The 115,343-nt window shown below is 51.4% G+C and carries 89 protein-coding genes, 2 tRNA genes, 4 rRNA genes and 1 pseudogene (2 of these 96 only partly in view); 42 read left to right on the top strand and 54 right to left on the bottom strand.

Going from position 1 to position 115,343, the window contains the following annotated elements:
• Positions 1 to 834, bottom strand: the 5' portion of a protein-coding gene (locus tag A8F97_RS01230) for an alpha/beta fold hydrolase (protein ID WP_033071901.1). The gene continues 57 nt to the left of window position 1, outside the view; only the first 834 of its 891 coding nucleotides appear in the window; the start codon lies at positions 832 to 834; the stop codon falls past the left edge of the window.
• Positions 835 to 925: 91 nt separating this feature from the next.
• Here A8F97_RS01230 and A8F97_RS01225 point away from each other — a divergent pair, with 91 nt between their 5' ends.
• A complete protein-coding gene (locus A8F97_RS01225) occupies positions 926 to 1,507 on the top strand; it encodes a CGNR zinc finger domain-containing protein (protein WP_015731079.1) in 582 nt (193 codons plus the stop codon).
• A gap of 137 nt (positions 1,508 to 1,644) precedes the next feature.
• On the opposite strand, the gene A8F97_RS01220 is transcribed toward A8F97_RS01225, so the two are convergent.
• Positions 1,645 to 2,805 (bottom strand): lactonase family protein, encoded by a 1,161-nt coding sequence (locus A8F97_RS01220; protein ID WP_033071902.1) that lies wholly within the window; start codon positions 2,803 to 2,805, stop codon positions 1,645 to 1,647.
• A gap of 160 nt (positions 2,806 to 2,965) precedes the next feature.
• On the opposite strand from A8F97_RS01220, the gene A8F97_RS01215 reads away from it, so the two are divergent.
• The 7 genes and pseudogenes from A8F97_RS01215 to A8F97_RS22860 form a co-directional block, all read left to right on the top strand.
• Complete coding sequence (locus A8F97_RS01215) at positions 2,966 to 4,186, top strand: MFS transporter (protein ID WP_014701151.1); 1,221 nt, start codon at positions 2,966 to 2,968, stop codon at positions 4,184 to 4,186.
• A gap of 184 nt (positions 4,187 to 4,370) precedes the next feature.
• Entirely contained in the window at positions 4,371 to 5,102 is a 732-nt protein-coding gene (locus A8F97_RS01210; RefSeq protein WP_014701152.1) for an AzlC family ABC transporter permease, read from the top strand.
• Positions 5,099 to 5,428, top strand: a complete 330-nt coding sequence (gene ygaH / locus A8F97_RS01205; protein WP_014701153.1) for an L-valine transporter subunit YgaH — start codon at positions 5,099 to 5,101, stop codon at positions 5,426 to 5,428. Before A8F97_RS01210 ends, ygaH begins: the two co-directional genes overlap by 4 nt.
• Positions 5,429 to 5,617: 189 nt before the next feature.
• Positions 5,618 to 6,133 (top strand): transcriptional repressor MprA, encoded by a 516-nt coding sequence (gene mprA, locus A8F97_RS01200; protein ID WP_014701154.1) that lies wholly within the window; start codon positions 5,618 to 5,620, stop codon positions 6,131 to 6,133.
• Between the two features lie 265 nt (positions 6,134 to 6,398).
• Positions 6,399 to 7,574: a multidrug efflux MFS transporter periplasmic adaptor subunit EmrA gene (gene emrA / locus A8F97_RS01195; protein WP_014701155.1), complete on the top strand. Its 1,176-nt coding sequence runs from the start codon at positions 6,399 to 6,401 to the stop codon at positions 7,572 to 7,574.
• Positions 7,575 to 7,591: 17 nt separating this feature from the next.
• The gene (gene emrB, locus A8F97_RS01190) at positions 7,592 to 9,127 is read left to right on the top strand and encodes a multidrug efflux MFS transporter permease subunit EmrB (RefSeq protein ID WP_014701156.1); all 1,536 of its coding nucleotides are present in this window, start codon (positions 7,592 to 7,594) and stop codon (positions 9,125 to 9,127) included.
• A gap of 99 nt (positions 9,128 to 9,226) precedes the next feature.
• Positions 9,227 to 9,501, top strand: a pseudogene (locus A8F97_RS22860) (nucleoside transporter C-terminal domain-containing protein); the annotation flags it as partial.
• 183 nt (positions 9,502 to 9,684) lie between these two features.
• Here A8F97_RS22860 and A8F97_RS01180 read toward each other — a convergent pair.
• Both A8F97_RS01180 and A8F97_RS01175 read right to left on the bottom strand, forming a co-directional pair.
• Complete coding sequence (locus A8F97_RS01180) at positions 9,685 to 10,134, bottom strand: DUF3574 domain-containing protein (protein WP_014701157.1); 450 nt, start codon at positions 10,132 to 10,134, stop codon at positions 9,685 to 9,687.
• 68 nt (positions 10,135 to 10,202) lie between these two features.
• The gene (locus A8F97_RS01175; protein WP_015731082.1) at positions 10,203 to 11,354 is read right to left on the bottom strand and encodes a tRNA/rRNA methyltransferase; all 1,152 of its coding nucleotides are present in this window, start codon (positions 11,352 to 11,354) and stop codon (positions 10,203 to 10,205) included.
• Between the two features lie 249 nt (positions 11,355 to 11,603).
• On the opposite strand from A8F97_RS01175, the gene trxC reads away from it, so the two are divergent.
• The 5 genes from trxC (at position 11,604) to A8F97_RS01150 (ending at position 17,504) form a co-directional block, all read left to right on the top strand.
• Positions 11,604 to 12,023 carry a thioredoxin TrxC gene (trxC, locus tag A8F97_RS01170; protein WP_014701159.1) on the top strand — a complete coding sequence of 140 codons (420 nt, stop codon included), beginning with the start codon at positions 11,604 to 11,606 and terminating at the stop codon, positions 12,021 to 12,023.
• 135 nt (positions 12,024 to 12,158) lie between these two features.
• Positions 12,159 to 12,893 carry a tRNA-uridine aminocarboxypropyltransferase gene (locus tag A8F97_RS01165; RefSeq protein ID WP_014701160.1) on the top strand — a complete coding sequence of 245 codons (735 nt, stop codon included), beginning with the start codon at positions 12,159 to 12,161 and terminating at the stop codon, positions 12,891 to 12,893.
• Positions 12,894 to 12,925: 32 nt separating this feature from the next.
• Positions 12,926 to 15,574, top strand: a complete 2,649-nt coding sequence (locus A8F97_RS01160) for a bifunctional acetate--CoA ligase family protein/GNAT family N-acetyltransferase (RefSeq protein WP_015731083.1) — start codon at positions 12,926 to 12,928, stop codon at positions 15,572 to 15,574.
• Between the two features lie 188 nt (positions 15,575 to 15,762).
• Positions 15,763 to 17,118: a CDP-diacylglycerol--serine O-phosphatidyltransferase gene (gene pssA, locus A8F97_RS01155; protein ID WP_033071904.1), complete on the top strand. Its 1,356-nt coding sequence runs from the start codon at positions 15,763 to 15,765 to the stop codon at positions 17,116 to 17,118.
• Positions 17,119 to 17,180: 62 nt separating this feature from the next.
• The gene (locus A8F97_RS01150; protein ID WP_015731084.1) at positions 17,181 to 17,504 is read left to right on the top strand and encodes a YfiM family lipoprotein; all 324 of its coding nucleotides are present in this window, start codon (positions 17,181 to 17,183) and stop codon (positions 17,502 to 17,504) included.
• On the opposite strand, the gene A8F97_RS01145 is transcribed toward A8F97_RS01150, so the two are convergent.
• The 8 genes from A8F97_RS01145 to gmhB all read right to left on the bottom strand — a co-directional run bounded on the left by A8F97_RS01145 (position 17,501) and on the right by gmhB (position 25,536).
• A complete protein-coding gene (locus A8F97_RS01145; RefSeq protein ID WP_014701164.1) occupies positions 17,501 to 18,781 on the bottom strand; it encodes an MFS transporter in 1,281 nt (426 codons plus the stop codon). The genes A8F97_RS01150 and A8F97_RS01145 overlap by 4 nt on opposite strands.
• A 406-nt stretch (positions 18,782 to 19,187) precedes the next feature.
• Positions 19,188 to 19,303: ribosomal RNA gene (gene rrf / locus A8F97_RS01140) — 5S ribosomal RNA — on the bottom strand.
• Positions 19,304 to 19,339: 36 nt separating this feature from the next.
• A tRNA-Thr gene (locus tag A8F97_RS01135) sits at positions 19,340 to 19,415 on the bottom strand.
• An 18-nt stretch (positions 19,416 to 19,433) separates the two neighbouring features.
• Positions 19,434 to 19,549: ribosomal RNA gene (gene rrf, locus A8F97_RS01130) — 5S ribosomal RNA — on the bottom strand.
• 140 nt (positions 19,550 to 19,689) lie between these two features.
• Positions 19,690 to 22,597: ribosomal RNA gene (locus A8F97_RS01125) — 23S ribosomal RNA — on the bottom strand.
• 234 nt (positions 22,598 to 22,831) lie between these two features.
• Positions 22,832 to 22,907: transfer RNA gene (locus tag A8F97_RS01120), tRNA-Glu, on the bottom strand.
• A gap of 141 nt (positions 22,908 to 23,048) precedes the next feature.
• Positions 23,049 to 24,591: ribosomal RNA gene (locus A8F97_RS01115) — 16S ribosomal RNA — on the bottom strand.
• The 16S, 23S and 5S rRNA genes sit together here with 2 tRNA genes alongside, the layout of an rRNA operon.
• 381 nt (positions 24,592 to 24,972) lie before the next feature.
• Positions 24,973 to 25,536: a D-glycero-beta-D-manno-heptose 1,7-bisphosphate 7-phosphatase gene (gmhB, locus tag A8F97_RS01110; protein WP_014701166.1), complete on the bottom strand. Its 564-nt coding sequence runs from the start codon at positions 25,534 to 25,536 to the stop codon at positions 24,973 to 24,975.
• A gap of 180 nt (positions 25,537 to 25,716) precedes the next feature.
• On the opposite strand from gmhB, the gene metN reads away from it, so the two are divergent.
• The 6 genes from metN (at position 25,717) to proS (ending at position 31,378) form a co-directional block, all read left to right on the top strand.
• Positions 25,717 to 26,748: a methionine ABC transporter ATP-binding protein MetN gene (metN, locus tag A8F97_RS01105; protein WP_014701167.1), complete on the top strand. Its 1,032-nt coding sequence runs from the start codon at positions 25,717 to 25,719 to the stop codon at positions 26,746 to 26,748.
• Entirely contained in the window at positions 26,741 to 27,394 is a 654-nt protein-coding gene (locus A8F97_RS01100; protein WP_014701168.1) for a methionine ABC transporter permease MetI, read from the top strand. Before metN ends, A8F97_RS01100 begins: the two co-directional genes overlap by 8 nt.
• Positions 27,395 to 27,457: 63 nt before the next feature.
• Positions 27,458 to 28,273, top strand: a complete 816-nt coding sequence (locus tag A8F97_RS01095) for a MetQ/NlpA family lipoprotein (RefSeq protein WP_033071905.1) — start codon at positions 27,458 to 27,460, stop codon at positions 28,271 to 28,273.
• A 118-nt stretch (positions 28,274 to 28,391) separates the two neighbouring features.
• The gene (rcsF, locus tag A8F97_RS01090; protein WP_033071906.1) at positions 28,392 to 28,802 is read left to right on the top strand and encodes an Rcs stress response system protein RcsF; all 411 of its coding nucleotides are present in this window, start codon (positions 28,392 to 28,394) and stop codon (positions 28,800 to 28,802) included.
• A complete protein-coding gene (gene tsaA, locus A8F97_RS01085) occupies positions 28,799 to 29,515 on the top strand; it encodes a tRNA (N6-threonylcarbamoyladenosine(37)-N6)-methyltransferase TrmO (protein ID WP_015731087.1) in 717 nt (238 codons plus the stop codon). Before rcsF ends, tsaA begins: the two co-directional genes overlap by 4 nt.
• Positions 29,516 to 29,659: 144 nt before the next feature.
• Positions 29,660 to 31,378 (top strand): proline--tRNA ligase, encoded by a 1,719-nt coding sequence (proS, locus tag A8F97_RS01080; RefSeq protein WP_033071907.1) that lies wholly within the window; start codon positions 29,660 to 29,662, stop codon positions 31,376 to 31,378.
• A gap of 106 nt (positions 31,379 to 31,484) precedes the next feature.
• Here proS and rpoS read toward each other — a convergent pair whose 3' ends face one another.
• From rpoS to ftsB, 7 genes are all read right to left on the bottom strand, one after another.
• Entirely contained in the window at positions 31,485 to 32,477 is a 993-nt protein-coding gene (gene rpoS, locus A8F97_RS01075) for an RNA polymerase sigma factor RpoS (RefSeq protein WP_005973483.1), read from the bottom strand.
• A 53-nt stretch (positions 32,478 to 32,530) separates the two neighbouring features.
• Positions 32,531 to 33,556 carry a murein hydrolase activator NlpD gene (nlpD, locus tag A8F97_RS01070; protein ID WP_025919289.1) on the bottom strand — a complete coding sequence of 342 codons (1,026 nt, stop codon included), beginning with the start codon at positions 33,554 to 33,556 and terminating at the stop codon, positions 32,531 to 32,533.
• A 470-nt stretch (positions 33,557 to 34,026) separates the two neighbouring features.
• Positions 34,027 to 34,653, bottom strand: a complete 627-nt coding sequence (locus A8F97_RS01065) for a protein-L-isoaspartate(D-aspartate) O-methyltransferase (protein WP_015731088.1) — start codon at positions 34,651 to 34,653, stop codon at positions 34,027 to 34,029.
• Positions 34,654 to 34,788: 135 nt separating this feature from the next.
• On the bottom strand, positions 34,789 to 35,835 hold the full coding sequence (gene truD / locus A8F97_RS01060) for a tRNA pseudouridine(13) synthase TruD (protein WP_033071908.1): 1,047 nt from the start codon (positions 35,833 to 35,835) through the stop codon (positions 34,789 to 34,791).
• 103 nt (positions 35,836 to 35,938) lie between these two features.
• Positions 35,939 to 36,436: a 2-C-methyl-D-erythritol 2,4-cyclodiphosphate synthase gene (ispF, locus tag A8F97_RS01055; RefSeq protein WP_005973491.1), complete on the bottom strand. Its 498-nt coding sequence runs from the start codon at positions 36,434 to 36,436 to the stop codon at positions 35,939 to 35,941.
• Positions 36,437 to 36,487: 51 nt separating this feature from the next.
• Positions 36,488 to 37,201, bottom strand: coding sequence for a 2-C-methyl-D-erythritol 4-phosphate cytidylyltransferase (gene ispD / locus A8F97_RS01050; protein ID WP_033071909.1), 714 nt, complete (start codon positions 37,199 to 37,201; stop codon positions 36,488 to 36,490).
• Between the two features lie 3 nt (positions 37,202 to 37,204).
• Complete coding sequence (ftsB, locus tag A8F97_RS01045) at positions 37,205 to 37,540, bottom strand: cell division protein FtsB (RefSeq protein ID WP_014701177.1); 336 nt, start codon at positions 37,538 to 37,540, stop codon at positions 37,205 to 37,207.
• A 354-nt stretch (positions 37,541 to 37,894) separates the two neighbouring features.
• Here ftsB and A8F97_RS01040 point away from each other — a divergent pair, with 354 nt between their 5' ends.
• The 3 genes from A8F97_RS01040 to A8F97_RS01030 all read left to right on the top strand — a co-directional run bounded on the left by A8F97_RS01040 (position 37,895) and on the right by A8F97_RS01030 (position 40,272).
• The gene (locus A8F97_RS01040) at positions 37,895 to 38,665 is read left to right on the top strand and encodes a basic amino acid ABC transporter substrate-binding protein (protein ID WP_015731091.1); all 771 of its coding nucleotides are present in this window, start codon (positions 37,895 to 37,897) and stop codon (positions 38,663 to 38,665) included.
• 133 nt (positions 38,666 to 38,798) lie between these two features.
• The gene (locus tag A8F97_RS01035; protein WP_005973498.1) at positions 38,799 to 39,563 is read left to right on the top strand and encodes an amino acid ABC transporter permease; all 765 of its coding nucleotides are present in this window, start codon (positions 38,799 to 38,801) and stop codon (positions 39,561 to 39,563) included.
• A complete protein-coding gene (locus A8F97_RS01030; RefSeq protein WP_005973500.1) occupies positions 39,550 to 40,272 on the top strand; it encodes an amino acid ABC transporter ATP-binding protein in 723 nt (240 codons plus the stop codon). Before A8F97_RS01035 ends, A8F97_RS01030 begins: the two co-directional genes overlap by 14 nt.
• A gap of 72 nt (positions 40,273 to 40,344) precedes the next feature.
• Here the strand turns inward: A8F97_RS01030 and A8F97_RS01025 are convergent, their stop codons facing one another.
• The 5 genes from A8F97_RS01025 to cysG all read right to left on the bottom strand — a co-directional run bounded on the left by A8F97_RS01025 (position 40,345) and on the right by cysG (position 45,217).
• The gene (locus tag A8F97_RS01025; protein WP_025919292.1) at positions 40,345 to 40,677 is read right to left on the bottom strand and encodes a DUF3561 family protein; all 333 of its coding nucleotides are present in this window, start codon (positions 40,675 to 40,677) and stop codon (positions 40,345 to 40,347) included.
• 58 nt (positions 40,678 to 40,735) lie between these two features.
• Positions 40,736 to 41,416, bottom strand: coding sequence for an adenylyl-sulfate kinase (gene cysC / locus A8F97_RS01020; protein WP_014701179.1), 681 nt, complete (start codon positions 41,414 to 41,416; stop codon positions 40,736 to 40,738).
• Positions 41,355 to 42,782 (bottom strand): sulfate adenylyltransferase subunit CysN, encoded by a 1,428-nt coding sequence (gene cysN / locus A8F97_RS01015; protein WP_033072084.1) that lies wholly within the window; start codon positions 42,780 to 42,782, stop codon positions 41,355 to 41,357. Before cysN ends, cysC begins: the two co-directional genes overlap by 62 nt.
• Positions 42,783 to 42,856: 74 nt before the next feature.
• A complete protein-coding gene (gene cysD / locus A8F97_RS01010) occupies positions 42,857 to 43,765 on the bottom strand; it encodes a sulfate adenylyltransferase subunit CysD (RefSeq protein ID WP_005973508.1) in 909 nt (302 codons plus the stop codon).
• A 9-nt stretch (positions 43,766 to 43,774) separates the two neighbouring features.
• Entirely contained in the window at positions 43,775 to 45,217 is a 1,443-nt protein-coding gene (gene cysG, locus A8F97_RS01005; protein WP_014701181.1) for a siroheme synthase CysG, read from the bottom strand.
• A gap of 414 nt (positions 45,218 to 45,631) precedes the next feature.
• Between cysG and A8F97_RS01000 the strand changes: the two genes are divergently transcribed.
• The 5 genes from A8F97_RS01000 (at position 45,632) to A8F97_RS00980 (ending at position 50,214) form a co-directional block, all read left to right on the top strand.
• Entirely contained in the window at positions 45,632 to 46,075 is a 444-nt protein-coding gene (locus A8F97_RS01000; RefSeq protein WP_025919295.1) for a PTS sugar transporter subunit IIA, read from the top strand.
• Positions 46,076 to 46,088: 13 nt separating this feature from the next.
• Positions 46,089 to 46,394, top strand: coding sequence for a PTS sugar transporter subunit IIB (locus A8F97_RS00995; protein WP_014701183.1), 306 nt, complete (start codon positions 46,089 to 46,091; stop codon positions 46,392 to 46,394).
• Between the two features lies 1 nt (position 46,395).
• The gene (locus A8F97_RS00990; protein ID WP_014701184.1) at positions 46,396 to 47,694 is read left to right on the top strand and encodes a PTS sugar transporter subunit IIC; all 1,299 of its coding nucleotides are present in this window, start codon (positions 46,396 to 46,398) and stop codon (positions 47,692 to 47,694) included.
• 18 nt (positions 47,695 to 47,712) lie between these two features.
• Positions 47,713 to 49,110 carry a glycoside hydrolase family 1 protein gene (locus A8F97_RS00985; RefSeq protein WP_014701185.1) on the top strand — a complete coding sequence of 466 codons (1,398 nt, stop codon included), beginning with the start codon at positions 47,713 to 47,715 and terminating at the stop codon, positions 49,108 to 49,110.
• Positions 49,111 to 49,203: 93 nt separating this feature from the next.
• Positions 49,204 to 50,214 carry a LacI family DNA-binding transcriptional regulator gene (locus A8F97_RS00980; protein ID WP_014701186.1) on the top strand — a complete coding sequence of 337 codons (1,011 nt, stop codon included), beginning with the start codon at positions 49,204 to 49,206 and terminating at the stop codon, positions 50,212 to 50,214.
• Positions 50,215 to 50,400: 186 nt separating this feature from the next.
• Here the strand turns inward: A8F97_RS00980 and A8F97_RS00975 are convergent, their stop codons facing one another.
• The 4 genes from A8F97_RS00975 to A8F97_RS00960 all read right to left on the bottom strand — a co-directional run bounded on the left by A8F97_RS00975 (position 50,401) and on the right by A8F97_RS00960 (position 56,713).
• Entirely contained in the window at positions 50,401 to 51,135 is a 735-nt protein-coding gene (locus tag A8F97_RS00975; protein WP_033071911.1) for a phosphoadenylyl-sulfate reductase, read from the bottom strand.
• Between the two features lie 12 nt (positions 51,136 to 51,147).
• The gene (gene cysI / locus A8F97_RS00970) at positions 51,148 to 52,881 is read right to left on the bottom strand and encodes an assimilatory sulfite reductase (NADPH) hemoprotein subunit (RefSeq protein ID WP_025919298.1); all 1,734 of its coding nucleotides are present in this window, start codon (positions 52,879 to 52,881) and stop codon (positions 51,148 to 51,150) included.
• Positions 52,881 to 54,710, bottom strand: coding sequence for an NADPH-dependent assimilatory sulfite reductase flavoprotein subunit (cysJ, locus tag A8F97_RS00965; protein WP_033071912.1), 1,830 nt, complete (start codon positions 54,708 to 54,710; stop codon positions 52,881 to 52,883). The genes cysI and cysJ overlap by 1 nt, the downstream gene beginning before the upstream one ends.
• A 278-nt stretch (positions 54,711 to 54,988) precedes the next feature.
• Positions 54,989 to 56,713 carry a PilZ domain-containing protein gene (locus A8F97_RS00960; protein WP_033071913.1) on the bottom strand — a complete coding sequence of 575 codons (1,725 nt, stop codon included), beginning with the start codon at positions 56,711 to 56,713 and terminating at the stop codon, positions 54,989 to 54,991.
• 526 nt (positions 56,714 to 57,239) lie between these two features.
• On the opposite strand from A8F97_RS00960, the gene A8F97_RS00955 reads away from it, so the two are divergent.
• Entirely contained in the window at positions 57,240 to 57,980 is a 741-nt protein-coding gene (locus tag A8F97_RS00955; RefSeq protein ID WP_033071914.1) for an EAL domain-containing protein, read from the top strand.
• 280 nt (positions 57,981 to 58,260) lie between these two features.
• Positions 58,261 to 58,623 carry a 6-carboxytetrahydropterin synthase QueD gene (gene queD / locus A8F97_RS00950; protein ID WP_014701192.1) on the top strand — a complete coding sequence of 121 codons (363 nt, stop codon included), beginning with the start codon at positions 58,261 to 58,263 and terminating at the stop codon, positions 58,621 to 58,623.
• 41 nt (positions 58,624 to 58,664) lie between these two features.
• On the opposite strand, the gene queE is transcribed toward queD, so the two are convergent.
• Positions 58,665 to 59,336 (bottom strand): 7-carboxy-7-deazaguanine synthase QueE, encoded by a 672-nt coding sequence (queE, locus tag A8F97_RS00945; RefSeq protein WP_015731099.1) that lies wholly within the window; start codon positions 59,334 to 59,336, stop codon positions 58,665 to 58,667.
• 373 nt (positions 59,337 to 59,709) lie between these two features.
• On the opposite strand from queE, the gene A8F97_RS00940 reads away from it, so the two are divergent.
• The 5 genes from A8F97_RS00940 (at position 59,710) to A8F97_RS22855 (ending at position 66,203) form a co-directional block, all read left to right on the top strand.
• Positions 59,710 to 60,693, top strand: coding sequence for an MBL fold metallo-hydrolase (locus tag A8F97_RS00940; protein WP_033071915.1), 984 nt, complete (start codon positions 59,710 to 59,712; stop codon positions 60,691 to 60,693).
• A gap of 548 nt (positions 60,694 to 61,241) precedes the next feature.
• Complete coding sequence (locus tag A8F97_RS00935; protein WP_033071916.1) at positions 61,242 to 63,419, top strand: type VI secretion system Vgr family protein; 2,178 nt, start codon at positions 61,242 to 61,244, stop codon at positions 63,417 to 63,419.
• Positions 63,412 to 64,761 carry a VRR-NUC domain-containing protein gene (locus tag A8F97_RS00930; protein WP_033071917.1) on the top strand — a complete coding sequence of 450 codons (1,350 nt, stop codon included), beginning with the start codon at positions 63,412 to 63,414 and terminating at the stop codon, positions 64,759 to 64,761. Before A8F97_RS00935 ends, A8F97_RS00930 begins: the two co-directional genes overlap by 8 nt.
• 18 nt (positions 64,762 to 64,779) lie before the next feature.
• Positions 64,780 to 65,937, top strand: a complete 1,158-nt coding sequence (locus A8F97_RS00925) for a type VI immunity family protein (protein ID WP_033071918.1) — start codon at positions 64,780 to 64,782, stop codon at positions 65,935 to 65,937.
• Entirely contained in the window at positions 65,934 to 66,203 is a 270-nt protein-coding gene (locus tag A8F97_RS22855; RefSeq protein ID WP_082218640.1) for a PAAR domain-containing protein, read from the top strand. The genes A8F97_RS00925 and A8F97_RS22855 overlap by 4 nt, the downstream gene beginning before the upstream one ends.
• 67 nt (positions 66,204 to 66,270) lie before the next feature.
• Here the strand turns inward: A8F97_RS22855 and bglB are convergent, their stop codons facing one another.
• The 9 genes from bglB to rlmD form a co-directional block, all read right to left on the bottom strand.
• A complete protein-coding gene (gene bglB, locus A8F97_RS00920; protein ID WP_014701199.1) occupies positions 66,271 to 67,410 on the bottom strand; it encodes a beta-galactosidase BglB in 1,140 nt (379 codons plus the stop codon).
• Positions 67,411 to 67,453: 43 nt separating this feature from the next.
• Positions 67,454 to 69,013, bottom strand: coding sequence for an MFS transporter (locus tag A8F97_RS00915; protein WP_014701200.1), 1,560 nt, complete (start codon positions 69,011 to 69,013; stop codon positions 67,454 to 67,456).
• Positions 69,014 to 69,329: 316 nt separating this feature from the next.
• Positions 69,330 to 70,406, bottom strand: coding sequence for an ABC transporter substrate-binding protein (locus tag A8F97_RS00910; RefSeq protein WP_082218641.1), 1,077 nt, complete (start codon positions 70,404 to 70,406; stop codon positions 69,330 to 69,332).
• Between the two features lie 5 nt (positions 70,407 to 70,411).
• Positions 70,412 to 72,604, bottom strand: coding sequence for a TonB-dependent receptor (locus A8F97_RS00905; protein ID WP_033071919.1), 2,193 nt, complete (start codon positions 72,602 to 72,604; stop codon positions 70,412 to 70,414).
• Positions 72,605 to 73,017: 413 nt separating this feature from the next.
• Positions 73,018 to 74,313 carry a phosphopyruvate hydratase gene (eno, locus tag A8F97_RS00900; protein ID WP_033071920.1) on the bottom strand — a complete coding sequence of 432 codons (1,296 nt, stop codon included), beginning with the start codon at positions 74,311 to 74,313 and terminating at the stop codon, positions 73,018 to 73,020.
• Between the two features lie 98 nt (positions 74,314 to 74,411).
• On the bottom strand, positions 74,412 to 76,049 hold the full coding sequence (gene pyrG / locus A8F97_RS00895) for a glutamine hydrolyzing CTP synthase (RefSeq protein ID WP_005974672.1): 1,638 nt from the start codon (positions 76,047 to 76,049) through the stop codon (positions 74,412 to 74,414).
• A 226-nt stretch (positions 76,050 to 76,275) separates the two neighbouring features.
• Positions 76,276 to 77,088 carry a nucleoside triphosphate pyrophosphohydrolase gene (mazG, locus tag A8F97_RS00890; protein WP_033071921.1) on the bottom strand — a complete coding sequence of 271 codons (813 nt, stop codon included), beginning with the start codon at positions 77,086 to 77,088 and terminating at the stop codon, positions 76,276 to 76,278.
• Between the two features lie 388 nt (positions 77,089 to 77,476).
• The gene (gene relA / locus A8F97_RS00885) at positions 77,477 to 79,714 is read right to left on the bottom strand and encodes a GTP diphosphokinase (protein ID WP_014701204.1); all 2,238 of its coding nucleotides are present in this window, start codon (positions 79,712 to 79,714) and stop codon (positions 77,477 to 77,479) included.
• Positions 79,715 to 79,766: 52 nt separating this feature from the next.
• On the bottom strand, positions 79,767 to 81,116 hold the full coding sequence (rlmD, locus tag A8F97_RS00880) for a 23S rRNA (uracil(1939)-C(5))-methyltransferase RlmD (protein WP_015731112.1): 1,350 nt from the start codon (positions 81,114 to 81,116) through the stop codon (positions 79,767 to 79,769).
• A 115-nt stretch (positions 81,117 to 81,231) separates the two neighbouring features.
• On the opposite strand from rlmD, the gene barA reads away from it, so the two are divergent.
• Positions 81,232 to 84,018 (top strand): two-component sensor histidine kinase BarA, encoded by a 2,787-nt coding sequence (gene barA / locus A8F97_RS00875; protein WP_025919310.1) that lies wholly within the window; start codon positions 81,232 to 81,234, stop codon positions 84,016 to 84,018.
• Between the two features lie 82 nt (positions 84,019 to 84,100).
• Here barA and A8F97_RS00870 read toward each other — a convergent pair whose 3' ends face one another.
• The 6 genes from A8F97_RS00870 to A8F97_RS00845 all read right to left on the bottom strand — a co-directional run bounded on the left by A8F97_RS00870 (position 84,101) and on the right by A8F97_RS00845 (position 91,942).
• Positions 84,101 to 85,264: a glycerate kinase gene (locus A8F97_RS00870; RefSeq protein ID WP_014701207.1), complete on the bottom strand. Its 1,164-nt coding sequence runs from the start codon at positions 85,262 to 85,264 to the stop codon at positions 84,101 to 84,103.
• 176 nt (positions 85,265 to 85,440) lie between these two features.
• Positions 85,441 to 86,325 carry a 2-hydroxy-3-oxopropionate reductase gene (garR, locus tag A8F97_RS00865; protein WP_025919312.1) on the bottom strand — a complete coding sequence of 295 codons (885 nt, stop codon included), beginning with the start codon at positions 86,323 to 86,325 and terminating at the stop codon, positions 85,441 to 85,443.
• Between the two features lie 90 nt (positions 86,326 to 86,415).
• Positions 86,416 to 87,186: a 2-dehydro-3-deoxyglucarate aldolase gene (garL, locus tag A8F97_RS00860; protein ID WP_014701210.1), complete on the bottom strand. Its 771-nt coding sequence runs from the start codon at positions 87,184 to 87,186 to the stop codon at positions 86,416 to 86,418.
• Positions 87,187 to 87,255: 69 nt separating this feature from the next.
• Positions 87,256 to 88,596 (bottom strand): glucarate dehydratase, encoded by a 1,341-nt coding sequence (gudD, locus tag A8F97_RS00855; RefSeq protein WP_014701211.1) that lies wholly within the window; start codon positions 88,594 to 88,596, stop codon positions 87,256 to 87,258.
• 36 nt (positions 88,597 to 88,632) lie between these two features.
• Complete coding sequence (locus A8F97_RS00850; RefSeq protein ID WP_014701212.1) at positions 88,633 to 89,985, bottom strand: enolase C-terminal domain-like protein; 1,353 nt, start codon at positions 89,983 to 89,985, stop codon at positions 88,633 to 88,635.
• Positions 89,986 to 90,589: 604 nt separating this feature from the next.
• A complete protein-coding gene (locus A8F97_RS00845; protein ID WP_014701213.1) occupies positions 90,590 to 91,942 on the bottom strand; it encodes an MFS transporter in 1,353 nt (450 codons plus the stop codon).
• A gap of 666 nt (positions 91,943 to 92,608) precedes the next feature.
• Between A8F97_RS00845 and garD the strand changes: the two genes are divergently transcribed.
• The 3 genes from garD to A8F97_RS00830 all read left to right on the top strand — a co-directional run bounded on the left by garD (position 92,609) and on the right by A8F97_RS00830 (position 97,173).
• Positions 92,609 to 94,183, top strand: coding sequence for a galactarate dehydratase (gene garD, locus A8F97_RS00840; RefSeq protein ID WP_014701214.1), 1,575 nt, complete (start codon positions 92,609 to 92,611; stop codon positions 94,181 to 94,183).
• Positions 94,184 to 95,048: 865 nt separating this feature from the next.
• Positions 95,049 to 96,584 (top strand): methyl-accepting chemotaxis protein, encoded by a 1,536-nt coding sequence (locus tag A8F97_RS00835; protein WP_033071922.1) that lies wholly within the window; start codon positions 95,049 to 95,051, stop codon positions 96,582 to 96,584.
• A gap of 232 nt (positions 96,585 to 96,816) precedes the next feature.
• Positions 96,817 to 97,173, top strand: coding sequence for a FlxA-like family protein (locus A8F97_RS00830; protein ID WP_014701216.1), 357 nt, complete (start codon positions 96,817 to 96,819; stop codon positions 97,171 to 97,173).
• Between the two features lie 203 nt (positions 97,174 to 97,376).
• On the opposite strand, the gene A8F97_RS00825 is transcribed toward A8F97_RS00830, so the two are convergent.
• The 5 genes from A8F97_RS00825 to A8F97_RS00805 all read right to left on the bottom strand — a co-directional run bounded on the left by A8F97_RS00825 (position 97,377) and on the right by A8F97_RS00805 (position 105,725).
• Positions 97,377 to 97,598, bottom strand: a complete 222-nt coding sequence (locus tag A8F97_RS00825; protein ID WP_033071923.1) for a DUF3820 family protein — start codon at positions 97,596 to 97,598, stop codon at positions 97,377 to 97,379.
• A 4-nt stretch (positions 97,599 to 97,602) separates the two neighbouring features.
• Positions 97,603 to 99,657 (bottom strand): NAD-dependent DNA ligase LigA, encoded by a 2,055-nt coding sequence (ligA, locus tag A8F97_RS00820; RefSeq protein WP_183042265.1) that lies wholly within the window; start codon positions 99,655 to 99,657, stop codon positions 97,603 to 97,605.
• Positions 99,658 to 99,793: 136 nt separating this feature from the next.
• Positions 99,794 to 101,230 (bottom strand): bifunctional D-glycero-beta-D-manno-heptose-7-phosphate kinase/D-glycero-beta-D-manno-heptose 1-phosphate adenylyltransferase HldE, encoded by a 1,437-nt coding sequence (hldE, locus tag A8F97_RS00815; RefSeq protein WP_033071924.1) that lies wholly within the window; start codon positions 101,228 to 101,230, stop codon positions 99,794 to 99,796.
• A gap of 255 nt (positions 101,231 to 101,485) precedes the next feature.
• Complete coding sequence (glnE, locus tag A8F97_RS00810) at positions 101,486 to 104,341, bottom strand: bifunctional [glutamate--ammonia ligase]-adenylyl-L-tyrosine phosphorylase/[glutamate--ammonia-ligase] adenylyltransferase (RefSeq protein ID WP_014701220.1); 2,856 nt, start codon at positions 104,339 to 104,341, stop codon at positions 101,486 to 101,488.
• 52 nt (positions 104,342 to 104,393) lie between these two features.
• Positions 104,394 to 105,725 carry a CYTH domain-containing protein gene (locus A8F97_RS00805; protein WP_033071925.1) on the bottom strand — a complete coding sequence of 444 codons (1,332 nt, stop codon included), beginning with the start codon at positions 105,723 to 105,725 and terminating at the stop codon, positions 104,394 to 104,396.
• 287 nt (positions 105,726 to 106,012) lie between these two features.
• Here A8F97_RS00805 and A8F97_RS00800 point away from each other — a divergent pair, with 287 nt between their 5' ends.
• Both A8F97_RS00800 and A8F97_RS00795 read left to right on the top strand, forming a co-directional pair.
• The gene (locus A8F97_RS00800) at positions 106,013 to 106,633 is read left to right on the top strand and encodes a TIGR04211 family SH3 domain-containing protein (protein ID WP_015731120.1); all 621 of its coding nucleotides are present in this window, start codon (positions 106,013 to 106,015) and stop codon (positions 106,631 to 106,633) included.
• Positions 106,634 to 106,741: 108 nt separating this feature from the next.
• Positions 106,742 to 107,986, top strand: coding sequence for a multifunctional CCA addition/repair protein (locus A8F97_RS00795; protein ID WP_033071926.1), 1,245 nt, complete (start codon positions 106,742 to 106,744; stop codon positions 107,984 to 107,986).
• Positions 107,987 to 108,039: 53 nt separating this feature from the next.
• Here A8F97_RS00795 and bacA read toward each other — a convergent pair whose 3' ends face one another.
• Positions 108,040 to 108,858, bottom strand: a complete 819-nt coding sequence (bacA, locus tag A8F97_RS00790) for an undecaprenyl-diphosphate phosphatase (protein ID WP_014701224.1) — start codon at positions 108,856 to 108,858, stop codon at positions 108,040 to 108,042.
• A 147-nt stretch (positions 108,859 to 109,005) separates the two neighbouring features.
• Positions 109,006 to 109,359, bottom strand: a complete 354-nt coding sequence (folB, locus tag A8F97_RS00785; RefSeq protein ID WP_015731122.1) for a bifunctional dihydroneopterin aldolase/7,8-dihydroneopterin epimerase — start codon at positions 109,357 to 109,359, stop codon at positions 109,006 to 109,008.
• A gap of 107 nt (positions 109,360 to 109,466) precedes the next feature.
• On the opposite strand from folB, the gene plsY reads away from it, so the two are divergent.
• The gene (plsY, locus tag A8F97_RS00780; protein ID WP_014701226.1) at positions 109,467 to 110,102 is read left to right on the top strand and encodes a glycerol-3-phosphate 1-O-acyltransferase PlsY; all 636 of its coding nucleotides are present in this window, start codon (positions 109,467 to 109,469) and stop codon (positions 110,100 to 110,102) included.
• Positions 110,103 to 110,258: 156 nt separating this feature from the next.
• On the opposite strand, the gene A8F97_RS00775 is transcribed toward plsY, so the two are convergent.
• Entirely contained in the window at positions 110,259 to 111,845 is a 1,587-nt protein-coding gene (locus tag A8F97_RS00775; protein WP_015731124.1) for a methyl-accepting chemotaxis protein, read from the bottom strand.
• Between the two features lie 248 nt (positions 111,846 to 112,093).
• On the opposite strand from A8F97_RS00775, the gene ppa reads away from it, so the two are divergent.
• Positions 112,094 to 112,624 carry an inorganic diphosphatase gene (ppa, locus tag A8F97_RS00770; protein ID WP_005974741.1) on the top strand — a complete coding sequence of 177 codons (531 nt, stop codon included), beginning with the start codon at positions 112,094 to 112,096 and terminating at the stop codon, positions 112,622 to 112,624.
• A gap of 115 nt (positions 112,625 to 112,739) precedes the next feature.
• On the opposite strand, the gene A8F97_RS00765 is transcribed toward ppa, so the two are convergent.
• Together A8F97_RS00765 and tamB are read right to left on the bottom strand one after the other, a co-directional pair.
• Positions 112,740 to 113,087 carry a gamma-glutamylcyclotransferase family protein gene (locus A8F97_RS00765; protein ID WP_005974743.1) on the bottom strand — a complete coding sequence of 116 codons (348 nt, stop codon included), beginning with the start codon at positions 113,085 to 113,087 and terminating at the stop codon, positions 112,740 to 112,742.
• Positions 113,088 to 113,089: 2 nt separating this feature from the next.
• On the bottom strand, positions 113,090 to 115,343 hold the 3' portion of the coding sequence (tamB, locus tag A8F97_RS00760; protein WP_033071927.1) for an autotransporter assembly complex protein TamB. 1,775 nt of this gene lie beyond the right edge of the window; the window shows 2,254 of its 4,029 coding nt (coding positions 1,776-4,029); its start codon lies off the right edge, out of view — the gene reads right to left on this strand; it ends in the stop codon at positions 113,090 to 113,092.

Raw genomic sequence — 115,343 nt, 5'->3', positions numbered from 1 at the left:
CGTTTCTAAAGCAAAATGCCCGGTATCGTAGAAACGGATATCCGCATGGGGAATATCTCGTTTCCACGCTTCCGCACCGGCAGGCAAAAAGTAAGGATCGTGGCGACCCCAGACAGCAAGCAGCGGTGGTTGTTGCTCACGGAAGTAAGTCTGGAATTCAGGATAGCGCTGAACATTGGAGGCGTAATCCAGTAGCAGATCCAGTTGAATATCAGCATTGCCTGAGCGAGACACATGCTGCCCTTCAAGGGTGTATCCATCAGGGGAGACAAGACTGGTATCACAGACGCCTTCTAAATATTGCCATTTCACGGAGGCGGCGGTCGGAAAATCATGAAGAGCAGCACGATTCTCTGCCGTCGGTGAGTGCCAATATCGTCTGATCGCATCCCATCCTTGCGCCAAACCTTCTTCATAAGCATTACCGTTCTGCGAAATAATTGCCGTAATACGATCGGGATGAGCCGTAGCGAGGCGCCATCCAACCGGTGCGCCATAGTCATGAACCATGATCGCATAGCGCTGGAGCTTCAACTGTTCAGTAAACCGATCTATCGTCTTTGCCAAATTATCAAACGTATAGTCATACTCATCGCTTCCCGGCGATTCCGTGAAACCGAAGGACGGCAGATCGGGAGCAATCACGTGATAATTATCAGCAAGTGCCGGAATCAGTTCTCTAAACATGTACGAAGATGCAGCGAATCCATGCAGTAGCAAAATGCTGGGTGATGAGGGCTTTCCTGCTTCACGATAGAAAATATTTACGTTACCCACCAGCTCATAGCGATAGTGGACTTGGCTCTCGGATGTCGTTGCTATATCAGTATTCACAGTTCCTTTCCTTTGTAACCTTTAAAGTTGTTATTTGAAGGTTACAGACATTTAATGTAACCTGTCAATATCATTTTAAGGGTTACCATCAATGCACACATCACCGATAACTCAGCCTCACTTTCTCGCGAATAATCTCGCGTTGGACCTCATTAACAGTGCATTTGGCACAGGAAGCGAATACCACGACTGTTTGACGGATGACGCAAGTGTCATCGCATGGCTTAAAGCAGCTAAACAACTACCTGAAAATTTTACAGACACGCCGACCGGCCTGATTAATGAAGCTCTGGCATTGCGTCAGGCAATGGTTCAGACAATAGATGCCGTCCGATCGGGTAAGGAATATGACCCTGAACGAATAAACCATATTCTTGATAGTGGACGGTCGGTAAGAATGCTGGAATGGAATAGTCAGCAAACCGGTTTTAGCGTTGTTGAACGCAGGAGGGATAATAGCTGCGCCAGCTTACTCGAACCGGTAGCAATGGCGTTCGCTGCTCTGATTTCCGGGTCTGAGGTAAAATATATTCGCCAGTGTGAGGCGCACGACTGTACCCTGTTCTTTCTGGATACCACCAAATCACATCGTCGGCGATGGTGCAGCATGGCGCTCTGTGGCAACAGGATGAAAGTCGCAGCCTTCCGCTCGCGTAAGCAGGAAGCAGACTGACAAGGGGAAAATGAACGTTCACGCTGACATGAGAAAACGTCAAAAGTACGCGTTATACATCCGGTAGAGCCATTTTTCCTTCTTTCTACTACGCCCCTTTCCAACGAAAGAGGCGTTTTTTTATTGATGGGAGACCATTACGGCAGTTTAACGATTTCGACCCAGTTCGCGCCTTTTCCGGTCGGATATTGCCCTACTCGCACTAAATCCCCGTTGTCCTGATTGATGCGGTACACAGATAGTGACGTCGATTTTTCACCGCTGGCGATCAGGAATTTCCCGCTTGGATCGATCTGAATACCGCGCGGCTGCGTTTCCGTTGGATAGCGCGTAATGTATTTCAACTGACCCGTTTTCGGCTCGACCCGCAGCAGCGTAATCGTGCTTTTGGTGCGTTCCGATACGTACAGGAATTTTCCATTTGGCGTCAGACGTAAATCGGCGCTCCAGATCTGCGGTCGGCTATCGGCGTTATTTTTATCAGGTGTGATCGTTCCCGCTCTCATCCCTGCCTCGGCCGGAACGGTGTCGGTGTAATCCAACAGCGTAAGCTGACCCGTCTTTTCATCCAGCGCCAGACGCGCAACTTTGCCAGACAATTCGTTACTCACGTAAAGCGTTTTATTATCTGGTGAGAACACCAGATGGCGCGGCCCGTTCCCTCCGGGTAGTTTAATTTCGGCTAGCTCATTCGGCGTCAGCGTGCCCGTTTTCGCATCAAACCGGAACTGTACAATTTGGTCGCTGCCGAGATTGCTGGCAAAGACGAACTTATTTTTGCGATCGGCAATGATGCTGTGCGCTTTCTCGCCTGTCGGCACCACCGTGACCGCACTCGCGTTCACCTTACCGTCTTTATCAATGCCATTAACCGCGATTTTATTGCCGCCATACGAGGCGCTGAACAGCCATTTTCCCGTGAGATCCGCCGAGATGTAAGCCATGCTGTCCGGTAATTCCGCTTTGCCTAACGGGCTCAGTACACCGCTCTTGGCGTCGATTTTATAGCTGACCGCCGAGTAGGGGATGCCGCGCGTGGCAGCATAGAGGAACGATTTATCTGGGCTAACGGCCAGCGGCATCACCTTCGCCCCAGCGGCCGCTTTCCCGATAGCGGTCAATTCGCCGCTTTGCGTATTGAGTGTGTAAACATCGATCGCGCCGTCAGTGGCAGCAGAGACGTAAACCGCCGTGACTGCCTGCGCCCCCATCGACCACAGTGCCGCTGCTGGCAGCAGTGCACATCCCATTAGCATTGCAATGCTGTTTTTCTTAAACACCTGATAATGCTTAAACATACTGTCCCCTGTCGATAGTGTTATGATGCTGGCAATAAGCTAAATCAATCTCATTAAAAACAAAACAAACTTAATCAGCACAAAGATATTCTGGCATCTCAGTAGGCTCTGCCGGATACTATCGCTTCTGCTTTTAACATCATATTAACGTTCAAACACTATGCCTCTTCAGCAACAATCTACATCCTCTACACAACAACCAGGGCTTAGCCTGTCTTTGACCCTAATTATGTCTATCGCGACCGGCCTTGCCGTCGCCAGTAATTACTATGCCCAGCCGCTGCTGGAGACAATTGCCAGAGTCTTTGCGCTTTCCGTTAACCAGGCGGGATTCATTGTCACCGCCGCACAGTTGGGTTATGCCGTTGGCCTGCTGTTTTTGGTGCCGCTGGGGGATATGTTTGAACGCCGGACGCTGATTGTCGGCATGACGCTACTCGCCGCAGGCGGGATGCTGATCACCGCTTCTGCACCCACGCTCTGGATAATGATTGCTGGCACAGCGTTGACCGGCTTGTTCTCCGTTGTCGCGCAGTTGCTGGTTCCTCTTGCCGCAACGCTGGCAACGCCAGAAACGCGCGGTAAAGTCGTCGGCACAATAATGAGCGGCCTGCTGCTGGGAATTTTGCTGGCACGCACCGTGGCGGGCGCGCTGGCTTCACTCGGTGACTGGCGCACCGTGTACTGGGTTGCCAGTACGCTGATGGTCATCATGGCGCTGATTTTGTGGCGGGCATTGCCGCGCATTCCTCAGCAAAACACGCTGAACTACCCGCAGTTACTGGTCTCCATATTCAGCCTGTTCTCTGCAAATCCGCTGCTGCGCACGCGCGCGATCCTTGGTTGCCTGTCCTTTGCCAACTTCAGCATCCTGTGGACGTCGATGGCATTCCTGCTGGCCTCGCCACCCTACAGCTATTCCGAAGGCGTTATCGGTCTGTTCGGGTTGGTTGGCGCAGCGGGCGCATTAGCGGCTTCACGCGCCGGGCGACTGGTCGATCAGGGCAAAGCCAAGCCGACCACCAGCGTTGGGATTATCCTGCTTTTGCTGTCGTGGGGCTTTATTGCGCTCGGTATTCATTCCGTGGCGGCGCTGCTCATGGGGATCATCGTACTGGATCTGGCGGTTCAGGGCGTACACGTCACCAACCAGAGCGTGATCTACCGGATGATGCCCGAAGCGCGTAATCGGCTAACGGCAGGCTATATGACCAGCTATTTCATCGGCGGCGCACTGGGCTCGCTGCTTTCCGCCTCGGCCTATCAGCAGTGGGGTTGGCTGGGCGTGTGTGCTGCTGGCGGCATTATCAGCCTGTTGAACCTGCTGGTGTGGTGGCGCAGCCATCATCACGAAACACAGGAAGCGATGGCGGCGCTATAAACCTTCATATTTGCAACACGTTCGCGTGAGACTGTCTTATTTGAGACAGTTTCTCGCGAGAAAATTACGCCCGATACCATTGCATCAAAAACCATCACGCCTGTTCCGCAATAACGTGAAATTCCGGTAACGCTTTGCTAGTGTTACCGGTTAATTTCCTTTCAGTACAAAAAACATTAGGCCAGTGAATACATTAACTACCGCTACACCCAAAAAACCGGCGTCTTTTAGTGAAGGCGTATTTGATAGTGTGCCAATTGTTATCGGCTATATGCCTGTAGCATTTGCGTTTGGCATGAATGCCGTCAAACTAGGCTTTACTCCGCTGGAAGGCATTTTTCTTTCATGCATCATTTACGCGGGTGCCAGCCAGTTCGTCATCACCGCGTTGCTCAGCGCAGGCATGTCCATCTGGGTAGCGGCGCTGACCGTCATGGCGATGGATGTCCGCCATGTGCTGTATGGACCTGCACTGCGGCATCGCATTACACAGCGACTGCCGACCCGGAAAACGGCACTGTGGGCTTTCGGCTTGACGGACGAAGTATTTGCGGCAGCAGCCACTCGATTGGCGAAAGATAACCGACGTTGGTCAGAAGAGTGGATGATGGGCGTATCGCTTTTAGCCTGGCTCTCATGGGTGCTCGGCACGGTGATTGGCGCCGTGTTCGGTAACGGCCCATTGGATGACTACCCTGCCGTCGAAGCCGCGTTGTCCTTCATGCTTCCCGCGCTTTTCCTGAGCTTTTTGCTCGCCTCTTTCAAGCGAAAACAGAGTCTGGTTGTAGCCTGCGCACTAGGCGGCGCGCTGCTTGGATTGCTACTCTCTTCCATCCCGGCCGCAATACTACTCGGTATTCTCAGCGGCTGTCTGGCATCGCTGGTTAACCCCGACACACCGCAGGTGAACACATGAGTACAGAAGTCATTCTTATCGGGCTGATTGTGGGGTTAGTGAACTATCTCTTTCGTTATTTACCTCTGAGACTCAGCACCTCACGCGCTTCCGGTTCGCTGCAACGCGGTAAAAAGGCCTTGTTGCTGGATAGCATCGGCATTGCTTCGATCTGTGCGCTGCTGATCGTTTCCAGCGTGCCGGATATTCTCGCACATCACGAAAAGCTACTGCCAACGCTGACGGGTTTTATTATGCTGACCGCCTGTTTTTATAAAACCCGTAGTATCGTTTTATCGACGCTACTAGGGGCGCTGTGCTACGGCATTGCGTTTAAACTGCTCTGAATACGCAGCGGAAATTATCAATTAAGATTTTGATTTAGATAAAGTAAGTGACGAATAACCCTTACCTCTGGCTATTATCCGCTTACTTTCTGTCACATAAATAAGCACAATTTCCCACCCGAATGCCGTTTACCCATTTAGTAACATTAGTTACTATGCATGCCGTGATTAATGAGGTTTATATAAAAAATGGACAGTTCATTCACTCCTATAGAACAAATGCTCGATCTGCGTGCTTCACGCAAACCCGGTTTCCCACGTCAGGAAGTCTTGCTACTGCGTCTATTCATGCATGTTCAAGGCAAAATACTGGAAAATAGAAACAGAATGCTGAAAGATCAGGGCATCAATGAAACCCTTTTCATGGCATTACTGACGCTGGAATCTCAAGAGTCTTACAGTATTCAGCCGTCCGAACTCAGTGCCGCACTGGGGTCGTCACGCACCAATGCAACACGCATCGCTGACGATCTGGAGAAAAGAGGCTGGATAGAACGGCGCGAAAGCAGCAGTGACAGGCGCTGCCTGCATCTGCATCTAACAGAAGAAGGCAAAGCCTTTCTTGGTCAATTGATTCCACCACAGCACAACAGTCTCCATGTTCTTTGTTCAGCACTTGAATCCGGCGAGAAAAAACAGCTTGAAACGCTGATGAGAAAGCTCTTGGTTCGGCTGGATGAAATGGACGATTTCGACAACGTATAGCAGAAAAACAACAACAAAAATCATAACCAGCGCCTTTTTCTTTCACCCGGAACGCCCCGATGCTGATGTATCGGGCAGGTGAGTTTTGCTGCGAAAAATACGCATGATCTTTCCGCAGCAGCGGCGTGCGACTTAGCGCAACGGCAATCTCACGCTCCGGTGAGTTCCCCCGAGCTACACAGCAATATGAATTCATTGCGACTATCGCCAGGCGGCTCTGTCTGGCGCACTGGCCGATACAAAGAAAATAAAAAGAGAGAATAGCATGAGTGAAAGTGTGGAAAATCAGGTGCCGCAGACGCCGCAAAGAAACAAGAAACAGCAGCGGAAACGCGTGTTATCGCTGCTGACATTTATTTTCGTCGTGCTGGGCTGTGCTTGGCTAGTTTACTGGTTCCTGGTTCTCAGACATCACCAAAGCACTGACGATGCCTACGTCGCAGGCAACCAGATTCAGATCATGGCACAGGTTACAGGCAGCGTCACCCATGTGAACGTCGACAATACTGACTTTGTTAAGCAGGGACAGGTGTTAGTGGAGTTGGATCCTACCGATGCCCAGCAGGCATTCGAGCGCGCGAAAACCGCATTGGCTAACAGCGTGCGCCAAACGCATCAGTTGATTATCAACAGCAAACAATATCAGGCCAACATCGAACTGCGTCAGACAGAACTGAACAAGGCGCAAAGCGACTTAAGCCGCCGTGAAGCACTGGGCAGCGCGAATGCTATCGGGCGTGAAGAAGTACAGCATGCTCGCGATGCCGTCGCGACCGCCAAAGCAGCGTTGGAAGTGGCCAGACAACAATATCAGGCGAATCAGGCGATGATTCTGGATACACCGCTTGAGAAACAACCCGCCATACAGCAAGCCTCTGTAGAAATGCGCGATGCCTGGTTAGCGCTACAGCGCACCAAAATTGTCAGCCCGATTGACGGCTACATCTCACGCCGCAGCGTGCAGATTGGCGCTCGCATCTCCTCAACCTCAGCGCTGATGGCTGTCGTTCCCGCCAATCACCTGTGGGTTGATGCTAACTTCAAAGAGACGCAGCTAGCCAATATGCGCATCGGCCAACCCGCCACCGTGATCGCGGATATCTACGGCGATGACGTCGTGTATCAGGGAAAAGTGGTCGGCCTCGATATGGGAACCGGTAGCGCGTTTTCTCTGCTGCCAGCCCAGAACGCGACCGGAAACTGGATTAAAGTGGTTCAGCGCCTGCCAGTGCGTATTGAGATCGATCCGAAGCAGGTTGCCGAACATCCGTTGCGCATCGGCCTGTCTGCATTGGTCAATGTCGATACCGCCAATACCGAAGGCAGCGCGTTAGCAGAAACATCGCGCACCACGCCAGCCTACCAAAGTGATGCGCTGACGTTGGATCTCACCCCCGTTAACCAAGACATTAGCACCATTATTCAAGCCAATGCCGGTTAATCGACCAGGAGAGAAACGTGCAGAGAAAACCGCTTAAAGGCGCGAGTCTGGCCTGGATGACCGTTGCGCTGTCGCTGGCAACGTTCATGCAGGTGCTGGACTCCACCATCGCCAACGTCGCTATTCCGACCATCGCCGGTAATCTGGGTGCGTCCAACTCACAGGGAACATGGGTCATTACCTCATTCGGGGTCGCTAATGCTATCTCTATTCCTATCACCGGCTGGCTAGCCAAACGGTTCGGTGAAGTCCGCCTTTTTCTATGGTCAACGGCACTCTTCGCCCTGACGTCCTGGCTATGTGGTATGTCCACCAGCCTGGAAATGCTGATTTTCGCCCGCGTCTTGCAGGGGATCGTCGCCGGGCCGCTAATCCCGCTGTCACAGAGCCTGTTGTTAAGCAATTATCCCCCCGCTAAACGCAGCATCGCTCTGGCGCTGTGGTCAATGACCGTGGTGGTCGCACCGATCTGTGGCCCGATTTTGGGCGGCTGGATTAGCGATAACTATCACTGGGGCTGGATATTCTTCATCAACGTTCCACTCGGTATCGCCGTGGTGTTTATTGCGTTGCAAACGCTGCGTGGGCGAGAAACCAAAACGGAAATCAAGCCCATCGATACTATCGGGCTGGCGTTGTTGGTCGTTGGCATCGGCAGCCTTCAGATGATGCTCGACCGGGGCAAAGAGCTGGACTGGTTTAACTCGACGGAAATCATCACCCTCGCAGTGGTGGCGGTAATTGCGATAACGTTCCTGATTGTCTGGGAACTGACGGACGACCATCCGGTGGTGGATTTATCCCTATTTAAGTCGAGAAACTTCACCATTGGCTGTCTGTGTATCAGCCTCGCCTATATGTTTTACTTCGGGGCAATTGTGCTCTTGCCGCAGCTATTGCAGGAGGTGTATGGCTATACCGCCACCTGGGCAGGGTTGGCATCCGCCCCCGTTGGGCTGATGCCGGTGGTGCTGTCACCAATCATCGGTCGATTCGCGCCGCGTCTGGATATGCGCAAGCTGGTAACGTTCAGCTTTATCATGTATGCGGTCTGCTTTTACTGGCGTGCGTACACCTTCGAGCCAGGCATGGATTTCGGCGCGTCGGCCTGGCCGCAATTCGTACAGGGATTTGCCGTCGCCTGCTTCTTCATGCCACTGACGACGATTACGCTGTCGGGTCTTCCGCCTGAACGTTTGGCGGCAGCATCAAGTCTGTCGAACTTTGCCCGAACGCTGGCGGGATCGATCGGGACATCACTAACCACCACGCTCTGGACGCAGCGAGAGTCGCTGCACCATGCACACCTGACGGAATCTATCACGCCATATAATCCGATAGCACAGGAAACGTACCAGCAGCTTCAGGCTATGGGGATGAGTCAAACACAGGCCTCGGCTTACATCGCAGAGCAGATTACGGCACAGGGGCTGATTATTTCCGCCAATGAAATCTTCTGGGCCGCCGCAGGTGTATTTCTGGTATTGCTGGTGCTGGTCTGGTTTGCTAAACCGCCCTTTACCACTGGCGGTGGAGGCGGTGGCGCGCACTAACTGCCGAAATTGTCCTCCCTTCGGCCAGCCCATTGGCTGAAGGGGATCCTCTCGCTACCTTCCCTGATTAATCGACTGTTTCCCCAATTTTTATAGTGCGGTAGCATTATGGCAACCAAGCTGGTGGCCAATGAATTCGTTGCCATGATCGAATTGAAGAAGATCGCGGCAGAAATGTCGCCACGCGGTTTGAGGGTTTTATCTGTCTTCCTGATTTCCTTTGCCAACTTTACGTCAATCGACATTATCGCAAGTGCAATCGAAGGCGGAATGAAGCACAGGGCAACGTGGTATCGCGCTTCGGTCTGAAGCTGGTTTACGGCTCTACGCTGGTGAGTTTGCTGTCTGCGGCAGTAGCGGGAGTGGTGCTGTAGTCTTTTATTATAAATACATAGGTTAAAAACCATAACACTAATGACAGAGCCGCATATTAGGGGAAACACGGGGATGAGGTTCCCGCAGGGATGCCTCACCTCATGGTAGCCCCGAGTATCTCGATCTCATCACGATGATTTTCGACACTATCATCGGCCCCTTTTCAGGGGCTGATGAAAAAATCAGAAAGCGACGCAGACGGGAGCATCAATCCGCATGACGGATTCCTGTGCGAAACGTGATTTGTAGACGGTACGCAGCGCTTCAATATCACGCTCTTTATCAGCGCCGTGAATCAACATCAGCGCTTTGCTGTTCTCGCGGGCAACCTGTCCATTGTTCCCCAGCCATTGTCCTTTGGCATCAAACACCGTCAGCCCTTCTTTAAAGCGTGGCGTCACCTCACCGTCCAAAAATGCTTTCCACTCAGCATCAGTGATCACCGGGCCAGCAGGACGATTCAAACCAAAATATAGCGTGGTCTGTACCTGCTTGTCGCCAATCTGGCACACATCAGCGCTTGATGCAGCAGCAACCGCTGCGGATGAGCGCGGCAGCGAACTACAACCGCTTGCCAGCAATGCGCTCAACAGTAGCGATACCGCGATAACGTTTTGCTTTTTCTGCTTCATCAATCGTTCTCCCATCCGTGGCGATGTCTTCTCAGAGGGAAAATCCCCCTGAGAATCGACACGTGATATCAGGCCTGATTCTGTCGCCACCATTCGGACAGCAAAATGCCCGTTGCGACTGAAATGTTCAGGCTTTCAACCTTACCCGTACCGCCGATAGAGACTTTCACGTCCCCTTGTTGCCAGGCGCTATCCGACAGGCCATCACCTTCCTGACCTAGCACAATCACGGTTTTCGCCGGAAGTGTCGCTTGCGACAATGCCGTACCTTTATGGCTGGAGGTGGTCACGATGGTGTAGCCTGCGTGACGGAACTCCGCCAGCACAGACAGGAAATCGTCAGCGTTAATCGCTTTAACGTGTTCCGCTCCGCCTTCTGCCGTGCGTACCGCCGCACCGGACTCCAGCAACGCTGCATCCTGAACCAGCACGCCTTTCACGCCGAAATGCGCACAGCTACGCATAATGCCGCCGAGGTTATGCGGGTTGCCCACATCTTCCAGCGCCAGTACACAGTCATTCTCACCAGCCGTTTTCAGGTACTCACGCACATCCATTCCCTGACGCTTTTTAATCAGGAAGCAGACGCCGCCGTGGTGTTCAGTACCGGAAGCCTTAATCAACTCTTCCTCTTCCACAACGTGGTAAGCCTTGCGGTTCGCCGCCATCCAGCGCAGTGCATCGCGGAAACGCGGCGTCACTTCTTGCAGGAACCAGGCACGAACAATCACCTCAGAACGGTTTTTAAACAACGCCTGACAGGCATTTTCACCATAGACACGTGTTTCTTCCTGACGCTGGCGACGCAGTTGTTCAGGATCGATCTGACTCTTGCCAGTAATACCGCCGTGATCCGGCGTGTCGCTCTCGCTTGGCGCACGAGACACGGTTTTCCACGGTGATTCATAACCACCAGTGTCTTCACCACGTGGGCGACGAGGCTTGTCGCTGCTGCGTTCGTTACGATCTTTATTGCCCCACGGCGTTTTCGCACTGCTATCGCCGTCACGGGACGGATTTTCCCGAGCATAACGCGGGTTAACATCACGCGGATGTTTCGGCTTTTCACGCTGATCGCGAGAGCCACCACCATCACGCCGATCGCCACGACGATCTTTGTCAGCAGGGCGCTTGTTTTTATTCTCTTTCTCGCCCTCATCATCACTGCGGACGTACATCACACGGACTTTGCCGCTTTTACTATTGAATGAATCGCTCATTGTTCTCTCCACCTACGCGCTGGGCGCGAAGATTACCTTATGTACACCCGCTTAGCCACACGCTTGTGGTAAAAGAGCGCTAACAGTCAGAAGCTATTGTAGCTATTGGGCAAACCACGTTGTTGCCATAATCTCTCCCCACCATAATTTATTCACTCTTAAGCAACATGCCGTTGACGTTCCAATGCCGTATTGCGTGCATTTTATCAGCGACATCTTTATTTTAGTCCTTTTATCTGAGGCCCTGTTATGAATACGGTATGTGGATCTTGCCAAACAACCAATCGCCTGCCTGAAGCGCGTATTGATGACCATGCAAAATGTGGTCGTTGCGGAGAAGCCTTATTCAGCGGTGACATCATCAATGCCACAGAAACAACGCTCGACAAGCTGTTACAGGACGATCTTCCCATCGTGGTCGATTTCTGGGCCCCCTGGTGCGGCCCCTGCGTCAACTTTGCCCCGGTGTTTGAAAACGTCGCACAGGAGCGGAGCGGGAAAATCCGCTTTATTAAGGTCAATACCGAAGCCGAACCGGCACTCAGCGCCCGTTTTCGCATCCGCAGTATTCCAACCCTCATGATCTTTAAACAGGGCCAGATGGTCGACATCCTCAACGGCGCACTGCCAAAAGCCCAGTTTGAGGAATGGTTGGATGAATCACTGTAGAAAACTCTGGGGCATTATTGCCCCACCTCTTTTGGTCAACCCGTCTGTCGATTAGAATGTCGTCTTTCTGAACCGGCTTCCCAATAATTAAAATGAAGCAGGTTCGTTGCAGAATCTCATGGCGTCATCTATTTCATGCTCAACCGCCCTTTTGTGAACAACAATGCCGTACTCCGCCTGCGTCAGCAACGTCTTGAGCAGTCAACCAAACCATTTCGCGCCCGCGGCTGCCGCGTAGTACGCTGCCAGCAGTGTTTATTACCCGCGACCAACTGCCTGTGCCACACCATTCAGGCGCAGCAATCCCGCAGCCGCGTCTGCCTGGTGATGTTTGATACCGAACCGTTAAAACCAAGCAATACCGGACGTCTCATCGCCGATATTCTGCCCGATACACAGGCGTTTCGCTGGTCACGCACCGAGCCCGATCCCAAGTTGCTTGCCACTCTGCAAGACCCAGATATTCAGCCCTATCTTGTCTTCCTTGCCGATGCGGCAGAGGAAGGACGTCAGGTGTTTCAACAGCTTCCACCAACGGAAAAACCCGCCCTGTTTGTCTTACTCGACGGCACCTGGCCGGAAGCGCGTAAAATGTTCCGCAAAAGCCCCTATTTGGACAATCTGCCGATCCTGTCGCTGAATGTAGAGGCGCTGTCCCGCTACCAACTACGTGAAGCCAGCAGTGCAGGACAGCACTGCACCGCCGAGATTGCCATCGCCCTGCTGGCACAGGCAGGGGATGTCGTCGCGGCTGATGCGCTATCACAGCATTTTGATCGTTTCCGCCGACACTATCTGGCGGGGAAATCACACCACAGTTTGCGGGAAAGTTTACCCATCGTCACAGCACAATCGGCAGAAAGCGTTTAGTATCAAAGGGGATTGATGTGAAGGAGTGACGCATGAGCCAGCGCGGATTGGAAGCACTGTTACGCCCTAAGTCTATTGCCGTTCTCGGCGCATCAGAAAAACCGGGACGGGCCGGTTTTTTGATGATGAAAAACCTGCTGGACGGCCATTTCAGCGGCCCCGTGCTACCTGTTACGCCAAAATATCGTGCCGTTTGCGGCGTGCTGGCCTATCCCACTGTCGCCAGCCTGCCCACGACGCCCGACCTTGCCGTGATTTGTACCAACGCCAGCCGTAACCTAACGCTGTTAGAGGAACTGGGGCAGAAAGGCTGTAAAACCGTCATCATCCTCTCCGCACCGCCGACCCAGTTCAGCGAATTAAAGGCCTGTGCCGTGCGCTACCACATGCGTCTGCTTGGCCCCAACAGCCTCGGGCTACTCGCGCCTTGGCAAGGTCTGAATGCCAGTTTCTCTCCCGTTCCCATAATGAAAGGAAAGCTGGCATTTATTTCGCAGTCAGCCGCCGTTTCCAACACGATACTGGACTGGGCGCAGCAGCGCGGTATTGGCTTTTCCTATTTCATCGCTTTGGGCGACAGCCTGGATATTGATGTCGACGATCTGTTAGATTTTTTGGCTCGCGATGGCAAAACCAGCGCCATTTTGCTGCATCTGGAACATATCAGCGATGCGCGCCGCTTTCTTTCCGCTTCCCGCAGCGCCTCCCGAAATAAGCCGATACTGGTGATAAAAAGCGGTCGTAGCCAGCAGGCACAGCAGTTACTGAATGACCAGCGCCACGGATTGGATGCCGCCTATGACGCCGCCATTCAACGTGCTGGTTTACTGCGGGTACGGGATACCCATGAGCTTTTTTCCGCAGTGGAAACGTTAAGCCACCTGCGGCCGCTGCGCGGTGAACGCTTGATGTTAGTCAGCAACGGCGCATCCCCAGCCGCACAGGCGCTGGATCAGCTTCTCAGTCGGCAAGGCAAACTCGCACAGCTCAGTGATGTGACACGACAAGCGCTACAGGAAGCATTGCCGCACTCCATCACTATCGGCAATCCGCTCGATCTACGCGATGATGCGACAGCGGCTCGCTATCTGTCAGCAGTGTCGGTATTGCTGGACAGCAATGACGTCGATGCACTCTTAATTATTCATGCACCCAGCGCCGCCGCTCCCGGCACCGATAGCGCCGCACAGTTGATTACACTCTTCCAACAACATCCGCGTGGAAAAAGGATCACGCTGCTAACCAACTGGTGTGGTGAATTTTCTTCACAGGAAGCGCGACGCTTGTTTAATGACGCGGGTATTCCTACCTATCGCACACCAGAAGGCGCGGTAACGGCATTTATGCATATCGTCGAGTATCGGCGCAATCAGAAACAGCTAAAGGAAACACCAGCACTGCCGCTGAATTTGGGTATCAACGCCAGCCAGGCACACGCGCTGATTCAGCAGGCACTGTCAGATGGCGTCACTCAGTTGGATACGCATGAAGTTCAACCGATCCTGCAAGCCTATGGTTTGAATACGTTACCCACCTGGATTGCTGGGGACAGTGTAGAAGCCGTCCATATCGCCGAGCAAATTGGCTACCCGGTCGCGATTAAGCTGAGATCGCCAGATATTCCGCATAAATCGGAAGTACAGGGCGTCATGCTATATCTGCAAACCGCCAGAGAAGTCCAACAGGCAGCAGATGCAATTCTTGACCGGGTGAAACGCACCTATCCACAGGCGCGCATTTACGGCCTGTTGGTACAGAGCATGGCAAACCGAGCAGGCGCACAGGAACTCAGGATTGCCGTCGAACAGGATCCCGTTTTCGGCCCGTTGATTATGTTAGGAGAAGGCGGCGTTGAGTGGCGAGAAAAACAGGCCGCCGTCGCACTGCCCCCGCTGAATATGACGCTGGCCCGTTATTTGGTACTACAGGCAGTGAAAGGCGGCAAGATTCGGGAATACAGCGCGTTACGTCCGCTGGATATTCCCGCGCTCAGCCGCTTACTGGTTCAAGTTTCCAATTTGATTCTCGACTGCCCTGAAATTTCACGGCTAGATATTCATCCTCTGCTGGCATCCGGGGACACCTTTACGCTGCTGGATGTCACACTGCATCTGACGCCGTTCAGCGGCGATCCGCAGTCGAGGCTGGCGATCCGTCCCTATCCACACGAACTGGAAGAAACGGTCATCCTCAAAAACAGTGATATTTGCCTGTTCCGACCCATCTTGCCGGAAGACGAACCGCTGCTCAGCGCGTTCATTGCCAGAGTGACGAAGGAGGATCTGTATTACCGTTATTTCAGCGAAATTAATGAATTTACTCACGAAGACTTAGCCAATATGACGCAAATTGACTACGATCGTGAGATGGCATTCGTTGCTGTGCGCCAGATCGGAGAAGAGAATGAGATTATTGGTGTAACGCGCGCAATTTCCGATCCAGATAATACAGATGCAGAATTTGCCGTGCTGGTGCGATCCGATCTAAAAGGACTCGGCCTTGGCAGACGGCTGTTGGAAAAGCTGATTGATTACGCCCGAGCGCATGGTCTCTCCCGCTTGACCGGCATTACCATGCCGCATAACCAAGGTATGGTTCAGCTTTCCAAAAAGCTCGGTTTTCACATCAACGTACAATTAGAAGAGGGTATTGTGACACTGGAATTGCCGCTGAAAGACTGATCGCAAGAGGTAGTATGGCGAACGGTGATTCCGGCCAACGGCAAAACAGACTCACTACTGCCGGAAAGTAATGGTATTATCGCCCATTCGGCTACTCCTTAACTTTTGATAATGACCAGAAGGTCATATACCCTAATGCAGCTTGAAGTATGGTGGGTATAAACTGATGAGAGAAGAAACGCACTGTGATGCTGTCAAATTTTAAACGCAATAAATACCAACAGCACCTTGCACAACTGCCCAGAATTCCTCAGAACGCAGATGATGTTCAGACGTTGCATTCACCTGAACTTTTCCGCACAACACTGATTAACGCCATTTTGAGTGCGAAAAAGCGCGTCTATATCGTGGCATTATATCTTGAGCGTGATGATGGCGGTATCGGCGTTCTATCCGCAATTTATGAAGCCAAACGGCAGTGCCCCGAACTGGACGTCCGCGTTCTGGTAGACTGGCATCGTGCTCAGCGTGGCAGGATCGGCGCGGTGGCGGAAAATACCAATGCCGATTGGTATTGCGACATGGCGAAAAAACACCCAGATACGCATTTCCCTATCTACGGCATTCCTGTCAACACACGCGAAGCGTTAGGCGTGCTGCACCTGAAAGGGTTTATTGTCGATGACACCGTCATCTACAGCGGCGCTAGCCTGAATGATGTTTACCTGCATCAGCATCAAAAATACCGTTATGACCGCTATCAGTTAATTCATAACCCAGTATTGGCTGAGACGATGGTGCAATATATCCAGACAATGCTGTCGGCCCCGGCAGTGCAGCGGTTAGATCATACCGATCGCCCGAAGAGTCTGGAAATCAAAAATGATATCAAACAATTCCGTCAAGCATTACGTACCGCCAATTATCTGGCTCCGGAACATCGCGCAGATGCAAGCGAGTTAACCGTCACACCATTGGTCGGGCTAGGAAAGCAAAGTCCACTGAATAAGACCATACATCACCTGATGTACTGCACTGATGAAAATTTGGTCATCTGTACTCCGTATTTCAACCTGCCTGCGCTGCTGGTCAGAAATATCATCCGACTCTTGCGGGACGGCAAAAAAGTAGAAATTATTATCGGCGATAAAACCGCTAACGATTTCTATATTCCAGAAGACCAGCCTTTCAAAATCATCGGTGCATTACCGTATCTCTACGAGATTAACCTTCGCCGTTTCCTGAGTCGTCTGGAGCGCTACATTGAGAATCAGCAGCTTGTTGTGCGGCTATGGAAAGACGGAGATAACAGCTTCCACCTGAAAGGTATGTGGGTGGACGATAAGTGGCAGTTACTGACGGGGAACAACCTTAACCCCCGCGCATGGCGCTTGGATCTGGAAAATGCCATCTTGATTCACGATCCTCAGCAGGTTCTATTGCAGCAACGTCTGGATGAGCTGGACACGATAAGAACGCACACTCACGTTGTAAAAAGCTATCTGGAGCTGGAAAGCATCGCGCAATATCCAGTGAAAGTCCGCAAACTAATACGGCGTCTACGCCGTATTCGGATAGACCGGCTCATTAGTCGTATTCTCTAAAACCCGCGCTATACTTTGAAAAACCTCGGCTTCCGAGGTTTTTTATTATTATGGGGAAAGCCATGCGCCTACTGTGTATTGCCGCAATGATTTGCTGCTCTGGATGTAGCCATATCGCGCAAGATCGTTGGACCGGACAAGATAAAGCCCAACACTTTCTCGCGTCAGCCGCCATCAGCGCCGCCGGGTATGAATATGGTACTCATCAGCGCTGGAGTGCAAACCGTAGCGGAGGATTCGGTATTATGCTGGCAATCAGCGTGGGCATGGCAAAAGAGCTTTATGATAGTCGGGAAGGCGGGACAGGATGGAGCTGGCAAGATCTTGTTTGGGATATAGCCGGTGCAACCACCGGCTATGCACTATGGCAATTATCTGAACACTAAAGCTTCATTCCTTTGCCTTTACGATGCAGCGTTAATGACACAATAAACGCAACCGCCCCCATCACTGATACATACCAGAAAAACGTCGTTTCCATGCCAAAGGATTTCAGTGAAAGTGCAACATACTCCGCCGAACCACCAAACAATGCATTAGCCACAGCGTAAGACAAGCCAACGCCTAACGCCCGGACTTCGGGTGGGAACATTTCTGCTTTTAAAATGCCGCTGATCGACGTGTAGAAGCTGACAATAATCAGTGAAAGCATCACCAACGAGAAAGCAAGGATAGGACTCGTTACACTCTGTAGAACCGTTAGAATGGGAACCGTCAGCAGCGCCGCAAGCCCGCCGAAGCAAAGCATTGAACTACGACGGCCAATTTTATCCGACATTGCACCAAAGAAGGGTTGCAGCAGCATAAAGATAAATAATGCAAGGGTCATTAGCCCGCTCGCCGTTTTCGCATGCATCCCTGCCGTATTCACCAGATACTTTTGCATATAAGTGGTGAACGTATAAAAAGCTAAAGAACCACCGGCTGTAAACCCTAGAACAGTAATAAAAGCACGGCGATGTTTCCACAAACCTGCCAGCGAACCAGCATCTTTATGCGCGCGAGTCGTTTTATCTGATGTTTCATTCAGCGAACGGCGTAAATAAAGCGCCACGATCGCCAAAACAGCGCCGAGAGCAAAAGGAATACGCCATCCCCACGCACGCAAATCTTCATCGCTCAGAATCTGCTGCAATATTACAACCACTAACAGCGCCAACAATTGACCGCCAATCAGCGTGACATACTGGAAAGAAGCATAGAATCCTTTTCTTCCCTCAACAGCGACTTCACTCATATACGTTGCGCTGGTGCCATATTCCCCACCGACAGAAAGCCCCTGAAATAAACGGGCTAATAACAGTAAAAACGGAGCCCAGGTGCCAATACTTTCATACCCCGGTAGGCAGGCAATAACCAGAGATCCAAAGCACATCATGCAAACCGAAATTAGCATTGAATTTTTACGACCATGCTTGTCAGCAATATAACCGAAAAGCCAACCGCCTATCGGTCTCATTAAAAAGCCTGCTGCAAAAACCCCTGCGGTTTGTAGTAATTGAGTTGTGGTATTTCCCGAAGGGAAAAAGATATGGGCAAAATAGATTGAGCAAAAGGAATAAACATAAAAATCAAACCACTCAACTAAATTACCCGATGAAGCGCCAACGATAGCTCGGATGCGCTGGCGCGTATCTTTCGCATTTTCTGTTAGATCAGTCATCTTATTTTATTCTCCTATTTTTCCGGGCATAAAACGATGCCCGCTATAGTAAAGCAGTACTTAAACCCTGAGGCAAAAAGTTCCTGATTGTAATAATTTATTAATGTAGTGACGTAACTCAATAGCTTTATTGTATTTAGCTGGAATATAGATAAACGAATCGTTAATAAACAAGACGTTAATTATTAATTGAACAGCAAAGAAGATAAATAGATGTTTTATACTCTAAATAATTCTAGTTTCAGGCAGGCGGCAAGAGAAAGACAAATTCGTTGGGAGCAGGTTTGAACGCAGCCAACGCACATGCAACTTGAAGTATGGCGAGTATATTTAGGTAAAAAAAGATCTAATATGCTGAAATAGAAAAAAGGCCATCCTTAATAGGATGGCCTTTTTCTTAATTGAAACCTGGCAGTTCCCTACTCTCACATGGGGAAGCCCCACACTACCATCGGCGCTACGGCGTTTCACTTCTGAGTTCGGCATGGGGTCAGGTGGGACCACCGCGCTATCGCCGCCAGGTAAATTCTTTATAAGCCGAACATTAACCCAAAACACTGGTGCTGATACCCAGAGTCGAACTGGGGACCTCACCCTTACCAAGGGTGCGCTCTACCAACTGAGCCATATCAGCGCACCTGTATAATTTGATGCCTGGCAGTTCCCTACTCTCACATGGGGAAGCCCCACACTACCATCGGCGCTACGGCGTTTCACTTCTGAGTTCGGCATGGGGTCAGGTGGGACCACCGCGCTATCGCCGCCAGGCAAATTCTGTTTCATTCCAACCGTTACTTAACATGACTTTTTTCTTTGTCATCTCCGTAACCATCAGAACCAATCTCTGAACAAGCTGAACATCAAAATCTATGAGTCTTTCATCACCCACAAAACACCTTCGGTGTTGTAAGGTTAAGCCTCTCGGGTCATTAGTACTGGTTAGCTCAACGTATCGCTACGCTTACACACCCAGCCTATCTACGTCGTCGTCTTCAACGGCCCTTCAGGGGCATCTGGTGCCCAGGGAAGACTCATCTCGAGGCAAGTTTCCCGCTTAGATGCTTTCAGCGGTTATCTCTTCCGCACTTAGCTACCGGGCAATGCAATTGGCATCACAACCCGTACACCAGTGGTGCGTTCACTCCGGTCCTCTCGTACTAGGAGCAACCCCTCTCAATCTTCCAACGCCCACGGCAGATAGGGACCGAACTGTCTCACGACGTTCTAAACCCAGCTCGCGTACCACTTTAAATGGCGAACAGCCATACCCTTGGGACCTACTTCAGCCCCAGGATGTGATGAGCCGACATCGAGGTGCCAAACACCGCCGTCGATATGAACTCTTGGGCGGTATCAGCCTGTTATCCCCGGAGTACCTTTTATCCGTTGAGCGATGGCCCTTCCATTCAGAACCACCGGATCACTAAGACCTGCTTTCGCACCTGCTCGAGCTGTCACTCTCGCAGTCAAGCTAGCTTATGCCTTTGCACTAACCTCCTGATGTCCGACCAGGATTAGCTAACCTTCGTGCTCCTCCGTTACGCTTTGGGAGGAGACCGCCCCAGTCAAACTACCCACCAGACACTGTCCGCAACCCGGATTACGGGCCTACGTTAGAACATCAAACATTAAAGGGTGGTATTTCAAGGTTGGCTCCATGCAGACTGGCGTCCACACTTCAAAGCCTCCCACCTATCCTACACATCAAGGCTCAAGGTTCAGTGTCAAGCTATAGTAAAGGTTCACGGGGTCTTTCCGTCTTGCCGCGGGTACACTGCATCTTCACAGCGAGTTCAATTTCACTGAGTCTCGGGTGGAGACAGCCTGGCCATCATTACGCCATTCGTGCAGGTCGGAACTTACCCGACAAGGAATTTCGCTACCTTAGGACCGTTATAGTTACGGCCGCCGTTTACCGGGGCTTCGATCAAGAGCTTCGCCTTGCGGCTGACCCCATCAATTAACCTTCCGGCACCGGGCAGGCGTCACACCGTATACGTCCACTTTCGTGTTTGCACAGTGCTGTGTTTTTATTAAACAGTTGCAGCCAGCTGGTATCTGCGACTGGCTTCAGCTCCGTCCGCAAGGGACTTCACCTACGCGCCAGCGTGCCTTCTCCCGAAGTTACGGCACCATTTTGCCTAGTTCCTTCACCCGAGTTCTCTCAAGCGCCTGAGTATTCTCTACCTGACCACCTGTGTCGGTTTGGGGTACGATTTGATGTTACCTGGAGCTTAGAGGCTTTTCCTGGAAGCGTAGCATTGGTTACTTCATCACCGTAGTGACTCGTCATCACGCCTCAGTGTTAACGATGACCCGGATTTACCTAAGTCACCCACCTTCACGCTTAAACCGGGACAACCGTCGCCCGGATAACCTAGCTTTCTCCGTCCCCCCTTCGCAGTAACACCGAGTACAGGAATATTAACCTGTTTCCCATCGACTACGCTTTTCAGCCTCGCCTTAGGGGTCGACTCACCCTGCCCCGATTAACGTTGGACAGGAACCCTTGGTCTTCCGGCGTGCGGGTTTTTCACCCGCATTATCGTTACTTATGTCAGCATTCGCACTTCTGATACCTCCAGCAACCCTCACAGGCCACCTTCAACGGCTTACAGAACGCTCCCCTACCCAACAACGCCTAAGCGTCGCTGCCGCAGCTTCGGTGCATGGTTTAGCCCCGTTACATCTTCCGCGCAGGCCGACTCGACCAGTGAGCTATTACGCTTTCTTTAAATGATGGCTGCTTCTAAGCCAACATCCTGGCTGTCTGTGCCTTCCCACATCGTTTCCCACTTAACCATGACTTTGGGACCTTAGCTGGCGGTCTGGGTTGTTTCCCTCTTCACGACGAACGTTAGCACCCGCCGTGTGTCTCCCGTGATAACATTCTTCGGTATTCGTAGTTTGCATCGGGTTGGTAAGTCGGGATGACCCCCTAGCCGAAACAGTGCTCTACCCCCGAAGATGAATTCACGAGGCGCTACCTAAATAGCTTTCGGGGAGAACCAGCTATCTCCCGGTTTGATTGGCCTTTCACCCCCAGCCACAAGTCATCCGCTAATTTTTCAACATTAGTCGGTTCGGTCCTCCAGTTAGTGTTACCCAACCTTCAACCTGCCCATGGCTAGATCACCGGGTTTCGGGTCTATACCCTGCAACTTAACGCCCAGTTAAGACTCGGTTTCCCTGCGGCTCCCCTATTCGGTTAACCTTGCTACAGAATATAAGTCGCTGACCCATTATACAAAAGGTACGCAGTCACCTAACAAGTAGGCTCCCACTGCTTGTACGTACACGGTTTCAGGTTCTATTTCACTCCCCTCGCCGGGGTTCTTTTCGCCTTTCCCTCACGGTACTGGTTCACTATCGGTCAGTCAGGAGTATTTAGCCTTGGAGGATGGTCCCCCCATATTCAGACAGGATGTCACGTGTCCCGCCCTACTCATCGAACTCACAACTTGTGCATTTTTGTGTACGGGACTATCACCCTTTACTGTGCGACTTTCCAAACGCTTCCACTAACACACAAACTGATTCAGGTTCTGGGCTCCTCCCCGTTCGCTCGCCGCTACTAGGGGAATCTCGGTTGATTTCTTTTCCTCGGGGTACTGAGATGTTTCAGTTCCCCCGGTTCGCCTCATTACGCTATGTATTCACGTAATGATAGTGTGTCGAAACACACTGGGTTTCCCCATTCGGGTATCGTCGGGTATAACGCTTCATATCAGCTTACCGACGCTTATCGCAGATTAGCACGCCCTTCATCGCCTCTGACTGCCTAGGCATCCACCGTGTACGCTTAGTCGCTTAACCTCACAACCCGAAGGTGTCTTGAATAAATCAAGGTCACGTTCGCGCTGCGATTATTTGAGAGACTCATTGACAGACTGATGCATCACGATGCACTCGAAGGTCATCGTGTTTTGTCAGCCGTCATGTTTCAATTTTCAGCTTGTTCCAGATTGTTAAAGAGCAATATCGTAAACATGACTCCGAGGAATCATCTTTAAGATATTCGGTGATAATGTCTTTCACTCATTATCGGATTGGCGTCCCCAAGGGGATTCGAACCCCTGTTACAGCCGTGAAAGGGCAGTGTCCTAGGCCTCTAGACGATGGGGACACGAAAAATCCGTACCGAATCAGAAATTCGGCACTATCGCGTCAGCATGAGTCTACACTCATGACATCAACAGGTGCGCTTGCTCAGTATTTTCATCAGACAATCTGTGTGAGCACTTCACGTAACACACATCTTTTTTGGTAAGGAGGTGATCCAACCGCAGGTTCCCCTACGGTTACCTTGTTACGACTTCACCCCAGTCATGAATCACAAAGTGGTAAGCGCCCTCCCGAAGGTTAAGCTACCTACTTCTTTTGCAACCCACTCCCATGGTGTGACGGGCGGTGTGTACAAGGCCCGGGAACGTATTCACCGTAGCATTCTGATCTACGATTACTAGCGATTCCGACTTCATGGAGTCGAGTTGCAGACTCCAATCCGGACTACGACGTACTTTATGAGGTCCGCTTGCTCTCGCGAGTTCGCTTCTCTTTGTATACGCCATTGTAGCACGTGTGTAGCCCTACTCGTAAGGGCCATGATGACTTGACGTCATCCCCACCTTCCTCCGGTTTATCACCGGCAGTCTCCTTTGAGTTCCCGACATTACTCGCTGGCAACAAAGGATAAGGGTTGCGCTCGTTGCGGGACTTAACCCAACATTTCACAACACGAGCTGACGACAGCCATGCAGCACCTGTCTCACAGTTCCCGAAGGCACTAAGGTATCTCTACCGAATTCTGTGGATGTCAAGAGTAGGTAAGGTTCTTCGCGTTGCATCGAATTAAACCACATGCTCCACCGCTTGTGCGGGCCCCCGTCAATTCATTTGAGTTTTAACCTTGCGGCCGTACTCCCCAGGCGGTCGACTTAACGCGTTAGCTCCGGAAGCCACGCCTCAAGGGCACAACCTCCAAGTCGACATCGTTTACAGCGTGGACTACCAGGGTATCTAATCCTGTTTGCTCCCCACGCTTTCGCACCTGAGCGTCAGTCTTTGTCCAGGGGGCCGCCTTCGCCACCGGTATTCCTCCAGATCTCTACGCATTTCACCGCTACACCTGGAATTCTACCCCCCTCTACAAGACTCTAGCCTGTCAGTTTTGAATGCAGTTCCCAGGTTAAGCCCGGGGATTTCACATCCAACTTAACAGACCGCCTGCGTGCGCTTTACGCCCAGTCATTCCGATTAACGCTTGCACCCTCCGTATTACCGCGGCTGCTGGCACGGAGTTAGCCGGTGCTTCTTCTGCGGGTAACGTCAATCGACAAGGTTATTAACCTTATCGCCTTCCTCCCCGCTGAAAGTGCTTTACAACCCGAAGGCCTTCTTCACACACGCGGCATGGCTGCATCAGGCTTGCGCCCATTGTGCAATATTCCCCACTGCTGCCTCCCGTAGGAGTCTGGACCGTGTCTCAGTTCCAGTGTGGCTGGTCATCCTCTCAGACCAGCTAGGGATCGTCGCCTAGGTGAGCCATTACCTCACCTACTAGCTAATCCCATCTGGGCACATCCGATGGCAAGAGGCCCGAAGGTCCCCCTCTTTGGTCCGAAGACGTTATGCGGTATTAGCTACCGTTTCCAGTAGTTATCCCCCTCCATCAGGCAGTTTCCCAGACATTACTCACCCGTCCGCCGCTCGTCACCCGAAGAGCAAGCTCTTCTGTGCTACCGCTCGACTTGCATGTGTTAGGCCTGCCGCCAGCGTTCAATCTGAGCCATGATCAAACTCTTCAATTTAAGATTTGTTTGATTTGCTGAACTCGTCAGCGATGCTCAAAGAATTAGTAACTGTTTATTCGTAATGAATTTCACTGTTGTTCACTCTTCAAGACTTTTTATATCGTTAAGATACGGTCTTGTGAGTGCCCACACAGATTGTCTGATTATATTGTTAAAGAGCAGTGCGTTGCGGTCTTATCCGCTTCGCGAGGTGGCGTATGTTACGCTTATCACCTTTAGAGTCAACGTTTATTTTAAAGCGTTTTCTCTTTCTTTATCGACCCGGTTGTGAGTCACAGCGCCGTGTCGATGGAGGCGCATTATAGGGAGCCGATTCAGAAGCGCAAGCAAATCTAGTAAACTTTTTTCTGTTTGCGCATCTTTCATTCGTTCCGCCTGTTAACTGCGCGTTTTTATCCATTTCGGCAGATCTGCGAGGCTTTCCAGCACGCCATCAGCCAGTGATTCGCCTTGCTCGGTAACAGGTTTACCGGTGCGAACCAGCAATTTATTTCCCACACCTGCGCCAATTGCTGCCTGCATATCCTCTACCTTATCTCCCACCATATAAGATGCAGCCATATCAATGTGCAGCTCGCTCTGTGCGGAAAGCAGCATACCAGGCTCAGGCTTACGGCAATCACAGACCTGCCGATACTCATCTTCGCCAGCGTCAGGGTGATGCGGACAAAAGTAGATGCCATCCAGATCAACACCACGGTCTGCCAGCGACCAGTCCATCCATTCCGTCAGTTGCATAAACTGATCTTCTGTAAATTTACCGCGGGCGATACCGGACTGGTTCGTCACAACAACCAGCGCGAACCCCATGCTCTTCAACTCGCGCATGGCGTCGATAACACCATCTATAAATTGAAAATCGTCAATCTCATGGACATAACCGTGATCGACATTGATCGTACCGTCACGATCAAGAAAAATTGCTGGAACGCTTTGTGCCACTGACTTTGCTCCTGAATGGCGGAAATTACGCAGTAGTATCGCATGTTTTCTCCTATAGAGAGAGTATAGGGCCATGACAATCCCGATTGACTTAGACGTCTAGACGCCCTAACATCCGTTTCATATTCTGTTAATACAGAAACTAATTTATCCAGCCATAGGCACTTACGATAAAAATATATGATTGAACTTTCTAATATTACTAAGGTTTTCCAGCAGAATGGGCGGGCTATTACCGCACTTTCTGATGTCAGCCTCCACGTTCCCACCGGGCAAATCTATGGCGTTATCGGTGCATCGGGCGCAGGTAAAAGTACACTGATCCGCTGCGTCAATTTATTAGAACGCCCAACAGAAGGGAAAGTGCTGGTTGATGGGCAAGAACTGACCCAGCTATCAGATAGCCAGTTGACGCGTGCTCGCCGCCAGATCGGCATGATTTTTCAACATTTCAACCTGCTCGCCTCACGTACCGTTTTTGGCAACATTTCGCTACCGCTGGAACTGGATAACACACCAAAAGCGGATATTGCCAAGCGCGTTAATGAATTATTGGAGCTGGTTGGGTTAGCGGATAAACACGACGTGTACCCAGCCAACTTGTCCGGCGGACAAAAGCAGCGTGTCGCTATTGCCCGTGCACTGGCTAGCAACCCCAAGGTTCTGCTGTGTGACGAAGCAACCAGCGCATTAGATCCTGCAACGACGCGTTCGATTCTTGAATTACTGAAAGACATCAATCGCCGTCTTGGCCTAACCATTCTTCTTATTACACATGAAATGGATGTGGTGAAACGCATTTGCGATCAGGTTGCGGTTATCAGCGACGGACGACTCATCGAGCAGGACACCGTAAGCGAAGTCTTCTCACATCCGAAAACGCCGTTGGCGCAGAAATTCATTCAGTCAACGTTACATCTGGATATCCCGGACGATTACCTCGCTCGTCTGTCACCAGACTATCGCCCAGAGACTACGCCGTTATTACGGATGGAATTTACCGGCAAATCAGTGGACGCCCCACTTCTGTCCGAAGTTGCTCGGCGCTTTAACATTAATAACAACATTATCAGTGCTCAGATGGATTATGCCGGTGGCGTCAAGTTCGGCATCATGCTGACAGAAATGCACGGCAACGATGCAGATATCAAAGCCGCAATCCAATTCCTGCAGGAAAGTCACGTTACAGTTGAGGTTCTGGGTTATGTCTGAAGCAATGATGTGGTTAATGGCTAAGGGAGTATGGGAAACCGTCGCTATGACGTTCGTTTCTGGTTTCTTTGGCTTTGTACTTGGTTTACCCGTGGGCGTTTTATTGTATACCACGCGTCCGGGGCAAATCATCGCCAATCCAAAACTCTACCGGACCCTTTCTGCACTGGTAAACATTTTCCGCTCGATTCCGTTCATTATTTTGCTGGTCTGGATGATTCCTTTTACCCGCATCATTGTCGGAACCTCTATTGGTCTGCAAGCGGCGATCGTTCCTCTCACTGTAGGTGCAGCCCCGTTTATTGCCCGCATGGTGGAAAATGCGCTACTTGAAATTCCAACTGGCCTGATCGAAGCCGCCCGTGCAATGGGTGCGACACCGATGCAAATCATCAGAAAGATATTGCTGCCAGAAGCGTTACCAGGGCTAATTAATGCCGCAACCATCACGTTAATTACGCTCGTAGGCTATTCTGCTATGGGTGGTGCCGTCGGCGCAGGCGGCTTAGGTCAAATTGGTTATCAGTATGGTTATATTGGTTATAACGCGACGGTCATGAATACGGTATTAATATTACTGGTTGTTTTGGTTTACCTGATTCAATTCTGCGGCGACAGGGCAGTAAAAGCTGTCACACATAAGTAGTCATCACAATACGCATTTGCCTAAGGGTATCTGCCAAGAAAATAGTTAATTAGGGGTAAGGATATGGCGATTAAACTGAAATCTATTGCGACCATTGGCGCACTGATTGGTGCGCTGGCGCTAGCGGGATGTGGTCAGGAAGAGAAGGATCCTAATCATATTAAAGTCGGCGTTATTGTTGGAGCAGAACAACAGGTTGCGGAAATCGCGCAAAAAGTGGCGAAAGACAAATACGGCCTGGACGTTGAGTTAGTCACATTTAACGACTACGTGTTGCCAAATGAAGCTCTGAGCAAAGGTGACATCGATCTGAATGCCTTCCAGCATAAACCTTATCTGGATCAGCAGATAAAAGATCGTGGTTATAAACTGGTTTCTGTCGGCAACAGCTTTGTCTACCCAATTGCCGGTTACTCCAAAAAAATCAAATCGCTGAATGAGCTGCAAGATGGTGCGCAAATTGCGCTGCCAAATGACCCAACCAATCTGGGCCGCTCCCTGCTGCTGCTGCAAAAAGTTGGCTTGATTAAACTGAAAGACAACGTTGGCCTGCTGCCAACGGTATTGGATGTGACTGAAAACCCGAAAAACATCAAACTGGTTGAACTGGAAGCGCCACAGTTGCCACGTTCTTTAGATGATGCGCAAATTGCGCTGGCTGTCATCAACACTACTTACGCTAGCCAGATTAACCTGACACCAACTAAAGATGGCCTGTTTGTTGAAGAAAAAGACTCTCCGTATGTAAACCTGCTGGTTTCACGCGAAGACAACAAAGACGCTGAAAACGTGAAGAAATTCGTTCAGGCTTACCAGTCTGATGAAGTGAACGATGCAGCAAATAAAATCTTTAATGGCGGCGCAGTGAAAGGCTGGTAATCCTGCCCTAATGAGTTTAATTAAAAGATATCTGCAAGACGGGCTACGGCCCGTCTTGTTATTTGTGCAATTGCTTGCTTCAATACTCGCTCTTTGAGAAAAAGCAGAGGAATCCTTAATGCGTGCTGTTCCCTTTATATTGTTAGCTATGTCGCTGACAGGCTGTTCTTTATTTCAGAAGCCACAGGCACCCGTTCCTCAACCTGTTGTTGAAGCCAAAACCGTAGAACCGGCACCGAAACCGAAGCCTCCCGTTCGCCCTGCTCCAGCCGTGCTGTATAAAAGCGCCGAAGAATTAGTGGGTAAGCCTTTCCGTGATATGGGTGAAGTGTCTGGCTCGTCGTGTCAGGTCAGCGCTCAGGACGCTCCGCCCAACGCGGCAAATGCGCGTAAAAGAATGCAAAGCCGCGCAACCGCAATGAAGGCCAATGCGGTTTTACTACATGAATGCCAAACCGTCAGTGGCGTAGCCGGTTGCTATAGCCAAGTCGTTTGCCAAGGCACCGCGCTAAAAGTCTCTGCACAATGAGTCAATTTGTTTTCAATCAGATCGGGATTATCCGTTCACCGTATAAAGAAAAATTTGCCATTCCGCGGCAACCGGGTCTGATTGAAGATGGAGGCGGAGAACTTCAGCTATTACCGCCGTATAACCAAGCTGACTGTGTGCGGGGACTAGAAGACTTCAGCCACATTTGGCTACTGTTCATCTTTCATCAAACGATGGAAGGCGGCTGGCGTCCAACGGTTCGACCACCGCGTCTGGGGGGAAATGCTCGAACAGGCGTTTTCGCTACCCGTTCCACCTTTCGCCCCAACCCTGTCGGTATGTCGCTGGTTGAATTAAAAGGAATACGAGCCAAAGGCGATGCGATTACGCTCGAACTAGGCAGCCTTGATCTGGTCGATGGCACACCGGTCATCGATATCAAGCCTTACCTACCCTTTGCAGAAAGCCACCCTCAGGCGCGAGCGGGTTTTGCCCAAATGGCCCCCGAGGCCACGATGCCGGTATTTTTTTCGCCACTTGCGGAAAACCAAATCGCAGGGCACCAAAATAAATATCCCCAGTTGAAACGCTTTATCTCGCAGGTATTGGCACAAGATCCGCGCCCGGCCTACCGCAAAGGGGAAAGCACCACGCGGGAATACGCCGTTTTACTGTTGGAATTCAATGTGCGCTGGCGCGTCTGTGGAGAACAAACCGAAGTGTTAAGCCTCGACCCCGCGCACACGTGCTAATGCACAAGCCCAGCAATATATTCTAAAATTGTTCCTGCTCTCTTTTGACACGCCGCCCACGCTGGTAAACTAAACCACTTTTTATGTGCCTTCGGCTGCGCGGCAGCCCTATGCTATTTGTTGTTCTAACGGAACTAAAACCCCATGCGTACTAGCCAATACATGCTCTCCACTCTCAAGGAGACGCCAGCCGATGCGGAAGTCATCAGCCATCAGTTGATGCTCCGTGCAGGAATGATTCGTAAACTGGCCTCCGGCCTTTACACCTGGTTACCGACCGGTTTACGTGTTTTGAGAAAAGTTGAAAACATCGTGCGCGAAGAGATGAACAACGCGGGCGCTATTGAAGTGTCTATGCCGGTTGTTCAGCCTGCCGATTTATGGGTTGAAAGTGGACGTTGGGATCAGTATGGCCCAGAGTTGCTGCGCTTTGTCGATCGTGGTGAACGCCCATTTGTACTCGGCCCTACACACGAAGAAGTTATTACTGACCTGATTCGTAATGAAGTCAGCTCTTATAAGCAGCTACCACTGAATTTTTTCCAGATTCAAACCAAATTCCGCGATGAAGTTCGCCCACGTTTTGGCGTAATGCGCTCACGTGAGTTCCTGATGAAAGATGCCTACTCTTTCCACACCTCACAGGAATCGTTGCAGACCACCTACGACGCCATGTACGCCGCTTACAGCAAGATTTTCAACCGTATGGATCTGGATTTCAGAGCCGTCCAGGCAGATACCGGTTCTATCGGTGGTAATGCGTCCCATGAATTCCAGGTACTGGCAACCAGCGGTGAAGACGATATCGTTTTCTCAACGGAATCCGACTACGCGGCAAACATTGAACTGGCAGAAGCTGTCGCGCCGAAATTAGGCCGCGCAGAAGCGACGGAAGAACTGCGTGTGGTGGATACACCAAACGCCAAGACCATCGCTGAACTGGTTGAACAGTTTACGCTGCCAGTAGAGAAAACCGTGAAAACGCTGCTGGTGAAAGCAACGGAAGAAAGCGGCCATAAACTGATTGCACTGCTGGTTCGTGGCGATCACGAACTGAATGAAATCAAGGCTGAGAAAATTGCTCAGGTCGCGAGTCCGCTGACGTTTGCAACGGAAGATGAGATCCGCGCAATCATCGGAGCAGGTCCTGGCTCATTAGGCCCGGTCAAACTGTCGATTCCCGTCGTTGTTGACCGCACCGTTGCAGCCATGAGCGACTTCAGCGCTGGCGCTAACATTGATGGCAAACACTATTTTGGCATCAACTGGGAGCGTGATGTTGCACTGCCGCAGGTTGCAGATATCCGCAACGTGGTTGAAGGCGACATCAGTCCAGATGGTAAAGGCACACTGCAAATTAAACGCGGTATCGAAGTCGGCCATATCTTCCAACTGGGCAGCAAGTATTCTGAAGCGTTGAAAGCAACCGTTCAGGGCGAAGACGGACGTAACCAGACGCTGACGATGGGCTGTTACGGTATTGGTGTAACACGCGTTGTCGCAGCAGCGATTGAGCAAAACCATGACGAACGCGGTATTATCTGGCCAGACGCGATTGCGCCTTTCCACGTTGCCATTCTGCCAATGAACATGCACAAATCTTTCCGCGTAAAAGAAGTCGCTGAAGACATCTATCAGCAGTTGCGCGCTAAAGGTATTGAAGTTCTGCTCGACGATCGTAAAGAGCGTCCGGGTGTGATGTTCGCCGATATGGAGTTGATTGGTGTACCGCACACTATCGTGATTGGCGATCGCAATCTGGATAGCGAAGAGATTGAATATAAAAATCGCCGGATCGGTGAAAAGCAAATGATTAAAACCGGCGAAATCATCGATTTCCTGCTGGCGAACATCGTGCGCTAATCGCCATCGTGGCCCCGCCCTTTCACACGAAAGGGCGAACGACAGACATAAAAAATGGTGGGTTTCCCACCATTTTTACTTCAAGACATCAGTAACCCGTCACAAATTATTCACGAAACAGTTCTTCAATGCTCAACCCCTGAACCTGCAAAATTTCCCGCAGGCGGCGTAAGCCTTCAACCTGAATCTGACGAACACGTTCACGCGTTAAGCCGATTTCACGACCCACATCTTCCAACGTAGCCGCTTCATATCCTAGCAGACCGAAACGACGCGCCAACACCTCACGCTGTTTGGCATTAAGCTCAAACAACCATTTAACGATATTCTGCTTCATATCGTTATCCTGAGTGGTATCTTCAGGCCCGTTGTCTTTTTCGTCTGCCAGAATATCCAGCAGCGCTTTCTCCGAATCCCCACCCAACGGGGTGTCGACGGAAGTAATACGCTCATTCAAACGCAGCATGCGGTTGACGTCATCGACTGGCTTATCAAGCTGCTCGGCAATTTCTTCCGCACTCGGCTCGTGATCCAGTTTATGAGACAATTCGCGCGCGGTGCGCAGATAAACGTTGAGCTCTTTGACAATGTGAATAGGTAAACGGATGGTGCGGGTTTGATTCATGATCGCCCGCTCTATCGTCTGCCGAATCCACCACGTCGCGTAGGTTGAAAAACGGAATCCTCTTTCAGGATCGAATTTCTCCACCGCACGGATCAGGCCGAGATTCCCCTCTTCAATCAGGTCCAGCAGCGCCAGACCACGATTGTTGTAACGGCGGGCAATTTTCACTACCAGCCGCAGGTTACTCTCTATCATTCGGCGGCGTGATGGGATATCACCACGCAGCGCGCGTCGGGCAAAATAAACTTCTTCTTCTGCGGTTAAAAGCGGCGAATAGCCGATCTCTCCCAAATAGAGTTGTGTTGCGTCTAAAACACGCTGTGGGACCCCTTGCGATAACAGCTCGTCTTCCGCCGAGTCACTATCATTGGTATCTTCCTCTGCCAGCGCTTTATCGTCAAAAACGTCAAGTCCATTTTCGTCGAAATCGGTCTCTTCATGTAACTCGTTAACTTTCAGCGTACTTTGGCTCATAAGTGGCTCCTACCCGTGATCCCTTGGCAGAATACCGAAATAGTCTGCCCGATTTATCGCTGCGGCAGAAAACGCAGCGGGTTTACGGATTTCCCCTTGTAACGAATTTCAAAGTGCAAGCGAACTGAGCTGGTGCCTGTACTGCCCATCGTAGCGATTTTTTGTCCTGCCGTGACATCTTGTTGCTCACGGACGAGCATCGTATCGTTATGGGCATAGGCACTGAGGTAGTCATCATTATGCTTGATGATTATCAGATTTCCGTAACCACGTAGCGCATTGCCCGCATACACCACGCGCCCATTGGCGGTTGCGGTGATCGGTTGCCCACGTGAGCCGGCGATATCAATCCCTTTATTTCCCCCTTCAGAATCGGAGAAACTATCTATGACTTTCCCATCGGTAGGCCAACGCCAACTGCTTACAGCAGCCGTATTGCTGCTGGCAACAGCCGCTGGAGCGGAAACAGGAGCGGTTGTTGTTGCCCCTGCCGTAGGTAACATCTTACCTACATTCTGTTTACCCTGATTAGCAGAATACGCATTAGTTGACTGAGAATCAACCGATGTAGTTTGTATTTGAGCACTTGATGGCGGCGTTGGTACGCCACCTCGGGTGGCGTCGGTTGTTGCCAACATGCCGCCGCTGCTCGTCAGGCCACCACTGCCCGACGTATTATTGCCGGTTCCATTACCTAAACTCAGCGATTGCCCCACATTCAGGCTGTATGGCTCTGGAATATTATTGCGCTGTGCCAGATCCCGGTAGTCATTGCCGGTAATCCAGGCGATATAAAACAGGGTATCTCCCCGCTTAACGGTATAGGCATTGCCGCCGCTGTAGCTGCCTTTCGGGATATTACCGTAGCTACGGTTATAAACAATCCGGCCATCGGACGCTGTTGCCACATTTTCACCTGCCGTTGAAATGCGCGGTGGTGGCGAAGATAACATTCCCCCTCGGCTGCCCGTGTTTCCGTCAACGCTGCTAATCGGTGCGGATTTGGAATTATTGTTGGAGCATCCAGCTACCCCTAAGACAACCACCATACACGCAGCAATCTGACGAAAATTCATCATTCGGCTTCCCATGCGCCTAACTCCCCTATAACTATAGCGTTCAAAAAAGTAACTATATCCATCATACTTCAAGTTGCATGTACGTTGGCAATACCCGCCTCATCTCTGAGCTTCGCCTTGGCAGGCCAACGCTCTGCGTTGTTCAAAGCCCCATATGTTGTCCTGCAACTCGAATTACTTAGGGTATATAACGTTCACAAAAACAGTAATACTCGGAATTCAATTTGGACATGTCTGCTTCGCATCTGCTGTTGCTTCACTAACCGTAGCGTAAATGATTGTAGCGTAACCGATATTTTATTCATTAGTTGGAATGAGAAAGATCGCTAGTTCACCATCGCTGGCGCATAAGCAAAACAGGAGAGGCACCACGATGATTGGATGCTAACCATATCAACCAGTTCGCACCATAAAACCGTTGTATTGAAATGTTAAAGACTTAGCAACACATGCATACCACCGCCACGGTATCAGGCTAATTCGCCTTTGACTAGCGGAACAAACCTAACGGCTTCAACCGTTTGAATAATAAATTCGCCAGCATGGCGCTGAACAACTTGCAGTATTTGCGACTGTTCTCCGACAGGCAACACCATCACACCGCCTTCATCAAGTTGTTCCAACAGCGCCCGAGGAATTTCCGGCGGTGCCGCCGTAACGATAATCGCATCAAACGGCCCACGCGACGCCCATCCCTGCCACCCATCGCCATGACGGGTAGAAACATTGTGTAAATCAAGCTGCTTTAAACGACGTTTAGCCTGCCATTGCAGCCCTTTGATACGTTCAACCGAACAAACGTGCCGAACTAAATGCGCTAAAATCGCCGTTTGATAACCTGAACCGGTGCCAATCTCAAGCACGCGGGATACCGGCGTCAGGTTGAGCAGTTCCGTCATCTTCGCAACCATATAAGGTTGCGAGATCGTCTGGCCGGAGCCGATAGGTAGAGCGGTGTTCTCATACGCTTTATGTTCGAAAGCCTCGTCAACGAAGCGTTCTCTGGGTACGGCCTCTATTGCCGTCAGCAGACGCTCGTCCTGAATGCCTTGCTGACGCAATTGTGCCAGCAACGTTTCTATACGTTTGTTTACCATTCCCCGCCGACCTCAGCTCTGGTTAACCTCGTCACCAATACAGCAATTTTCCCGCACAGGGGTAAGCCAGCTATCACGCAGTGGCCAGCATTGATTCTTTTCAACTATTTTTTGCAAAAAAAGCGTCACTGCGCATCAGGCACCAATATCGGTATCCTGCTGTGAATGCAGTAATTCACGCACCACACTGGTCGCAAAGCTTCCCGCAGGTAGCCAGAATTTCACTTCTACGGTTGCGTCATCCTGCCATTCCCACTGCATTTGCTGCGGATATAGCAGCACAGCACGCCGGGCTGGTTCAACCCGCTCACGTTTGACCAAAGACCATAATGTTTCCTGTCCGGTCAAGGCCAGATCTTCAAATAGCCGCGCGTCATCCTGCGTGCCCAGTTCACCATCGCCGGGCAGCGGTGCAGTAATCTGGAGTTCGCCGGCGTCAAGACGCACCTGTAAGGCATCCAGTTCGTCAGGTTTGGCAACAAACCAACTGCCGCGCCCCGTTAGCTGCAATGCATCACCACACAAAACGGTTTTCGCTTGCTGCTGCGCCAGTCGCGTACTGGCAACCTGATTAAACATCGCACTGCGGCTGGCAGAAAGATAAAAGCTACGTTTACTGCGTTCTTTTACCCGAATTTCGTTATTGGCCCAAAGACGCGCCTGTTCAAGATTATTCCCGTTGCGCCCAAAACGCTGGCTACCGAAATAATTAGGGACACCGCTAGTCGCAATCAGCGCCAAACGCGCGTCCACCTCGTGTCGATCGCTCACCTGACGCAACACTAAGGTAAAATGGTTACCCCGTAGCGCACCGATGCGCAATTTGCGGCGGTGGCGGGTCACCTCAAGAACGTCACAGCCTTCCAACTCCAGCGGGGAGAAATCGGGCGTCTCCTTTCCCGGCATGTGCAGGCAAAACCACTGCTCGGTGACGGCATGGCGATCTTTCAGGCCAGCGTAGCTGACAGCACGCAGCGGCAGGCGAGTAAATTTTGCCAGCATCTCAGCCACAAATTGCGTATTGCAGCCGCGCTTGCGTACACGCACCAAGACCTGCTCACCATCACCATCGGGCAGAAACCCCAGATCTTCCACCACCAGAAAATCTTCCGCAGTGGATTTCAATGAGCCAGTAGCCTGTGGTTCACCGTGCAGCCAGACGAGTTGTTCGCTATTTTCCATCGTTATCCCACAAGGTACATAACCGGATAATGCACAGTCATGACATTGTTTCTTATACTGTTAATTTTCTATTATTGACAAGGCATTGTTGATGAAAAACGGCTTACCACGCGACAATTTCGCCCGTTTCTTTTTTCACCAATAAGGCAACGGCTTCGCAGGCAATGCCTTCGCCACGGCCGGTAAAACCCAACTGTTCTGTCGTGGTCGCTTTCACATTGACGTCATCCATATGACACTGTAAATCTTCCGCCAGATTCACGCGCATTTGCGGGATATGCGGAGCCATTTTCGGCGCTTGCGCAATAATTGTGACGTCCAGATTACCTAGCTGATAGCCCTTTTCATTGATACGACGCCAGGCTTCACGCAGCAGGCCACGGCTGTCTGCACCTTTAAAAGCCGGATCGGTATCAGGGAACAGTTTACCAATATCGCCCAGCGCGGCGGCCCCCAACAGAGCATCAGTCACCGCGTGCAACACCACATCCCCATCGGAATGTGCCAGCAGGCCTTGAGTATAAGGAATTCGCACGCCGCCGATCACCAGCGGACCTTCTCCACCGAACTTATGAACATCAAAACCGTGACCGATACGCATCGCGCGTTCTCCTTATGTATTTAGCAAATAAATTTAGCGAATAAAATGAGGTTACTGCAAACGGGTTAAATAGAATTCAGCTAATGCCAAATCCTCTGGACGCGTGACTTTGATATTATCCGAACGCCCGCTGATAATTTGCGGACGATAGCCACAATATTCCAGCGCAGAGGCTTCGTCCGTGACGGTAATGCCATCCTGAAGCGCGCGTTGCAAACACGGTTTCAGCAGCGCCACCGGAAAAAGTTGCGGCGTCAGCGCATGCCACAAATCGTTACGTTCTACCGTGCGGTCGATAAACCCATCCGTGCCGCGTTTCATGGTATCACGAACCGGTGCGGCCAAAATTCCGCCGACGTCACTCTGTCCGGCAATCGCCAATAAACGAGTAAGATCGTCCTGATGCAGGCACGGACGCGCAGCATCATGCACTAACGCCCACGCCGTATCAGCAACGACAGCCAGCCCAGCCAGTACGGAATCCGCACGCTGCTGCCCGCCCGTCACTGTACAAATACGAGGATCGTGGGCAATCGCCAGAGTATGAAAAAATGCGTCATCTGGACTGATAACGACAACGACACGCTGTACGCGTGGATGGCGTAAAAGCGCCTCGATGGTATGTTCAAGAATGGTTTTATGGCCGATCGCATCATTGCCAATCGTCAGGTACTGTTTAGGGCGATCGTTCTGCATCCGGCTGCCGTTACCCGCGGCGGGTAAAACAGCAACAATTTCAGGCGGGGAAAGGCGTGGTATTTGCATACGTCAACGTTGTGTATTATTGGATGAAGTCGTATTGGGTGACGTCGTATTCGCGCTACGATGCCCTGATTCCGGCACCAGACGATAAAAGCTTTCACCAGGCTTGATCATACCCAGTTCATTACGCGCACGCTCTTCTATCGCCTCTTGTCCGCCATTGAGGTCGTCAATTTCAGCAAACAGTTGTTCGTTGCGGTCTTTTAATTTGGCATTGTTCCCCAGTTGGACAACAACATCATCGTTCACCCGAACATAATCGTGAATGCCATTTTTACCCAGCCACAGTGAGTACTGAAGCCAGCCAAGCAATATCAATAATAACAGCGTAAGCTTTCCCATCCCGCCCCCTGAAAAACCGCCTAATCATCCCATAACTTTTGTTTCGACTCCACTGTGTCCAGCAGTAGAAGGCAAGATTCCCCTCCTTTGCGTACCCAAATAAGGATATTTCTGGCAAGCAGTAGGCTAAATCCTCTCTCGCAGGCTCCTCAAATAGCGCTGTTTTCATCTATTCACCAGCATCATTCTTTCTGCAACCTCCGCCATTTATCAGGAGGCGCAAAACGCAGGCATAGCATGGGCAAAACCGCTCATAGGAAAAACGTCAGTTGAACCATTAATGCTATCTGTGTATTTTTATGCATACAAAGTGCATAAAAAAAGAAAGTTTTACATTTAACCCAGGAGAAAACCATGTTCAAAAAATTGTTATTCGTTGGGGCGCTCTTCGCCACCGCACTATCCACTAGCGCCTTCGCCGCTGAACCCACTTATGTGGTCGGCTCTGGCGGAACCTACCGCCCCTTTGAGTTTGAAAATGCGCAGAAAGAGCTGGAAGGCTTTGATATTGATATTATTAAAGCGGTCGCCAAGGCAGAAAATTTTAATATCAAGCTGATCAATACGCCGTGGGAAGGCATCTTCGCAACCCTGAACTCCGGCGACCGCGACATTATCATCTCCGGCATCACGATTACTGACAAACGTAAGCAAATGGTCGATTTCTCCGCGCCTTATTTTCCTGCCGAGCAATCGATCGTCGTTCCTAAAGGCTCGACGATCGACTCAATCGCCGCGCTGAAAGCTCACAAAGTGGGCGTTGTGAACTCCAGTACCGCCGATATCGTGGTTTCCGACGTATTAGGCAAAAACAGTACATCGATTAAGCGCTTTGATAACACCCCGTTAATGTTACAAGAGCTGTACGAAGACGGTGTCGGTGCCGCGGTTGGCGATGTGGGCGTGGTGAAGTTTTACATTAAGACGCACCCGGAAAAACAGTTCAATCTGGTTTCCGATGCCAAATTCGAGCGCCAGTACTTTGGGATCGCCGTTGCAAAAGGCAACGATCAACTGCGTGAGAAGATTAACGCCGGACTGAAAAAAATTGTGGCTGACGGCACCTACGCCAAGATCTATCAAACCTGGTTTGATAACAACGTGCCAACCTTACCCGCAGAATAACGCCTGCAATACGCCGCGCACTTCTCCTGGTCTCCATCGCCTCGCATGAGACGTCGCATCAACCGGACAGCCAGCCTGTCCGGTTTATTTTAGAATAATCATTACGTTAGCCTATTGAAAAAAGGAAACGATCTTGACGGGATTTCGTTGGGAGATCATTCAGGAATATGCCCCTTTGTTTATGGAAGGCACCTGGATGACCATCAAATGCACCATTATTTGTGTCATTCTTGGCACCTGCTGGGGATTAACGCTCGGATTAGGCCGCTTAGCACAAGCGCCGCACGGGCCGTGGAAATATATCCTGCACTACGGCGTTCAATGGCCGGTACGAATCTACATCAGCGCCTTTCGGGGTACGCCGTTGTTTGTGCAAATCATGGTGGTGCACTTCGCACTGGTACCGCTGTTCATCAACCCGCGTGACGGGCTGCTGGTCACCAGCAATATTATGTCGGTCGATTTTGCCCGTACATTACGCTCGGATTACGGCGCGTTCCTCTCTTGCGTGGTAGCCATCACGCTGAACGCAGGTGCCTATGTCTCTGAGATATTCCGCGCCGGTATTCAGTCTATCGATCGCGGTCAAATGGAGGCGTCACGCTCTCTCGGCATGAGCTATGGCCGCACCATGCGGAAAGTGATCCTGCCACAGGCTTTCCGCCGCATGCTGCCACCGCTGGGTAATAACGCCATCGCTATAGTGAAAGATTCCTCACTGGCTTCGGCGATCGGGCTGGCGGATCTCGCCTATGCCGCTCGCACGGTGTCAGGGGCTTACGCCACGTACTGGGAACCCTATCTGGCGATCTCTATCGTCTATTGGGTTATTACTTTCCTGCTCTCGCTGCTGGTGCGGCACATGGAAATGAGGTTTGGCAAAAGTGATTCACGTTAATAACCTGCAAAAACAGTTTGGCGATACCCATGTCCTGCGTGGTATTTCCTGTGACATCGCGCCTCAGGAAGTGCTTTGCCTGATTGGCCCATCCGGTTCGGGAAAAAGTACTTTTCTGCGCTGTATCAACGCGCTGGAGACACTATCGGCGGGTGAGATTACGGTCAACGGTTTTGCCATTCACGATCAGAAAACCGATATCAACCGCATGCGTGAAAGCGTGGGGATGGTGTTTCAGCGCTTTAATTTGTTCCCCCACATGACGGTGTTGGAAAATGTGATTATGGCCCCGATGGGGGTAAAGAAATTACCCCGTGCCCAGGCCGTCGAACGCGCTAAAGCGTTGCTCAGTAAAGTTGGTTTGCTGGATAAAATCGATGCCTGGCCGAACAGCCTGTCCGGTGGCCAGCAACAGCGCGTCGCGATTGCCCGCGCGTTAGCGATGGAGCCGGCAATCATGCTGTTCGATGAGCCGACATCTGCGCTCGACCCTGAACTGGTTGGCGAAGTGCTGGCCGTCATGAAAACGCTGGCGAACGAAGGCATGACCATGGTCATCGTTACCCATGAAATGGCCTTTGCCAGAGAAGTCGCGGATAGAGTGATCTTTATCGATCAGGGAATTATTCAGGAACAGGGGACGCCAGAGGCGATCTTCACTCATCCGAGCAACCCACGCACGCAGGCTTTCTTGAGCAAGATCCTGTAAATACGTTGAACATTGTAAAATAACAGGCTGTCAGCGTCCACGCTGGCAGCCTTCTCCCTTACCACCTTTCTTTTACCACCCGGTCAGAAAAGAAAAGACCAGCCAGAACAGACAGACCACCGTCAGTCCCGTCGCAAAAAGCGTATAAAAAAGATAGCCTCTCAGCAGAAAGCTGAACCCGACACCAACCAGCACCGAAAACGGCATCAGCGCCAAAAAGAACGGCCACGTGTAGAGCATGAAGAAAAACGTGGTATTCGAGCCATATACCAGAAAGGGAATACTGAACGCCAGCCAATAAAAGGAGAACCCCGTCACCGCTCCCATAAACAGATAGGAAACGCTGTCATCCTCTTCTTGCGCTGGCCGAGTCTTACTAATCGTTAACTGCGTGGCATTTTGCATAATCTTTCCCATTCTTCCCCTGCATCACCCAACAACTCGGTGAAAAAAAGCGGGGACATCAGAGCTTGATAATAGCTCGCTTGCCGAGCAGATCTAACAATTGGCCGGTCAAAGTTGTTACGAATTGTTCACCATCCAGATGACTATCCGGCGTTTCCGGCGCTTCATACACCGAGTCGATCCCAGTGAAATTACGCAACTCCCCCGCGCGGGCTTTCTTGTACAACCCTTTAGGGTCGCGCGCTTCGCAGGTCGCTAAGGGCGTATCCACGAAAACTTCAATAAACTGTCCCTCACCGAGCAGATCCTGCACCATTTTACGCTCGGCGCGATGCGGTGAAATAAACGCAGTCAGAACGACCAGACCGGCATCGACCATCAGCTTGGCGACTTCACCCACGCGGCGGATATTCTCGCGCCGATCGTCGTCAGTAAAGCCGAGATCCCGGCATAGACCGTGCCGAACATTGTCGCCATCCAGCAGGTAGGTGCTAACGCCACGCTGGTGCAACGCCTGCTCCAGCGCCCCCGCCAGCGTGGATTTACCGGACCCAGACAGCCCGGTAAACCAGATAACGACCCCCTGATGACCATGTAGCCTCTCGCGTGACTCACGGGTGACATCGTGCGCATGCCAGACGACGTTATCGTCAGTCGGTTCATCGTGTGAAGACACGTTATTTGCCTCCCAACAAATCGCGCGCACCCCAATGCGGGAAGTGGCGACGTACCAGTGCATTCAGTTCCAGCTCAAACGCGCTATACGCGCCCGGCTCCTGATACACCTGTTCGATAGGTTCGCGTACCAGGCCTGCGCCTACCGTGACGTTGCTCAGACGATCGATAAAGATCATCCCGCCCGTCACTGCATTATGTTGGTAATTATCCAGCACCAGCGGCTCATCAAACACCAGCTCGACGGAACCGATACCGTTCAGCGGCAGGTTTTCGGCTACGCGCTGCGTCAGCGTATTGATCTCAACCTGATATTGAATATTCTCAACCCGAGCGCGCGTTTTCTTACCGCCAATCTTGATGTCGTAGCTTTGTCCCGGCACCAGCGGCTGTTCCGCCATCCAGACAACATCCACCAGCGCATGCTGCACGGCTTTCAGCGATTCGCCGCTGTCGACCAGCAGATCGCCACGGCTGATATCCACTTCATCCGCCAGTACCAGCGTAATCGCTTCACCGGCCTGTGCCTGCGGCAAATCACCGTCAAAGGTCACAATACGGCTGACGGTGGACTCTACGCCGGACGGCAATACTTTGACCCGCTGCCCGATACGGATAATGCCGGAGGCCAGCGTGCCTGCGTAGCCACGGAAATCCAGATTCGGGCGGTTGACGTATTGCACTGGGAAGCGCATTGGCTGTTCCAGCGTGCGCTGTGCCACATTGACCGTTTCCAGCACGTCCAGCAGCGTTGGCCCGGTATACCAGCCCATCGTCGTGCTTGGCGTCGCGACATTGTCGCCATCCAATGCGGAAATCGGCACAAAGGTAATATTCAGGTCGGCAGGCAGTTGCTGGGCAAAATCCAGATAATCCTGCTTAAACTGTTCAAATACCATCTGCTGATAATCCACTAAATCCATTTTGTTCACCGCCACCACCAGATCGCGAATTCCCAGCAGGGTCGCGATGAAGCTGTGACGGCGAGTTTGATCCAATACGCCTTTACGGGCGTCAATCAGCAGGATCGCCAGCTCGCAGGTTGATGCACCGGTTGCCATGTTACGGGTGTATTGCTCGTGTCCCGGCGTATCCGCGATGATAAATTTACGTTTTTCCGTCGAGAAATAGCGGTAGGCCACGTCAATCGTGATGCCCTGTTCGCGCTCGGCCTGAAGCCCATCGACCAACAACGCCAAATCCAATTTCTCGCCCTGCGTCCCGATACGCTTGCTGTCATTGTGCAGCGTGCTGAGCTGATCTTCATAAATCTGGCGCGTATCGTGCAGTAAACGGCCAATCAGCGTACTTTTTCCATCGTCAACGCTGCCACAAGTCAGAAAACGCAGTAGCGTTTTATCCTGCTGCGCGTGTAAATACGCTTCCACACCACCCTGCTCGGCGATCTGCCGTGCGATCGCGTCGTTGATCACGACGGCATCTTTCTCAGCCGCATTTTCTGCCGCTGCATCTTTTAAAGAAATTTGGCTCATTCGACGATTCCTCAGAAATACCCTTGACGCTTTTTCAGCTCCATTGAACCGGCCTGATCGCGGTCAATTACCCTTCCCTGACGCTCACTGGTGGTAGAAACCAGCATCTCTTCGATGATTTCCGGCAGCGTTTGCGCATCCGATGCCACCGCACCGGTCAGCGGCCAACAGCCCAGCGTGCGGAAGCGCACCATACGTTGCTCGATCACTTCACCCGGTTGCAGATCGATGCGATCGTCATCCACCATCAGCAACATGCCATCACGCTCGACTACCGGACGCGGGGCAGCCAGATACAGCGGAACAATATCGATATTTTCCAGATAGATATATTGCCAGATATCCAGCTCGGTCCAGTTGGATAGTGGGAAAACGCGGATGCTCTCGCCTTTGTTAATCTGACCGTTGTAGTTGTGCCACAGTTCCGGGCGCTGGTTCTTTGGATCCCAACGGTGGAAGCGGTCGCGGAAGGAATAAATACGCTCTTTGGCTCGCGATTTCTCCTCATCACGACGCGCCCCGCCAAATGCGGCATCAAAGCCGTATTTATCCAGCGCCTGCTTCAACCCTTCGGTTTTCATAATGTCGGTGTGCTTGGCGCTGCCGTGTACAAAAGGGTTAATCCCCAGCGCTTCACCCTGCGGGTTGCGGTGCACCAGCAGTTCACAGCCGTAGGCCTTTGCCGTGCGGTCACGGAATTCGTACATTTCACGAAATTTCCACCCGGTATCAACATGCAGCAGCGGGAAAGGCAGCGATCCTGGATAGAACGCCTTGCGCGCCAAATGCAGCATCACCGAAGAGTCTTTGCCGATGGAATACATCATCACCGGGTTACCGAACTCGGCCGCCACTTCGCGGATGATGTGAATGCTTTCGGCTTCAAGCTGCCGTAAATGCGTGAGTCGTTTCTCGTCCATACCCTTTCCTTAAGCCAAGTTTACTACCGCTGGGCGGCTGTCTTGCGGCACCGTCGGCGTTGTCTGACCAAACCAGGCAATCTGGTGATGCAAATCCACCACCTCGCCAATCACCAGCAGCGCCGGTGTCGGCGCTTGCCGTGCCAAATGTTCTAACTCTTGCAACGTACCAATTTGTACCTGCTGATCGTGTCGGGTGCCGCGGCCGATCACCGCGACAGGCGTCTGCGCTGAGCGTCCATGTGCGATAAGCTGCTGTGAAATCTCCGCAGCCTTCATCGTTCCCATATAAATCGCCAGCGTCTGACGCCCACGCGCCAGCGTTGACCAATCAAGCGCATCGCCGTCGGGGCGACAGTGTCCGGTAATAAAAATTACGCTCTGCGCATAGTCACGGTGCGTCAACGGAATCCCCGCATACGCAGTAACGCCTGCTGCGGCCGTCACACCAGGCACCACCTGAAAAGAGATACCCGCCTGTGCCACCGCCTGTAGTTCTTCGCCACCACGGCCAAAAATGAAGGGGTCGCCGCCTTTCAGACGCACCACCCGCTTGCCTTCCTGCGCCAGCTTCACCAGCAGTTGATTAATCCCATCCTGTGGCAAGGAATGCGCGCTGGCACGTTTTCCGACACAGATGCGTTCGGCATCGCGGCGCACCAAATCCAGCACATCGGCACTGACCAGATGGTCATACAGCACCACGTCCGCCTGCTGCATCACCTGCAATCCACGCAGCGTAAGCAATCCGGCATCGCCGGGGCCTGCGCCAACCAGTGCGACTTCACCGCGTGCCGACGCGGGCAGTTGCTGTTCATCTTGCTGGTTAACCAGTTGCTGTTGCAGCTCATCTTCGGCCTGCTCCAACTGTCCGGCAGACACCAGCGATGCAAAGCGTCCGACAAACAACCGTTCCCAAAAGCGACGGCGGTCCGACATCGAATGCAGTCGGGTTTTAATCCTGTTACGCCAGCCTCCGGCGATATCTGCCATCGTTCCCAAACTGGCAGGAAGTAATGATTCCAGTTTTTCACGCAGTAACCGCGCTAACACTGGCGCCTGTCCCCCTGAAGAAATCGCCACTACCAGCGGAGAGCGGTCGACAATCGAGGGGAAAATAAACGAGCACTTTGGCTGATCGTCCACCACGTTTACCAGCAAATGTCGCTGATTCGCCGCGTCAAATACGGCTGCATTTAGCTCAGCGTCATCCGTGGCGGCAATCACCAGAAACACGCCAGATAACAGTTCGGGCGTAAAAGCGTGCGCCAGCCATTCAACCTGTCCGGCCTGATGCTGTGCAGCCAACGGTTCCGCCAACGCCTGTGCGACAATTTTTACCTCCGCACCCGCGCGTTGCAGTAGATCGATTTTGCGCGTGGCAACCTCGCCGCCGCCAACAACCAATACCGGGCGCTGACGAAGATCGGCAAATATAGGGAGATAGTTCACAATCGCCTTAACTAAGCAAAAAAGTAGATAATGCGACTATACGGTGAGGAGAGATCACTTATGAAATGCCGAATTGGAATGACAAGTTCCGTAATGGAATAACACCACGTTTACAACTGAGATTGGGATGATAACGGCGGTAAAAATGACGGTGATAAAAAACCGAGCGATGCCTAATACTGATTAATTAATATTTATTTCATTGTTTTCAAAGAATATTACCTCCTAACTTATCCCCGATAATTTCGCTCCTGTCTCAACGGCAATATCAGAAAGCATAGATTTGGTATAAAGCCGAACAATGTTGACTGGATAAAATGTGATCATGCTCGCACTACGGCAAACCAATACTGTAAGCGCTTTCAGAAAGCGCTTACAGTATTGGTTATAAACAGTAAGTCATACGGGAACACTATGAACGAATTAAAAGAAAAATTAATAAAATACAATTGCATAAAAGTAATTGATTCAGTTGACGGCTGGGAGGAAGCCATAAAAATGGTGGCGACTCCTCTGCTTGAGAAAAAATTTATTGAGCCGCGTTATGTTGATGAAATAATCAGCGAAACAAAAAAAATTGGCGGTTATTACGTTTATGACGATGAGGCCATTGCCCTACCTCACGCCCGTCCCGAGTGCGGTGCCCTGAAAAATGGAGCTAGCCTTTTATTATTAAAAACACCGATTGCCATCAACGGCAGTACGCCAGTCAGCCTCATTCTGATGTTCTGTGCCATTGATGCCAGGGAACATATCGAGTCCGGCTTGAAAAATATTATGGAGATGCTGGAAAACGAAACAAAAATGGAAAGTATCCGTAATGCCCGTTCCGTTGAGGAACTGATCAACGTTCTCTAAGTGAGGAATCATTATGAAAATTGTACTTGCCTGTGCATTCGGGATGTCCACCAGTATCGTGGCTAAGAAAATCACCGCAGCCCTGTCATCGGCAGAAGCGGGCTGGGTTGTTCACGCAAAAAATATCGACAGTCTGGCGGACTATGTACGCGATTATGACGTTGTTCTGCTGGGACCTCAGGTCCGGATGCGGCTGAATGATGCCCGTGCGGTCTGTGAACCACTGAATATACCCGTTGATGTCATGAACGCCGTGGATTATGGCACTGGGAACGGGGAAAATATCATCAAAGCGATCCATAAAATGAAAGGCGCATGATATGTTATTCAATAATTTCAGCGCATTCCTTGAACGCTGGCTGATGCCTGTGGCAGAAGTAATCAGCCGGCAACCCCACCTGATGTCTGTAAGAAACGGGATGGTTTACTCCCTGCCGTTCACTATTGTGGGCAGTTTCTTCCTGGTGCTGGCTTCACCGCCAGTGGATCCAGACACCCTGAATCAGGGTGCCTTTTATGCGCCATTCCTGATGGCCTGGTATAACTTTTCACAAGATTACCACCAGTACCTGATTGTACCCTACACCATGACGATGAAGATTCTGTCAATTTTCGTTGTATTGGGTATCTCCTACAGCATGGCTGGCTATAAAAAGCTTCATCCGTTTACGTCGGCCATTAATGCGCTGGCAAGCTTCTTTATCGTGACCGCCGGCTTCAGTGATACAAATCTCAGTACCGAGTATTTCGGGGGACAGGGCCTTGTCACTGCCATCATGGTTGGCCTGATCAGTATCGAACTGACCGCATTTTTCATCAGAAGAAATATCACGCTGAAGCTGCCTAATGGCGTCCCAGAGGCTATTGCGGAATCTTTCAACGCCCTGATCCCGTTAACAGTCAATGTACTGCTGTGGTGGGGGCTCACCATCACTTCTGTGGTGGCATTCGACAAGAGCCTGCCAGCGCTGATTTTCTCCTTTGTCTCCCCCGCCCTGTCAGGCGTGGATAACGGCTTTTTCATGACGCTGGCTTTTGGCCTCGGACAACTGTTCTGGTTTCTGGGGATTCATGACACCGCGACAGTATGGCCAATACTGGACCCGCTGGGGCAGTCTAATATTCTGCTTAATGCGCAGAACTACGCCACCGGGCAACCGCTTACTGGCGTTCTGACCGATCAGTTCTGGGGGTCTTATATTGCTATTGGCGGCTCCGGCTCTACTCTGGTGTTTGTTTTCATGCTGGCCATGAGTAAGGCCAAACATCTGAAACAAATTGGCCGGCTTGGGCTTATTCCCAGCCTGTTTAATATCAATGAACCGGTAATATTTGGCCTGCCAATATTCCTCAACCCCATTCTGTTTGTTCCGTTTGTACTTGCCCCTATGGTCAACACCGCGCTGGCCTACACGGCAATCAACTTTGACCTTATCGGGCACAGCTTTGTGAGCATTCCCTGGTCCACTCCGTCGTTCCTTTCCGGCCCGTTGTCTACTCTGGATTATCGTGCCGGTATTCTCGTGGCGTTTCTGATGATTCTGGATGCCTTTATTTATTACCCATTCTTTAAAATTCTTGAAAAACAGCAAATTAAACAAGAATCTGCTACTGAATGATTTCATATAGGAGGAAAAATGTTCCCAAATAATTTTTTGTGGGGATCGGCGACTGCGTCTTATCAGGCTGAGGGTGCATATAATCAAGATAACCGGGGGATGACAATCTGGGATGAGTTCACGCACACTCCAGGGAAAAGCTTTGGTGATTCCAACGGTGATGTGGCGGCCGATCATTATCATCGTATCGATGAAGATATCCGGTTAATGAAAGAAACAGGTCATAATGCATACCGGTTCTCCATTGCCTGGTCCCGAATCCTCCCGCAGGGAATTGGCGACGTTAACCAATGTGGTCTGAAGTATTACAACGAACTGATTGATAAGCTGATTAAAAACAACATTGAGCCCATGGTAACGCTTTATCACTGGGATTTACCGCTGGCGTTAGGAAACAACGGTTCCTGGGAAAACCGCGACACGATTGATGCTTTTATTAAATATGCGAAGATTTGTTATAAAGCGTTTGGTGACCGGGTAAGGATCTGGACCACGTTTAACGAACCCACATATTTCATCAAGTCTGGTTATCTGATTGGTAATTATCCGCCTCAGGTTCAGGATTTCCGGCGGGCAGCTATTGTTTTTCACAACGTCATGGTGGCCAGTGCCCTGGCAATTCGTGCCTTCAGGGAAATGAATGTTCCTGGTGAAATAGGCGTTGTACATGCCTATGAAACGATATATCCGGCATCGGACAAGGCTGAAGATATTCAGGCTGCAAAGTTTGCCGATGATATCTATAACAACATTGTTTACGATGTGACCATAAACGGAATCTATCCACCGGCATTGACGGCATTGCTCAGCCAACATATGGACCTGGCATTTATTGAGCAGGACGCCGCCATACTGAAAGGCAGTACCGTTGATTATCTGGGTGTGAATTACTATTCACGTTATGTGGTAGAGCATTATTCAGGTACCCAAACCATCCTGAAAGAGAACAACAGTGGCTCAATTGAAGATAAAGGTCAGGTTTGTATCGCTGGCTTATTTCGCATCGTTGATGTTGAAGACGCAGAATATAATGACTGGGATACAGAAATTTATCCTCAGGGACTCACTGACGCGCTGTTGATCCTGAAGAAAAAATATAACATTCCCGTTTACATTACCGAGAACGGCATAGGCCTGCGGGAAACGCCTGCAACTGATGGCTCCATTAATGATGATGTACGTGTGCGCTATATCCGCGAGCATGTCAAAGCGATTGAAAAAGCTATTGAGCTTGGGGCTGATGTACGCGGTTATTTTCACTGGTCAACGATGGATTTGTACAGTTGGGTCAACGGTTATGATAAGCGCTACGGATTGTTTTATGTCGACTTCAGTAATGGCTGTCAACGCACCCTGAAACAATCAGCTTACGCTTTCAGAGATATTGCGTTGTCAAACGGTACCTGCCTCAACTGACTGTACGGGAGGGGCTAACGCCCTTCCCGTGTAAAATAGACAATCACTACGGGATACCAGATAATCCCCCGAGATTATCCGGAGAACACAAAGATGGCCACCATTCATGATGTCTGCCGCGTGGCAGGTGTATCAATCGCGACAGTTTCACGCGTTATTAACGGTGCGCGACATGTCAGACAGTCGACGCGTGAGCGTGTGGAAGAGGTGATGAAGGAGCTTGATTACAGACCCAGCTCCTTCGCCCAGACGCTGGCGACAAATAAAAGTAACAGTATCGGTCTGGTGCTTTCTGACTTTGACGGCAATTATTACGGATCTCTGCTGAAACAGGCATCAGTAAGTTGTGAAAAAATGAATAAGCAGTTGCTTATCGCTGACGGGCATAATTCTGTTGACGGAGAACTTAAGGCAGCCATGTCACTGGTTGAAAAGAAATGCGAGGTCATTATTCTTTACAGCCGTATGTGCTCGGACGATCAGCTTGCTGAATTTATGGCTTCCGTGGACGTCCCTGTGATTCACTTTGGTCGCAAGGTTCCCCGCAGGCTGGGGTGCTCTGTTTCATTTGACCAGAACGAGGCGGCGTTCACCGCCCTTTCACATCTTGTAAACCTGAAACACGAAAAAATTATTTACGTCGGCCCGCCCCAGGTGACCATTTCACGGCGTCAGCGGCATAATGGTTTTATATCTGCTGCAAAAAAACTCTCGCTTTCTGACTGGCAGATGATTGAAGCTGAGTACTCCATAACGGACGGCTACCGTGCATTTATGGATGCCTTTACTCTTTTTAAGGGAAAATATACCGCCGTAGTTGCAGCCTGTGATGAAATTGCTGTCGGTATCCAGCGCGCCTGTATGGAACTCGGTGTGAAAATACCCGATGAACTTTCATTAGTTAGCATTGACAATGAAGAGCTGAGTAGCTTTGTTACACCCAAATTAACCACTGTCAATGTACCGATTAAGGACATGACATCCTACGCCATCGATGCTGTTTATGAAAAACTGATTAATGATGACACCTTAAAAAGCAAGGTATTCAGGGGGGAACTCATTATCCGTGAGTCCACGGGGATTAATCCCCATATCAGCAGGTAATTGATAACAGTGCGCTGGTGTCAACTACCGGAACGAAATGGTGACATTGTGATGCGAAGCCAGTCCCTTTACGACAGAGGAGACTCATCGCATGAAACGAGATATGAGACATTTTGCTGACCCTATATTTCTGAGCCAGTCAGTTGCTTAACTGACTGGCATTAGGGTAATGCACAGCTCTCTTTTTTACCCTTCGTGCAACCCGCACTCGCGTTTCAGGCCGAAGAAGCGGGTTTCTTCTTCGCTCATCCCCGGTTCCCATTTGCGGGTGGTATGGGTATCGCCAACGGACAAATAGCCCTGCTCCCACAGCGGATGGTAGCTCAGGCCATTCTCTTTCAGGTATTGATACACCGTCCGATTATCCCAATCGATAATCGGCAGGAATTTGAAGACGCCGCGCTGAATCGCCAGCACTGGCAATTCCCCTCGGCTACCGGACTGCTCACGGCGCAGGCCAGCAAACCAGGTCCCTGCATTTAGCTCGCTCAACGCACGGTTCATCGGTTCGACTTTGTTCAGCAGGTTGTAGCGCTCGATGCCTTCCACGCCCTGCTCCCACAGCTTGCCGTATCGGGCCTCCTGCCAGGCAGGGGACTCGGCGGCACGATACACGTGCAGATTCAGCGTAAGCTGTTTCGTTAGTGCATCAATGAACTGATAGGTTTCAGGAAACAGATAGCCGGTATCCGTAAGGATAACCGGAATATCCGGCCGCTGTTGCGTCACCAGATGCAACGATATCGCAGCCTGAATGCCGAAACTGGACGACAACACAAAATCGCCCGGCAGATTCTCCAGCGCCCAGCCTACTCTTTCCTGCGCGGACAGTTGTTCAAGCTGACCATTCACGCCAGCCAGCGCGGCTACCTGTTCCTCTTTCGGTAACGCATTGAGCACCTCAAGGTTAAATTCGGCCATCAGGCTCTCCTGTCAGTCATAAAAATCGCGGGCGGGATCCAGCACCGGTTTAATGATGTTGGTACGAACGACGAAATCACCGAAGCCTTCATTCGGCTGGCGATCTTGCGCCCACAGCCCGACAAGTCTGTCGATTTCCGCGAGGATCTCGGTTTCATTAATGTTTTCGCGATACATACGGGGAATACGTGTCCCTTCGCGATTCCCGCCAAGGTGCAGGTTATAACGCCCCACCGCTTTGCCCACCAGACCGATTTCCGCCAGCATCGAACGGCCACAGCCGTTTGGACAGCCCGTAACGCGCAGGACAATGTGTTCATCGCCCACGCCGTGCTGCTGCATAATACCTTCCACTTTCGTGACAAACTCCGGTAGGAAACGCTCGGCTTCAGCCATCGCCAGCGGACAGGTTGGGAACGATACGCAGGCCATCGAATTCTTGCGCTGCTCGCTGACGCTGTCATCAATCAGGCCATGCTCACGTGCCAGCGCATCAATCTTCGCTTTGCTACGCGCAGGAACACCTGCCACGATCAAGTTCTGATTCGCTGTTAAGCGGAAATCTCCTTTATGGATCTTGGCGATTTCCGCCAGACCGGTTTTCAGCGGACGACCTGGATAATCCAGAACACGACCGTTTTCGATAAACAGCGTCAGATGCCATTTATTGTCGATACCTTTAACCCAGCCGATGCGATCGCCACGCCCGGTGAATTCATACGGGCGCACCGCTTCAAATTTCACACCAGCACGCGCCTCCACTTCCTGCTTGAAGTTATCGACACCCACGCGTTCCAGCGTGTATTTAGTTTTGGCATTTTTACGATTGGTACGGTTACCCCAATCGCGCTGCGTGGTCACCACCGCTTCTGCGATGGCCAGCGTATGCTCAATGGAAATATAGCCGAGTTCACTGGCGGTACGCGGATAGGTTTCTTTGTCGCCGTGCGCGATAGAGAGCCCACCGCCCACCAGCACGTTAAAGCCCACCAGACGGCCATTATCGGCAATCGCAACGAAGTTAAGATCGTTCGCATGCAGATCGATATCATTTTGCGGCGGGATAACCACCGTCGTTTTGAACTTACGCGGCAGATATGTCGAGCCCAGAATCGGCTCCTCATCCGTCGTTGCCACTTTTTCCTGATCCATCCAGATCTCAGCATAGGCGCGCGTGCGCGGCAGCAGATGTTCAGAAATCTTTTTCGCCCACTCATACGCTTGCTGATGCAGTTCGGACTCGATCGGGTTAGACGTACACAGCACGTTACGGTTCATGTCGTTCGCCGTCGCCAGCGCATCCAGACCGATGCTATTCAGCATCTGGTGTACTGGTTTCACGTTCGCTTTGAGAATGCCGTGATACTGGAACGTCTGGCGATTCGTAATACGGATACTGCCATAGAGGGTATTTTCAGTCGCAAATTTGTCGATCCGTAGCCACTGCTCTGGCGTCATCACGCCACCGGGCAGGCGGCAGCGTAACAGCATCGCATGGCGCGGCTCCAACTTCTGCTCGGCACGCTCGGCACGAATATCACGATCGTCCTGCTGATACATACCGTGGAAACGGATCAGCAGAAAGTTATCGCCCTTAAAGCCGCCAGTCAGACCATCGTTCAGGTCTTCAGCAATCGTGCCGCGCAGAAAATTACTTTCTGTCTTCATGCGCTCGGCATCAGCGAGTTTCCCTTCTACCACCAAGGGACCGGGGTGTTTTTCACTGAAAACGTATTTTTCGCTCATTAGTACACATCTCGCTGATAACGGCGCTCAAGGCGCAGATCGCTTAAAAACTCATCGGCCTGTTCACTGTCCATGCCGCCATGCTCAACTATCACATCCAGCAATGCCTGCTCGACGTCTTTCGCCATACGATTGGCATCACCGCACACGTACAGGTGCGCCCCGTCCTGGATCCAGCGCCAGACTTCCGCGCCTTTTTCCCGCAGTTTGTCCTGTACATAGACCTTGTGCGCCTGATCGCGCGACCAGGCCAGATCGATAGCCGTCAGCAGGCCATCTTTAACGTAGCGCTGCCACTCAACCTGATACAGAAAATCTTCCGTAAAGTGTGGATTACCGAAGAACAGCCAGTTCTTCCCTTCCGCCCCTTCGGCATCGCGCTGCTGCATAAACGCGCGGAACGGTGCAATGCCGGTGCCCGGCCCAATCATGATGACTGGCGCATCTGAATTAGCAGGCAGGCGGAAATTATTGTTATGTTCGATGAAAACACGGATTTCATCATCTTCACTCAGCCTATCGGCCAGATAGCTGGAGGCTCCACCGGCACGCGCACGGCCTTCGTATTCGTAGCGCACCACGCCAACGGTGATGTGTACTTCGCTTTCGACCTCTGCCTGCGAGGAGGCGATAGAGTAAAGACGCGGTGCCAGCGGGCGCAGCAGGCCAAGCAACTGCTCCGCCGTCAGTTCTGTTGGCGCTTGTCGCACCATATCCACCAGTGGCGTCCGCTGCGCAAACTGCTGAAGCGCAGACTTATCGGCCAGCAGTGACAATAGCGTCTCATTGCGCGACAGCGCGGCATATTTCTCGACGATCGGCGCGGTGTTTTGCGTCAACTCAAAGTGGCTTTTCAGCGCCTGCGATAGTGGCAGCGTCTCACCGTCAACGCTGACGGATTCATCACCTTTCAGCCACAGTAGTTCCAACAGTTCCTGCACCAGCGCAGGATCGTTATCGAACCACACGCCTAACGCATCTCCCGGCTGATAACGTAAGCCAGAATCCCCCAGATCGATCTCGATATGGCGAACATCTTTTTCGGAGTTACGTCCGGTCACTTTCTGATTCACTGCAAAGGTGGCCCGCAACGGCGAGGCTTTGCTGTACAGGCTGCTGGTAATTTCATCCAGTGCGCCCTGAGCGGCAATCTGCGCGACGGCTTCACCCTGAACCGGCACCCGTGCCTGCAAAATATCAACCAGTTGGCGCCGCCATTGCCCAGCAAGCGCCTGATAATCCACATCAGCATCAACGCGATCCAGCAGGCGCTCAGCGCCTAACTCAGCCAGACGGCTATCGAAATCCTTACCCGCCTTGCTGAAGAATTCGTAAGAAGTATCCCCCAGACCAAACACGGCAAACGCGGTGTCTTTCAGCGCCGGGGCTTTTTTGGACAGCAGGAACTTATGCAGCGCGACCGCCTCTTCTGGCGGCTCCCCTTCACCCTGGGTCGAAGCTACGATCAGCAGCAGTTTTTCCTGCCCAATTTGCTTGAACTTGTAATCACCCGCATTGACCAGATTGACGGACAGCTTGGCCGCCAGAAGGTCGTCACGCAATTGTTCCGCGACCCGACGCGCGTTGCCCGTCTGCGAGGCGGAGATCAGCGTAATGGTTTGCACTGGCACCGTAACTGCGGATGCCACCGTAGCGGTGGCCGTTATCGCACCTGGCTGCACGTTCCCAGGCTGCTGTACCAACCCCCAAAAATAGCCGGATAGCCAGGCTAGCTGCGTCGATGAGAAATCACCGGTTGCCGCCTGTAGACGCGTTAATTGCTCCGCACTCAGCGGAAGCAATGAAGTGGGGGAAACCGGAGTAGTCATGGTGATTTCTGTTTCCTTGTGCCTGTGCAGTTAGCCAACGACGCTAATACAAAAACATGCAATAAAAAGATGAATGGAGGATAAGGGTAACGATCTGCATCTTAACAATTAAAGAAATGATGGAAATATTAAATAACCAAAATGACTAAATGGTTTTTCTGATAGCCCTTATTGCCTAAAGTGTTATAGCTGATGGCATGCGCGTTGCGTGGCAATATTGGTAAGAATGCATTCGGAAAGTGGGGCTGCTGCGCAGCCCCATACAAACAAGATGTGGGCTAAATTTTCAGGACTTTCATGCCAAAATCGTCAGGATGAACGATGTTTTCGAGCTGGCCGACCTGCAACAAGTCGCCTTTAGAGACGACGCTGCTGATATTGGTGTCAGGAAAGCGCAGATTCTTGACGAGATGCACCACGATCGGTTTACCCTTTTTATCAATATCCATCACCCAGCCAAGAAAGCCTCCCGAATATTTAGCCAGACTACCTATTGGATAGAGACCGTAAATCTGCACATAATTAACCAACACGGCTTTATCGTAGGCTCCGTTCGCCTCATAGATTTTACGGTAGGCGGCCAATGGTGTGCGGGGAGAAATACCATTGCGCGTATGCCTTAGCTTATTAATCGCCTTAATCACAGAGACTAATCGAGCGAGCTCCGATAACCGATCGCCGAGTTTACCCTGTGGATAGCCGCTGCCGTCCAAACGCTCGTTAGCATTCTCAATCACATCGCGACACGTGGGGGTTATCACCCAATCTAGCTCACGTAATTTCGCGCACAGCACACCCACATGACCGCTAAGAATCACTTTCTGCGCAGGGTTCATATTCACTTTCAGCGACGGAAGGCTGGCATTCACCAACAACGGCTTTCCCATAGTGTGGAGTAACGCGCCTAGCACCGCCTCACGCACCTGAGGCGCGTGGGGATCGGAAATTAACAGCATATCGGCCAGTTTCCCCGCCACCTGAACAGCATGCCTGACCCAATCCGCTTCATCACGCAGGAACGACAGCGCATACAAAAAAGCCTTTCTCTCTTTTTTGACCATATAAAGCAAGGTGTCAACACAGTCATAGAAGATATCAATAGGCAGTTGATTGCGCGTTTTCATGTACATCAACCCAATTTGAAGCCGATGAGCAACCTCCATTACCCCGCGTTCCATCGGCGTCTGCCGGGTACGTTTCTCTCGCTCCTGACTTTCTCGCAGCAATAGACTTTTCTCCTTGGTGCCCGGAGTGAACAGCGGGGACGAATACACCATGCTGCCAGTAATGCCGGTTCGGTAGGCTGCTTCTCTTTCTGACTCATTCGTATAACGGAGCAGTGCTTCAGACTGTGATGAAGACAAATTGATAAATTGGATGCCAACAGCGGCATAGCCATGATTCCCAAAAGGCCGTATATGGCGAATTTTCCCCTCGGAATAAAAGCTTTCTCCGTTAGGGAATTCAAGCGCGATGCCGGGGATATCTTGACCAACTTCAATCGCGATACTCTCAACCAGATCGATTTCGACCATACACCCACCGGTCGATAAATTACGCAACGTTCCAGGTACGTTAAGTGTGTGAATATACACTTCAATACGAGCACGAGCCTGCATGCCAAGAATAAAAGGAATACGGATCGCGCCTCTGTTTTCCGTAACGAAAACAGACTCGGGCAAACGACATTCCAGACGATAAAATAGACTGTCCATCTTGAATAATTGTGTGGAAATATTACAAAGGCTGTAGGTTTCTCGTTCGATATTCTCCGTACCTTTGAGTGCCTCCAGATCAAAATTCAAACCACCATCTCCGAGATATCTGTCGATATCCGAGCCAGAATATTCCACTGCCAATACGATTCGGTTTTTATCCAGATTCAGTTCCATAACGTCTGCCTTCAATGCATATAGCATATCTTTGGCGTAGATAGACATCACATAGGTATGTTGCAGCAATGCGCTAATCACTTTAGCGGGAGGGGGAGAAAAGTGTTCCACAATAAGATCCACCTATTAACGCGATGGTGATATATCCAAAAATCCAAAAAAGGATTTCTCTCTTTTTAATAAAAATGAATTCTTTCGTGGGATTTAATGATTTAGAAAATGCCTATTCTACTGAGTAAAACATCACCCAGGATAAATTCCTTATTTTTTCTCATCCCGATATCATTACGAAACGACGCTCTCATCGTTGTTTATCATCCTAACAAGGATGCCCAAAAGGCACAACGCTCTCACACGCCCATAAATTAGATTAAAATTCAAACAAAAAAAATACTAAATCCAAATAAACAAAAATAAATAACATTAAAAACCATAAAAATACAAATAAAAGGCACAAAACGCCAATGTCGACATAGATTTAAACGATCATTATTTTTTAATCAATAGCTAGTAACTATTAAACAGGGATTATTGATCATTTAAAACAATTTCCAAACATTCCAAATTACTGTGTAGAATCCAGACTGGTAATGTTATGGCATTGCTATATCTATGGAGAGGGTGAGTAATCGGTAAAATGAATACAACAACATTAAATATCGATGGAAAAATTTTTAGGTTAACGGCAGAATTTCAGCCTATTATCCATCTCCCTCAAAATAAGATATTCCGCTATGAAGCCTTGGCCAGGTTTTATAACTCAGAAGGTGTCTTAGCATCGACCCAGCAGACAATAGATAAAATTGAGAAGTGTAAAGCAATCGATGAAGTGACAGATTTTATGTTTGATGTTGTCTGTCAGGTAATAAAAAATAAAAGCAGCATAACAATATCATTCAATTTGTCGCACCTTCTTTTTAATAACTCTGCCTATTTGGAAACGTTGTATCAAAAATGCATAATGCATAAGGTCAGCCCACAGAATATAGAAATAGAGATCAGTGAAAAAACGACCCGCCAACAGCTAATTGATGGAATTCCTTTTTTAAACCAAGCTAAACAATATGGCTTTATGATTTCATTAGATGATTTTGGCGCAGGAAACCTACAGGTTGATAGCCTGAGCTTGTTTAACTTTGATACAATAAAAATCGATCGTTCCATTATAGATGGCATCGGTAAAGAAGAAGCAAAATCACAAAAACTAAAAGTCTTATTGAACAAACTCATCCCTCTTGGAGTGAATATTATCTGTGAAGGTGTTGAAAAAGCCACCGATTTAAATCGATTAAATAAATACCATCCTATCGGCATTCAAGGATATATTTTCTATCGCCCATTAACGCTCAGCCAATTAAGGCTGCTGGAAGGTTTTTAGCTGATATCTTCGTCTGCTGCTGCCCAACGCCTCATTGGTCAACACATCATCATGCTGTCTATGATATCAACGCCTACGATAAATCCCCCCGCCAATAACGTCTTAGGCAATAAACATTAGCAAACAGGCTCACATTACGGTACTGGCCACTGGCATCACACGGCGCTCGTGCAGCGGGAAGAATAAATGATTCGCGCAGCACTTTCAGGTAGTATGCGACGGTTTTTTGCATACTATGTTCTGAAAGTCTCCTTTTCAGAACGAAACCGGGAACCTCACTATGGTCACTACACTATTTAAAGATTTTCAGTTTGAAGCCGCACATCATTTGCCTCACGTGCCGGAAGGCCACAAATGCGGGCGACTGCATGGGCACTCTTTCATGGTGAGACTGGAAATTACCGGTGAAGTGGATCCGTATACCGGCTGGGTGATGGATTTCTCTGAGCTTAAAGCCGCGTTCAAATCTACGTGGGAACGGTTGGATCACCACTATCTGAATGAAATCCCTGGGCTGGAAAACCCGACTAGTGAAGTGCTGGCGCACTGGATCTGGCACCAGTTGAAGCCAGCATTACCGCTGCTCAGTGCCGTGATGGTCAAAGAAACCTGCACCGCTGGCTGCGTCTATAAAGGCGAGTAACTGCAGTCTGGCGCGGAGATCCTTCTCTCGCGCCACAGATATCAGGCGATATTCAGGTATTTATGTGTCTGCATGGAAAGCCGCCAGTTGCGGGCGATACAGGTCGCGATGCACAGTTTGGTCGCATCCTCTTTCTGACTGATCGGCTGTAGCGCTACGATGCGCGGTTTATCATCATCAAGCCGCGCCAGCAGCGCATCCAGCGCCTCAATGTCACGTTCACGCGCCACCGGGTGTTTGATCTCATCCGCCCGCTGCAGCGCCTGATCAAGCACCTTCATGCCGCCACGCATGTTCACTTTCGGCGAAACCGTCACCCAGGTTTTGGGCGAACACCGCACGTCGTGCGTGCCGCTGGTTTCGATCTGGCAACTGAATCCCTGTTTTTCCAACTGTAGCGTCAGCGGTGCCAAATCATGGATACAGGGCTCGCCGCCAGTAATCACAATATGGCGTGCCGTGTAACCCTGCTGCACCATCAGCGCCAGAATATCGTCCGCACTCGCCGCGCCCCAGGCATCACTTTCTTCCGTCTTTACCAGCACCAGATCCAATGAGGTTTCCCGCTCTGCCAGTTTGTCCCAGGTATGTTTCGTATCGCACCAGCTACAGCCTACCGGGCAACCTTGCAGCCGCACAAACACCGCCGGAACACCGGTAAAATAGCCTTCGCCCTGTAACGTCTGGAACATTTCATTAATCGGGTACTGCATGTTTTTCACTGTCTCACTGACTTAAAAACGCATTATACCCTAAATTCTTCGCATTGCAGGGCGGCGGCGATACGGCGGCAACACGCCAAACCGAGGACAGTTGAGTAATTCAACGAGTGCGTCAATAATCAATCTGTTGTTACGATTTCACCTGCTTTCAGACTCTAAATAATCCAAGTTTCAGGAAGGCGGCAAGGGAAGGACAAATTCGTCGGGAATGAATTTGACCAGCCAAAGGCTGGCCTTCGGTGAGAGACAGGGTGTCTCTCATTTCATCCCGATGAGCTTACTCAGGTAAGTGAACGCCGCCAACGCACATGCAACTTGAAGTATGACGAGTTTATGACGTTTCATTATTAACAAGGACAAAAAAATGAAGTTATTGAAACTATTAGCCTTATTACTCGCGTCGTGTTCATTTGTACCTGTATTTACGCAGGCACAGGATATCGCTCAGGTTAAAACTCAGCCGGGCTATTACCGCATCATGCTAGGCCAGTTTGAAATCACCGCCCTGTCTGACGGCACCAACACCATGTCCATGGATAAACTGTTGCAGCGCACTCCACCGGAAAAAATTACCGAACTGTTAGCGGAAAAATCGCTGACGCCGCAGGTGGAAACGTCGATCAACGCCTATTTGGTCAATACCGGGAAACACCTGATTCTGATCGATACTGGCAACGGCAAGCAGAGTAATCCTACGGTAGGAAAAGTGCTGCCGAATCTGATTGCGGCAGGTTACAAACCTGAGCAGGTCGATACCGTGTTGATGACCCACCTGCACGGTGACCATTTTGGCGGTTTGGTACAGGACAATAAGCTGAACTACCCGAACGCTACCGTGTATGTCAGTCAGCCAGAAACCGATTTCTGGTTTAGCCCGGAAAACCTGAAGAATGCGCCAGAAAGCAGAAAAGCAGCGTTCCAACGCGTGCAAAACACCTTTGATACCATTAAGAAAGAGAACAAATTGAAGACCTTCCCGGCCCAGCAGGCAGCACTACTGCCCGGTATCACCGCAATTCCAAGTCCAGGGCATACGCCAGGGCACACCTCGTTTATGGTTGAGAGCGAGGGGAAAAAGTTGCTGGTATGGGGAGACATTGTTCATGCGGAAGCAGTACAGATGAGCTTACCCGCCACCACCATCAGCTTTGACTCGAATATGGATCAAGCGACAGAATCCCGTAATAAAGCGCTGGCCGACGCCGCCAGTCAGGCTTACTGGGTTGCTGGCGCTCACCTGCCCTTCCCCGGCATTGGCCACGTGGGTACGCGTCTGGAGCGCAACGGTACTACCAACGGTTACCGCTGGCTTCCGGCGAATTACAGCGTGGCTGGGTTAAAAAACTAAAGGGAAGAATGAAAGCCAAACAGGGGAAATAAACAGTGCGTCGATGTCTCTTTCCCGTGGCAATAGATTATCCCGTTTTCAGACTGTTCCTTATACAAATCTCCGACATTCTCATCGGAGATTTTATTAATCTGCATTGGAACTAAAAGAGACACGTTTATAAAAAAACCACTATCGAAAAACGTCAAATACATAATGAATTAATTATTAATTAATGAAATAAATAGCGTTATTATTTTTTATTCTTACTAATAAGCACGTTAAATTAAATAATTAACAACCATCGAAAATAAAATAAAAAACCAAAAATAACAAACAATAACAGATAAAAAACCACACAAAAAAACTAAATCAGAATAAAATATCGACTTACTCAAAATTACAAAATTCATAAATAAACCATTTCACAATGGCGTATTTAATGGACATTGAACTCATTCCTTATCCCTATTACCCTGTATTCCCCCAATAATAATATAACAATACAAATAAAACATTCAGCTAAAGCGAACCGTTAACACTGTTTCGTTTTAAATTAAGGAAAATATATGTTGAATGCAAAGAGGCCATCGGAAGGCCTTAGATTTACGTTAAATGTAGGAAATTTGCCGCCTGAAACCTTTATCGTTGTGGGATTCACGCTGAGTGAGCAGTTTTCCCTGCCTTTCGTGCTTAATCTTGAGGCAGTGAGCACTCATTCCAGCGTAGCGTTTGGCACGGTGCTGGATAGCACCGCCACACTGACCATCAGGCAAGATACCGAGGTGCTACGCACTGTCAATGGTATCGTCAGTGAGATGGAACAAGGCGATGCCGGCTTACACCAAACCCGCTACCGCATCACCATACACCCCGCACTCTGGCGAGCCGGACTGGTCAGACATTCACGTATTTTCCAGCAGCAAAGTGTTCAAGAAATACTGGAGACATTGCTCAAGAAACATCTCATCAGTGACTATGCTTTTGCTCTACGTTACCCCCGAGCAGTGCGTGAATTCTGTGTGCAATACCAGGAAAGCGATGCCGACTTTATCAATCGTCTGGCGGCAGAAGAAGGGATGTTCTATTTTTTCGAGCATCAACATGGCAAGCATACGCTCGTTTTTGCCGATGACTGTGCAGCACTGAATGCAGGACCGACGCTGCCCTACCGCCCTGAAAAACCAATCCGTTCAGATGAATGGGGTGTGACCACATTCCGTCGCCGGGAAAGCCTACGCCCTTCCGATGTATTGCTGAAAGATTACACCTTTAAAAAGCCTCGCTGGCCGGCAGAATCTCGTGAGTATGCCCGAGATACCGAACACCAATCAGGCCGCTACCTTCACTATGACTACCCCGGGCGCTATAAAGGCACCGGGCCCACCGGAGAACATTTTGCACGGTGGCGTATTCAGGCCCTCCGCAACAGCGCTCATCAAGGGGAAGGCGCAACCAATTGCCCGGCACTTCAACCGGGGATCCGTTTTACTCTGGAAGACCATCCACTGGAAACGCATAACACGCGCTGGCAAATCACACACTCCACCTACATAGGAAGGCAACCCCAAGCGCTGGAAACCGAAGCCGGGGAAGAGGGAACGACGCTGATGGGGCAATTCGCCTTTATCCCACAGGATCAAACCTGGCGTCCACTTTCACTGCCCAAACCTCGTATCGATGGGGCACAGATTGCGATTGTCACAGGCCCAGACACCGAAGAAATTTTTTGTGATGAATACGGTCGCGTCAGAGTCCGTTTTCTCTGGGATTTATCCGACAAGACAGACGACAGCAGCTCCTGCTGGGTACGAGTTTCTCACCCATGGGCGGGACAAGGCTGGGGTATGTCAGCTATTCCGCGCATCGGCCATGAGGTGATTGTTGAGTTTCTTAACGGCGACCCCGATCAGCCCGTCATTATTGGGCGCACCTACCACGTCAGCAATCTGCCCCCAGGTAACCTGCCAGGCACGAAAACCCAGATGACGCTTCGTTCACAAACGCATAAAGGTGACGGGTTCAATGAACTGCGATTTGAGGACGAACGAGACAGGGAGGAAATCTATATTCATGCCCAACAGGACATGAACACTGACGTGCTACGGGATCAAACGACAACGATCAACCGGGATATGCAACTGACGGTCGATAACAACCGAACCTCAGTGATTAAAGTGGACGATGACGAATCCGTAGGCGGATACCAAACGCTCAGCGTAACGAAAGATCAAAGCATCACGATTGAAGGGCAGCACAGCACGGTCGTCAAGAAGAGCCGTTTTCTTGAGGTGACGGACAATGATTCCCTGAAGGTTGGCAAGCACATCTCTATCCATTCCGACAGCGGCCAAATTTTGATTGGTAATGCTGGAGGGAGGATTGTCATTGATCCCATCGGCAATATCCGCATCGAAGGAGTAAGTATCACTCTGGCGGAACATTCTGCGGGTGGTATGCCACCGAGCCCACTATTCACCTATTCAGCGCGTTATACGTTATTCAACGAACATACCGGAACCCCCTTGATCAGTGCGCCTTACACCATCAAAGGGGCCAATGGTCAGATCGTTTCTGGTAAAACCGACGCGCAGGGCAGAACCCTGATGGTGCGAACGGAAAAAGAAGACAACCTGCAACTCGATATCCCGGAAACCCAAAAACCGGTTAAAACGCGCTATTACCAGGCCAGTAACAACGCACAGGTCGAGCGTGTAATGGAATTCAAGGAGTCACACCATGAGTAACCCCGGCAGCCTTTGTCCCGCCGTCACCTCCATTACCTGCACCATGGAGCGGGGGAAGTTCCCCGCCGATGCGGACCCGTGCTATCTGGCGCAAAAAGCCGAATTGGCCATACGCATGCCACAGCGTATCACCACCAAAACCGGCCAGGTACACTCTTTAAAGCAGTTGGTGATGAGCAGCCTGATCCGCATTGAAGAGTACAAGGCACACTATCTATGGGCCTACAAGGCCGAAGTGGTCTTTGCCATCGCCGACCCGGTGCCTTTACCCATGCAGGCCACCAGTGAAGCCTCGAAAAAGGCCTACGGCGATAATCTGCCACACTCCAGCAATCCCTTTGCCAGGCCGTCACCTGAAAACTGGGTAAAACACAACGTAGAAGGGATGCGCCGCCCGGATATTATTCTGGTCAATGACCCGACCTGCCGCTGGCCCGGGCTCGCTGCCACCTATTTTGATGGCAAGACCTACCGCGACAACCTCAAGATGCTGATCGAAATCAAATTTATTGATGACACCCTGTCGGAAGCGCAGCGTAGAGATTACGCGTTGATCGCAACGGACGAGCGATTTGGCGTAATGCGCATTGATGATAACCGTACTGAGAAACAAAAAGCCTATGATGAACAATACAACGCCGCCACCCGAGCGACCGCGGCTCGCTATGCATTACTGCCGCCCATCACCGCTGAACAGGATACCCTTCAACCCGTGCCTATCCCGGTGCCGCCTCCCGAGGGCGCACCGGGCACCCTGCCCCAGCCCCTCCCCCATAATCTGCCGCTGTTAAGCACCACACCCTGGACGTACCAGCCCTCGGTCGAGGACTGGGTGCGCTTCGGCGATGAGGTGTCCAGCCTGGCTGAACAAGGGTGGGAGTTCGTCCGGGACAGCACCCGCGAGGCCTTTCGCCCCTTTGGCGCCTGGGTGAGTGAAAAAGGCGACTGGCTGTGTCAGGAAGTGATTGACCCCGTTACCCGGCAGGCCCGCTACACCCTCTCCTGGTTCAGTGACAAGACCAGCGAAATCATCACCTGGACGTTTACCCAACTTCAGGCGTTATGGAAAACGGTACAGGCCGGGATGGATATCACCCTGGATTACCTCCAACAAATCGACTGGGTACAGATACTGCACGATATCGGCGACGGCACGGTACAACTGGCCATTAAAGTCGCCGAGAAGGTCGTGACCCATATCGTGACATCTGCCATAGCAGGCGCACTGGTGCTCGCGGTGGCCGCCATCGCGGCAGCAATCACCGCTGGCGGCCCTGCTCTGGCCGCCCTGCTCGGTGCCCTGGCCGCCGTAGGCGGCGGCACGCTGGCCATTGCCAATTAATCAACCGGAGCCACAATAATGCAACACCTTGATTATATCGCCCAACTGGAGCAGCATGCCCCCGAGTTTACCTTCACCGACAACAACGACGTGGTCGTCACCCGTCTGGGGCTGTCCATTACCCTGTTTTTTAAACAGGGCTACACCCTGGAAAAACGCCAGAAAATACTCGCCTGTTTCCAGCGCTTTCGTGACGAGTTCGGCACCCACTTACGCTTCCATGCTCACGAGTTCAGCGGCATGAAAAAATACACCCCGGAGAATATTGCCAGGGTGGAAGCCAGTATCCTGAATAAGGGCGTCTACGACTACAGTGGCTGGTATGTCAGCGATGCCAAAAACATGAGCGAGGCGCCCAACGTTATTATGCGCTACCTGGATTCCCGCGAAGCAGGCGGCGATAAAAAAAACTCTTATCTCAGTCTGGTTCTGCCCTGGTTTTACCTGAAAGACGCGCAGGGCATGGCGCGTTTTACCGACTGGCTGACCTACCTGTGCCAGCAACTGGAGCCCGACAGCGGGGACTGCGGTCACTGCCTAAATTTGCCGCAAGATTACGATGACTACTGTCCTGTTGAATACGAACTGGCCAGACGCTATCCTCCGCTCCAGGTCAATGCCAACGTCTTTGCTGCCTCTATTCATTACACCAATAGCACCCGCGGCGTGAACTGGATCACCGTATTAAGCTCCCGCTATATCACTCGACTAGGCGGGGAAGACTGGGTACGGCGCGTCCTTTCCCAAACCCCGGATATCAGCGTTGAGCCCTATCCCGGCGGGTTGCTGCTGCGCGCCGGGCGCTACCCGGATTTAACCCCGCTGACCGCAGGCTTATCGCCCCAGTACCTCGCCGTCAACCAGTTGCTCCGCCCGATACGCGTCCAGCCCAAAGCCGGGCATTCCCTGCATTTTTACGGCGTCAACCAGTTCGATGAGCAATCCACCCGCGAATGGTACGCCCGGTACGACCAAGGGCCGTTGTCCATTACCCCGCTCACGTCCGGCACCCCAGCGCGGGTCAGCGGTTACTGGACTACCCCGTCACAGCCCAGCACGATGCGCTTTATCGCACAGGGCGAGCTCGCCCCCGCCCTTTCTGCTACCGAAGACACCCTGTGGCATTTAGACCATCAAGCCGAGACGCTCGGCGATGCAGTGGGTTCACCGTCATGAGAACGGTGATACAGGGAAAGAAAATGATTTTGGTGGGCGACACCACCACAACGGGCGGTAAAGTGCTCAGTGGTTCCTCTTTGGCCAATCAAACTCAGTCAATAGCACGTAAAGGAGATCCCGTGTTTTGCCCAGCTTGTAAGGTAACCGGAACGATTAGCGAAGGAAGTACACTTGCTAATATTGCAGGCGTCGCCATCGCACTTGAAGGACACAAGGTTGCTTGCGGGTGCCCAGATGGTTGCACATTAGTCGTCTTGGCATAAGGCTTTTATGTAATCGATTTGCTCAAGAAAATTGCCCCTGCAAGGTAAATCGCAGGGGCGATAACCGTTACAAATAGACCCGCAGGTATTCTGCCAGACACAGGATCGCCATCGCCTGACCGTAAGGCATCGAGGTCAACGCGATATTGCGGTAGAAATCCAGATCGCTGCCCATCGCGGTGCCGAATGACACCTGCGTCAGTTCACCGTCCTTGTTGACGTGATTAATCACACCGCGAATCGCTTTCTCCGCAACCTCAGCGTAGCTTGGATCAACATAGCGCTTGCGCACCGCTTTCAAAATACCGTAGGCAAAACCGGCAGTTGCCGAGCTTTCAAGGTACGAGTTTGGATCGTCGATCAGCGTGTGCCACAGGCCGCTGTCGTCCTGATATTTTGCCAATGCTTCAATCTGGCTTTCCAACACCTGCAATAGGAAACGACGCGTCGCGTTGTGCTCCGGCAGATCCAGCAGTTCAATAAATTCAGGAATGACGATGGTCAGCCAGCTATTACCACGAGCCCAGCGGGCTTTGGCATAGTTGTGCTGCCCTTCAAACGTCCAACCGTGGAACCACAGGCCGCTTTCACGATCCATCAGGTATTGCACATGCAGCATGAACTGATATGTCGCTTCTTCTACAAACTCCGGCCGATTTAACAGCTTGCCGATTTTCGCCAGCGGCAGCACGCTCATCATCAGCGTGTCATCCCACAACTGCTGGTGGTTTTCGTTGTTATAAACAATGTGCTGCAAACCCTGCTTGTCCGTGCGCGGCATTTCATACATCACCCACTCCGCCCAGCGCTCCAGATACGGCAGCCAGCGGGCATCGCCCGTTTCCTCATAGCGATAAGCCAGCGTCAGGAACGGGCATACGGTGTTCACGTTCTTCGTCGGTGTACCTTCCGCCAGACGCTCGGTAAACCAGTCATCAATGATGGCGCGCATCTGCTCGTCACCCGTCTGCTGGTAATACTGATAGATTCCGTACAGCCCGATGCCGTGCGTCCATTCCCACCCCGCCCAGCCTTTGGTATCAATCACCCGACCATCGTCCAGCCGTAACAAAAACTCACCGGTTTTATCCTCAATATTCACCAAATTGTCGGTGATACGGCAAATCAGCGCCTTCAGATCCTCACGAGAGATGAAGCGTTCCGGCTGACGTAAAAGCGGGCTATGTTTTACACTGAATACGGTCATAGTCATTCATCCAATTAAGTTATCAGTTAACAGTTCAATACAGTTACGACTGCGTGGCGTGCGTTATCGGCTTGTCACCTTTATGGCGGTTTAGGTAGCCGATATTGTTGTTGCCCCACAGCGATTCATACGGCATACCCGCCAGCATTTCGACCGTAGCCCGCGCCTGCGGGGTAATATTCTCTGGCACAGGACGCCCAGCCTCACGCATTTTCAGCGTTTCCTCGCGCAGCACGCTATGCGTTTGCAGGTTGAGTTTAAAGCGGAGAGAGACCAGGAAGCCCAACACCAGCACACCTACGGTGCCGAAGCTCAAAATCATCAAGATAGTGTGACTGACGCCCGGCGCTTGTACGCTTTGTCCAGACACGAAACCAGAGAGTTGCAACACAATCCCCACCAGCATCACCGCACCAGCCTGAGAGGCTTTACGGGTCAACGTCATAATCCCAGCGAAGATCCCTTCACGACGCTGAGCGGTGATTACTTCATCCACATCCGCGATATATGTGTAGGTGTTCCACGGTACATAGTTGATCCCACCGCGCCCGATGCCCGCCAGCGCAGAGATCAGCAGTAACAGAGAGAAGGTGTCATGCAGGCCGCTGTACCACAGAACGGCGTAGGAGAACGCACTCAGGCCAAACAGACACACAACCAGACGGTAAGATGGCGCTGGCCCAAAGCGAATACACAGCGGGATCATGCCGATCACGGCGATGAATTGCAGAATCGCCATCGTTCCCATCAGGTTAGACGCCATCGTTGGACTTTGCATCAGCACAAAGACCACGTAGTAAGTGAACACGGCATTGAACACATCCTGCGCGATATACCCGCCCAGATACATACCGAGGTGCTGGCGGAAAATACGAATACGCAACGTGGAAACCAGTTCAACATTAAGGCGTTTCAGGCTTTGGCCCAGCGTCAGAGACTGCCGCTCTTTCTCAGCCCGTAGCGACGCTTCCGACATCTGATCGCGTGGCCGCTCCCAGGTAAAGAAATAGACCAACGTCAGAACCAGCGCACAGATAACGGAGAACACCAGGCTCGAATAGAAGAAGGATACCGCATTGTCTTTGCCAAAGTAGCTCAGCAGGATGCCCGGCAGAAAGGCGGCTAAAATCGCGGAAAGCTGTGCCAGCGCGATACGTGCGCCGGAGAACTTGGTTTTCTGTTTGAAATCGTCGGTCATTTCCGGCACCAGCGTTTCATACGGCACCAGCACCATGGTGTACACGACATCAAACAACAGGTAGGTCAGGAGATAGTACCAATAGCTCATATCCCCCACCCACATGAAGCTGTAGCTAAACACAAAGGGAATTCCGAGCAAAATAAAGAATTTACGTCGGCCAAAGCGTTTACCTAACCAAGTTGAACCGAAGTTATCGGTCAGGAAGCCCATCAGCGGGCTGACGACGGCATCGAGCACACGCGCCATCGCAAAAATGAAAGTTGCCTCAATCGGCGTTAAGCCACAGAACGTGGTGTAAAAATAGAGTAACCAAGCGGCCGTCAGCGCGGTTGTACCCGCACCAAGAAAGTCCCCTGAACCGTAAGCTAAATAGTTAGCCAAACCGATCTTACGTGTTTTCATCGCCATCCTTCCCCGAGCATTTCTAGTTATGAAGGTGTCACGCTGTTACGTTAGCGCCCGGCGATCGTGAAAACCTTTGCGCTTTTGCCACCACGCCCCCGACGCTGGCAGCACGGGGAAGATTAGTGCGATCCGCTTCAAAGATTTTATAAAAAGCCATTTTAACTGAACAAAACTCGCAGTTCGTTTATGGCGATCACAGGATAGAAGATGGGTGTGTGTAGTAGGAAAGGCGAAAAGAAACGGGGCGTTATATTCCGCCCCGTGATGTCAAAAATCATTCACGGATAGCGCCAACATGCGCCACCCGAGTGATTCAGTGTGGTGACAAAATTGACTCAACCTGCTGCGCGGTTAAATCGATGCCGTAAAAACGCAGATAAAAATCATGCGTCTCTTTTGCCATATCGATGTGCTGCATCTGCTGTGGATACAGCGTTTTTGCCAGCCAAAGAAATTGCAACGCCTGCTCCGACGTTTCCCGACACCACCAAAACATGCCCAGCGGATTGGCATAAACCCGCCCTTCTTTTACCGCACGTAGCTGCTGCCACTGCGCATCCTGGCGAATTGTCTTCGCATCCTCAGCCCGCATCGTAATAATCACATCGGGATCGGCCTGAAAAATCTGCTCAAGCGATACAGGTGCGGTTGTCACCCCAGAACGGCTAAACCACGGCTCTGCCACGTTGATCGCGCCGCCCAGATCCATCCAGTCCTGATTCAGTGAAGGACGTCCCGATGTCGTTAACGGATCGCCAACCGCATGGTAGACCTTCACACGCTGTTGTGACGGAATGTTCTGGATCACCGCCTTCACACGCCTGACGTTATCCTGATAGTAGGCAGCAAAATCCTGCGCCCGACGTGATGCGTCCGGCCCCAGAACCTCACCAGTAATCAGCGTGCGTTCGACCATCGCCGCCAGCGAATTATAGCGGAGCGGCACAATAGCGATCCCCGCTTTATTCAGCGCCTCGGCTTCAGCAACCGGCACGCTGTCCGATACGAAAAAGACCTGAGCACGGCGAGAAATCAGCGCTTCGGTATTAATTCCCATGTTTCCGCTATGAGCGACTAGCGACGCCTGCGTAATAGACGGCACAAACTGGCGGAATAACGGCATATCGCGCACCAGCTTCGTCGTCCCGACAATACGATCGCCATAGCCCAGCATAGCCAGTATCGAATTTTGCGCATTCCACGAGGTAGCCACCCGCTCAACCGTCGCGGGCACCGTCACAGAGCGATCGCCGTAATAGTGAATCGTCCGCGTAGCGGGTTCAGGCGTTTCCGCCTGAACCCGGTGCACACCGGAGAAACTCACCGCCAGCAGCACTAACGCATTGAGCAAATACTCGCGATACCGCATGGTAAGGTTACGTTTCTGCATCACACTCACCAATCAACGGTCAGGGAAGCACGGATTTCACGCGGTTCGCCGGCAAACGCGTTGGCTCCACTATTAATGCCGTTAATGTCGCCGGGGAAAATAGAAGCCCAGTAGTGTTCATTGGTGACGTTATTGAGCGCAACACGAAACGCCGCGGGCTTATCGTACAGCTTAAAGCCGTAGCGCGTGCCCAGATCCAGCGTGAAGTAGCTACCCGCCCAAGCAGTGTTAGTGTCATTCGCCGCGCGTTTGCCGGTGTAGTGAAGATTCGCCATATAGACCAGATTGGGTGCAGACGGATGGCTGTATTCCGTCAGCAGATTGGCCTGAATCTTTGGCACCCCGACCACCCGCTGATTACGTGTTGCTGAATCTTTAGTGTCTTCTAATTTAGGATCCAGCAGCGTCATGCTGCCATAGAGATGCAAACCGGAAAGCACTTCACCATCCGCCATCAACTCCAGCCCCGTGTTAACCTGATTACCCTGCTCTTTGAACACGTTGTCTGATACGTACGCAAAAGGCCGTTCCAAACGGAAAAGAGCCGCGTTCAGATTCATCCCATCCCACTGCGATTTCACCCCCGCTTCATACTGGGTACTACGATAAGGCTTGAGCGTTTGCCCTTCATTTATCACCAGACTGCCTGAATCCTTCGCCGGCGCAGTCCCCCCCTTCTCCAGAGAATCCGCATAGGCAACATAGGTCATCACGTTAGGCACGGGCTTGTACATCAGAGACAACGTCGGGCTAGTACCTGTGGCACGTTGCACAACGCCAGTATTGAAATCGCGTGAAGTGATCCAACTTTGGCTCACTACGCCCATCGCCGACCAGCGATCGTTGAAGGTGATGGTATCGCCCGCGGTGATAGCCTGTTGACTGTCACGGCTAGATTTATAGTGACCGGAACCAACATAAAAACGTCCATCGCTGGGGTCGTTATAGCGCTGCGGCGCATTGATGGGGCTCGTCCCTAGCGTATAATTATTAGGGCCGCCGGGAGAAGAAAACTTCGTCCACTGATACCCGGTAGTACTGAATACCACATCATGCGAAGGCCCGTTTGTATCAATGTGGCCGTTCAGTTGCAGTGTATTGCTCAATACCTTAAAGCGTCCCGCAGAGTAAGGCTGGCTCAGTTTAGATGTAACCGTTCCGTCTTTTTGAATCGCGTGTCCCAACGAGCGCATACCGCGATCGGCGGTTTGATAACCCACCCCGCCCGAGGCATACCAGTTATTATTGAAATAGTGCTTAAGGCGCGTGCTTGCTGTTTTGGTAATGAGGTCAAGACCCGCAAAGCTCTGTCCGTATCCCTGCTTCGTCACATCCGGTGCACCGGGTAACTGGGTTGCATTGCCATAGGAAAAACTACCGGCATAGCCCATTTTTCTGAAGCGATACTCGCTGGCATTCACTTCCAACACCGTGTCGGGCGAGAGATTCCAGTCAAACGCGACGCTGGCGAGTTGCCGTCTCAGCGTGCTGTTGCTGATACTCCCCTCGCCTTCATCGTGCAGCAGGTTGATGCGATAACCGAACTGGTTTTCATCACCCAGATGTCCGCCCAGATCGGCATGACCCATCGCGGCACCTTTACCGGAATAGCCTACGGTAAAGCGGTTCAACGTCTGTGCGGTGGGTCTTTTTTGTGTGAAGTTAAACTGGCCAGACGGGCTGGCGGGCCCATAGAGAGCACCAGTCAGGCTGTTAATCACATCCAGTCTTTCCAGCATTTCGACTGGGAACGCCGTGGTGGAAATAATGTTTAATCCATCCAACCGACTGTTCGCCAGCACATCACCTTGCATACCACGGCTTTGCGGACGACCGACGTCAATGCCGCCCCGCGCCTGCATCTGACTGGAAGCGCTGTATTTTAGGAGATCGTTAACGTTCTTCGCCTGCTGATTGGCAATCATGGCTTCCGTCACGGTCGTGGTCGAATACGGCGTATCCAGCCTTGCGCGTTTACCTAATGGCCCGAGCTCCACATTATCGGTCGCCATACCGGCACCAGCCAGATTCGCGTTCGCCTCGCTGCGAGCGGCCTTAACAACCATCACATCAGCCGCTTTTGTCTTTTCGCTGTCCTTGATCGCTGCTGGTTCAGCGCTCAATACGGGTGGAACAACCACCATTAATACTGGCAATAACCACTGTGCTTTTTTTCTATTATTTTTTCGGGCTTTCATCCGCTATATCCCTGTTGGTCAATATTATGTCAATCATCGATATGTAATTTTTTATATACCGCCGCATACTATACAGACATGACAAGAAGAAAATAAGGAGAGTGATAGAGGGATTTATTTTATAAAACGTTGAATTTTAAACATTCAAATATAAAAACAGGGTGTACAAAAAGTACCACATTATGGGTATTCAACACCTAGCAACAGGAAATATGGCAGGCAGGAATGTGTTGTCTAAAAAGCATCGGGAACATTTTTCAACGTTGCGTAAGCAACGGCCCGAAGGGTGGCAGACAAGGATGTCCGGCATAAAAAAATCCAGAAACGCTTTCACGCTTCTGGATTTTTGTGGTTAATCACGTTGATGTATATCAGACCGTTTTCTCAGCGACCTGATGACACCAGAGACGTAATTACTGGCCCTTAACTTCTTTCAGACCGTTGAACGGCGCAGAATCGCCCAGCGTTTCTTCGATACGGATCAGTTGGTTGTACTTAGCAACACGGTCAGAACGGCTCATAGAACCGGTTTTGATCTGGCCCGCTGCTGTACCTACTGCCAGGTCAGCGATGGTGGCATCTTCAGTTTCGCCTGAACGGTGAGAGATAACAGCCGTGTAACCTGCATCTTTCGCCATTTTAATTGCAGCCAGCGTTTCGGTCAGAGAACCGATCTGGTTGAATTTGATCAGGATAGAGTTAGCGATGCCTTTATCGATACCTTCTTTCAGGATCTTGGTGTTGGTTACGAACAGATCGTCACCAACCAACTGGATTTTGTCGCCCAGAACTTTAGTCTGGTAAGCAAAGCCAGCCCAATCAGACTCGTCCAGACCGTCTTCGATAGACACGATCGGGTACTGTTTGGTCAGATCTTCCAGGAAGTGGGTGAATTCTTCAGAGGTGAACGCTTTGTTGCCTTCGCCAGCCAGAACGTATTTACCGTCTTTGTAGAATTCAGACGCTGCACAGTCCATCGCCAACGTGATGTCTTTGCCCAGCTCGTAGCCTGCTGCTTTTACCGCTTCTGCGATAACGGCCAGCGCTTCGGCGTTGGAACCCAGGTTTGGCGCATAGCCACCTTCGTCACCAACAGCAGTACCCATACCTTTAGATTTCAGAACTTTAGCCAGGGTGTGGAACACTTCAGAACCCATACGGATGGCTTCTTTCAGGGTTTTCGCGCCAACAGGCTGAATCATGAACTCTTGAATATCAACGTTGTTATCCGCGTGCTCGCCACCGTTGATGATGTTCATCATTGGCAGAGGCATAGAATATTTACCTGGGGTGCCGTTCAGTTCAGCGATGTGAGCATACAGCGGCAGGCCTTTTGACGCAGCAGCAGCTTTAGCCGCAGCCAGAGAAACAGCCAGAATGGCGTTAGCACCGAACTTGGATTTGTTCTCAGTACCGTCCAGGTCGATCATGATCTTGTCGATGTTCGCCTGATCTTTCGCGTCTTTACCCAGTACAGCCTGAGCAATTGGGCCGTTAACCGCAGCAACAGCTTTCGTTACGCCTTTGCCCAGAAAACGGGATTTGTCACCGTCACGCAGTTCCAGCGCTTCGCGAGAGCCAGTAGAAGCTCCTGATGGCGCAGCAGCCAGACCTACAAAACCACCTTCCAGATGAACTTCAGCTTCAACAGTTGGGTTTCCGCGTGAGTCGATGATTTCACGGCCGATGACTTTAACAATTTTGGACATTAGATTTTCCTCAGTACAAGTTAAACTAAAACTTTAGATAGAACTAAAACCCTAGACGAACAACGCGCGATAGCGATCGCGCGTTGCTGATATAACTCTTACTTCACCTGACGTTTCTGGTACGCGCCAGCGGCTTTGACAAAGCCGGCAAACAGGGGGTGTCCATCTCGCGGCGTTGATGTGAATTCCGGGTGGAATTGACAGGCAACGAACCAAGGATGATCGGGTAACTCAACAATCTCCACCAGTTTGCGATCGGCGGAAAGACCAGCAACCCGTAATCCCGCCGCTTCAATCTGTTTCAACAGCATGTTGTTAACTTCATAACGATGACGGTGACGTTCAATAATCGTCTGCTCACCGTACATCTGACGCACCAGACTACCTTCGGTCAGATGGCATTGCTGCCCGCCAACGCGCATAGTGCCGCCCAGATCGCTGGCTTCATCACGGACTTCAACATTGCCGTTCTCATCACGCCATTCCGTGATCAGCGCAACGACAGGGTACTTACAGTCTGGCACAAACTCCGTTGAGTTTGCCCCTTCCATCCCAACAACGTTACGGGCAAATTCCATTAATGCAACCTGCATCCCCAGGCAAATGCCCAGATAAGGGATATTGTTCTCACGGGCGTAATTCGCCGACATGATTTTCCCTTCGACGCCACGATAACCGAAGCCACCAGGGATCAGGATAGCGTCTAAATCTTTCAATACTTCGACACCACGGGTTTCAACATCCTGTGAGTCGATCAGTTTGATATTTACCGTCAGACGGTTCTTCAACCCGCCGTGCTTCAGAGCTTCAATCACGGACTTGTAGGCATCCGGCAGCGCCACATATTTGCCGACCATACCGATAGTCACTTCGCCGCCCGGATTGGCTTCTTCGTACACAACCTGTTCCCATTCTGACAGGTTTGCTTCGGGACAGTTCAAGCTGAATCGTTTACAAATATAATCGTCCAGCCCCTGCGATTTCAATAGCGACGGGATTTTATAAATTGAATCAATGTCTTTAAGGGATATTACTGCTTTTTCCGGCACATTACAGAATAAAGCAATTTTTGCACGCTCATTGGCGGGCACGGTGCGGTCAGAACGGCAAATCAGCACGTCAGGCTGGATGCCGATAGAAAGCAGTTCTTTAACGGAGTGCTGCGTTGGCTTGGTTTTCACTTCGCCTGCCGCCGCCAGATATGGCACCAGCGTCAGGTGCATAAACAGCGTGTGCTCGCGACCCACTTGCACCGCCATCTGCCGAATCGCTTCAAGGAACGGCAAAGATTCGATATCACCGACCGTACCGCCGATTTCAACCAGAACAACATCGTGGCCTTCGCCACCTTCAATGATGCGCTCTTTAATCGCGTTGGTGATATGTGGGATCACCTGAATGGTCGCGCCCAGATAGTCGCCACGACGCTCTTTGCGCAGGACATCAGAGTAGATACGACCAGTAGTGAAGTTGTTGCGGCGCGACATTTTGGTGCGGATGAAACGCTCGTAGTGACCCAAGTCCAGATCGGTTTCGGCACCGTCTTCGGTGACAAACACTTCACCGTGCTGCGTCGGGCTCATCGTGCCCGGATCCACGTTGATGTACGGGTCCAGTTTCATGATGGTAACGTTGAGGCCACGGGCTTCAAGAATAGCCGCCAGAGAGGCTGCGGCAATGCCTTTACCCAGAGAGGAAACGACCCCGCCGGTCACAAAAATATAATTAGTTGTCATGCTGAACCTGAGAGTTTAGGTTTAAAGACGATGGGAGTACCAAGACGGGAAAGTAGTATACCTGAACCTGATGAACGCCACAAATGTTCGTTTTACACAATGTGGCGATTCCAACACACTTGCAGACGAGGTGAAACCACATTCACCACAACCTACAATTATCTTTAAAAACAGACAAATAAAAACAATAAAATCGATAAAAAACGACTTTACGGTTAAAAATGGATCAATGGCTGATTTCCTGTTTTTTCACCTGCTGCCATGCAGCTTCCATTTCATCCAGCGTCGCCTGTTCCAGCGTTTTTCCCGATGCAGTAACGATTTGTTCTACCTCACGAAAACGACGAGTAAACTTGCGATTTGCAGCCTGTAACGCATTCTCAGCCTTATGCCCCAGATGACGAGAGAGATTGACTGTGGCGAACAATAAATCACCAATCTCTTCACCTAATTTTTCTTCATCGACAACGGCTTGCCGTGCCTCAAACATCACCTCATCAATCTCTTCATACACTTTGTCGAGCACCGGGCCTAAGCTGTCCCAATCGAAGCCAACAGACGAACAACGCTGCTGAATTTTTTGTGCTTTCATCAAGGCAGGTAGCGCATCAGGAATATCATCCAACGGCGAGAGACGATCTTTTTCCGCACGTTCCTGCGCTTTTGTCTGCTCCCAATTTGCCAGCACCGCATCGCTGTCCGTCAGCGTCAGTTCGCCGAAAATATGCGGATGACGGCGTTCCAACTTGTCGCTAATGGCGTTACACACGTCGGAAAACTCGAACAATCCCTTTTCCTGTGCCATTTGTGCATAAAACACCACCTGAAACAGCAAATCCCCCAACTCACCACGCAGGTCGTCAAAATCCTGACGGCTGATGGCATCCAGCACTTCGTAGGTTTCTTCCAGCGTATAAGGCGCGATGGTGTCAAAGGTCTGCTTCTTGTCCCACGGACAGCCATTTTCGGGATCGCGCAGGGTTTTCATGATGGCGAGCAGGCGCTCGACGGAGGATAGATTTGTCAAAGATACGGTCATAATATTCCTGAAAAAATGTGTATAAAAATAGCAAAGTACGACAGCTAACTTCGGCTAAAAAGCGCAAAGACATCACTATTTTCATTTCAACGGCGTAAAAAATTGTGCTGAGATGCGCATGGTCGCCGAGTGAGCCGCATGGATGCGGCGAAAACCTGTGCCGCGTAGGGAACGCGTCACAGGTGGCTCGACAGCGGACATGTACATCGAAGGAACCGCAACGCGGCACAATTCTCGCCAAAAGCCAGGGTTCTGAGGGATGCGGCACCTGAGCATCCCTCAGTCGGGCGTGGCAATGGTGCCACAAAGAACAATATTGCTAACCACGCACGAAACTTTTCACCACACTCGTACAAGGTTTTCAACTGGCTGATGGTAAAACCATCATTTACGCCCCCTGCTGGCGCCGTGCATCAATCACATCCGGCAATTGGTTGAGCTTCGCCAGAATGCGACCCAACACTTGCAGGTTGTAGATTTCGATATCCATATCAATCGTTGCCAACTGCTGTTTGGTGTCACTACGGCTGGCAACGCCCAGTACATTGACCTTCTCATTCGCCAGAATCGTGGTGATATCTCGCAGCAAGCCGCTGCGATCGTTAGCAATGACTCTCACCACCAGCGAATAGCCGCTGGAGTAGCTTTCCCCCCATACCGCATCCACAATGCGCTCCGGCGAACTGGCACGCAGTTCGTCCAACTGTTCACAGTCAGCGCGGTGAATGGAAATTCCCCGGCCACGCGTGATAAACCCGGTAATTTCGTCACCCGGAATCGGCTGGCAGCAGCGGGCAATGTGGTGCATCAGATTGCCAACGCCTTCAACGACCACGCGACCGTTATCTTTGTTATTACTGCGCGCTGGCGGCTGATGCGTTTTTTGCGTCAGTTGGCGCAGGGCTGCGCGATCCAACTCCTCCGCGCTCGGCTGTTTTAACTGCGATTGCAGGAAATTCACCATCTGGTTCAGACGCACATCACCGCCGCCAATCGCAGCCAGTAACTCATCCAGCGAATTCACGTTGTAGCGCGGCAGCAACAGCTTTTCCGCCGCTTTCAGGCTAATCCCCAAATGCGCCAGTTCGTCATCCAGAATCTGTCGACCAGCCAGAATGTTCTTGTCGCGATCTTGCTTGCGGAACCAGTTCTGGATCTTGGAGCGCCCGCGACTGGTGGTGATATAGCCCAGATTCGGATTCAGCCAGTCACGACTTGGGTTCGGCTGCTTCTGGGTGATGATTTCAATCTGATCGCCCATTTGCAGTTGGTAGGTAAACGGCACAATTCGCCCGCCAATTTTCGCGCCAATGCAGCGGTGCCCGATATCGCTATGGATGTGGTAAGCAAAATCCAACGGCGTGGAACCCGCCGGAAGATCCACCACGTCGCCTTTCGGCGTAAAGACATAGACGCGGTCATCAAACACCTGGCTGCGAACTTCATCTAGGACATCATTCGAATCAGCAACTTCTTCCTGCCAGGCAAGCAGTTTACGCAGCCAGGCAATACGACCCTCGTAGCCAGAACGCCCGCCCACGGAAGTGCCTTCTTTGTATTTCCAGTGCGCTGCGACGCCCAGTTCGGCATCTTCATGCATCTGACGCGTGCGAATCTGAATTTCGAGCGTCTTCCCACCCGGCCCTAACACCACGGTGTGAATAGATTGATAGCCGTTCGGTTTAGGGTTAGCGACGTAATCGTCGAACTCGTCCGGCAGATGGCGATAGTGCGTATGCACGATACCGAGCGCCCCATAGCAATCCTGCAAACGTTCAACGACAATGCGTACTGCGCGCACGTCGAACAGTTCATCGAACGACAGCGCTTTCTTCTGCATCTTGCGCCAGATGCTGTAGATATGTTTGGGGCGACCGTAGATCTCTGCCTGAACGCCCTCTTCTTTCATCGCATCGCGCAGCGTTTTGACAAAATCATCAATGTACTGCGCGCGATCGATACGGCGCTCGTGCAGTAATTTGGCGATTTTTTTATATTCATCAGGATGCAGGTAGCGGAAGCAGAAATCCTCCAACTCCCACTTCAACTGGCCGATACCCAAACGGTTAGCCAGCGGCGCGTAGATATTGGTACACTCTTTGGCCGCCAACACCCGTTCTTCTTCCGGGGCATCCTTCACTTCACGTAGGTGTGCGATCCGCTCGGCGAGCTTAATCACCACGCAGCGGAAATCTTCCACCATCGCCAGCAGCATACGCCGGATGTTATCGACCTGTTCGGAGGAGCCCGAATCATTCTGCGTCGCTTTGAGCTGGCGGATTGCATCCATATCGCGCACGCCATGCACCAAATCAACAATGTTTTTCCCAAACGCAGCTTCCAGCGTCGGTTCATCGACCACGTTCGCATCTGCCAGCGGAAAGAGCAGCGCCGCACGCATGCTGTCATTGTCCATGCTAAGCGTGGACAGGATCTCCACCATTTCGATGCCGCGCCACAGCAGCAACGAGGCATCGGGCTGATCTTGCGTTTGCTGCTCACAGTAACGCCAGGTTTCGGCTAAACGTTCACACGATTGCTGACTGGCAATGCCCAATGAAGCAATCCACGCGTCAGGGACAAATTCACCTGCCGTATTCAAATGCGCACTTCTTACCGCAACCATAATTTCTCCCTACGTTACCCTTCACCTTGCAAACGACGCTGTACTCTGCTTATTAAGCCTTCCGCGTGCCGGAATCGTGCAAAAACAGTGCCATCGATTCAAGGTGTCCGGTATGTGGAAACATATCCAACATTGCGACATTCGCCAGCCGGTAACCGGCTGCGAGTAATACTTTACTGTCGCGTGCTAGCGTCGTGGCGTTACAGGAAACATACACCACCCGTTTCGGTGCCAATCTGGTTATTTGCTCCATCACGCCTGCCGCACCTGCACGTGCCGGATCAAGTAATATCTTATCAAAACCTTGAGCCGCCCACGGTTGCTGTGTGACGTCATCCTCAAGATTTTGGTGAAAAAATGTGACATTGGACAACGCATTGCGCCGGGCATTTTCGCGCCCTTTCTCGACGAGTGCGGTAACCCCCTCCACACCGACAATGCTGGCGGCACGCTGTGCCAGCGGCAGCGTGAAATTACCCATACCGCAAAACAGGTCCAATATTTTATCCTGCGGTTGTACATCCAGCCACGCCAGTGCCTGCGCGACCATCTGCTGGTTAACCGCGTCATTGACCTGAATAAAATCACGTGGGCTAAATGCCAGCGTCAGCCCGGCGACGTGATAAACCGGCTCTTCGCCATGTAGGCACGTCAACGAGTCGGCATCCGGTGCCAGATAAACCGAGACACTCTGCTGCTGGGCAAAATCACGCAACGCCTGCTCATCCGATGGATGCAGTGGATCAAGATGCCTCAGCACCAGCAGCGGACCGTTCTCCGCCTGCACCAGTTCCACATGCCCAAGACGCTTCACCGCTTTTAGTCGACTCAGACATTCGCGCAGCGGTTGCAGCAGCGCTTCAAGCTCTGGTCGCAATACCGGACAGGCCTTGATATCTACCAGATCGTGAGAATTGGGCTGCCGATAGCCCATCAATAGCCGCTGCTCTTTTGCCTGAAAGTATAACGCAAGCCGCGCACGTCTCCGATAGGCATAAGGTGTGCCAGCAATCAGCGATGCGGCTGGCAGTTCAACGCCCGTTTCTCGCGTCATCAGGCGCATCAATGCTGCGGTTTTGCTGCTCTGCTGCAGAGTAATTTCCGCATGCTGCTGTTGGCAACCGCCACAGCGAGTAAAATGAGGACATTGCGGCTCAACGCGCTGCGGACTAGGCGTCAACAGGCGTTTAAGTTTGGCATGTGAAAACTGACGCTTCTCTTCCGTCAGTTGCACCTCGGCCTGCTCTCCCGGCAGCACACCTGTGACAAAAACCGTCTTGCCTTCGTGACGCGCTACGCCCTGCCCAAACGGGTCAAGTGACGCCACCGTGACAGTGAGGTTTTTCGCTGGAACTGCTTTCCGGGTCGTCACACGCCGGTTTGGAGAGTAGAATTGCGCCATAATGTACTATCGATTTTTCTCTTGAGTTGAACGGCTGTACTCGAATTATTTAAGGTATAACTAAATTAAATAATAGGGTGCCTGGCATCCTCTAATTCTCCCACATTGGAACCTCATGACCAAATACAGTCTTCGTGCACGGATGTTGATACTGATTTTGGCTCCGACGCTGATGATCGGGCTGCTGCTCAGCTCGTTCTTCGTTATCCATCGTTACAATCAGCTACAGACGCAGTTGGCCGATTCGGGCACCAGCATCATTGAACCGCTAGCAACCATCAGCGCTTACGCCATTACTCATCGCCAGATGGACACGATCCCTGCGTTAATCAATACGCTTCATCGCCGCCACTCGGCAATTATTCGTACCATTAGCGTGTTCGATGCCCGTAATCAGCTACTGGCCACCACCAATGTCCGCAACAACGTGACATTACAGCCGCTCAGTAGCGATGCGCTTTCGTACAATAAGCTGCACCTGCACCACACGAACGATGCACTGATTTTGCACATGCCGATCGTCAATGACAGTGAATTCATGCCTGGCGGAGTGCAGCCCGGCACCGCGACACCTCTCGGCTATCTGGTGATCGAGCTGGATACCAGTACCATCCGGCTTCAGCAGTATCAGGAAATCTTTATCGCCGCGCTCCTGCTGCTGTTATCGTTGGGTGCCGCCGTTATTTTTGCCTATCGTCTGATGCGGGATGTCACCACACCGATCCGTAATATGGTGGATACCGTCGATCGCATTCGCCGCGGGCAATTGGATAGCCGGGTGGAAGGCTACATGCTCGGCGAGTTGGATATGCTGAAAAACGGCATTAACTCGATGGCGATGTCGCTGACCGCCTACCACGAAGAAATGCAGCAAAACATCGATCAGGCGACCTACGATCTGCGAGAAACGTTGGAGCAGATGGAGATCCAAAACGTCGAGCTGGATCTCGCCAAAAAGCGAGCGCAGGAAGCGGCGCGCATCAAGTCCGAATTTTTGGCGAATATGTCACACGAACTGAGAACGCCGCTGAATGGTGTGATCGGTTTCACCCGCCAGACATTGAAAACCTCACTGAACACCACGCAGACCGACTATTTGCTTACCATTGAGCGATCCGCCAATAACCTGCTGAACATTATTAACGATGTGCTGGATTTCTCGAAGCTGGAGGCCGGAAAGCTAGTACTGGAGGATATTCCGTTCTCCCTGCACAGCACGCTGGACGACGTTGTGATGTTGCTGGCGCATACGGCACATGAAAAAGGGTTAGAACTGACGCTCAGTATTCAGAATGACGTTCCCGAACAATACGTCGGCGATCCGCTACGGATACAGCAAATCATCACTAACCTGCTGGGCAATGCGATTAAATTTACTGAACAGGGCAACATTGACATTCGAGTAGAAAAGCGCCGACAGGAACATCATCAGGTTCAGCTAGAGGTACAAATATGCGATACCGGCATCGGTATCGCCGAGTTGCAGCAATCGCAACTGTTTCAGGCTTTCCGTCAGGCTGACACCAGCATTTCACGCCGTCATGGCGGTACAGGGCTTGGGCTGGTCATCACCCAACGTTTGGTCAAAGAGATGGGCGGCGACATCAGCTTTCAAAGTCAGCTCAACAAAGGCTCGACCTTCTGGTTCCACATCACGCTGCCGCTCAATCCCCACACCGTACCTATTGAGCCGGTTTACACGATGCTGCAAGGTAAACATCTGGCCTACGTCGAGTACCATCCTATCGCCGCACAGGCCACGTTGGATATCCTGAGCCAGACGCCGTTGATGGTGAGCTATAGCCCGACATTTGAGCAATTGCCGGAAGGGGAATTTGATATCCTGCTGCTCGCCATTCCCGCGCAATATCGCAATACACTACTCGACTACACGCCCAGACTGCGCGATATCTGCCGCCGTGCGCCGTGTGTGATTTTGGCGCTGCCCAGTCTGGCGCAAATGGATGCCGAGCAGTTGAAGGCTTTCGGCGTGCATGCCTGCCTGAGCAAACCGCTTGCCGCATCACGCCTGTTACCACTACTACAGAACAGCACGCTCTTCCAACTCTCTTTCCTGCCGAGCGACACCACATCGCATCAGGGTACAGTACGCCATCCAGCCCGTCTGCCGCTGAGCGTGATGGCGGTAGATGACAATCCGGCTAATCTGAAACTGATCGGCACACTGCTGGAGGAACAGGTCGATACGATTATCTTGTGCGAAAGCGGGACAGAGGCGATTGCACAGGCAAAAATGCATCAAATCGACATTATCCTGATGGATATTCAGATGCCGGGTATGGATGGCATTTGCGCCAGCGAGTTGATCCGCCAGATCCCTCATCATGCCACTACGCCCATTATCGCGGTGACCGCGCAGACGATGACGGGTGAACGTGAACATCTGTTGAGCTCGGGTATGGATGACTATCTGGCTAAGCCGATAGACGAGCAGATGCTGAAAAGCGTGCTAACACGTCATGCGCGGAAAGATCCGTTGAAGCGCGATCGGGCCGACATGGTGGGTCTACTGAGCGAGCACGACGATAGCCAACTGTCACTCGACTGGGCATTAGCGCAGCAACAGGCGGCCAACAAACCGGAACTGGCGCGTGACCTGTTACAAATGCTGTTGGATTTCCTACCGGAGGTGCAGCGGAAAATAGAGAACGTGCTAAATGGTCAGACGGATGACGATATTATCGAGCTGGTCCATAAACTGCACGGCAGTTGCAGCTACAGCGGCGTTCCGCGTCTGAAACGCATCTGCCGCTATCTGGAACAACAGTTGCGTAAAGGTGTTCACGCCAACGATCTCGAACCCGAATGGCTGGAATTACTGGACGAGATTGACAACGTTAACAATGCCGCCCAGCCGCATATCAATCCCCGACTCCCATAATCAATGGCCGACATAGCCCGGTCTCTTCGCCACATTTTATGTGGCTGTGGAGACAGTTTCGTGTGCTGACAATACAGCTATTTCATGCTCCTTCGTAGCACGCGCCCGATACTGACTGCGCCAGTCGGATCGTGGCGGCGATGTTACGCGCCGTCATTCGCACATTCTCTGCCGCATTATCCAACGCTTCTTCGAGTGAGCAGATGTTGTAAAGCACGCTGAATACGGCATCCAGACCATGTTCATGCACCACGCCGACATCTGCCGTCAGGCTGCCTGCAATACCAATAACCGGTTTATTATACTGTTTGGCGACTCGCGCCACGCCAATCGGTACTTTGCCATGGATCGTCTGGCTATCGATGCGCCCTTCCCCAGTAATCACCAGCGTGGCATCCCGAACCAGTTCATCCAGCCCCAGCGCTTCCGTGACAATCTCGATTCCCTGACGAAGCTCAGCGCCGCAAAAGGCCTGTAACGCCGCGCCCATTCCCCCTGCCGCGCCGGCACCAGGAACCTGTTCCACATCCATGTCCAGATCGTGACGGATCACTGCAGCATAATGTTTCAACGCATTATCTAACTGTTCGATCATCTCCGGCGTTGCGCCTTTCTGAGGACCAAAAATCGCTGATGCGCCCTGTTTTCCCGTCAACGGGTTGGTCACATCGCAGGCCACTTCAAAACGACAGTCTTTGATACGTTCATCCAACTTACTGATATCAATGCGCGCAAGTTTGTCGAGTTCACCACCACCAAAACCAATCTGTTCGCCCTGTTTATCCAACAGTTTCGCGCCCAACGCCTGCACCATGCCCGACCCGCCGTCATTGGTTGCGCTCCCGCCAATCCCGATGATGCAATGCTGGACACCATGATCCAACGCGCAGCGAATTAACTCACCTGTGCCATAGCTGGTAGTTTTTAATGGGTTACGCTGTTGTGAAGGCACGCGCTCCAGGCCACTTGCCGCCGCCATCTCAATAAACGCCGTTTTTTCATCGCCAGACAGGCCAAAGAACGCGTCAATATTATCGCCTAACGGTCCTGTCACCTTAACATTAACAATCTTACCATCGGTCGCAGCAACCATGGCTTCAACCGTGCCTTCTCCACCATCTGCAACGGGCAATTTGACATAGCAGGCATCGGGAAATATTTCACGAAACCCCTTTTCAATCTGCGTAGCAACCTCTTGTGCAGACAAGCTTTCTTTATAAGAATCCGGTGCGATCACTATTTTCATAAACGATCCGATTTCATCAACGTTCCGATTGCATCAATAATCCGCGCGCTCATGAAATAGCGCTTATACCCATCAGCTTTCAGGGCAGAGATCCTGAAATCTCTTGGGTAGATCAGAATGCTTATCTGCCAGTCGGCTGGCATCCTGTGCCAGCCTCGTGACTATCGCTTCACGGCTTATCGCGTAACTTCTACTTTAGCCAGTTTCTCGTAGTAACACGCAAGCGCACTGTGGTCAGCCGATCCCAGATCGTCCGCTTTCAGCGCCTGCATCATTTCCATCACCGCCGCCGTTAACGGCAACTGTGCACCAACGCCGTGTGAAGTATCCAAGGCATTTGCCAGATCTTTGATATGCAAATCGATACGGAACCCTGGCTTGAAGTTACGATCCATCACCATCGGCGCTTTCGCATCCAACACGGTGCTGCCCGCCAACCCACCGCGGATCGCCTGATAAACCAGATCGGGGTTAACCCCTGCCTTCGTCGCCAGCACCAGCGCTTCAGACATAGCGGCAATATTGAGTGCCACAATGACCTGATTCGCCAGTTTGGTGACGTTGCCCGCGCCGATATCGCCGGTATGTACAACGGAACCTGCCATTGATTTAAGAATTTCAAAGCAGCGGTCAAACTGCACTTTGTCACCACCGACCATCACGGACAGCGTGCCGTCGATCGCTTTAGGCTCACCGCCGCTAACCGGGGCGTCCAGCATGGCGATCTCTTTCGCCGCCAACGCAGCCGCAATTTCACGGCTGGCAAGTGGTGCGATGGAACTCATATCCACCACAATGCTTCCGGCACGCGCGCCATCAATGACGCCGTTTTCACCCAGCACCACCTCTTTAACGTGCGGAGAGTTAGGTAGCATGGTGATGATAATGTCGCTCTGCGCCGCAACCTGTTTTGGCGTTTCAGCCGCCGTTGCACCCGCCGCTACCACTTCCGCGACCGCGTCCAGATTTCTGTCCATCACGACTAATGAGTAACCTGCTTTCAGCAGATTTTTACTCATCGGTTTTCCCATAATGCCCAGCCCAATAAAACCAATTTTCATCGCCCTAACCTCATTGTCTGATGTAGATATCACTTCAATTCACGATGGCCCCGTCTCATGACGAGCCCGATTCGCAGCGGAATGTCTGAATCACTTCTTGTATTTGTCGCTCAGCGCCTGTGTCGCGCTGCGGAACACGCCCAGATCGCTACCAACGGCCACAAAGCTTGCGCCCCATTCCAGATAGCGACGCGCATCGGCTTCAACCGGTGCCAGAATGCCGCACGGTTTGTTATGTGCCGCCGCGCGATCGAAGATGTGGCGGATCGCCTTCTGCACCTCAGGGTGGTTAGGCTGACCGAGATAGCCCAGCGCCGCAGACAGGTCGCTCGGGCCAACAAATACGCCGTCTACGCCATCGACTGCGATAATCGCATCCAGATTGTCGAGGCCGTCCTGGCTTTCGATTTGCACCACGACGGTAATGTTGTCGTTAATCTTGGCGAAATAGTCCGGTTCGGTGCCATAGCTGTTGCTACGATGCGCCACGGAAACGCCGCGAATACCGGCTGGCGGATAACGAGTGGAGGCAACCGCACGCGCGGCTTCCTCCGCCGTTTCTACAAAGGGGATCAGGAAGTTATTGAACCCAATATCCAGCAACCGTTTGATGATGATCGGTTCATTACACGGCGGACGGACGACAGGCGCGCTGTGGCTACCTTTCAGCGCCATTAGCTGGGGAATAAACGTCACGATATCGTTAGGCGCGTGCTCTCCATCCAGCACAAGCCAGTCGAATCCCGCGAGCCCCAGCACTTCGGTTGAAATCGGATTGCCTAGCGCACACCAGCAGCCAATCAACGTTTTCCCCTGCTGCAAATCTTGGCGAAAACGGTTAGGTAACAGCGGAGTCTTCATTTTTTATCCTCGGTCATTCCAGCGCCGCTTGCCTGAAGCGGCGCGCTCAAAAAACGGAAAAGCAGAACGTTAGCGAACCAGACACGGACGTTTATTATCAAACGTCCACTCAGGAATAAGGTACTGCATTCCCATTGCGTCGTTACGTGCGCCTAATCCCATGTTTTTATACAGTTCGTGTGCTTTCATTACCTGATCCATATCCAGCTCGACACCCAGACCCGGTTTCTTCGGCACTTCCACCATGCCGCCAACAATCTGCAACGGTTCTTTCGTCAGGCGTTGGTTGCCTTCCTGCCAAATCCAGTGCGTATCAATTGCCGTAATCTTACCCGGAGCCGCTGCGGCAACCTGGGTAAACATCGCCAGTGAAATATCAAAGTGGTTATTGGAGTGAGAACCCCAGGTTAAGCCCCATTCGTGGCACATCTGCGCCACGCGAACGGAACCTTGCATCGTCCAGAAGTGTGGATCGGCCAACGGAATATCGACCGACTGCAGCGAGATGGTGTGGCCCATTTGTCGCCAGTCGGTGGCGATCATGTTGGTCGCGGTAGGCAGCCCCGTCGCACGACGGAACTCGGCCATCACTTCACGACCAGAGAAACCTTGTTCTGCGCCACACGGATCTTCTGCATACGCCAGAACACCGCGCAGTTGTTTACCCAAACCGATGGCTTCATCCAGTGACCAGGCACCATTCGGGTCTAGCGTGATGCGCGCCTGCGGGAATCGTTTCGCCAGCGCAGTCACCGCTTCGGCTTCTTCACTACCGGCCAGTACGCCGCCTTTCAGTTTGAAATCATTAAAACCATATTTTTCATACGCGGCTTCGGCCAGACGCACGATGGTTTCTGGCGACAGGGCTTCTTCGTGACGCAGACGATACCAATCACACTTCTCATTCGTCTGATTCTGGTAAGGCAGATCGGTCTTATTACGATCGCCGATGTAGAACAGATAACCCAGCATTTCTACTGCATCACGCTGTTGACCATCGCCCAACAGTGAAGCCACGCTGACATTGAGGAATTGCCCCAGCAGATCGAGCATGGCAGCTTCTATCCCCGTGACGACATGGATGGTGGTACGCAGATCGAACGTCTGCAAACCGCGCCCAGAGGAATCACGATCGGCGAACTGCGCACGCACTGCCGTCATCACGTTTTTGTATTCGCCTAGCGTTTTGCCCACCACCAGCGCGGCAGCATCCTCCAGCGTCTGACGGATTTTCTCACCGCCGGGAATTTCGCCGACACCGGTATTCCCGGCGTTATCTTTCAGAATCACAATGTTACGCGTGAAATAGGGTGCATGTGCGCCACTCAGGTTGAGCAGCATACTGTCGTGACCTGCAACCGGAATAACCTGCATGTGGGTAATAACCGGCGTTGAATTTTGCAACGTCATTTTCTTATCCTTATCTCTCTAATTTTTTATGTAGGGTTAGCGGCCAAAAACCGGGCGTTTGCGATCAAACTTCCAACCTGGGATCAAGTACTGCATAGCGACGGCATCATTACGTGCCCCGCTCGGTAATTTCTTGTACAGATCGTGGGCTTTCATGACCTGTTCCATATCCAGCTCAATCCCCAGACCGGGGCGCTCTGGCACCTTAATTTTACCGTTGACGATTTGCAGCGGCTCTTTGGTCAGATGCTGGCCTTCCTGCCAGATCCAGTGCGTATCAATCGCCGTCGGGTTACCCGGAGCCGCAGCCCCCACGTGTGTAAACATCGCCAAAGAGATATCGAAATGGTTATTTGAATGGCAGCCCCACGTTAGGCCCCATTCGTCGCACATCTGAGCAACACGCACCGCGCCGTGCATCGTCCAGAAATGCGGATCGGCCAGCGGGATATCGACCGCCTGCAACATCACGGCATGGTTCATTTCGCGCCAGTTGGTGGCAATCATGTTGGTTGCTACCGGTAGCCCGGTTGCACGGCGGAATTCCGCCATCACCTCACGGCCGGAGAAGCCTTGCTCAGCACCGCACGGGTCTTCCGCATAAGTCAGAATACCCTTCATGTCTTTACACAAGTCTATCGCTTCATCCAGCAGCCAGGCACCGTTTGGATCGACGGTAATACGCGCATCCGGAAAACGCTTTTTCAGCGCTTTCACGGCATCGATTTCCTGCTCGCCGGGCAACACACCGCCTTTGAGCTTGAAATCTTTAAATCCGTAGCGGTCAGTGGTGGCTTCAGCCAAACGCACAATCGCTTCGCTGTCCATCGCCTGCTGGTGACGCAGGTGGTACCACTCATGCTTGCCTTTTTCACCGGATACTTTCTCACCTGATAAATAGGGTAAATCCGTCTTCGTGCGATCGCCGATATAGAACAGATAACCGAGCACAGTGACTTCATCACGCTGCTTACCTGGCCCCAGCAGTTCGGCAACAGGGACACCCATGAATTGCCCCAGCAGATCGAGCAGTGCCGCTTCGAGTGCCGCCACCGCATTCACACGCAGCTCAAACGTCCAGGCCCCTTTGCCGAAGGAGTCAAAATCAGAAGATTGGTTGCCGAGATGAATGTCATGAACCAGACGATTCATCCGAGCGATTTGTTCGCCTTTCACGCGGGGAATCGCTTCAACCAGCGTGTTGTAAATAACTTCACCACCGGGCGCTTCACCAACACCGGTATGCCCAGCACTGTCGGTTAAAACCACAAGGTTACGGGTGAAGTAAGCACCGTGTGCGCCACCGATATTCAGCAGCATGCTGTCATAACCCGCAACGGGGATGACTTTCATGTCGGTAATGACAGGCGTCGCTGAAAAGTTTGTCATTACAGGCTCCCGTCATGAATAGAGCGCACAGAATGTACGCGTAGATTTCCGATGTTTGCCAAAACGCAGGAGCACGTTGGGACGGGTGAACATAATTCAGTCATACAGAAATAAAAAACAGATGGTGCACCAGTAGATGATTTCATGTTGTTTTCCTACTTTATTAGCGCGACCTTGTTTTTACTCTGATTTGGAATGAACCATGCTTGTAGGGTGATCAGAATAAAAACAGGTATAACTCCCTTAATACCGAAATAACACGGTCAGGAAAGCGGTGCCATAATCCGTGCCGCCTTACCAACCTCAGTAAAAAGTATAAGTTTTCTTATTTCACAACTCATTGGGCAATAGCACAGCATTCCCTATCGAAATGCAGATTAAATATGTCATTATCACAAGCGAATGGGAGGTGTTTCACGAAAACCGAGAAACGCGAATTTCTGCCTGATAAACATCGGAATACGTACTATTGGCACCTAATTTCGAAGAGGTAAATCCCTACTTTTCATGACATAAATAAAGAACAAAACGCCGAACCATCAGTATGACGGCACAGCGTTTTGTGTTACTGCTTAGATGCAGATTAATGCAGTAGCGAATGGTTTTAATTCTTAACGAATGGCTTCAATTCGATACGTTTAATATCTTGCACGATGAACAGGTAGCTGACGATGGCAACCAGCGCATGGATCCCGACATACACCAGACCGCCATTGAAAGAACCGGTCATGCCGATGATGTAGCCAATCGCAATCGGCGTCACGATACCAGACGCATTACCAAACATGTTAAACAGCCCGCCGCTTAACCCACTGATTTCTTTCGGCGCGGTATCGGCCATTACTGCCCAGCCAAGCGCACCAATACCTTTACCGAAGAAGGCCGCAGACATCACCGCAATGACAACCCACTCGGTTTCAACGTAGTTACAAATCACCATCGACATGGAAAGCAGCATACCCAGCACGATAGGCGTTTTACGGGCAAAGGTCAGTGAATTGGTCCGACGCATCAGATAATCAGAAATGATGCCGCCCAGAACGCCTCCCACAAAACCGCAGATAGCAGGAACCGAGGCGACAAATCCCGCTTTTAGGATCGACATGCCGCGCGCTTGAACCAGATAAAGTGGGAACCAGGTGATGAAAAAGTAGGTCAGTGCGTTAATACAATATTGACCGATGTAAACACCAAGCATCATGCGAGACTGCATTAATTGCTTGATCTGATGCCATTTTTCACCCTTCACTGGCGCTTTCTTCGACCCTTTGGCGTCCATATTGATCAGTGCGCCACCCGCTTCAATATAATCCAGTTCAGCCTGATTCACGCCAGGGTGATCTTTGGGATCGTGGATCACTTTAAGCCAGACAAAGCTGAGGATGATACCCAATCCGCCCATGAACCAGAACACATGCGCCCAACCTACGGCGTGTACCAGCCAGCCCATGATAGGAGCGAAGATCACGGTCGCAAAGTACTGTGCCGAGTTGAATATCGCGACAGCCGTTCCACGCTCTTGTGCGGGGAACCAGGCAGCCACAATTCGACTATTTCCCGGGAAGGAAGGTGATTCACACAAGCCGACCATAAAGCGCAGGAGGAACAGAGAAATGACAATGCCCGCACCGCTGAAAATATCGACAAAGCCTTGTAATAAGGTAAAAATCGACCAGGTGAAGATACTGTAGAAATAGACTTTCTTTGAGCCAAAGCGATCGAGCAGCCAGCCTCCAGGTATTTGACCAATAACATATGCCCAGGAGAACGCAGAGAAGATAAATCCCATCCCTACCGCGTCCAATCCAATCTCTTTGGACATAGCAGAGCCAGCAATGGACAATGTGGCGCGGTCGCCGTAGTTAAATGACGTGACAATAAACAACATCACGACAATCCAGTAGCGGGCGTTTGTTCTCTTTTGTATCGCGCCAGCTGCTGAGCTTACTGTATTCATGATGAACTCCTGCTTCAATCGCGGTTCGCTCATTCATTCCAAATAACAGATAACGGTGTAGGGTTATCAGAATGAAGATCAGTGGATATCCCCGTCATACTTCAAGTTACATGTGCGTTGGCTGCGTTCACTCACCCGAATCATTTACCTGAGTAAGTTCATCGGGACTCTTTCTCTTGCCGCCTACCTGAAACTCAAATTATTTAGGGTATAGTAAATTCCCGTTTTTATTTTTTTGCGAATAGTCAGGCTATATAGCTTCAAAGTAATTAGCTGACATCTTCAAATCGCAGGAACATTATAATTTTTACCTGCTGGGTGCTCACTAGATAAAAGCACAACATTAAAATTGCCCGTTAGAATATGTTGGTGCACTTGCCCTATATAGTGCGAGGTGTTTCACGAAAAATGCCGTTATTCTCTTTTTACATTCATTTACCTTATTTTCATTTCCATCCTAAAAAACACACACAGACGGAATGTGATCAAACTCACCAAAAATTGTATTTTCGCCTGATAAATAAGAAGTAAAAAGCACTGGCTTAGGTCAATTGCATAATGTACGAGAAGGGATCCTCACGTATACTCGTTAGCGAGCAATGAAGTTAGTGATGTGGCAATAGTTGCCACACTATGTCGAATAAACAAATAATAAAGGCTTGCATCATGTCAGATAAATCAGAAAGTAATGCTGCACAAGAGCAGCCACTTTATATTAAGGTCCATGATTCTGATAATGTTGCCATTGTTGTTAATAATAATGGCTTACGTGCCGGAACCCGTTTTAATGATAATCTGGAATTAATTGAGCATGTTCCACAGGGACACAAAGTTGCCCTTGTTGATATCATCAAGTCAGGTGCCATCATCCGCTATGGTGAAATTATCGGGTATGCACTGCGCGATATTGCCCAAGGAAGCTGGATTGATGAATCCCTGGTCGAATTGCCTCAGGCTCCTGCGCTGGAAACCCTGCCGCTGGCGACCAAAATTCCCCCCACCCTGCCCCCGCTGGAAGGTTATACCTTTGAAGGTTACCGTAACGCCGATGGCAGCGTAGGTACGAAGAATCTGCTAGGCATTACCACCAGCGTACACTGCGTCGCGGGCGTGGTTGACTATGTGGTCAAAATTATCGAGCGAGATTTATTGCCCAAATATCCCAATGTGGATGGCGTAGTCGCGCTCAATCATCTCTATGGCTGTGGCGTGGCAATCAATGCCCCTGCCGCAGTGGTTCCCATTCGCACCATTCACAATCTGGCACTGAACCCAAATTTTGGTGGCGAAATACTGGTGGTGGGTCTGGGCTGTGAAAAATTACAGCCGGAACGCCTACTGGAAGGAACGCCAGATGTACAAGCCATCTCCCTCGATGACACCAGCATTGTCCGCTTGCAGGATGAACACCATGTTGGCTTCCGATCGATGGTGGATGACATTCTGACAATGGCCGACAAACACCTGCAACGATTGAACAAACGTCAGCGTGAGACTTGCCCAGCATCAGAGTTGGTTGTCGGCATGCAGTGTGGCGGCAGCGATGCTTTCTCTGGCGTCACCGCTAATCCAGCCGTTGGTTTTGCCTCCGACCTGCTAGTACGCTGCGGCGCAACCGTCATGTTTTCTGAAGTAACCGAAGTGCGTGACGCCATTCATCTGTTAACACCGCGCGCCATCAATGAAGAAGTTGGTAAACGTCTGCTGGAAGAAATGGCCTGGTACGATAACTATCTCGACAGCGGCCAGACCGATCGTAGCGCCAACCCATCGCCGGGCAACAAAAAAGGTGGCCTCGCGAATGTGGTGGAAAAAGCGCTCGGCTCCATCGCAAAATCCGGCACCAGCGCCATCGTCGAAGTCCTGTCCCCCGGCCAACGCCCAACCAAACGCGGGCTGATTTACGCGGCAACGCCAGCCAGCGACTTTGTGTGTGGTACTCAGCAACTTGCTTCCGGTATCACCGTACAAGTTTTCACCACCGGCCGCGGTACGCCCTATGGCCTATTGGCTGTACCCGTAATCAAAATGGCGACCCGTACCGCATTGGCAAACCGCTGGCACGATCTGATGGACATTGATGCAGGTACGATTGCGACCGGAGAGGCCACGATTGAAGACGTCGGCTGGCAGCTTTTCCATTTTATTTTGGATATCGCAAGCAACAAGAAAAAAACCTGGTCCGATCAATGGGGACTTCATAACGCCTTGGCCGTTTTCAACCCGGCACCGGTAACCTGATTATCTTTTTCCGCAGGTCGGGGGCATTCGCCGGCCTGCGGATGGCGTTATTTGATCTATAATAAATTCGGCTTCAATGAGAATGTGAAAAAACGCAGAAAAAGAATAACAAGTAGCAATGCAGAAACATTTTATTTCATTGAAGCAATAAAATAACATAAAAAAATTAACAAGTGATTTTTCTTAATCAGAAACGACGCTTATATAGAACACATCTCCAGTAAAAATTCCATGTTCTACTCACCTATTCTTCATCGTTTTTTCTCTAATTATTTATTGCCAATAAAATGAATCAATTGACAGGTAATCGTCCTCATCATAAATTTATGCGTGCTGAAAAAGCGTGCTAACACTGATGACATATTTGTTACAAACATATAGTTACAAATATATAGTTACAAAATCTCCATCACGCACAATATAGGGTTAATAGTCCGTTCATTATAAATAGTGCCTAGCATTACTTTATATAAGCGAGTAAGAACCTATTCCAGTAGGCGTTATTGGTGCAGTCAATTTGGACACGGACAGCGCGCAGACAACATGTAACGCATGTTGAACGGATGCGAATTCGGCCCAACGGGCGTTCAAACGCAATGGCGTTTGTGCGAACACTGCCTAGGTTCAAAATGGAAAATGAAATAGCCCTAATGGGGTAGGTTCTAAATCACCCAAAAAATTTCAGTATACCTATTTGAATAACTTGAATATTTACACAGCAATATGCCTGACAGATTTCACAGTATCGTCACGCGGTAGCCCTGTAACATCCCAACCTCTGGAATAGCCAGGCAGTTGGGATGAGAAAAGCAGCCGGTATGGATGAACTTGGAAACTGAGCGGGATACATACGCCGGGGTTCCTAATGAGATTAAATACACCTGTCACACAGCAGGAGTATCTGTTAGACATGGACACCATATTGATGTCCACGACAAATATTCACAGCCACATTACCTATGCCAACTCGGCCTTCATTAAGGTTAGCGGTTTTTCTGAAGAGCAGCTCATCAACCAGCCTCACAATATTGTTCGTCATCCAGACATGCCTGTTGAAGCCTATGCCGACATGTGGTCTACGTTGAAACAAGGCGATAGCTGGACCGGGTTAGTCAAAAATCGTCGCAATAACGGCGATCATTACTGGGTCCGCGCCAACGTTACGCCGGTTTACCAGCAAGAGCATCTGGCAGGCTATATCTCGGTACGTAACACCCCCAGCGCCGAAGAAATCAAAGCGGCCGAAATGTTGTACAGCGCCGTGCAGAAAAAGCAGGCGGGCAACCGTAAATTCTACAAAGGATTAGTTGTTCGCACCGGGCTTTTCTCTCCGCTGTCGCTTTTGCAGAAATTGTCAGTCCGCTGGCGTTTACGTATCGCGGTATTGGCGGTAGGGCTTATTCCCGCATTGCTTGCTTTCAGCGGCATGAATCCACTGTGGCTGTTGGGGCTGACGCTGTTACTCATCGTCATCATGGATCAGTTCCTACAGCAGCAAATTGCACAGCCAATCAAGATGATACTCAAACAAGCGCAGCATGTGGTATCAGGCCGTAAAGTAAAACATATCCACCTTAATCGGGTAGACGAAATTGGCTTACTGCTACGTTCAGTTAACCAGTTTGGCCTGAACCTGCATTCGCTTGTCGATGACGTCAGTATGCAGGTTAACGGCATCACGAATGTCAGCCGTAAATTGGCGGAAAACAATATCGACCTGAATAGTCGTACAGAAGAAACGTCAGCAAATCTGCAACAAACCGCTGCCGCTATTGAGGAAATTACCGTTGCCGTGCAGCAAAGTGCAGAAACCGCGGCACAAGCGACAACAATGGCAGAAGCCGCCAGCGGCACCGCGCTTAAAGGTGGCAATATCATGAAGGAAACCATCGGCATGATGGATTCCATTTCCAACGCCAGCGATAAAATCGTTGATATCATTGGTGTAATAGACAGTATTGCTTTCCAAACCAACATCCTCGCGCTGAATGCCGCCGTTGAAGCCGCTCGTGCTGGCGTACAAGGGCGAGGGTTTGCCGTGGTAGCCGCTGAGGTCCGCAATCTGGCACAGCACTCCGCTTCTGCGGCCAAAGAAATTAAAACCCTGATCGATGCCAACGTTGAAAGTGTGAAACAGGGCAGCACAATGGTAGAAACCGCAGGTAAACATATCAGCGACATCGTTGATGAAGTCTTCCTGGTCTCCACCATGATCAAAGAAATCAGCAATGCGACGCATGAGCAGACTTCTGCATTAGGCCTGATCAATACCTCGATTGCCCAGATAGAACAAATGACGCAGGGTAATACCGATATGGTTACGCAATCAACCGATGCCGCCGAAGGACTAAACCTTCAGGCTAAGCGACTGAATAGCGCAATTAACGTGTACGGTAGTTAACTGACGTTATTTCGTCATTATTGCTGGCAAGGGAGTCAGGAAACATGCTTGCCAGCGCCTTTCTTTTCTCCCATTTCCTGAAAAACACATTTAGTTACATTGACTGCTAAAAAAGTGAGCCTTTCATGTTTCATTACCAACAATGTCATCTGCAAGAACGTGTTTAAATTGCCGATATAAAGACCTGTACCCAAAATAATTTGGGTATATCGGCATATTTTCAGGAGGGAAAATGTCAAATACCATCAGCAGTATTGGTGTATCAACCACAACGGCAAGCAGCAGTAAAAGCAGCAGCACGTCAGAACAGCAGATTGCGCAGCTAAACAAGCAGATTCAGACACTCACCAAACAGGCAAGTAAGCTGACCAAATCGGCTTCTAGTGCAGCAAGTGATGAAGAGCGTAAGCTGATCGAACAGCAGCAACAGGCAATTCAGGCGCAGATCCAAGCGTTACAGGCGCAAATAGCCCGCTTGCAGAGTGAAAAATCAGAGCAACAGTCTGATTCCTCTTCTTCAACGCAAAGTGCTAAACAAGAAGGCGTTAACAACCCGACAGCAGACAACAAGATTAATATCTACGTATAGTCTGCGTCAGGGACAAAGTAATCAGTAAACGTAAAAGGTCGCGTCGTTGAATACTCATGGCAATCGTTTAAGAACCGAGGTACACGAGGCGAGGTATCCCAGCAGGACCTCATCTCCGAGTTTCTCCTAAAATGAAGCTTAAGCGACCCGTTTTACTTCATTGAAACGACCTTTTTCATCATGGTTACGCAGGAGAAGAATAGTCAGGAACGAGTTCGCTTTAGCGGCGTGACCAACCCTTGCAGACCCTCTATCTTGATTGCCAGCGTAATTTGCATCAATTCTCCCAAGCGACCACGAGGAAACTCATCCTTGCGGGAGAACCACAGCAGGTACTCTTCCGGTAAATCAATCAGCACACGCCCTTTGTATTTGCCAAAGGGCATCTGCATCGTGGCAATGTCTATCAGGTCTTCTTTTTCCATCCGTTTACGCCCCTAATAATCGGATCATTTCCGCCTCATCGATCACCGCAATCCCCAACTCTTGCGCCTTCGCCAATTTAGAGCCAGCGGCTTCACCGGCAATCACCATGTCGGTTTTCTTCGAGACGCTACCACTGACTTTTGCCCCTAACGCCGTTAGCCGATCTTTCGCTTCATCGCGGGACAAAATACTCAGCGATCCGGTCAATACCACCGTTTTTCCCGCAAACGGGCTGTCGATCTCTTCGGCATTGACGACCTGAACCTCAGGCCAGTGGATGTTGATGCCGGCAGGATCGGTCAGCTCGCGGATCACAGTTTGGTTGTGCTCTTCTTCAAGAAAATGGCGCACATGCGCGGCAACGATTTTACCAACATCCGGCACCGCCAGCAGCGCGTCTTCATCTGCCGCAAAAAGCGCCTCCAGCGAACCAAAATGGGCAGCCAGATTGGCGGCAGTCGATTCTCCAACGTCACGGATCCCCAACGCGTACAAAAAACGCGCCAGCGTGGTGCTTTTTGCCTTTTCCAGTGCGTTGACCACGTTCATCGCGGACTTCGGCCCCATGCGATCCAGCCCCGTCATGCTCCCGGCGCTTAGACGAAACAGATCGGCAGGCGTTTTGACGTACTCTTTTTCCACCAGTTGATCGATGATCTTATCGCCCATACCCTCAACATCTAGCGCGCGGCGGGAAACAAAATGCTTCAGTGCCTCTTTACGCTGGGCACCACAGATCAAACCACCGGTACAACGCGTGACGGCTTCCCCTTCCACACGCTCAACGTCAGATCCACACACCGGGCAAGCAACGGGGAAGACGATCGGTTGCACGGTTTCTGGCCGCTCAGATTCAACAATACCGACGATCTGCGGGATCACATCCCCCGCTCGACGCACAATGACACGATCGCCAATCTGCAAACCTAGCCGCTCAATTTCATCGGCATTATGCAATGTGGCGTTGCTGACAATCACGCCAGCCACAGCAACCGGCTCCAGACGCGCAACGGGCGTAATCGCCCCCGTCCGTCCCACCTGAAATTCGACATCGCGCACCCAGGTTAGCTGTTCCTGCGCGGGGAATTTAAAGGCCACCGCCCAGCGCGGCGCACGAGCAACAAACCCTAATCGTTCCTGCAACGCCAACGAGTCAACTTTAACGACGACACCGTCAATATCGAAACCTAACTCACTGCGGGTCTGTTCAACCTGACGATAAAAATCGAGCACCTCGGCCGGGCCGGTACAGAGCTTGATTCTGTCACTCACTGGCAATCCCCATGCCTTGAACTGCATCAGGCGCTCCCAGTGACTAGCGGGCAGTTCACCGCCTTCCAGCAGGCCGACGCCATAGCAGAAGAAGGTCAGTGGGCGTTTAGCCGTGATGCGTGGGTCGAGTTGGCGCAGCGATCCCGCGGCAGCGTTACGCGGGTTAGCAAAGACTTTGCTTCCTGTGCGGCGAGCCTCTTCATTCAACTTTTCAAAACCGCCATGCTTCATAAACACTTCACCGCGTACTTCAACACGGCGCGGAATATTCTCACCCTCAAGGCGCAATGGGATCGCTCCAACGGTACGGATGTTGCTGGTGATGTTTTCCCCAGTCGTTCCATCCCCACGCGTGGCGGCCTGTACCAGAACGCCATATTCATATAACAGGCTGACAGCCAAACCATCCAGTTTCAGTTCGCAGCAGAATGTCAGGTCGTCACCGTTCTTCAGCCTGTCACCAATTCGCTTGCTGAAGGCCAGATAGCTCTCTTCATCAAATACGTTATCCAACGATAACATCGGCACTTCATGACGGACCTGCTCAAATGCCGCTAGCGGTGCCGCGCCGACGCGCTGCGTAGGAGAATCACTCGTCACCAGCTCTGGGTGATCGGCCTCTAACGCTTTCAGTTCCTGCATGAGTTTGTCATATTCGCTATCAGGAATTTCAGGCGCATCTTCAACGTGATATTTGTATTCGTGATGGCGTAAGACCCGGCGCAACTCCGCTACCCGCAGTGCGACCGTATTCACTTCGGCTGGTTCTTTCTTCACTGGTTTCATACCTGTTTTATCTGACGTGTCGCCCTGTCGGCGTCATGATTTATATAATTCTCGCCCATAATAGGCTAGAGCGAGAATCATTAGCTTGCGGACTAAGCGGCCTCACATAATTCGAGCGCCGTCAGTTTTATGTCATTTAAGATTTAGACGTACTGGCTTTAATCGTGTTGATGATATTTGTCGTGGAGCAACCATCCTCAAAATTCAGGACCTTCACTTCACCGCCGTTGGCCCAGACCTCTTCACTCCCGGCGATTTCATGTGGCTGGTAGTCTCCGCCTTTCACCAGAATATCCGGCAGGATGCTAGCAATCAGGCGCTGTGGTGTATCTTCTTCAAACGGCACGACCCAATCGATAGCTTCCAACGCTCCTAGCACGATCATCCGCTGCGGCAGCGGGTTGACGGGCCGAGTTGGTCCCTTCAAGCGTTTGGTGGATGCATCGCTGTTTACCGCAACGATTAACCGATCGCCAAGCTTGCGGGCGTTTGCCAGATAAGACACATGTCCAGCATGCAGAATATCGAAACAGCCGTTAGTCATCACAATCTTTTCGCCACGCTGACGCGCCAGCTCAACGGCATGTTTCAACTGTTCTTCAGTCATCACGCCAAATCCGGTTTCGGCACGACCGCGGATAGCATTCTCCAACTCAATCGGCGTAACCGTGGACGTTCCCAGCTTGCCAACGACAACGCCTGCGGCGGCATTCGCCAGGAAACAGGCTTCTTCCAGCGGATTACCCGCCGCCAGCGCAGCAGCCAGAACACCAATGACGGTATCGCCAGCACCAGTCACGTCATACACTTCCTGCGCCTGCGTCGGCAAATGCAGCGGTGCTTTCCCCGGCTGTAGCAGCGTCATCCCTTGCTCGGAACGGGTGATCAGCAATGCGGACAGATCGTAATCTGCCACCACCTTCATACCGCGTTCGACCAGCTCTTCTTCCGTTTTACTGCGCCCAGCGACGGCTTCAAACTCAGACAGGTTCGGCGTTAGCAGCGTCGCACCACGGTAACGGGAAAAATCGGTGCCTTTCGGGTCGATCAGTACCGGAACGCCAGCCGATTTTGCCGTCTGAATCATGGTTTGCACATGCGCTAATACGCCTTTCGCATAGTCAGACAGCACCAACACGCCAATGTTTGGCAGAGCCTGTTGAATACGCTCGATAATAGGTTGAGGATCGATCCCCTCAAAGCCCTCTTCGAAATCCAACCGGATCAACTGCTGATTACGAGACAGTACGCGAAGCTTGGTGATCGTTGGATGCGTAGGAACAGGAACAAAGTCACACTTCACATTCACTTCACCCAGTTTGGCATTCAGCGCGCGTGCAGCATCGTCAATTCCCGTTAACCCTACCAGACGCGAACCAGCTCCCAACGCCGCGATGTTCATTGCAACGTTCGCCGCCCCACCCGGGCGCTCTTCGATCGTATCAACTTTGACCACAGGCACCGGTGCCTCTGGTGAAATTCGGCTGGTCGGGCCATACCAGTAACGGTCCAGCATGACATCACCCACCACTAACACACTCGCTTGACGGAAATCAGGCAGCGTCACTTTCATCCTCTACTCCAGGCTTATTTCGCATAATGCGCGTAATAATATCATAGGCACGTATCATACACGCCACTGCTGCGCGGCTCTAAACCGCACGGCACATTTTGTGCCATATAGAGATACCCTAAATAATTCGAGTTGCAGGACAAAACGTTAGCGTTTTGAACAACGCCCTGCGTTGACCCTTTAGGGCAAGGCCATAAGTTGGCCGAGTAACAAAGCCAACGCACATGCAGCTTGAAGTATGACGGGTGGAGGAACTTACGCTCCCACCAGCCATTTATTCCAACTCACCAGCACCTGCTCCCGCTCCGCAACAAACCGCTCCTGGCTGACACGACCAGACAGTTCCTGCAAAGCCAGATGGTGCAGCTCATTGCGCATCGTGACATAGGCCAGCTTGAGCGCATTGGCTTCGCTCTCTTCCATCACGCCATACTGCGCCATCAGTTCCAGAATTCGTACATTGTCTGACCAACGGGTCAAACGCGGCTCCTGTGCGGCGTAGCGCAGCACCAAATACTGAGCGATAAATTCGATATCTGTAATACCGCCCGCATCCGTTTTGATGTCAAAAAGCGTTTTATCTTTGTTCGCCAGATGCTGACGCATTTTTTCGCGCATTTCGCGCACTTCGGTGCGCAGAGTGTCCGCGTCACGCTCTGCACAGAGAATGCGGCGGCGAATAGACTCAAAGGTCTGCTGCACGCCGCTTTCGCCGTACACCATACGCGCGCGCACCAGCGCCTGGTGTTCCCACGTCCACGCCTCATTGCGCTGATAATCATCAAACGCTTCCACCGTGCTCACCAACATACCTGCCGCACCCGATGGTCGCAGTCGGGCATCTACTTCATACAAAATACCTGATGACGTCCGAGTACTAAACAGGTGCATTACACGCTGTGCGAGGCGAAGGTAAAACTGGCGACCATCAATACTGCGTTCCCCCTCCGTCATCACGTCCGACGGGCAATCCAGTAGGAATACCAGATCGAGATCGGAGCTATAGCCCAACTCCCAACCACCAAGCTTGCCATAGGCAATGACGGCGAACCCACGCCCTTCGCGGTGTTGCAAATGGGATGGCTGGCCGTAGCGCGCCACCATCTGTCCCCATGCCTGCTGAACCACCGCCGCGATAATCGCTTCCGCCAGATACGTTAAGTGATCGCTCACCTTCATCACCGGTAGGACACCGCCGATGTCCCCTGCGGCGATGCGCAACTGCTGCGACTGTTTAAACTGGCGAACGGCCTCCAGTTGTTGTTCTTCATCGTCCTCAGGGACACGCATCAAATACTGACGCAGTTCATCAGAGTACGCACCCGGTGCTGTCGGCTGATACAGCGTTGAGGCATCAAGCAATTCATCTAACAGGAGGGGATAACGCGCAAGTTGGCTGGCAACCATCGGCGAAGCTGCACACAGGCGAATCAACTGAGCCAGAGCAGCACGAGACTCCAACAACAGCTCAAGATAGGTGGTACGCGTGACGATGCCCAACAGTAACGGGGTCAAACGAGACAGCACCGTATCCGCCTCCTGACGAGCGCACACTTCCGCTAGTAAACACGGCATGAGTTGATCCAGCACATCCCGCCCGCGTGGCCCTATTGTGCGCTTCGCCACATCGTGACGAAATTCCACAATCGTCCGCATCAGCTTCTCACGCACGGTTTCCGTAAGATGCGGCGTTAGCGGGGCCAGTTCACCGTCATCCAGCGTGTCCTGCCATAGGCTGCTGTAACTACTATGTTCGGGGATATCGTTATTGTCTGGCGCATCGTCGCCAATCAGCTCATCAAATACGTTCCGCACCGCCTGCATATGCTGTGACAGCATCGATTGCAGTGCGTCCCAATTGTCGAAACCCATTCCCCATGCCAGCCGTTGCTGATTGAGTTCATCGCTCGGCAGCGTCTGCGTCTGCTCATCGGCAATCGCCTGCAACAGGTTCTCCAGACGACGCAGAAACAGGTAAGAACTACTGAGATCTAGCACCTGCTGCGGAGTTAATAACCCCAGAGTCCCTACATGCTGGAGCGTAGGTAGCAACGATCGTCCCTGTAACCCCGGTTCACGTCCACCGCGAATCAGTTGGAAAACCTGCGTGATAAATTCGATCTCACGAATTCCCCCCGCCCCCAGCTTGATGTTGTTGCGCAGATCCCGACGACGTACTTCACGGGCAATCATGCCCTTCATATTGCGCAGCGATTGGATCACGCTGAAATCAATATAGCGACGGAAAACGAAGGGTTTCAGCGTACTACGCAGTTCCTGGCTGTAAGCATCATCCATTCCGCCCATCAGGCGCGCTTTGACCATCGCATAACGTTCCCAGTCTCGGCCCTGCTCCTGATAATAATCTTCCATTGCTGCAAAGCTGAGTACCAGCGGCCCGCTGTCGCCAAAGGGACGTAGCCGCATATCCACACGGTAAACAAAGCCATCGACAGTCGGTTGATCCAACACCTTGATGAGCCGCTGACCCAGACGCGTGAAGAACTGCGCATTATCCAGTTCACGCCGTCCGCCTTGTGTATGACCATTTTCGGGATAGACGAAGATCAGATCGATATCCGAAGAGAAGTTGAGCTCTCCTCCACCCAATTTTCCCATGCCAAGAATCAGCAGAGGCTGAGCCACGCCCTGCGCATTGCAAGGCGTCCCCCACTCGCGACAACAGGCTTGATATAGCCAGCTTCTGGCCGCCACAATCACTACTTCGGCCAGTTCACTCAACTGACGCAGCGTGTGTTCGGTGGTGCTGGTTTGCAGCGCCTGTGACCACGCTATTCGCGTCAGAATATGGCGGCGAAACCGACGCAATGCCGCCATCAACGCATTTTCATCGTTAACGTCGGACAGAGCGTCACGCAGCCAGTCGGCGTAGTGCTGCCACTCTTCGGGCTGCGGCGGTTGCTGATGAATCCCTTGCCACCAGTCAGGATGCAGCGCAAGCGCATCGCTGACAAAATCGCTCAATGCCAAAACAGCGGTATCGCTGTCCGTTATCGGTTCATCAGGCGCAGCTTCCCGCAAACGCGATAGCGCACGCTGAGATTGTTCCGTCAGAAGCGCAGGTAAAGCAGGCAAAGGAAGTATCGACATGGGGGTTCCCTTGATGCGCCGCCTATCCTCACTGACAAGCGGCAGTTAACGGTTACTGTCCGCCGCTATGTAACCAGAACGGAGACAAAGTCAGCACGGCTTTACGCTGGGCTTCCAGATAGACAGAAGGAGCCTGCCCGGCAGCAAGCCGCTCAACCTCCTGTAGTAACGCCCGCCAGTGCTCAACGTAGGCTTCTACTTGCTCTGCCGGATAAGCACCAGATAAGAGGAGAAATGCACAGAGATTACGTTGAAGACGAGGGATTTGTTGCTCGTACTGCGCCTCCGTCAAAGTAGAGGAAAAGGCGCTTTTCAGCTCTGCCGTGCTACGGCTTAGCATAATGTCGGCAAAGCGTTTGAACGATCCCTGAAGCTTAATGCGATCTTTATTATCCATATAGTCGCGCCAGCCTGATTCGACTAGCCACGAAGTCAGTACTAACTTACTTTGCAGGTAGTCGGCGCTATAACAGATTTCCGCTCCACCGGGGCCTTGTAGCCGGTTTTCCAGCGTGGCGAGTGCAGAGCGGAAAAGCGTGGTGACCTTACGTAACACCACACCCCCCACCAGTACCAGCATTTCGCGCATCAGCGCGCTGGCCTGTGGCATAGCGTCACGAGCAGAGGTATCTCCTCTTACCCACAGTTCTTCATGGTATTGCCAGTGAGCCAACGCCAATTCTAGCGCCGCGCGGATGGCCTGATCGATGTTGGTTTTTGCATCCACGACCAATGTATTGAGCGGAAGACATTCGCGCACAGGATTACCTTTAGCCAGATGGTATCCGCGTGCCGCCTTACTGAGGCTGCCCTGCCGCATACCACCAAACTCCGCGATTTCTTTTGCCAAGGCCAACAGATGTGTGGTTTGCCCTAACTTAAGTTCCATCTCCAGTTCGCACAGCGGCTCAGTCAGATCGCCGGCACGGATTTCGCCGCGGTCTAATGCAACCTCAATCACGCTTTGGTAGTAAGTAAATACCCACTTCTCACGCGTAAAATCCGTACTAAACAGTGGAGTAAGTGAAGGTTGCAGCGCCTCAATATCGCAATCTTCCGGCCAGACTTCCGCAGGAAACAGGCTGAGATCCAACTCGGCTTTCTCCAGCGCAATGTTATACTCAGGGTGTTGGTGCAACCCACCAATCACCTTACCCGCCGTTTTCGCCGTCATTTCGTAGTGTTCATTCTCGCCGCGAATACGCAGGCCAATGCCATTACGACGCAGATAGTTATCTGCAGTTTCATAGTAGACATTGCTCAGACGCTGAGCACGCATATGCTCATACTGGCTGTAATCACTCTCCCATTCAGCCAATTGCGTCAGCAGCGATTCAACGCTGTCAGGATGAACAATAAACTTCAGCTCAATTTCTTCACTCATAGCATTCACAACACCAAGATCGCGTTCATTATTATGTCAGTAAATAACATTTTACTTCACCTTACTACCCTTACCACACACACTCTTTTTCACCTGCGAACAAGCGCGCATTTCTTATGCAAACTTGCCATCAGCTACACGACTTCCCTCTATTGAAAAACAAAGTGCATTGTCTTCTAAGGCTCATGCCAGCCAAGAGTAAGACTGTTCTCATTTCGGTTTATACATTGCCTCGTCAGACTTAAGCCTCTACTATCAGACCACCATTAACGCAACATGATGATCTTATGCAGAAATTAGGCTTACTCTGTTTCACTTTGTTTTCTCTCACCCTGAGTTGGACCGCACAGGCGGAAGAAAAACGCTACATTTCCGATGAGTTATTAACGTATGTCCACAGCGGGCCGGGCAATCAATATCGTATCGTCGGTACAGTGAATGCTGGCACTGAGGTCACGCTACTCAGCGTCAATGAAAGCGCGGGTTATGCACAGATCCGTGATGATAAAAACCGTACCACCTGGATCCCTCTCGACCAGCTTAGCAATACGCCAAGCCTGCGCACACGGGTGCCGGAACTGGAAAAACAGGTAAAAGACCTGACTGACAAGCTGAATAATATCGATCAGACTTGGAACCAGCGCACCGCTGACATGCAGCAAAAAGTGGCGGCCAGCGATAATATTATCAATGGATTACGTCAGGAAAATCAGGATCTGAAAAATCAGCTTATCGTCGCACAGAAAAAAGTCAGTGCGGCGAATGTCCAGCTTGATGATAAGCAGCGCACCATCATTCTACAGTGGTTTATGTATGGCGGCGGTGTTGCGGGTATCGGCTTGCTGCTAGGCCTGTTGCTGCCGCACATCATCCCTCGCAAAAAGAAAAATGACCGTTGGATGAACTGATTGGAATACGTGCCTGCTTCTTGCAGGCATTTTTTTCTGTGGCCAACGCGACAGCATAAAGATGGTAGTATGTTGTGAAACATTAGTTATTGATTCAGGAGCCCGACGTTGAAGATTTACCTTGTCGGCGGCGCTGTTCGGGACAGCCTGCTGAGTTTACCCGTCACCGAAAAAGATTGGGTGGTGGTCGGCGCTACGCCGGAACATCTGCTTGCGCAGGGTTACCAGCAGGTTGGAAAGGATTTTCCCGTTTTCTTACATCCCGTTAGCCACGATGAATATGCCCTCGCACGAACCGAGCGCAAATCCGGCAAAGGCTATACTGGATTTGTCTGTCATGCCGCACCGGATGTCACGTTAGAGCAGGATTTACTCCGCCGCGATTTGACCATCAATGCCATTGCCCGTACAGAGCAAGGCGAGCTGATCGATCCTTATCACGGTCGTCGCGATCTCGAAAACCGCGTACTGCGCCATGTCTCTGACGCGTTTGGCGAAGATCCGTTACGCGTCCTGCGTGTCGCCCGTTTTGCCGCACGTTTTGCCCATCTCGGCTTCCAGATTGCAGAAGAAACCATGGCGCTGATGCAAAAAATGGTGCATGAGGGCGAACTGGCTTACCTGACGCCAGAACGCGTCTGGAAAGAGACGGAAAAAGCACTCTGTACGTCGTCGCCAGATGTCTATTTTCAGGTACTGCGTGACTGCGGCGCGCTAGCCGTGCTGTTCCCTGAAGTCGATAATCTTTATGGCGTACCCGCTCCTGCCAAATGGCACCCGGAAATCGATACTGGCATTCATACCATGATGACAGTAGCAATGGCCGCGCGCCTCAGCCCAGAAATTGACGTGCGTTTTGCCACACTGTGTCACGATGTGGGAAAAGGGCTAACGCCGCCTGAACTGTGGCCACGGCATCATGGGCACGGCCCTGCGGGTGTCAAACTGGTTGAAGCCCTGTGCCAGCGCCTGCGTGTGCCTAACCCCATTCGCGATCTGGCGAAGCTGGTTGCGGAATACCATGACCTGGTTCATACCGTGCAGGTACTGCAACCCAAAACCCTGCTGAAGTTATTTGATGCAATTGACGTCTGGCGCAAGCCGCAGCGTCTGGAGCAGTTAGCACTGACTAGCGAGGCCGATGCCAGAGGGCGGGCCGGTTTTGAAGAGAACCCTTATCCACAAGGCGATTACCTGCGTGAAGCCTTCCGCGTCGCCGCCTTGGTCAGCAGTGCAAGCGTCGTCGCCGATGGTTTTAAGGGAATTGGCGTGCGCAATGAACTGGCTCGCCGCCGTATTCACGCTCTAGCAGAGTGGAAAGCACAACAGCCTGATGTATCGGCAACATCCTAAAACAAAGAGGCCACGCATTAGCGCGGCCTCTCCTCTATCTAACTCTCTCAGACTTACATAAAGACCATGTAAACCACGCCCGCGACGATAAAACGGTAAATCGCGAAGGGGACAAACGAGATGCGTTTGATGATTTTCAGGAAAGTTTTAATCGCAATCAGCGCCACGACAAACGCCGTCACGAAGCCCACGGCAAACATCGGCACGTCAGCCAACGACAGGAAGTGCCAGCTTTTATACAGATCCAGAACGGTCGCCCCCATCATCATGGGAACCGCCAGAATAAAAGAGAACTCAGAAGCCGCATAACGGCTTACACCCATCAGCATCCCACCAGAAATCGTTGCCCCCGAGCGTGAAAAACCGGGCCACAGCGCCAGGCATTGAAAACAGCCAATCATAAACGCCTGACGATGCGTAATGTCATCCAGCCCGACGGCACGTGGTTTTTTAGGCTTGAGCCATTCAGCCGCTAACAGCAGGAAGCCACCGATCACCAGCGCATACATCACGTTTTGTGGATAAAATAACGATTTGATCACGTCGTGGAAAATCAGCCCAAGCACCACTGCGGGGATCATGGCCAGCAAGATGTGCGTCAGCTTCAGTCGGCCAGCCGTATGCCCCTCATGTGGCACCTTGCCGAAGTGGATCCCAATCAGGCCAAAGAGACGACGCCAGAACACGACGACAACAGCCAGAATCGAGCCAAGCTGGATGATCACTTCAAACGTCTTGGCTTTTTCATCAACAAACCCTAGCCAGTGACCAACAATAATCATATGCCCCGTAGACGATACGGGCAAAAACTCGGTCAGCCCTTCGACCACGCCAAGAATAAATGCGATTAGCAGCGAATGCAGGTCAGTCATCTAAAAATCCTTGCCTCTAATAAAAACAAAAATGCAGCCCATAAAAAAGCGGCCGCGTACTTTCGCGAGCCGCTACAAGTGGCTTATAGACTATTTGGGTTACGATTTAGTTGCACGTAAATCAGTATTTATTCGGTTAAATCAGATTTATCGCGTACCGCGTTCGATAATGACACCAACCTGACGTGCCTGCGCCACCGCGCCTGGCTTGCTGAGCTTGATGCGCAGCCAGGGGATCGAGAAGCGCTGCATCAGCATGTGTGCGACTTCTTCAGCAACACGTTCCACCAGAGCAAAACGCTGGTTCGCCACATGGCCAATCACCGCATCGCTGACATCGGCATAGCTAAGGCAGTCATTAACATCGTCACTGGCTGCTGCCTGACGGTTATCCCAGCCCATTTCGATATCGAACACCAGCTTCTGCTGGATAGTCTGTTCCCAATCGTAAACACCAATGGTAGTGATTACAGTAAGTTCTTCAATAAATACGATATCCATCACGCCGTTCTCTGTTTTTGTCGCTGTCGGATACCACTTCCGACGGAATGTGCGTATTATCCACAGATGAGAAGAGTAAAACGACCCTTATTAAACGGAATGGCGTTATGAGTGTTACCGCGCTTGGTATGATGTTAATCGCGTATCTGTGTGGCTCTGTTTCCAGTGCGATTTTGTTTTGCAGAATTGCTGGGCTGCCCGACCCGCGTCAACATGGTTCTGGCAATCCCGGGGCCACTAACGTATTGCGTATTGGCGGTAAAGCGGCCGCAGCAACCGTGTTGGTTTTTGACGTTCTGAAAGGCATGTTGCCCGTCTGGGCGGCTTACGCACTCGGCGTTGCTCCGCTGTACCTTGGGTTAACCGCCATCGCCGCCTGCCTCGGCCATATCTATCCCGTCTTTTTCCACTTTCGTGGGGGTAAAGGCGTGGCAACGGCTTTTGGTGCCATTGCCCCTATCGGTTGGGATTTGACAGGCCTGATGACCGGCACCTGGCTACTGACCGTACTGTTGAGCGGCTATTCCTCGCTCGGTGCCATCGTCAGTGCGCTCATCGCACCATTTTATGTCTGGTGGTTCAAACCCCAGTTTACTTTCCCCGTCGCAATGCTCTCTTGCCTGATATTGATGCGTCACCACGACAATATCCAACGCCTATGGCGCGGACAGGAAAGTAAAATCTGGGATAAGTTGCGCAAGAAGAAGCAACCGGAAGACGAGAATACGCCACCCGAAGAGTGAAAAGTAAGGTAAAAAAATTCCCGTTTTCACGGGAATTTTTTTATGAGGGATATCCCCTAAATAATTCGAGTTGCAGGCAGGCGGCCCTTTAGGGTGAGGCTCAGAAATGAGCCGAGTATCGCCAACGCACATGCAGCTTGAAGTATGACGGGGGTATTAGAATCGGCCGATGGCGGCAAATGCCTGCGACTGCACTTTAAACTGCGCCATGCTCTCTGCCAGCAAACGCGCCTGATCCTCTAATGAGCGCGTGGCGGCCGCGGATTCTTCAACCAGAGACGCATTTTGCTGCGCGACCTCATCCATCTGCGATACCGCCAGATTCACCTGCCCAATCCCATTGCTCTGCTCACGCGTTGCCGTTGAGATCTCACGCATCAGGGACGTCACGCGCGCGACAGCGTCAGAGACGTCATCCATCGTTTCGCCCGCCATTTTTGCCATCACGGTGCCTTCACTGACGCGGCACTGGGATTCTTCCACCAATGTTTTGATCTCTTTCGCCGATTGCGCACTGCGCTGCGCCAGATTACGGACTTCCCCCGCAACCACAGCAAACCCCCGCCCCTGCTCACCCGCCCGCGCGGCTTCAACGGCCGCATTCAGCGCCAGAATATTGGTCTGAAACGCGATACTATCAATCACCGCCAAAATATCACCAATACGTGCGGAGCTGCTGGAGATCATCTGCATTTTCTCAATCATGTTCCCCACCATATCGCTGCCTTTATTCGCAATGTCTGACACATTTTGTGCCAGCGTATGCGCTTGTTCCGCACTCTCGGCGTTGAGCGTCACCGTGGCGGTCAACTGCTCCATACTGGCGGCAGTTTCTTCCAATGACGATGCGGACTCTTCTGTGCGGGCGGCCAGATGGGTATTGCCGGAAGATAGCTCGCGCGTACCGACATCGATCTGCATACCCGCATCGCGGACACGGCCTACAGCGGTGGCTAACGAATGCTGCATTGCCTTCATCGCCTGAACCAGGCGACCAATCTCATTATTGCCACCATCGGCAATAGGCTGGGTCAAATCGCCACGGGCAATAAACTCCAACTGCTCGACCGTTTCTTCAAGCGGAGACAAAATAGAACGTTTCAGGGCAACCCAGGCAGCCACCACCAGCAGTAGAACGAATAGACAGGCAATACCGATGATCGTCAGGCGCTCGAACGCAAAGCGCTCTGCTTCTGTAAGCATGTTTTCCCCCACTTCAAGGCCGAAGTCGCGGAATTCGTTCGCAACCTTATCCATCTCAACGCTAAGCGGTGGTAGCACGTCCTGCAACAGTACGTAATAGGCATTCACATCGCCGCGTTTCAGCGCATCGACCATCGGCTGAACGCCAAGATTCATGTATTGCTCGTAGTTGCTTTTAACCTCTGCCGCCATTTTGGCACCGCGTTGCGTTACGGTGCCATAGGAAAGAAAACGCACCATTTCTTGGTGGGAAAGTGCCGTGTAGGCTTCTGCTCGCGCCACTGACGCATTCGCGAGATCGGTCAGTCCGTTTTCCATCTGACGAGCGGCCAATGCTGCCCCCGTTCTGGCACGCAGAGAGGCCGTGTAGCTCCCTGCCAGCGCCGTCACTTCTTTTCCCTGAATCTTGTCGATAGTCGTGAGTGACGTGATCCCCTGATTGATGGAAGTGATGCCAATTCCGCATACCAGTAATAAGAGCAGCACCATCATGCTCAACAAAGCAATCAAGCTCGTCTTGATTGTGATGTTTTTTAACATTTCCATTTCCCTGACATTACAAATGATAAATAAATGCGGAGAAAAGCTCCACATAACGTGATCTAGATCATATTCCTATCGGTAGCACGTTCGCTTTCTTTAAAGAAACTTTAGTAACGAAAGTATTGTTACTTAAACCGCTCGCGCCAGTACATCCCGTCCCGGCACGCTAAAAATCGGCGACATTAAACGCTTTTTGGCTATAATGACGGCCACGCTATTTCAGGTTTTAAGAGAAGGAAACTGACATGAGTCTGAACGATGTTCCGGCAGGTAAAGATCTGCCAGAAGATATCTATGTAGTGATTGAGATCCCCGCGAATGCCGATCCGATCAAATATGAAATTGATAAAGATACTGGCGCGCTGTTTGTAGACCGTTTCATGTCTACCGCCATGTTCTACCCATGCAACTATGGTTACATCAACCACACGCTGTCTCTGGATGGCGACCCGGTTGACGTGTTGGTTCCGACCCCATACCCGTTGCAGCCTGGCTCCGTGATCCGTTGCCGTCCTGTTGGCGTGTTGAAAATGAGTGACGAAGCAGGTGAAGATGCCAAGCTGGTTGCCGTTCCGCACAGCAAGCTGACCAAAGAATACGATCACATTAAAGACGTTAACGACCTGCCTGAGCTGCTGCGTGCACAGATCGGCCACTTCTTTGAACATTACAAAGATCTGGAAAAAGGCAAGTGGGTGAAAGTTGACGGTTGGGATAACGCTGCCGCGGCGAAAGCCGAAATCGTTGCTTCCTTCGAGCGCGCAAAAAACAAATAAGCGCCGCTCCATACGCCAGCAAAAGCATGACGTGCTCAAAAAATAGCACGATCAAAAACACCGCATTACGCGGTGTTTTTATTTATGTCGACCATGACTTGATGGTTACTCGATCTCAAGCCTCTTCATCACGCTTCAACCAGTCACCGCTGGCAATACGCGTCAACCCTTCAGTTGGGTGTTTATATAGGTAGATCCAGGCACTGCCCAGAGGAGTGGAAATCAGCTCACGCTGGTATTCGTGGCCGTCCCGCTTTAAGGCATCCAGCTCCGTCAGGATCGACGAACTAATGCGATAAACCTCACAATGGATTTCTCCATCGCCGGGGACGACAGCCGGATAATGGCCGAGATCGTACAGCTCGAAACCAGCGAGCTGACAATCCCCTAACCATTGCGCATTCGTCATCCAATGACTATTTCCCTGTTTGCGTCGTAAACTGCCGTAAACAATAATTCGCATCGCTAGAACTCAAACTGATAGAGCACATCTAATGCCTGGCTAATTCCAGACACCGCTTCCAAGTATAGCTTTGGCATCAGGCGGTAACGCAGCGTTAACGTTGCCAAAGAATCGAATATGCCAACTCCATATTTCACTTGCAGACCCGGAAGGACGTAACCGCTGACGACAACCTGAGAATTATCGCCAACACCCTGTGTATCCAGAGCTAAATTACTTACGCCAAAGGCCTCGCCGATTTTACCCACAACTTGACCACTTTGTGCAACCCCTAAACCTACTAACATTGAGGTCATCGCCGAGCTATCTGCTCCACCACTGTCCAAACCTTGCCCACGCAACAGATAAGAGAGCGCTTCCTGCTGTGACATCGCCGGATCGGAGAAGACTTCCAACTTCGGTGTGGCGGCCATACCGGTGACACGCACGCCGGCGATAACATCATTAGCGGTGTTGTCTGGGTTACGAATGGCTTCGATATTCAGGATCGGCTGATCCGGCGGGCCAGAGAACAAAATCAATCCTTTACGAACGATCAAATCCTGCCCATACGCTTTAAAACGGCCGGACGGAATATCGATCTGGCCGTTCAGCCCTAATCCGCGCTCATCCTGAACCATTTTCAGGTCACCCTGTAGGCGCGCGGCCAGCCCAAATGCATCCAGCGTTACATCATTACCGACGCGGATCGTCAGATTGCTGTTAATTGGAATCGCGGCACTGGCTTTCTTCAACGGCTGGCGCTGAGCATCCAGCATCACTTCATCCGATGACACCGCCACGGCACTTTCCGGCATGTCTTTAACCACAATCCGTGCCCACGGGATGCTGACTGAGCCGTTTAGCGCAAACAACTGCGGCGTAGCTTCAAAAACAATATCCGGCGAAACATCCAACCGCGCCATCGGTGGGATCGTCACCCGCAGCTTCTGGCCTTTCGCGGCAATTCGCGCACGCCAGGCATCAGGCCGCGACCAGTCGGCATTCCCACCGAGGTTAAGTTGCCCATTGTTCGTTTTCAAAAAGCCTTGCAGCGTTGACGACATCCCGCTGAAGTTCACCGCCAGCCGACCGTTAGTCAGATCGATAGGCATCCAGTTACCATCAATATCCAACCGCTCCAGCACCATTTGGCCGAATATCTGCGGGCGAGTGGCATCCCCCGCCAGACGCAAGTTTGCGTTGAGCATTCCTGCCGCCTTTTCTCCTTTGCTCAATGCAGGGTTAAGCAATGCCAGCGAAATATTATTGATCGTGACGCTGCCGCCGAGATTGCGCCTCCCCTGTGGGTCGGTCACCTGAATATCACCGCTAAAGCGTCCGTTTTCCCGGATCGCCATCAGCCAGCCAAGCTGCGCTCGTCCACGATCGAGCCCGGCATTCAGGGTAAAGGTATCAAAATCAATCGGCAGCGTATTGCCCTGCATCTGTTGACGCACACTCACGCCGTTACCCACCAGCGACACGTTCGCCTGTGGCAGACCTTGCCCCGCTTGCCAGTTGATATCCACACCGCCAGTAAACGTCCCAGCCAGCACGGTATCCTCCGTCAGGAACGGTTTTAACATAGCGAGATCGAAGCGGTTCAGTCGAATACTCGCCTGCCCGCTCGGCCCGGCCTCAATCGCTTTCGGTACACAAAGCTCGGCGTTCGGATTACGCCAGCAGTGTGTTCCGATCGTGATCTTCTGTTGTGTATTCTGGTAATCCAACGCCATATCCTGCGCCAGACGCCATTCCCCCACTGGAGTGTCGAAACGGGTATTGTTCAGCGTGCCACGCCAGCGCTGTTCCTGACGATCGAAGCTACCTGAAAGCGCCAATTGCCCCGCGACCGGTTCCCCCAGCATAGCCAGCCGAAGCTGATGCTGTTTCTCATTGCCGCTGGCATCCAGCGTCAACAGGGCAATATTCAATCCGTCCTGCTTCAGCGCTTCAAGGCGCACCGCAAGTTTGCCCTGAATCTGCTGCTCAGAACGCACATCGCCTTCCACCCTCACCTGACTAATGGTGATCGCCTGCCAACGCAGACCAGAAGCCGTGATATCCGCCAGCATCTGCGGTTCACGCAGATTGCCGCGGAGTTTGAGTGTGCCAATGGCGCGCCCCGCCAGACCGGGCAACATGCCATCCAGCGACGGTGCATTGATGTCCGCATCCAACTGCCACTTGTCACTCAGATCGCCTTTGACGTTCAGTTGATTACGGCCTAGCGCCAGATTCAGCGTTGGTATTGTCCACTGTCCTGCCGCGTTA

The organism is Pectobacterium parmentieri (assembly GCF_001742145.1).
In the GTDB taxonomy this organism is placed as follows: Bacteria; Pseudomonadota; Gammaproteobacteria; order Enterobacterales; family Enterobacteriaceae; genus Pectobacterium; species Pectobacterium parmentieri.
This window is presented reverse-complemented; position numbering and strand designations above follow the sequence as displayed.

Coding starts and splice junctions, on each gene's coding strand:
- A8F97_RS01225 (WP_015731079.1), top strand. CDS start 926: ATGCACACATCACCGATAACTCAGCCTCACTTTCTCGCGAATAATCTC.
- A8F97_RS01220 (WP_033071902.1), bottom strand. CDS start 2,805: ATGTTTAAGCATTATCAGGTGTTTAAGAAAAACAGCATTGCAATGCTA.
- A8F97_RS01215 (WP_014701151.1), top strand. CDS start 2,966: ATGCCTCTTCAGCAACAATCTACATCCTCTACACAACAACCAGGGCTT.
- ygaH (WP_014701153.1), top strand. CDS start 5,099: ATGAGTACAGAAGTCATTCTTATCGGGCTGATTGTGGGGTTAGTGAAC.
- mprA (WP_014701154.1), top strand. CDS start 5,618: ATGGACAGTTCATTCACTCCTATAGAACAAATGCTCGATCTGCGTGCT.
- emrA (WP_014701155.1), top strand. CDS start 6,399: ATGAGTGAAAGTGTGGAAAATCAGGTGCCGCAGACGCCGCAAAGAAAC.
- A8F97_RS01180 (WP_014701157.1), bottom strand. CDS start 10,134: ATGAAGCAGAAAAAGCAAAACGTTATCGCGGTATCGCTACTGTTGAGC.
- A8F97_RS01175 (WP_015731082.1), bottom strand. CDS start 11,354: ATGAGCGATTCATTCAATAGTAAAAGCGGCAAAGTCCGTGTGATGTAC.
- trxC (WP_014701159.1), top strand. CDS start 11,604: ATGAATACGGTATGTGGATCTTGCCAAACAACCAATCGCCTGCCTGAA.
- A8F97_RS01165 (WP_014701160.1), top strand. CDS start 12,159: ATGCTCAACCGCCCTTTTGTGAACAACAATGCCGTACTCCGCCTGCGT.
- A8F97_RS01160 (WP_015731083.1), top strand. CDS start 12,926: ATGAGCCAGCGCGGATTGGAAGCACTGTTACGCCCTAAGTCTATTGCC.
- pssA (WP_033071904.1), top strand. CDS start 15,763: ATGCTGTCAAATTTTAAACGCAATAAATACCAACAGCACCTTGCACAA.
- A8F97_RS01150 (WP_015731084.1), top strand. CDS start 17,181: ATGCGCCTACTGTGTATTGCCGCAATGATTTGCTGCTCTGGATGTAGC.
- A8F97_RS01145 (WP_014701164.1), bottom strand. CDS start 18,781: ATGACTGATCTAACAGAAAATGCGAAAGATACGCGCCAGCGCATCCGA.
- metN (WP_014701167.1), top strand. CDS start 25,717: ATGATTGAACTTTCTAATATTACTAAGGTTTTCCAGCAGAATGGGCGG.
- A8F97_RS01100 (WP_014701168.1), top strand. CDS start 26,741: ATGTCTGAAGCAATGATGTGGTTAATGGCTAAGGGAGTATGGGAAACC.
- A8F97_RS01095 (WP_033071905.1), top strand. CDS start 27,458: ATGGCGATTAAACTGAAATCTATTGCGACCATTGGCGCACTGATTGGT.
- rcsF (WP_033071906.1), top strand. CDS start 28,392: ATGCGTGCTGTTCCCTTTATATTGTTAGCTATGTCGCTGACAGGCTGT.
- tsaA (WP_015731087.1), top strand. CDS start 28,799: ATGAGTCAATTTGTTTTCAATCAGATCGGGATTATCCGTTCACCGTAT.
- proS (WP_033071907.1), top strand. CDS start 29,660: ATGCGTACTAGCCAATACATGCTCTCCACTCTCAAGGAGACGCCAGCC.
- rpoS (WP_005973483.1), bottom strand. CDS start 32,477: ATGAGCCAAAGTACGCTGAAAGTTAACGAGTTACATGAAGAGACCGAT.
- nlpD (WP_025919289.1), bottom strand. CDS start 33,556: ATGATGAATTTTCGTCAGATTGCTGCGTGTATGGTGGTTGTCTTAGGG.
- A8F97_RS01065 (WP_015731088.1), bottom strand. CDS start 34,653: ATGGTAAACAAACGTATAGAAACGTTGCTGGCACAATTGCGTCAGCAA.
- truD (WP_033071908.1), bottom strand. CDS start 35,835: ATGGAAAATAGCGAACAACTCGTCTGGCTGCACGGTGAACCACAGGCT.
- ispF (WP_005973491.1), bottom strand. CDS start 36,436: ATGCGTATCGGTCACGGTTTTGATGTTCATAAGTTCGGTGGAGAAGGT.
- ispD (WP_033071909.1), bottom strand. CDS start 37,201: ATGCAAATACCACGCCTTTCCCCGCCTGAAATTGTTGCTGTTTTACCC.
- ftsB (WP_014701177.1), bottom strand. CDS start 37,540: ATGGGAAAGCTTACGCTGTTATTATTGATATTGCTTGGCTGGCTTCAG.
- A8F97_RS01040 (WP_015731091.1), top strand. CDS start 37,895: ATGTTCAAAAAATTGTTATTCGTTGGGGCGCTCTTCGCCACCGCACTA.
- A8F97_RS01025 (WP_025919292.1), bottom strand. CDS start 40,677: ATGCAAAATGCCACGCAGTTAACGATTAGTAAGACTCGGCCAGCGCAA.
- cysC (WP_014701179.1), bottom strand. CDS start 41,416: ATGCACTGGTACGTCGCCACTTCCCGCATTGGGGTGCGCGCGATTTGT.
- cysD (WP_005973508.1), bottom strand. CDS start 43,765: ATGGACGAGAAACGACTCACGCATTTACGGCAGCTTGAAGCCGAAAGC.
- A8F97_RS01000 (WP_025919295.1), top strand. CDS start 45,632: ATGAACGAATTAAAAGAAAAATTAATAAAATACAATTGCATAAAAGTA.
- A8F97_RS00995 (WP_014701183.1), top strand. CDS start 46,089: ATGAAAATTGTACTTGCCTGTGCATTCGGGATGTCCACCAGTATCGTG.
- A8F97_RS00990 (WP_014701184.1), top strand. CDS start 46,396: ATGTTATTCAATAATTTCAGCGCATTCCTTGAACGCTGGCTGATGCCT.
- A8F97_RS00985 (WP_014701185.1), top strand. CDS start 47,713: ATGTTCCCAAATAATTTTTTGTGGGGATCGGCGACTGCGTCTTATCAG.
- A8F97_RS00980 (WP_014701186.1), top strand. CDS start 49,204: ATGGCCACCATTCATGATGTCTGCCGCGTGGCAGGTGTATCAATCGCG.
- A8F97_RS00975 (WP_033071911.1), bottom strand. CDS start 51,135: ATGGCCGAATTTAACCTTGAGGTGCTCAATGCGTTACCGAAAGAGGAA.
- cysI (WP_025919298.1), bottom strand. CDS start 52,881: ATGAGCGAAAAATACGTTTTCAGTGAAAAACACCCCGGTCCCTTGGTG.
- cysJ (WP_033071912.1), bottom strand. CDS start 54,710: ATGACTACTCCGGTTTCCCCCACTTCATTGCTTCCGCTGAGTGCGGAG.
- A8F97_RS00955 (WP_033071914.1), top strand. CDS start 57,240: ATGAATACAACAACATTAAATATCGATGGAAAAATTTTTAGGTTAACG.
- queD (WP_014701192.1), top strand. CDS start 58,261: ATGGTCACTACACTATTTAAAGATTTTCAGTTTGAAGCCGCACATCAT.
- queE (WP_015731099.1), bottom strand. CDS start 59,336: ATGCAGTACCCGATTAATGAAATGTTCCAGACGTTACAGGGCGAAGGC.
- A8F97_RS00940 (WP_033071915.1), top strand. CDS start 59,710: ATGAAGTTATTGAAACTATTAGCCTTATTACTCGCGTCGTGTTCATTT.
- A8F97_RS00935 (WP_033071916.1), top strand. CDS start 61,242: ATGTTGAATGCAAAGAGGCCATCGGAAGGCCTTAGATTTACGTTAAAT.
- A8F97_RS00930 (WP_033071917.1), top strand. CDS start 63,412: ATGAGTAACCCCGGCAGCCTTTGTCCCGCCGTCACCTCCATTACCTGC.
- A8F97_RS00925 (WP_033071918.1), top strand. CDS start 64,780: ATGCAACACCTTGATTATATCGCCCAACTGGAGCAGCATGCCCCCGAG.
- A8F97_RS22855 (WP_082218640.1), top strand. CDS start 65,934: ATGAGAACGGTGATACAGGGAAAGAAAATGATTTTGGTGGGCGACACC.
- bglB (WP_014701199.1), bottom strand. CDS start 67,410: ATGACCGTATTCAGTGTAAAACATAGCCCGCTTTTACGTCAGCCGGAA.
- A8F97_RS00915 (WP_014701200.1), bottom strand. CDS start 69,013: ATGAAAACACGTAAGATCGGTTTGGCTAACTATTTAGCTTACGGTTCA.
- A8F97_RS00910 (WP_082218641.1), bottom strand. CDS start 70,406: ATGCAGAAACGTAACCTTACCATGCGGTATCGCGAGTATTTGCTCAAT.
- A8F97_RS00905 (WP_033071919.1), bottom strand. CDS start 72,604: ATGAAAGCCCGAAAAAATAATAGAAAAAAAGCACAGTGGTTATTGCCA.
- eno (WP_033071920.1), bottom strand. CDS start 74,313: ATGTCCAAAATTGTTAAAGTCATCGGCCGTGAAATCATCGACTCACGC.
- pyrG (WP_005974672.1), bottom strand. CDS start 76,049: ATGACAACTAATTATATTTTTGTGACCGGCGGGGTCGTTTCCTCTCTG.
- mazG (WP_033071921.1), bottom strand. CDS start 77,088: ATGACCGTATCTTTGACAAATCTATCCTCCGTCGAGCGCCTGCTCGCC.
- relA (WP_014701204.1), bottom strand. CDS start 79,714: ATGGTTGCGGTAAGAAGTGCGCATTTGAATACGGCAGGTGAATTTGTC.
- rlmD (WP_015731112.1), bottom strand. CDS start 81,116: ATGGCGCAATTCTACTCTCCAAACCGGCGTGTGACGACCCGGAAAGCA.
- barA (WP_025919310.1), top strand. CDS start 81,232: ATGACCAAATACAGTCTTCGTGCACGGATGTTGATACTGATTTTGGCT.
- A8F97_RS00870 (WP_014701207.1), bottom strand. CDS start 85,264: ATGAAAATAGTGATCGCACCGGATTCTTATAAAGAAAGCTTGTCTGCA.
- garR (WP_025919312.1), bottom strand. CDS start 86,325: ATGAAAATTGGTTTTATTGGGCTGGGCATTATGGGAAAACCGATGAGT.
- garL (WP_014701210.1), bottom strand. CDS start 87,186: ATGAAGACTCCGCTGTTACCTAACCGTTTTCGCCAAGATTTGCAGCAG.
- gudD (WP_014701211.1), bottom strand. CDS start 88,596: ATGACGTTGCAAAATTCAACGCCGGTTATTACCCACATGCAGGTTATT.
- A8F97_RS00850 (WP_014701212.1), bottom strand. CDS start 89,985: ATGACAAACTTTTCAGCGACGCCTGTCATTACCGACATGAAAGTCATC.
- A8F97_RS00845 (WP_014701213.1), bottom strand. CDS start 91,942: ATGAATACAGTAAGCTCAGCAGCTGGCGCGATACAAAAGAGAACAAAC.
- garD (WP_014701214.1), top strand. CDS start 92,609: ATGTCAGATAAATCAGAAAGTAATGCTGCACAAGAGCAGCCACTTTAT.
- A8F97_RS00835 (WP_033071922.1), top strand. CDS start 95,049: ATGAGATTAAATACACCTGTCACACAGCAGGAGTATCTGTTAGACATG.
- A8F97_RS00830 (WP_014701216.1), top strand. CDS start 96,817: ATGTCAAATACCATCAGCAGTATTGGTGTATCAACCACAACGGCAAGC.
- A8F97_RS00825 (WP_033071923.1), bottom strand. CDS start 97,598: ATGGAAAAAGAAGACCTGATAGACATTGCCACGATGCAGATGCCCTTT.
- ligA (WP_183042265.1), bottom strand. CDS start 99,657: ATGAAACCAGTGAAGAAAGAACCAGCCGAAGTGAATACGGTCGCACTG.
- hldE (WP_033071924.1), bottom strand. CDS start 101,230: ATGAAAGTGACGCTGCCTGATTTCCGTCAAGCGAGTGTGTTAGTGGTG.
- glnE (WP_014701220.1), bottom strand. CDS start 104,341: ATGTCGATACTTCCTTTGCCTGCTTTACCTGCGCTTCTGACGGAACAA.
- A8F97_RS00805 (WP_033071925.1), bottom strand. CDS start 105,725: ATGAGTGAAGAAATTGAGCTGAAGTTTATTGTTCATCCTGACAGCGTT.
- A8F97_RS00800 (WP_015731120.1), top strand. CDS start 106,013: ATGCAGAAATTAGGCTTACTCTGTTTCACTTTGTTTTCTCTCACCCTG.
- bacA (WP_014701224.1), bottom strand. CDS start 108,858: ATGACTGACCTGCATTCGCTGCTAATCGCATTTATTCTTGGCGTGGTC.
- folB (WP_015731122.1), bottom strand. CDS start 109,359: ATGGATATCGTATTTATTGAAGAACTTACTGTAATCACTACCATTGGT.
- plsY (WP_014701226.1), top strand. CDS start 109,467: ATGAGTGTTACCGCGCTTGGTATGATGTTAATCGCGTATCTGTGTGGC.
- A8F97_RS00775 (WP_015731124.1), bottom strand. CDS start 111,845: ATGTTAAAAAACATCACAATCAAGACGAGCTTGATTGCTTTGTTGAGC.
- ppa (WP_005974741.1), top strand. CDS start 112,094: ATGAGTCTGAACGATGTTCCGGCAGGTAAAGATCTGCCAGAAGATATC.
- A8F97_RS00765 (WP_005974743.1), bottom strand. CDS start 113,087: ATGCGAATTATTGTTTACGGCAGTTTACGACGCAAACAGGGAAATAGT.